The 115343-nt window shown below is 58.8% G+C and carries 84 protein-coding genes and 2 tRNA genes (2 of these 86 cut by a window edge); 38 read left to right on the forward strand and 48 right to left on the reverse strand.

Annotated elements, in window-relative coordinates:
* Nucleotides 1–1484, forward strand: the 3' portion of a protein-coding gene (locus GGR28_RS13485) for a TonB-dependent receptor plug domain-containing protein (RefSeq protein WP_183496335.1). The gene continues 409 nt to the left of window position 1, outside the view; 1484 of the gene's 1893 nt are visible here — the last part of the coding sequence; its start codon lies beyond the left edge, outside the window; its stop codon occupies nucleotides 1482–1484.
* Between the two features lie 39 nt (nucleotides 1485–1523).
* Nucleotides 1524–2399: a YitT family protein gene (locus GGR28_RS13490; RefSeq protein WP_246416739.1), complete on the forward strand. Its 876-nt coding sequence runs from the start codon at nucleotides 1524–1526 to the stop codon at nucleotides 2397–2399.
* Nucleotides 2400–2407: 8 nt separating this feature from the next.
* On the opposite strand, the gene GGR28_RS13495 is transcribed toward GGR28_RS13490, so the two are convergent.
* Entirely contained in the window at nucleotides 2408–3058 is a 651-nt protein-coding gene (locus GGR28_RS13495) for a metal-dependent transcriptional regulator (RefSeq protein WP_183496336.1), read from the reverse strand.
* A gap of 271 nt (nucleotides 3059–3329) precedes the next feature.
* Nucleotides 3330–5618, reverse strand: a complete 2289-nt coding sequence (locus tag GGR28_RS13500; protein WP_183496337.1) for a DUF5682 family protein — start codon at nucleotides 5616–5618, stop codon at nucleotides 3330–3332.
* A 38-nt stretch (nucleotides 5619–5656) separates the two neighbouring features.
* Here GGR28_RS13500 and GGR28_RS13505 point away from each other — a divergent pair, with 38 nt between their 5' ends.
* Entirely contained in the window at nucleotides 5657–7057 is a 1401-nt protein-coding gene (locus GGR28_RS13505) for a serine hydrolase domain-containing protein (protein WP_183496338.1), read from the forward strand.
* Nucleotides 7050–8150 (forward strand): VWA domain-containing protein, encoded by a 1101-nt coding sequence (locus GGR28_RS13510; protein ID WP_183496339.1) that lies wholly within the window; start codon nucleotides 7050–7052, stop codon nucleotides 8148–8150. Before GGR28_RS13505 ends, GGR28_RS13510 begins: the two co-directional genes overlap by 8 nt.
* Nucleotides 8151–8156: 6 nt before the next feature.
* Here GGR28_RS13510 and GGR28_RS13515 read toward each other — a convergent pair whose 3' ends face one another.
* On the reverse strand, nucleotides 8157–8648 hold the full coding sequence (locus tag GGR28_RS13515; protein ID WP_183496340.1) for a hypothetical protein: 492 nt from the start codon (nucleotides 8646–8648) through the stop codon (nucleotides 8157–8159).
* Nucleotides 8649–8698: 50 nt separating this feature from the next.
* On the reverse strand, nucleotides 8699–10921 hold the full coding sequence (locus GGR28_RS13520; RefSeq protein WP_183496341.1) for a M28 family peptidase: 2223 nt from the start codon (nucleotides 10919–10921) through the stop codon (nucleotides 8699–8701).
* 226 nt (nucleotides 10922–11147) lie between these two features.
* Between GGR28_RS13520 and GGR28_RS13525 the strand changes: the two genes are divergently transcribed.
* Nucleotides 11148–12395: a dipeptidase gene (locus GGR28_RS13525; protein ID WP_183496342.1), complete on the forward strand. Its 1248-nt coding sequence runs from the start codon at nucleotides 11148–11150 to the stop codon at nucleotides 12393–12395.
* On the opposite strand, the gene GGR28_RS13530 is transcribed toward GGR28_RS13525, so the two are convergent.
* Entirely contained in the window at nucleotides 12378–12776 is a 399-nt protein-coding gene (locus GGR28_RS13530) for a ribonuclease P protein component (RefSeq protein WP_183496343.1), read from the reverse strand. The two genes, GGR28_RS13525 and GGR28_RS13530, sit on opposite strands and share 18 nt — an antisense overlap.
* A 78-nt stretch (nucleotides 12777–12854) precedes the next feature.
* Here GGR28_RS13530 and GGR28_RS13535 point away from each other — a divergent pair, with 78 nt between their 5' ends.
* Nucleotides 12855–13373, forward strand: coding sequence for a Dps family protein (locus GGR28_RS13535; protein ID WP_183496344.1), 519 nt, complete (start codon nucleotides 12855–12857; stop codon nucleotides 13371–13373).
* Between the two features lie 79 nt (nucleotides 13374–13452).
* Here the strand turns inward: GGR28_RS13535 and gyrB are convergent, their stop codons facing one another.
* A complete protein-coding gene (gene gyrB, locus GGR28_RS13540; protein ID WP_183496345.1) occupies nucleotides 13453–15417 on the reverse strand; it encodes a DNA topoisomerase (ATP-hydrolyzing) subunit B in 1965 nt (654 codons plus the stop codon).
* A gap of 254 nt (nucleotides 15418–15671) precedes the next feature.
* On the opposite strand from gyrB, the gene GGR28_RS13545 reads away from it, so the two are divergent.
* Entirely contained in the window at nucleotides 15672–16013 is a 342-nt protein-coding gene (locus tag GGR28_RS13545) for a hypothetical protein (RefSeq protein WP_183496346.1), read from the forward strand.
* A 65-nt stretch (nucleotides 16014–16078) separates the two neighbouring features.
* On the opposite strand, the gene GGR28_RS13550 is transcribed toward GGR28_RS13545, so the two are convergent.
* Together GGR28_RS13550 and GGR28_RS13555 are read right to left on the reverse strand one after the other, a co-directional pair.
* Nucleotides 16079–16801: a glycosyltransferase gene (locus tag GGR28_RS13550; RefSeq protein ID WP_183496347.1), complete on the reverse strand. Its 723-nt coding sequence runs from the start codon at nucleotides 16799–16801 to the stop codon at nucleotides 16079–16081.
* 42 nt (nucleotides 16802–16843) lie between these two features.
* On the reverse strand, nucleotides 16844–18043 hold the full coding sequence (locus tag GGR28_RS13555; RefSeq protein WP_183496348.1) for a class I SAM-dependent rRNA methyltransferase: 1200 nt from the start codon (nucleotides 18041–18043) through the stop codon (nucleotides 16844–16846).
* A gap of 133 nt (nucleotides 18044–18176) precedes the next feature.
* Here GGR28_RS13555 and GGR28_RS13560 point away from each other — a divergent pair, with 133 nt between their 5' ends.
* From GGR28_RS13560 to GGR28_RS13575, 4 genes are all read left to right on the forward strand, one after another.
* The gene (locus GGR28_RS13560) at nucleotides 18177–20411 is read left to right on the forward strand and encodes a hypothetical protein (RefSeq protein WP_183496349.1); all 2235 of its coding nucleotides are present in this window, start codon (nucleotides 18177–18179) and stop codon (nucleotides 20409–20411) included.
* Nucleotides 20412–20434: 23 nt separating this feature from the next.
* A complete protein-coding gene (locus GGR28_RS13565) occupies nucleotides 20435–21676 on the forward strand; it encodes a PP2C family protein-serine/threonine phosphatase (protein WP_183496350.1) in 1242 nt (413 codons plus the stop codon).
* A 76-nt stretch (nucleotides 21677–21752) separates the two neighbouring features.
* The gene (locus GGR28_RS18895; RefSeq protein ID WP_221233893.1) at nucleotides 21753–22691 is read left to right on the forward strand and encodes a TPR end-of-group domain-containing protein; all 939 of its coding nucleotides are present in this window, start codon (nucleotides 21753–21755) and stop codon (nucleotides 22689–22691) included.
* Between the two features lie 33 nt (nucleotides 22692–22724).
* A complete protein-coding gene (locus GGR28_RS13575; RefSeq protein WP_183496351.1) occupies nucleotides 22725–23384 on the forward strand; it encodes a CBS domain-containing protein in 660 nt (219 codons plus the stop codon).
* Here GGR28_RS13575 and GGR28_RS13580 read toward each other — a convergent pair.
* The gene (locus GGR28_RS13580) at nucleotides 23381–26209 is read right to left on the reverse strand and encodes a TolB-like translocation protein (RefSeq protein WP_183496352.1); all 2829 of its coding nucleotides are present in this window, start codon (nucleotides 26207–26209) and stop codon (nucleotides 23381–23383) included. The genes GGR28_RS13575 and GGR28_RS13580 overlap by 4 nt on opposite strands.
* A 209-nt stretch (nucleotides 26210–26418) precedes the next feature.
* Here GGR28_RS13580 and GGR28_RS13585 point away from each other — a divergent pair, with 209 nt between their 5' ends.
* Genes GGR28_RS13585 through GGR28_RS13595 form a run of 3 tightly spaced genes read left to right on the forward strand, consistent with a single transcriptional unit; the run spans nucleotide 26419 to nucleotide 29754 of the window.
* Nucleotides 26419–27855, forward strand: coding sequence for an ATP-grasp domain-containing protein (locus GGR28_RS13585; protein ID WP_183496353.1), 1437 nt, complete (start codon nucleotides 26419–26421; stop codon nucleotides 27853–27855).
* Entirely contained in the window at nucleotides 27852–28805 is a 954-nt protein-coding gene (locus GGR28_RS13590; protein ID WP_183496354.1) for an ATP-grasp domain-containing protein, read from the forward strand. Before GGR28_RS13585 ends, GGR28_RS13590 begins: the two co-directional genes overlap by 4 nt.
* Nucleotides 28786–29754, forward strand: coding sequence for a succinylglutamate desuccinylase/aspartoacylase family protein (locus tag GGR28_RS13595; protein ID WP_183496355.1), 969 nt, complete (start codon nucleotides 28786–28788; stop codon nucleotides 29752–29754). The genes GGR28_RS13590 and GGR28_RS13595 overlap by 20 nt, the downstream gene beginning before the upstream one ends.
* Nucleotides 29755–30112: 358 nt before the next feature.
* Here GGR28_RS13595 and GGR28_RS13600 read toward each other — a convergent pair whose 3' ends face one another.
* From GGR28_RS13600 to GGR28_RS13610, 3 genes are all read right to left on the reverse strand, one after another.
* A complete protein-coding gene (locus tag GGR28_RS13600; protein WP_183496356.1) occupies nucleotides 30113–30595 on the reverse strand; it encodes a hypothetical protein in 483 nt (160 codons plus the stop codon).
* A gap of 278 nt (nucleotides 30596–30873) precedes the next feature.
* Nucleotides 30874–31410 carry a GNAT family N-acetyltransferase gene (locus tag GGR28_RS13605; protein ID WP_183496357.1) on the reverse strand — a complete coding sequence of 179 codons (537 nt, stop codon included), beginning with the start codon at nucleotides 31408–31410 and terminating at the stop codon, nucleotides 30874–30876.
* Nucleotides 31411–31429: 19 nt separating this feature from the next.
* Nucleotides 31430–33679: a glycoside hydrolase family 2 protein gene (locus GGR28_RS13610; RefSeq protein WP_221233894.1), complete on the reverse strand. Its 2250-nt coding sequence runs from the start codon at nucleotides 33677–33679 to the stop codon at nucleotides 31430–31432.
* Between the two features lie 206 nt (nucleotides 33680–33885).
* Here GGR28_RS13610 and GGR28_RS13615 point away from each other — a divergent pair, with 206 nt between their 5' ends.
* A complete protein-coding gene (locus GGR28_RS13615; RefSeq protein WP_183496359.1) occupies nucleotides 33886–34758 on the forward strand; it encodes a DUF6503 family protein in 873 nt (290 codons plus the stop codon).
* Between the two features lie 83 nt (nucleotides 34759–34841).
* Entirely contained in the window at nucleotides 34842–36773 is a 1932-nt protein-coding gene (locus GGR28_RS13620) for a sulfatase-like hydrolase/transferase (protein ID WP_183496360.1), read from the forward strand.
* Here GGR28_RS13620 and GGR28_RS13625 read toward each other — a convergent pair.
* The 5 genes from GGR28_RS13625 to GGR28_RS13645 form a co-directional block, all read right to left on the reverse strand.
* Complete coding sequence (locus tag GGR28_RS13625; protein WP_183496361.1) at nucleotides 36767–37270, reverse strand: hypothetical protein; 504 nt, start codon at nucleotides 37268–37270, stop codon at nucleotides 36767–36769. The genes GGR28_RS13620 and GGR28_RS13625 overlap by 7 nt on opposite strands.
* A gap of 130 nt (nucleotides 37271–37400) precedes the next feature.
* A complete protein-coding gene (locus GGR28_RS13630) occupies nucleotides 37401–38198 on the reverse strand; it encodes a nucleotidyl transferase AbiEii/AbiGii toxin family protein (RefSeq protein ID WP_183496362.1) in 798 nt (265 codons plus the stop codon).
* Nucleotides 38191–38817 (reverse strand): type IV toxin-antitoxin system AbiEi family antitoxin domain-containing protein, encoded by a 627-nt coding sequence (locus tag GGR28_RS13635; RefSeq protein WP_183496363.1) that lies wholly within the window; start codon nucleotides 38815–38817, stop codon nucleotides 38191–38193. Before GGR28_RS13635 ends, GGR28_RS13630 begins: the two co-directional genes overlap by 8 nt.
* Nucleotides 38818–38892: 75 nt before the next feature.
* Nucleotides 38893–39999 (reverse strand): cytochrome d ubiquinol oxidase subunit II, encoded by a 1107-nt coding sequence (gene cydB / locus GGR28_RS13640; RefSeq protein WP_183496364.1) that lies wholly within the window; start codon nucleotides 39997–39999, stop codon nucleotides 38893–38895.
* Between the two features lie 12 nt (nucleotides 40000–40011).
* The gene (locus GGR28_RS13645) at nucleotides 40012–41394 is read right to left on the reverse strand and encodes a cytochrome ubiquinol oxidase subunit I (RefSeq protein WP_183496365.1); all 1383 of its coding nucleotides are present in this window, start codon (nucleotides 41392–41394) and stop codon (nucleotides 40012–40014) included.
* 259 nt (nucleotides 41395–41653) lie between these two features.
* Between GGR28_RS13645 and GGR28_RS13650 the strand changes: the two genes are divergently transcribed.
* Nucleotides 41654–41914 (forward strand): DUF202 domain-containing protein, encoded by a 261-nt coding sequence (locus GGR28_RS13650; protein ID WP_183496366.1) that lies wholly within the window; start codon nucleotides 41654–41656, stop codon nucleotides 41912–41914.
* A gap of 430 nt (nucleotides 41915–42344) precedes the next feature.
* On the opposite strand, the gene GGR28_RS13655 is transcribed toward GGR28_RS13650, so the two are convergent.
* The 4 genes from GGR28_RS13655 to GGR28_RS13670 all read right to left on the reverse strand — a co-directional run bounded on the left by GGR28_RS13655 (nucleotide 42345) and on the right by GGR28_RS13670 (nucleotide 45596).
* Nucleotides 42345–43691: an MBL fold metallo-hydrolase gene (locus tag GGR28_RS13655; protein WP_183496367.1), complete on the reverse strand. Its 1347-nt coding sequence runs from the start codon at nucleotides 43689–43691 to the stop codon at nucleotides 42345–42347.
* Between the two features lie 80 nt (nucleotides 43692–43771).
* Nucleotides 43772–44185, reverse strand: coding sequence for a DUF6691 family protein (locus tag GGR28_RS13660; RefSeq protein ID WP_183496368.1), 414 nt, complete (start codon nucleotides 44183–44185; stop codon nucleotides 43772–43774).
* A 4-nt stretch (nucleotides 44186–44189) separates the two neighbouring features.
* Nucleotides 44190–44771 (reverse strand): YeeE/YedE family protein, encoded by a 582-nt coding sequence (locus GGR28_RS13665; RefSeq protein WP_183496369.1) that lies wholly within the window; start codon nucleotides 44769–44771, stop codon nucleotides 44190–44192.
* A gap of 174 nt (nucleotides 44772–44945) precedes the next feature.
* Nucleotides 44946–45596 carry a Crp/Fnr family transcriptional regulator gene (locus tag GGR28_RS13670; protein WP_183496370.1) on the reverse strand — a complete coding sequence of 217 codons (651 nt, stop codon included), beginning with the start codon at nucleotides 45594–45596 and terminating at the stop codon, nucleotides 44946–44948.
* A gap of 183 nt (nucleotides 45597–45779) precedes the next feature.
* On the opposite strand from GGR28_RS13670, the gene GGR28_RS13675 reads away from it, so the two are divergent.
* From GGR28_RS13675 to GGR28_RS13685, 3 genes are all read left to right on the forward strand, one after another.
* On the forward strand, nucleotides 45780–46451 hold the full coding sequence (locus GGR28_RS13675) for a hypothetical protein (RefSeq protein WP_183496371.1): 672 nt from the start codon (nucleotides 45780–45782) through the stop codon (nucleotides 46449–46451).
* A gap of 244 nt (nucleotides 46452–46695) precedes the next feature.
* The gene (locus GGR28_RS13680; RefSeq protein WP_183496372.1) at nucleotides 46696–48729 is read left to right on the forward strand and encodes a sulfatase-like hydrolase/transferase; all 2034 of its coding nucleotides are present in this window, start codon (nucleotides 46696–46698) and stop codon (nucleotides 48727–48729) included.
* Between the two features lie 42 nt (nucleotides 48730–48771).
* Nucleotides 48772–52713, forward strand: a complete 3942-nt coding sequence (locus tag GGR28_RS13685; protein ID WP_221233895.1) for a sulfatase-like hydrolase/transferase — start codon at nucleotides 48772–48774, stop codon at nucleotides 52711–52713.
* 7 nt (nucleotides 52714–52720) lie between these two features.
* Here GGR28_RS13685 and GGR28_RS13690 read toward each other — a convergent pair whose 3' ends face one another.
* The 18 genes from GGR28_RS13690 to GGR28_RS13775 form a co-directional block, all read right to left on the reverse strand.
* On the reverse strand, nucleotides 52721–56602 hold the full coding sequence (locus GGR28_RS13690) for a hybrid sensor histidine kinase/response regulator transcription factor (RefSeq protein WP_183496374.1): 3882 nt from the start codon (nucleotides 56600–56602) through the stop codon (nucleotides 52721–52723).
* 168 nt (nucleotides 56603–56770) lie between these two features.
* Nucleotides 56771–58258, reverse strand: a complete 1488-nt coding sequence (locus GGR28_RS13695) for an arylsulfatase (RefSeq protein ID WP_319936734.1) — start codon at nucleotides 58256–58258, stop codon at nucleotides 56771–56773.
* A 41-nt stretch (nucleotides 58259–58299) separates the two neighbouring features.
* On the reverse strand, nucleotides 58300–59772 hold the full coding sequence (locus tag GGR28_RS13700; RefSeq protein ID WP_183496375.1) for an arylsulfatase: 1473 nt from the start codon (nucleotides 59770–59772) through the stop codon (nucleotides 58300–58302).
* A 25-nt stretch (nucleotides 59773–59797) separates the two neighbouring features.
* Nucleotides 59798–61360 (reverse strand): RagB/SusD family nutrient uptake outer membrane protein, encoded by a 1563-nt coding sequence (locus tag GGR28_RS13705; protein ID WP_183496376.1) that lies wholly within the window; start codon nucleotides 61358–61360, stop codon nucleotides 59798–59800.
* Between the two features lie 20 nt (nucleotides 61361–61380).
* Complete coding sequence (locus GGR28_RS13710; protein ID WP_183496377.1) at nucleotides 61381–64416, reverse strand: SusC/RagA family TonB-linked outer membrane protein; 3036 nt, start codon at nucleotides 64414–64416, stop codon at nucleotides 61381–61383.
* Between the two features lie 376 nt (nucleotides 64417–64792).
* Complete coding sequence (mfd, locus tag GGR28_RS13715; protein ID WP_183496378.1) at nucleotides 64793–68200, reverse strand: transcription-repair coupling factor; 3408 nt, start codon at nucleotides 68198–68200, stop codon at nucleotides 64793–64795.
* Nucleotides 68201–68404: 204 nt separating this feature from the next.
* Complete coding sequence (gene porN, locus GGR28_RS13720; protein ID WP_183496379.1) at nucleotides 68405–69313, reverse strand: type IX secretion system ring subunit PorN/GldN; 909 nt, start codon at nucleotides 69311–69313, stop codon at nucleotides 68405–68407.
* A gap of 148 nt (nucleotides 69314–69461) precedes the next feature.
* A complete protein-coding gene (gene porM / locus GGR28_RS13725; RefSeq protein WP_183496380.1) occupies nucleotides 69462–71126 on the reverse strand; it encodes a type IX secretion system motor protein PorM/GldM in 1665 nt (554 codons plus the stop codon).
* Nucleotides 71127–71194: 68 nt separating this feature from the next.
* Nucleotides 71195–71803 (reverse strand): GldL-related protein, encoded by a 609-nt coding sequence (locus tag GGR28_RS13730; protein ID WP_183496381.1) that lies wholly within the window; start codon nucleotides 71801–71803, stop codon nucleotides 71195–71197.
* Between the two features lie 159 nt (nucleotides 71804–71962).
* Nucleotides 71963–72454 (reverse strand): peptide-methionine (S)-S-oxide reductase, encoded by a 492-nt coding sequence (locus GGR28_RS13735; RefSeq protein WP_183496382.1) that lies wholly within the window; start codon nucleotides 72452–72454, stop codon nucleotides 71963–71965.
* 34 nt (nucleotides 72455–72488) lie between these two features.
* Entirely contained in the window at nucleotides 72489–73193 is a 705-nt protein-coding gene (locus GGR28_RS13740) for a hypothetical protein (protein WP_183496383.1), read from the reverse strand.
* A 121-nt stretch (nucleotides 73194–73314) separates the two neighbouring features.
* Nucleotides 73315–73821 (reverse strand): pyridoxamine 5'-phosphate oxidase family protein, encoded by a 507-nt coding sequence (locus tag GGR28_RS13745; RefSeq protein WP_183496384.1) that lies wholly within the window; start codon nucleotides 73819–73821, stop codon nucleotides 73315–73317.
* Between the two features lie 102 nt (nucleotides 73822–73923).
* Entirely contained in the window at nucleotides 73924–74916 is a 993-nt protein-coding gene (locus GGR28_RS13750) for a DUF3089 domain-containing protein (RefSeq protein WP_183496385.1), read from the reverse strand.
* Nucleotides 74917–75094: 178 nt separating this feature from the next.
* Nucleotides 75095–76318, reverse strand: a complete 1224-nt coding sequence (gene kynU / locus GGR28_RS13755) for a kynureninase (RefSeq protein WP_183496386.1) — start codon at nucleotides 76316–76318, stop codon at nucleotides 75095–75097.
* A gap of 2 nt (nucleotides 76319–76320) precedes the next feature.
* Complete coding sequence (locus GGR28_RS13760; protein ID WP_183496387.1) at nucleotides 76321–77559, reverse strand: NAD(P)/FAD-dependent oxidoreductase; 1239 nt, start codon at nucleotides 77557–77559, stop codon at nucleotides 76321–76323.
* A gap of 51 nt (nucleotides 77560–77610) precedes the next feature.
* A complete protein-coding gene (locus tag GGR28_RS13765) occupies nucleotides 77611–78384 on the reverse strand; it encodes a glycosyltransferase family 2 protein (RefSeq protein ID WP_183496388.1) in 774 nt (257 codons plus the stop codon).
* Nucleotides 78384–79175: a 3'(2'),5'-bisphosphate nucleotidase CysQ gene (cysQ, locus tag GGR28_RS13770; RefSeq protein WP_183496389.1), complete on the reverse strand. Its 792-nt coding sequence runs from the start codon at nucleotides 79173–79175 to the stop codon at nucleotides 78384–78386. Before cysQ ends, GGR28_RS13765 begins: the two co-directional genes overlap by 1 nt.
* Nucleotides 79176–79220: 45 nt before the next feature.
* Complete coding sequence (locus GGR28_RS13775) at nucleotides 79221–80060, reverse strand: alpha/beta hydrolase (RefSeq protein ID WP_183496390.1); 840 nt, start codon at nucleotides 80058–80060, stop codon at nucleotides 79221–79223.
* A gap of 60 nt (nucleotides 80061–80120) precedes the next feature.
* Between GGR28_RS13775 and GGR28_RS13780 the strand changes: the two genes are divergently transcribed.
* Nucleotides 80121–80822, forward strand: a complete 702-nt coding sequence (locus GGR28_RS13780) for an alpha/beta hydrolase-fold protein (RefSeq protein WP_183496391.1) — start codon at nucleotides 80121–80123, stop codon at nucleotides 80820–80822.
* 7 nt (nucleotides 80823–80829) lie between these two features.
* On the opposite strand, the gene GGR28_RS13785 is transcribed toward GGR28_RS13780, so the two are convergent.
* A complete protein-coding gene (locus GGR28_RS13785) occupies nucleotides 80830–81618 on the reverse strand; it encodes an SAM hydrolase/SAM-dependent halogenase family protein (protein WP_183496392.1) in 789 nt (262 codons plus the stop codon).
* A gap of 214 nt (nucleotides 81619–81832) precedes the next feature.
* Between GGR28_RS13785 and GGR28_RS13790 the strand changes: the two genes are divergently transcribed.
* Nucleotides 81833–82882 (forward strand): hypothetical protein, encoded by a 1050-nt coding sequence (locus tag GGR28_RS13790; RefSeq protein WP_183496393.1) that lies wholly within the window; start codon nucleotides 81833–81835, stop codon nucleotides 82880–82882.
* Nucleotides 82883–82940: 58 nt separating this feature from the next.
* On the opposite strand, the gene GGR28_RS13795 is transcribed toward GGR28_RS13790, so the two are convergent.
* Entirely contained in the window at nucleotides 82941–84614 is a 1674-nt protein-coding gene (locus tag GGR28_RS13795) for a T9SS type A sorting domain-containing protein (protein WP_183496394.1), read from the reverse strand.
* A gap of 33 nt (nucleotides 84615–84647) precedes the next feature.
* Nucleotides 84648–87434: a TonB-dependent receptor gene (locus GGR28_RS13800; RefSeq protein ID WP_183496395.1), complete on the reverse strand. Its 2787-nt coding sequence runs from the start codon at nucleotides 87432–87434 to the stop codon at nucleotides 84648–84650.
* Nucleotides 87435–87661: 227 nt separating this feature from the next.
* Between GGR28_RS13800 and GGR28_RS13805 the strand changes: the two genes are divergently transcribed.
* Together GGR28_RS13805 and bamA are read left to right on the forward strand one after the other, a co-directional pair.
* Complete coding sequence (locus tag GGR28_RS13805; RefSeq protein WP_183496546.1) at nucleotides 87662–88411, forward strand: isoprenyl transferase; 750 nt, start codon at nucleotides 87662–87664, stop codon at nucleotides 88409–88411.
* 59 nt (nucleotides 88412–88470) lie between these two features.
* Nucleotides 88471–91014, forward strand: a complete 2544-nt coding sequence (gene bamA, locus GGR28_RS13810) for an outer membrane protein assembly factor BamA (RefSeq protein ID WP_183496396.1) — start codon at nucleotides 88471–88473, stop codon at nucleotides 91012–91014.
* A 64-nt stretch (nucleotides 91015–91078) separates the two neighbouring features.
* On the opposite strand, the gene hppD is transcribed toward bamA, so the two are convergent.
* A complete protein-coding gene (gene hppD / locus GGR28_RS13815) occupies nucleotides 91079–92212 on the reverse strand; it encodes a 4-hydroxyphenylpyruvate dioxygenase (protein WP_406603759.1) in 1134 nt (377 codons plus the stop codon).
* Between the two features lie 218 nt (nucleotides 92213–92430).
* Between hppD and recO the strand changes: the two genes are divergently transcribed.
* The 3 genes from recO to GGR28_RS13830 are packed head-to-tail and all read left to right on the forward strand — an operon-like array spanning nucleotide 92431 to nucleotide 96707.
* Nucleotides 92431–93156: a DNA repair protein RecO gene (gene recO / locus GGR28_RS13820; protein WP_183496398.1), complete on the forward strand. Its 726-nt coding sequence runs from the start codon at nucleotides 92431–92433 to the stop codon at nucleotides 93154–93156.
* 21 nt (nucleotides 93157–93177) lie between these two features.
* Nucleotides 93178–94944 (forward strand): apolipoprotein N-acyltransferase, encoded by a 1767-nt coding sequence (lnt, locus tag GGR28_RS13825; protein WP_183496399.1) that lies wholly within the window; start codon nucleotides 93178–93180, stop codon nucleotides 94942–94944.
* A gap of 8 nt (nucleotides 94945–94952) precedes the next feature.
* Entirely contained in the window at nucleotides 94953–96707 is a 1755-nt protein-coding gene (locus GGR28_RS13830) for a BamA/TamA family outer membrane protein (protein WP_183496400.1), read from the forward strand.
* Here the strand turns inward: GGR28_RS13830 and sppA are convergent.
* A complete protein-coding gene (sppA, locus tag GGR28_RS13835; protein WP_183496401.1) occupies nucleotides 96704–98488 on the reverse strand; it encodes a signal peptide peptidase SppA in 1785 nt (594 codons plus the stop codon). The two genes, GGR28_RS13830 and sppA, sit on opposite strands and share 4 nt — an antisense overlap.
* A 135-nt stretch (nucleotides 98489–98623) precedes the next feature.
* Between sppA and GGR28_RS13840 the strand changes: the two genes are divergently transcribed.
* Nucleotides 98624–99868 (forward strand): S-adenosylmethionine:tRNA ribosyltransferase-isomerase, encoded by a 1245-nt coding sequence (locus GGR28_RS13840; RefSeq protein ID WP_183496402.1) that lies wholly within the window; start codon nucleotides 98624–98626, stop codon nucleotides 99866–99868.
* On the opposite strand, the gene GGR28_RS13845 is transcribed toward GGR28_RS13840, so the two are convergent.
* Both GGR28_RS13845 and nhaD read right to left on the reverse strand, forming a co-directional pair.
* Nucleotides 99836–100219, reverse strand: coding sequence for a hypothetical protein (locus tag GGR28_RS13845; RefSeq protein ID WP_183496403.1), 384 nt, complete (start codon nucleotides 100217–100219; stop codon nucleotides 99836–99838). The two genes, GGR28_RS13840 and GGR28_RS13845, sit on opposite strands and share 33 nt — an antisense overlap.
* A 13-nt stretch (nucleotides 100220–100232) precedes the next feature.
* Nucleotides 100233–101660 (reverse strand): sodium:proton antiporter NhaD, encoded by a 1428-nt coding sequence (nhaD, locus tag GGR28_RS13850; RefSeq protein ID WP_183496404.1) that lies wholly within the window; start codon nucleotides 101658–101660, stop codon nucleotides 100233–100235.
* A gap of 98 nt (nucleotides 101661–101758) precedes the next feature.
* On the opposite strand from nhaD, the gene GGR28_RS13855 reads away from it, so the two are divergent.
* The 9 genes from GGR28_RS13855 (at nucleotide 101759) to GGR28_RS13895 (ending at nucleotide 110437) form a co-directional block, all read left to right on the forward strand.
* Nucleotides 101759–102493: a hypothetical protein gene (locus tag GGR28_RS13855; protein ID WP_183496405.1), complete on the forward strand. Its 735-nt coding sequence runs from the start codon at nucleotides 101759–101761 to the stop codon at nucleotides 102491–102493.
* Nucleotides 102494–102688: 195 nt separating this feature from the next.
* A tRNA-Glu gene (locus GGR28_RS13860) sits at nucleotides 102689–102760 on the forward strand.
* 55 nt (nucleotides 102761–102815) lie between these two features.
* Nucleotides 102816–102887, forward strand: a tRNA-Glu gene (locus tag GGR28_RS13865).
* A 387-nt stretch (nucleotides 102888–103274) separates the two neighbouring features.
* Complete coding sequence (gap, locus tag GGR28_RS13870) at nucleotides 103275–104264, forward strand: type I glyceraldehyde-3-phosphate dehydrogenase (RefSeq protein WP_183496406.1); 990 nt, start codon at nucleotides 103275–103277, stop codon at nucleotides 104262–104264.
* A 69-nt stretch (nucleotides 104265–104333) separates the two neighbouring features.
* Complete coding sequence (locus GGR28_RS13875; protein ID WP_183496407.1) at nucleotides 104334–105548, forward strand: phosphoglycerate kinase; 1215 nt, start codon at nucleotides 104334–104336, stop codon at nucleotides 105546–105548.
* A 37-nt stretch (nucleotides 105549–105585) separates the two neighbouring features.
* Nucleotides 105586–107967 (forward strand): GAF domain-containing protein, encoded by a 2382-nt coding sequence (locus GGR28_RS13880; protein ID WP_183496408.1) that lies wholly within the window; start codon nucleotides 105586–105588, stop codon nucleotides 107965–107967.
* A gap of 99 nt (nucleotides 107968–108066) precedes the next feature.
* On the forward strand, nucleotides 108067–109134 hold the full coding sequence (locus tag GGR28_RS13885; protein ID WP_246416741.1) for a PhoH family protein: 1068 nt from the start codon (nucleotides 108067–108069) through the stop codon (nucleotides 109132–109134).
* A gap of 343 nt (nucleotides 109135–109477) precedes the next feature.
* Nucleotides 109478–109972 (forward strand): hypothetical protein, encoded by a 495-nt coding sequence (locus tag GGR28_RS13890; protein WP_183496409.1) that lies wholly within the window; start codon nucleotides 109478–109480, stop codon nucleotides 109970–109972.
* 57 nt (nucleotides 109973–110029) lie between these two features.
* The gene (locus GGR28_RS13895; protein WP_183496410.1) at nucleotides 110030–110437 is read left to right on the forward strand and encodes a hypothetical protein; all 408 of its coding nucleotides are present in this window, start codon (nucleotides 110030–110032) and stop codon (nucleotides 110435–110437) included.
* Between the two features lie 183 nt (nucleotides 110438–110620).
* Here the strand turns inward: GGR28_RS13895 and GGR28_RS13900 are convergent, their stop codons facing one another.
* Nucleotides 110621–112177, reverse strand: a complete 1557-nt coding sequence (locus GGR28_RS13900) for a hypothetical protein (RefSeq protein ID WP_183496411.1) — start codon at nucleotides 112175–112177, stop codon at nucleotides 110621–110623.
* Nucleotides 112178–112686: 509 nt separating this feature from the next.
* Nucleotides 112687–113697: a PorP/SprF family type IX secretion system membrane protein gene (locus GGR28_RS13905; protein ID WP_183496412.1), complete on the reverse strand. Its 1011-nt coding sequence runs from the start codon at nucleotides 113695–113697 to the stop codon at nucleotides 112687–112689.
* Nucleotides 113698–113851: 154 nt separating this feature from the next.
* Between GGR28_RS13905 and porU the strand changes: the two genes are divergently transcribed.
* Nucleotides 113852–115343, forward strand: the beginning of a protein-coding gene (gene porU / locus GGR28_RS13910; RefSeq protein ID WP_183496413.1) for a type IX secretion system sortase PorU. 2390 nt of this gene lie beyond the right edge of the window; the window shows 1492 of its 3882 coding nt (coding positions 1–1492); the start codon lies at nucleotides 113852–113854; its stop codon lies off the right edge, out of view.

Below are 115343 nucleotides of genomic sequence, written 5' to 3' on the forward strand. Positions count from 1 at the left end.
CCAGGTCGCTGCTCTACGGTTCCGATGCGGTGGCCGGGGTCATTAACCTCATCACGGCCGGTAAGGACACGGCTTTTGACCCGTTTACCCTGCACCTGCGCGCCGCCGCCCAGCGCTACGATACCTACGAAGGAAGTGTGGCTGCGAGTGGCCGAACGGAAAAACTGGATTACCGCCTGGGCTACGATCACTATACCACGGGGGGACTGAGCGAGGCTGCCGAGCCGGAATTTGGCCAGGTAAGCTACGATCGCGACGGGGCCGAACGACGGACGTACACCGCAAGTCTTACCTACCGCCCCACCGAGGAACTGACGATCCGACCGGCCCTGCGTCGGGCGACGTTCGATGGGGATTACGATGCCGGACCCTTTACGGACGCCGATAACCGCTACACCAACGAGTTGTGGCTACCCAGCGTGGCCATCGATTACGCGAAGGGAAAAACTGCGATAGGCGTGCGCTATAATTATGCCGCTACGGACCGGGTGTTTAACGATCAGATCTTCGGTGAGGCACGCTTCAGCGGGCGGGCACAACAGGGGGATCTGTACGCCACCTACCGGGCCCACAAACGGGTACACCTTACGGCGGGAACGCAGGTGCGGGGCGAAAAACTGCTGAGCCATTACCCCGGCAACCCAGACGTGGACGCCACCAATGTTGCCCCCTACGTACAGGCCAACTGGCAAACGGCCGAGCGGCTACTCCTGGAGGCGGGCTACCGCTACAACCACCACAGCAACTTCGGCGGACAGAGCAACTACTCCCTTGCCGTGGGGGCGAAGGCAACCGAGCTGCTGCGCTTGCGGGCCTCCGTGGCGAGTGCGTTTCAGAGTCCGACCCCAGATCAGTTAGGTGGGCCATTCGGGGCAAACCCGGATCTGCAACCGCAAGTGTCTACTTCCTTCGAGTTCGGGGCGGAGTGGGCCGATCCCGCCGGGAAGTACCGGATGGACCTGACCCTGTTCCAGCGCAACATCGAGCAATTGATCGTGTACGAATTCCAGTTGGGTTATTTGAACCGCGACAACCTACGGGATCGTGGCGTGGAACTGGAGGCTTCGGCACTGCTCGGCACCCGGCTGAGCCTTAGCGGAAACCTGACCTACGTGCGGGGGAAACTGGAGCAGGAGACCGCGCCCGGGGTGATCGAGGAGACCGATGAATTCCCCCGGCGTCCGCGCTTTACTTCATTCCTAGGACTGACTTACCGCGCCGAATCGCCCTTCCTGGCTCGCTTGACCGGAACTTATACCGGGGGGCGGCAGGATTTGATTTTCGACGAGCAGTTTATCCCCATCCGCCTCACCCTCGATCCTTACCTCATTGTAAATGCCTACGTTGAATACCGGGTATTGCGGGAGCGGAACCTGACGGTCTTCGGGGAAGTACAGAACTTGACGGGGGCAAAATTTGTAGAGGTCACCGGATTCAGTACCGTGGGGATTGTGCCCCGGGTGGGTGTAGCCTACACCCTGTAACACAGCCTCGCCCGCGGGAAAAGCCGCCTATCTTCAACCATGCCTATGACCCGCCACACCACCGACCAACTGACCGACGGACTCTTTATCTGCCTCGGCGTGCTGAGCGCGGCGTTCGGACTCAAGGGGCTGCTGCTGCCGAGTCACTTCATCGACGGGGGCGTGACGGGTGTCTGCCTACTGCTGGTACGTATTCTGGGGTGGCCCCTTCCGGTACTGCTGATCGTGGTAAACCTGCCCTTCCTTTTACTTGCCCGGGTGGTCATCGGCCGCAACTTTGCGGTTAAAACGGCCGTCGCCATCGGCCTGCTTGCGGTGGCGGTGGGGGTCATCGATTTTCCCTTCCTTACCGAAGACCGGCTGCTGGTATCCATTTTCGGCGGCTTTTTCATCGGAGTCGGCATCGGCCTGAGCATGCGGGGGGGTAGTGTGCTGGACGGGACGGAGGTGCTGGCCATTTTCCTGAGCCGCAAGGTGGGGGCGAAGGTGAGCGACTGGGTGATCATGATCAACGTGGTGATCTTCATCGTTGCTGCCCTCGTGCTGTCGGTAGAGCAGGCACTGTACTCCTTGCTTACCTACATCGTAGCCTCCAAGGCCCTCGACTTCATCATCGACGGCGTCGAGGAGTACACCGGGGTGACCATCATCAGCAAGGACAACATTGCGATCCGCAAGGCACTGATCGAACGGCTTGGTTGCGGAGTTACTATTTACCGCGGCCAGGGTGGTTACGGTTACACCGGCCGGAAGGAGGAGGACCACGACATTCTCTACGCCGTGATCACGCGACTCGAGATTCGCAAACTCACCCTGCTGGTGCAGGACATCGATCCACGCGCCTTCATCACCATGAACAGCATCAGCGACGTGCACGGGGGCATGATCAAGCGGCGTCCACTGGCGGAGGATTAAGGGGTTCCCTACCCCACCCGGAGTTTACTGGCCACCACCTTGCTGAGCACTTCCCTTTCGTGCCCCGGATAGGATACCGTGAGCGAACCGTCAAATTCCTCCCGCTGGTGGATAGTAAGCGTGGTATGCAGGCTCAGGTCGCGGCCGTTGAGGTAGTGCAGAAAGTCCGCCGATGAGTTTTCCAGACCGGTGATGGTGACCGTTTCTCCGGGCGGGCATTCGTCGAGCCGGCGGTGGGTGGATTCCTGGAAGTCGCCCTGTGCGTCGGGGATGGGAGAGCCGTGGGGGTCTACCGTCGGGTGGCCCATCAGCTTATCCATACGGGTGAAAAAGGCGGGACTGTCCACGTGCTCGATCTGCTCGGCGATGCTGTGGACCTCCTCCCAGCCGAAGCCCATTACTTCGACCAGGAACATCTCCGTCAGGCGGTGCTTGCGCACGACGAGGGCGGCGGCTTTCCGGCCGGCCGGCGTCAGCCCCAGAGGCTGGTAGCGCTGATATTCCACCAGCCCGCGGTCGCTGAGTTTGCGCACCATGCTGTTGACGGAAGGGGTGCTTACTCCCAGGACCTTACCGAGTTCGGAGATGCTTGCTTTGCCGTTCTCGTCGGTGAGTGACAACAGTGCTTTCAGGTAATTTTCTTCCGTAGGGGTTGGCATGCCGCAAAGATAACAGCGTCGGCATTCCCCGGGCTCTACCGTATCACCCGCAACATGGCTGGAAACAAAAATGCCCCCGCCGGATGGCGGGGGCACGAAAAGAAGAAATCCTTTAGACGTAACAGGTGAGTTCTATGAAATTGTGTCATTCATTGGTACGATCCGGAGGCCAATTCCCGGGAGTGTCTGTTCATGTAGCCCTGAAATCGAACTACAGACGCCAGATCCGTACCGGGGTCACAAGCCCGCACGCATTTTTTTCGACTTTTTTTTAGACCATCCATTCCAGGAGGTGATCCACCAGGGGGTCCGGTGGCGGCGGGGGTTGCCCCGGACCGGTTTGTTCCGCGGGTTTCTCGGTCGTTGCGGCCTCGGTCATCTTCATCAGGCGCTGGCGATCGTACACGGAGAAGGTGGAAAAAGTCCGCCGCAGCAGCGCCAGCACCCCCTCAAAATCTTCCCACTCCAGTCCCGCCACCCACTCGTCGATGAGGTGATACAGCGGGGGGTGGTGCAGCAACAACTGTCCGCTGCCGTGCAGGAACCCGCCGATCCAGCCCGCTATGGCCGGTGCCCCGTGGGCCCGCGACAGGGCGCGTGAAAACCGGGTCGCCGCCTCCTCCGCGGAGATCACTTCCCGGTCGTAGAGGATGCGTAGGCAGTGTCCCTCCACACCCGGATGCACGCCGGCCGCCGCAGTGCGGGTGAGCCCCTCCAACCAAATGACGTCAAGCAGCTCGTTGTCCAACTGGGCCAGGTGATAATTCGCCGCCGCGAGCAATTCCACCATTTCCTGACCGCGCTCATCATCGAGGTTCGTAGCGGCGGCGGTAAGACTGGCCACCAGGCGGGGAAGCAGTTCGTCGATGACCACGAGCAGCGCGGTGGTATCGGTCTTGCGGCTATCTCCGTACCGACTGGTTTGCACCAGGGCGGGCAGGGCCGCGAGCAGGGAGCTTACGTCGGTCGTCTCCGCGGCGCGGCTCCGTAGCAACTGCATCATGCGGGGCACGACCTCGGGCAGGGCCGCGCGCAGGCAGTGGAGGGTCAGTTCGGCGAGTTGGCGCACGCCGGTCAGGGCGGCGGCGCGTTCGCGGGCGAAGGCGGCGGCGGCCGTGGCCACGGTGTTGCCGTAGCTGCCGCGTTCGATCACCAGCAGGCTAAATTCCGGCTGCCACTCCAGCAGCCACACTTCCTTGAAGCTGCTCAGGCTGTCGGGGCCACTGGGCTGGAGCTTTCCCCAGTGAATGTCGAGGAGGTTCAGCCGATGCAGCAGGTGACTTTTGCGCAGGTCGTTGGCCTGCCGCAGGTCGATGCCGCCCCGGGGGTCGGACTTTGTAGCCTTGAGGTAGTGCTCCCCCGCCACCTCCCAGAGTTTGCTCATCCGGGTGCTCTTCACTTCGGCGCGCAAGTCTTCCAGCAGGGGGACGGTCGTAACGTCCGGCGGCACGAAGCCTACCCGCTCCCCCACCGTGAGCCTGCGGTGGATCAATTCCAGTCGCTCCCGTTTGCCGGCTGCCAGGGTACTCAGTACCGCTTCTTCCAGTTCGGCAATGCCAGCATGCTCGTGTTCCCGTAGCGTGGCCAGGGTGGTGGCCAGTCCGACTCCCTCCGTAGCCATGGCGGGGCTTGCTTCAAAACCTTCTTCCCGCAGCAGGATGGCGGCCTGCGCCATCCAGCGGTCCACTGCCCGCTCGGGGAAGTCGAAGAGGGTCGCGTACCAGGCCGGGGAGGTCACTCCCGCACCGTAGCCGCCCTGGCGGCTCAGTCGGGGGAAGGACCACGGCACCCAGGCCTGGCTCACCTTCACTTTGGGCAGCCCCCGCAGAATGGCCTTGTCCGTGCTGGCCTTTCGGGTTACCGTATCGTGCACCGCCGGTCCGTGCCAGGCCCCGACGACGATGGCGATGCGTTGAAAGCCCTGTTTAAGGGCCTTGCGGATTTCCCCGCGCATGTAGGCTTCGCGCTGTTCGTTCTCCGTATCCGATGCTTCGGGGAAGGTGGCGCGCAAGTCGGAGACGATATCGAGGATGGCGGCGAAGGTTTGTTCGCCGTCCCGGTCAGTCCGTTCCAGGGTGGCGTCCCACCAAGTTTCACTATCGGGATATCCGGCCAGCTCGGCGATGACGGAAAGGGGGTCGCGCCTCAGTTGGGCGGTGAGTGCCGCACGCGTTTTTCCCGGGATGGCTGAGGGCTCATCCACCTCGGGTTCGGGAAAAAGGGAAAGGGGCTTGTCCTCCCGCTGGGCCAGGTAAATTTGGGCTGGCAAGTCGATGGGGCGCACTTCCACGTCGGCTTCCCGGGCCCAGTCGAGCGCCTGGTACTCGGGACTGAAACGCGCAAAGGGGTAAAAGCTCGCCCGTTCGATGTTCTTGGCTTCGTAGAGTACCAGGGCCAGGGGGGGCAGCATGCCGGGTTCGGTAAGTTGCAGCAGGGCGGGCAGGCTGTCGGCGGGCGCTTCGAGCAGGATCAGGTCGGGTTGCCAACGTTCCAATTCCCCCCGTAGTCGGCGGGCCGACCCGGGACCGTGGTGACGAATACCGAAGGTGCGCGTTTGCATGGGGTGAAGGTACGGCCCGCTATCTTTGGTCCCTCAGTATGCATACCACCCCCCTCAAACGCTGGCTCGTCGGCATCACCCTGCTAGGCGTTATCCTCTTTGCCGCCTTCCTCTGGCTGCGCCCCCTGCTCAGCATTGGCGGTGGTTATGCGGCCAAACACGCCTGCAGCTGCCACTTTTTACAGGGCCGGGATCTGGGCGAAATCAGCACGCACGACCTAAATTTTAGTGTGCTGGGATACTACTCCCTAGAAACCCGCGACAGCTTCGTGCACGCCTCCTTTTTCGGACTGGTCGACCGCCGGGCAAAGTTCCTCGGAGACCGGGGCTGCGTACTCGTTAACGAAGAGAAGCTGCCGTTGCCCGTGGGCGGGGATGCAGGAGCAAGAAAATTCAAGAAGGAGCCGGCCCTCGTGGCACCTGTAAAGTTCGCTGAGGCCCTCGACTACGGCATGCAGCCCGTACCCGGCGGGGGTGCCCGGGGCATCGTTATTCTCAAGGACGGCCAGATCGTCGGGGAGCGCTATGCTCCGGGCTTCGACGAAAATACGCCGCTGCTGGGCTGGTCCATGACGAAGACGCTAACGGGTATGGCCGTGGGCGCCCTCGTCCGCCGAATTCCCCGGGATACGCTTGGGGCGGATACCGGGGTTCGTCGGCCGAGTGGGGCTGGTGATGCCTTTGCTGGGTTGGGGGAATCTGGGTTTTACTCGTCCGACGAACCTTCGCTTGGGGCGAAGGGATTCGGCGGACGAGGGGCGAAGGAATTCGGCGGACGAGGATCGGAAATTAACCTGGCCGATCTCCTCCACATGAACTCCGGCCTCGCCTGGAACGAGGGCTACGGCAGCATCACCGACGCTACCGTAATGCTGCACGAACGACCCGATTTTGCGGAGTTTGCCCTCCGTAGTCCGGTGATCGAACCGCCCGGCACGGTGTGGAATTATTCCAGCGGGACCTCCAACATTCTTATGGAGTACCTGAGGCGCGAACTCGGGGGAAACCAGGCCCTGTATGCTTTTCTCGATTCCATCTTTGCACCCGCGGCCCCGTCCCTACTTATTGAACCCGACCAGAGCGGCCGCCCCGTCGGCAGCAGTTACGGATGGGCGACGGCCCGCGATTGGACACGGCTCGGACAGTTTATGCTGCAGGACGGCGTCTGGAACGGCGACACCCTGCTGCCCCCCGGCTGGATCGATTACATGCGGCAACCGGCGGCAGGAAGTGAAGGAATCTACGGTGCCCACCTCTGGCTCCCCGGTCCGGATATGCCCTCACTTCCTGATGATGCGTACACGATGCGTGGTTTTCAGGACCAGCGCGTGATTGTCATCCCCAGTCGGCAACTGGTGATTGCCCGACTCGGACACGGGGAGGATAAGGTCACTGATTTTGACGGGCTGATCAGCCGCATTCTCGCCGCCGATGAGTGATTACGACGAGTACCGGCGCAAGTGGCGGCTGATCCTCGGTCAGGAAGCCCAGGGGGACAATGGAGGTCCGGAACTCGATGCCCGCGCCACCGGCATGGATGCCACCCTGGAGGCCCTCTACAATTCCGACGAACGCAAGGGTGGCCTCGGCCCCTCCACTCCGAACGTCAACCGCTGGCTCGGCGATATTCGCAAGTACTTCCCCACCGATACGGTGCAGTTGCTACAGCGCGACGCCCTCGAACGCCTTGGCCTCCAGCAAATGCTGCTCGAACCCGAATTGCTGGAGACGATCCAACCCGACGTCCACTTGGTCGGCACCCTCCTCAGCCTGAAGAACGTACTGCCCGAGCGCAGCCGGGAAACCGCCCGTATGGTGGTTCGAAAAGTGGTCGAGGAGATCGAAAAGCAACTACGTCAGCCCCTCCTCCAGGCCGTAAGCGGCCGCAGGCGACAGAGTATCCGCAACCGAAGGCCCCGCCACGCGGACATAGATTGGGATCAGACCATCCGGGTCAACATGAAGCACTACCAGCCGCAGTACCGCACCGTGCTGCCGGTGAACCTGCGCGGACAAAAGCGGAGCAAGGCCAGTCTGAAGCACATCATTTTGCTGATCGACCAGAGCGGCTCCATGGCGACTTCCGTGGTCTACGCCGGGGTGCTTTCCTGCATTCTGGCGAGCCTGCCCAGCGTAAAGACGCACGTCGTGGCTTTCGATACCAGCGTAGTCGACCTGACCGCACGGCTCCCCGACCCCATCGAACTGCTGTTTGCCCTGCAGCTGGGGGGTGGCACCGATATCGGCCGCGCCCTGAAGTACGCCGAGCAGCTCAATGTGGCTCCGCGCGATACGGTACTGGTCCTGCTGAGCGACCTGTTTGAGGGGGGATCGGTGGCGAATATGCTGCAGTCCGTCCGCCGCCTGGTCCATTCCGGCCTAACGTTTCTGCCCATCTTGGCCCTCAACGATCAGGGGGCACCGGCCTTCGACCAGGAGGTCGCGGCTCAGTTTACCGAACTGGGACTAAAGCCTTTTGCAAGCACGCCGGGCGCGTTTCCCGAGGTACTGGCTAAGGCGCTGTACGGGTGAGTTCGTTTACTTAAAACTGATGTCCACTATCCGCAATCGCCGGTACTTATTGGTGCGAAACTTCCGTGTACCGAGCACCTTCAGAAGGGCGAAGCCCGTTGCGACCGAAACGGCGGTGACGAGGGCATCGTCCGTAGTATAGCTAGTGGTGGGATCCTTGTCGGTGGAGTAACCCAGTGCCGCGAAGACCGACCAGCCGGCACCGAAGGTCATCAGCCCGTAGCCCAGTTGCGTGGCGATGGTGCCGCCGCGGTGGACGACCGCGATCTCCTCGATCATCACGAAGCGGTCGTTGATGACCAGCGCCTGGATGTCGGGCCGCATTTCGCGGATGTAGCCTTCCTGCCAGAAATCGTCGCCCTTCAGCTTAAAGCGCAGCAGGTCGCCCTCGTACATGCGCTGGCTCTTCGAGTCCGTCAGCTTTTCGAACAGCAGTACCTTCTGGGCGGGTACGCGGGTGCAGAGCAAACCGAGAAAAAGCAATAGGATCAGGCGCATGCCGGGGAGGTAGATGGTAGAAAGGACAGTCTGACGCCAAAGATAGTTGGCTAGCGGGTGGCGGTGAGTCCGATGATTTTCTCCATTTGGTCGCCGTAGGTTTCCAGCACCTCGCCGAGTTTCTCGATCTGCTCCTGGGCTTCGGGGTAGTTCCGTTGCTCGATCGCTTCCCGCACGCCGGGCAGGGTCTTGACGCCGTAGCCGGTGTAGTAGCCGGGTGCGTACACGTGGTGGATGAACCAGGGCCGGCGGGGCAGTCCTTCCTCGCGGGTGAGTTGGCGTTCGAGGTCGATGAACAACCGGTTGAGTCGGTCGCGCTCCTCGGCCGATAAGTTAGTCGCTTTGGCGGCATCGTACTGTCCGGCCAGTTGGTTGATGCGGTGCAGTCCGTTCTGGAGCGGGGCGAAATTGAGGTAGGGTACTTCTTCTTTGGCGGTGGGGACAACGAAAGGCTGGGTGGGGTCGGCGGCGAGTTGGTAGGCGCCATCGCGGATGAGTTTGTTCTCCCGCGCCGTCTCTTCCCGTTGCTGGTCGGCCAGCTCCGTCACTTCCTTTACGTAGCCCTCCAGCGTGGTGCCGAAGCGCTCGAATTCGAAGGGCAGGACATCGGCACTAGCCAGTCGCAGGGTGGTTCGGCCGGCCACCTTGACCAGGGCGGCACCGTAGCTGAAATCCGGATCCTTAAAGCGCTTGTAGTGGTCGTATGAATCGTACATCGTGTGGTACTCCCCGCCGCTGCTTTCTCCACCGAATCCCATATTGAAGGAAGCGATGCCGAGGTGCTGGAAGAAGGGGGAATAGTCGGAGCCGGAGCCCAGTGCCGATAAGTTGAAGTGCTCCAGTTTCTTCTTGTCGTTCACCTCACTCTCCGCCGCGGCGCGGGCGAATACGGTCACGCCGGTCTGGGGGTCCATCACGTCTTCCGTGATCTCGCCGAAGAATTTTTCCAGGGTGTGGGAGCCTCCCGCGTTGAGGAACCCGCGACCGGTACCGTCGGTATTGATGTAGGCAACGGCCTTTTCCTTAAGCTCCTCAGCGTGAGTTTCTACCCACTCCGTAGAGCCGAGCAGACCGGGCTCTTCGGCACCCCAGGCGGCGTACTTGATCGTGCGTTTGGGGCGCCAGCCGGTTTTTACCAGTTCGCTCACCGCGCGGGCTTCCTCCATGACGGCGACCATGCCGCTGATCGGGTCGTTGGCACCGTGCACCCAGGCATCGTGGTGGTTACCGCGGATGATCCACTCGTCGGGGTAGGCGCTTCCTTCGAGGGTAGCGATGACATCGTAGGCGGGGGCGAGGTCCCAGTTAAACTCCAGTTGCAGGTGCACTTCCGCCGGCCCGGGTCCGATCCGGTAAGTGATGGGCAGGGCACCGCGCCAGCTGGCGGGGGCTACGGGTCCTTCAAGGGCTTCGAGCAGGGGTTGGGCATCGTGATAGGAGATGGGTAGGACGGGGATTTTGGTGAGACCGGGTGCGTCTTCCCGATCCAGTCGCTCGGCTCCCTCGGTGGCTCCGTATCCGGGCGTCAGCGGATCGCCGGGCTGGGAGGGCAGGTCCATGACCGCGCCGCGCTGTACGCCGTATTCGTTCTTGAAGGCGCCATCGGGGTAGGTTTCTCCCCGGTAGTAGCCGTCGTCTTCCGGGTCGGAATAGAGAATACAGCCGATGGCTCCTTTCTCCGCCGCCACTTTCGGCTTGATGCCGCGCCAAGAACCCTGATACTTGGCGATCACGATTTTGCCCCTTACGTCGATGCCCCGCTTCTCGAGTTCTTCGTAGTCGGCCGGGACGCCGTAGTTCACGAATACGAGCTCGGCCGTCACGTCACCATCGATGGAGAATGCATTGTAGGGTGGTAGTGCCTCGTCGGTTTGCTCGGTAGCAGCATCCCCCGCGACCGGTGGTTCCTGGAGCATGGCGGTGTACTTCGTGGGGGCGATGAGTTCCAGTTTACGCAGCTTAGGCGTAGGGAATAGGACATCGAACCGCTCTACTTCTACTTCATACCCCCAAGACCGAAACTTCTCCGCCATGAAGTCGACCACCTTTTTATCGTAGGGTGAACCCACGTGGTGGGGCCGGGCGGTCATGTACTGCATCCATTCGTCCAGATTGCCGGGAGTTACGAGGGCATCGAGTTGGGTTTCGATAGTGCGCTGCTGCTGGGCGCTTGCCTCGGTGAATCCCATGAGGGGGGCGGTGGTTTGGGCGGCGACCTGGAGGGAAAACGTGCAAACGGCCAGTACCAGTAAGGTCAACGTGGGTGATTTCATAAATCGTAGGGCATTAAAGTTGGAAATGTAACCATTTTTCACTACAGCCGTCCAACGGGGTGCCCCCGTCGGTAATTTCAAATGCCGGACGGGGTCACCCCGTCCGACGGCTTAAGCGGTCGGACCGCTTAAGCCGTCGGACCGCTCTCGCGCAATTCCGTAATTTCGCCCCAAGCCGGCATGCCGGAGTCGATCCATTCACTCTCCTTCCTTAACATTTACCCACATGCTCCGCTTTCTGCCTATCCTGTTACTTCCCCTCCTCTTCGCCTGCGGCACCGACGGCACCAATGCACCCACCGAAAGGACCGACGTCGAGCTCCGCGCCCACGCCGACAGCCTCGCCCACGCCTACCTGATCACCGACGGTCACGTTGACCTGCCCTACCGACTCAAGGTGAAAAACTTCCGGCTCGAACGCGAGATGCTCGGTATCCCGGTGGAAACCAGCGAAGGAGACTTCGACTACGTTCGTGCCGTAAAGGGCGGCCTGGATGCTCCCTTCATGTCGATATACATTCCCAGCAGCCTGCAGGAAGAACCCGGAGGCAGCCCCGCCCTGGCCGATAGCCTGATCGATATGGTGAAGGGAATCGCCGCCGCCCACCCGGATAAATTTCGCATCGCAACCAGTCCGGACGACCTGGAACAAAACTTCCGCGACGGCGTCATGAGCCTCCCCATGGGCATGGAAAACGGATCCCCCATCGAAGATCGCCTCGAACGTGTGCAGGAATACTACAACAAGGGCATTCGCTACATCACCCTGACCCATGCCAAGGATAACCTCATCTCCGACAGCAGCTACGACACCCTCAACACCAACGGCGGCCTAAGCCCCTTCGGTGAGGAAGTGGTAAAGGAGATGAACCGCGTCGGCATTATGGTCGACGTAAGCCACATCAGTGACTCGGCCTTCTGGGACGTGATGGAGATCACCGACGTACCCGTCATCGCGAGCCATTCCTCGGTACGGAAGTTCACGCCCGGCTTCCAGCGCAATATGGATGATGACATGATCGAGCGACTGGGAGAGAACGGCGGCGTCATCCAGATCAATTTCGGCTCCACCTTCCTCGACGGAGCCCTGCGCGAACGCCAGGATAGCCTACGCGGCGTTCTGCTCAATCGCCTCGCCGAAGCCGGTTACGAAGATGGCAGCGACGAGCGCCAGGCGATGATCGACAGTTTCCAGCAGGAAAACCCCACCCTCTACTCCGACCTGGAAATGGTAGCCGACCACATCGACCACGTGGTTGAGATCGCCGGTATCGATCACGTCGGACTGGGCTCGGACTTCGATGGCGTCGGCGACAGCCTACCCACCGGCCTGAAGGACGTAGCCGACTACCCCAACCTCATCTATACGCTACTGAAGCGCGGCTACTCCGACGAAGACATCAAGAAGATCGTGTCCGGCAACGTATTACGGGTGTGGCGCGCCGTGGAAGCGGCCTCATCCGCCCGCGGGTAGTTGCCGTAGGAGCTTCACCATTTTTCGCTCGATGGTGGCGTAGGGCAGTTCCTCCTTGCCGGTATACATAAAGAGCACGGCCAGTTGACTTTGCTCTTTGCCCGACTCCCGTGGCACCTGCGGCCCCGCCAGAAGATGTTTGTTCAGGCGGTAGGCCTCGCGCATGCGCCGCTTGAGCAGGTTGCGGTCGACGGCGCGTTTAAAACGGCGTTTAGGAACCACGAAGGTGACCTTGTATGAAGGATCTCCCCGCCGCCGCTCGACGGGCCGAAACACCACGCGCAAAGGGTAGGACGAGGCCGTACCCGCACCAGCAGCAAACAAACGGCCGATCTCCTTGCGGGATTTCAGGCGTTCGGCGGAGTGAAATTTCTGGGACATGGGTGGGGCGGAATAAGGCTTTTTAGCCGAACACGGCCGGTACGCCTCACGTTGAGAGAGGGAACAAATCAAATAGAAATGTCTAAATCACCCGCCAACAATATCTCTAAAAAAGAAATCAACACGCCCACCGACCTCGACCCGAAAAACGTCGAGAAGGTCGTGAAGGCCCTCAATCCTCTGGTCGCCGACCTGATCGCCCTGTGGGTAAAAACCAAGAACTACCACTGGCACATGTCGGGCCGCAACTTCCGCGACTACCACCGGATGCTCGACGACCAGAGCGAGGAGCTGATCACCACGGTCGACCCCCTGGCGGAGCGCGTGCGCAAACTCGGTGGCAAAACGATCACCAGCGTAGGCCACGTAGCCCGGCTGCAGAACGTCACCGATAACGACAATGCCCTGATCGCTCCCCGCGATATGCTCCTCGACCTGATGGAAGAGAACAAGAAGATGGCCAAAAACCTGCGCGAGGCCCACAGCGTCTGCGACGAAGCCGACGACATCGGCGGTGCCAGCCTCCTCGAGGACTACCTCAACGCCACCGAGCGCCGTACCTGGTTCCTCTTCGAAGCTACCCGGGAGCTGCAGTAATTCCCCTTCGCAGCTAAAATGGAAAGCCCCGACTCATTCACTGAGTCGGGGCTTTTTTCGTCCGTATCGTGTGTGAAGCTTACACGTCGACCTTCGCGTACTTGGCGTTAGCTTCGATAAAGGCGCGGCGAGGCGGCACCTCGTCTCCCATCAGCATACTGAAGACGCGGTCGGCCTCGGAGCTTTCTTCGATCTCGACGCGCTGGAGCATGCGGGTATCGGGGTCCATGGTGGTTTCCCAAAGCTGGGTGGCGTTCATCTCACCGAGACCCTTGTAGCGTTGCACCTTCACGGCACCGTCGTTTTCGCTCTTGCTGTAGTTGGCGATGGCCTCACGGCGCTCGTCCTCCGTCCAGCAGTAGCGGAATTGCTTACCGCGGCGTACCTGGTACAGTGGCGGCTGGGCAATGTAGACGTAGCCTCCCTCGACGAGGGCGTGCATGTAGCGGAAGAAGAAGGTGAGGATCAGGGTCACGATGTGACTGCCGTCGATATCGGCATCACACATAATGATGATCTTGTGGTAGCGCAGTTTTTCCAGGTTCAGCACCCGTTCGCCGTGCTCGCCCTCCACGATGCTCACGCCCAGGGCGGTGAACATGTTCTTGATCTCTTCATTCTCGTAGATCTTGTGCTCCATGGCCTTCTCCACGTTAAGGATCTTACCACGTAGGGGCAGGATAGCCTGGAAGGCGCGGTTGCGACCCATTTTGGCGGTTCCTCCGGCCGAGTCACCCTCGACGAGGTAAATCTCGGAGCCTTCGGGGTCTTTATTGGAGCAGTCGGCCAGTTTACCGGGCAGGCCGGTACCGGTGAGCACGTTCTTGCGCTGCACCATCTCGCGGGCCTTGCGGGCGGCGTGACGGGCGGTAGCGGCGATAATCACCTTATCGATGATGCGCTTGGCCTGGTTGGGGTTCTCTTCCAGCCAGTGACCTACGCTCTCTCCTACTGCGCGGCTGACGATACCGGTAACTTCGCTGTTGCCGAGCTCTCCCTTCGTTTGTCCTTTAAACTGCGGTTCGGGAACCTTAACGGATACCACGGCGGTGAGTCCCTCCCGGAAATCCTCGCCACTGACCTTGAACTTCAGCTTCTTGAACAGGCCGTTCTCTTCGCCGTACTTCGTGAAGAGGCGGTTCACCGCCCGGCGGAAGCCGTTGACGTGGGTACCCCCCTCACGGGTTTTGATGTTGTTGACGAAGGAGTAGATGTTCTCCTGGTAGGTGGTGTTGTACTGCATGGCCACCTCGACCTCTACGTTGTCTTCCTTCGACTTTACGTAGATGGCCTCTTCGATCAGGTCCTGCTTGCCCTCGTCGAGGTACTTGACCATTTCGGCCAGTCCGCCCTCGCTGTAGAACTCCTTGCGCAGGGGTTTGCCCTCGTCGTCGGTCTGCCGTTCGTCGCTGATGCTCAGCTGCAGCCCGCTGTTGAGGAAGGCGAGTTCCTGCATCCGGTTAGCGAGCGTCTCGTACTTATAGACGAGCGACTCGAAGATCGTCGCATCCGGCTTGAACAGGATGGTGGTACCGGTGTGCTCGGATTCACCGACCACGTGGACCTCATTTTGGGGTTTGCCTTCGCTGTAGTCCTGCTGGTACACCTTACCGTCACGGTTGACCGTGGCGCGCAGGTGGCTCGAAAGGGCGTTCACACAGGAAACACCGACGCCGTGCAGACCGCCGGAAACCTTGTACGTATCCTTATCGAATTTACCGCCGGCGTGGAGCACCGTCATAACCACTTCCAGGGCCGACTTGCCCAGCTTCTCGTGGAGGTCGACGGGGATACCGCGACCGTCGTCGGTAACGGTGATGGAATTGTCTTCGTGGATGATCATATCGATCCGGCTGCAGTAACCGGCCAGGTGCTCGTCGATGGAGTTATCGACCACCTCCCAGACCAGGTGATGCAGTCCCCGGGTATCGGTGCCCCCGATGTACATTCCTGGACGTTTCCTTACCGCTTCTAACCCCTCCAGCGCGGTGATATTTCCGGCGTCATAACCCGCTTTCGGGTTCAGCTCGTTATTCTTTGTCATAGCTACAAAAGTACAAAAATTATGCCAGTTTTCCTAGCTCCGACCCGTCGCCAAAAAGGCATGTTGGGCGGGTACGCGGGAGCCGTGAAAAGGGGGGCAAAAGCGGGCAAACGCCACTTAAACCACGTTAAAAGCTGGACTTACAAAAAAGCGCGTAAATTGAAGTGCGGTATACCAGACGCGTGGCAGCTGGGATGGCAGAAATCGACTGCCCCACGCGACCCCGAAAAGACCGACCAACAACCTGCACTACTGTGAAAATTGTAAGTTTTCTGGCGGCGCTCATGCTGCTTTGTTTCCGGCCCGACGGTGGTGCCGCGCCGGCGCCGTCCGCCCTCGGTGATGCCGCCATTTCAGTGCCGCTGTTGTTGAATTTAGACGGGAATTACCTTCCCCGGGCCTCCCTCCAGTTTCGGACCTCCCCCCAATCAGAAACACCCGACGCGCCCGTAGTGACCAACCGGGGGAAGATGTACCAGGCTATCGCCGGTCTGTTGGTCGGTATGCTCCTCGTAGTAGGCCTGGCGTTTTACCGCGTCCGCAAGAACCACAAGGACGCACTTGCCGTGCTGCTGCTCGTGTCGCTGATCATCTAACCCCTCCGGATCCAGCGAAGGGAACTAAAATTCGATGCTTAAACTCGGGATACGCATGACGCACGCTACCACGGACGCAGCCTCCTCCGGTACTCCTCCACCATCGCCCGCTGGGTAGCGCCGCGCTTGTACATTCTGAAGACGCTCAGGTTGGCCATCTGTACCCGGAACCAACTGTTCGCCCGGTACTTGCGGGCCGAAACCGTAACGGAGCGGGGCATCACCCGGAACGGAAACCGGCTCCACGCCCGCTGGATGATGTCGTAATCTTCCATGATCTGCATGCCGTCGTCGAAGCCGCCCAGCTCATCCCAGGCGGACCGGGTTAGGTAAAGCGACTGATCGCCGCCCCGACAGGCCAGTCCTCCGAACCGGGTACAGAAGGCATTGATCGCCAGCAGGGGGTGGCGGGAATCGAAGCGAAAGCGGTAACACCCCACGGGATTGCCCGCTTCCACGCTACGGCAAATGTCATCGTAAAATCCCCGGGGCGGCCGGGTGTCCGCGTGTACGAAGTAAAGCACGTCGTACCGGTCGGCATCAAGACGGGCCGCTTCGTTCATTTGTCGCGCCCGTCCGCGTTGCTTACAGGAAAGATACCGCACCTGCGTCCCCGCCCGCAGCAGTTCCGCCGTGCCGTCCGTACTTCCCCCGTCCGCTACCGTAATGGTACCCCGCCCGGCTAGTTCACCGGCCAGGTAGGGCAACAGGTTGCGCAGGTTATCCACTTCGTTGACAACGGGAATAATTAGGTGTAACTGCATTTTCGGATCGGCGCTTTGGGGCATTTAAGTACGTAGCAGACTGTCGCTTCGGATTGACCTCCCGCGCTACGCAAGCCGGTAATACACCGACTTGAGGTAGGCCCCCTCCGGGAAAGAAATGGGGTGGTCTACGTCGTGAAAGGTTTTTTCCAGTAGTTCGTACTCCCGGCCGCTGCGCTTCATCACCTTCGCTACGGTCGCGAAGAAATCGTCGGCACTCACCCGGGCCGAACAGGAAGCCGCCACCAGGATGCCCCCCGGCTTTACGAGGGGTACGGCGAGGGTATTGATGCGGCGGTAGGCATCCAGCGCCCTGGGAACCTCCTTCTCCCGCTTGGCGAAACTGGGTGGGTCGACCACCACGATCCCGAATTGTTCCCCCTGCCGGGCCAGTCGCTCCAACTCCTGGAAGGCGTCTCCCTCAATGGTCTCGTGACGCGGATCGTCGCCAAAGTTCAGGGCCACGTTGCGCCGGGCGACCTCCAGGGCCGGACCGCTGATGTCGAGGCTCACCACCCGGTACGCGCCGCCGTGCAGGGCGTGCACGCTGAATCCACCGGCGTAGCTGAACACGTCGAGCACGTCCTGTCCGGTAGCCAACTCCCCCACCCGCTTGCGGTTGTGGCGGTGATCGAGGAAAAAGCCGGTCTTGTGTCCGCTTACGACGTCGGCCAGCAATTCTACATTGTGTTCCCGGAAGGTAAGCTCATTGGCCGCCAGGCTGCCGGTCAGTACGGTTCCGTTGGCCATTCCCGGGCGGGCCGTTACCACCCGCGCCAGCCGCAGGACCACGGTCTCCACCTTCGCCGCACGCTGCAGCAGGGGCAGCAGATCGGTCAGGTAAGGGAACCAGCTCGGGCTGTACAGCTTGACCACGGCCACGTCGGCGTAGACGTCGACGATCAGTCCCGGCATTCCGTCGTTCTCCCCGTGAATAAGTCGGTAGCCGTTGGTATTTTTTTTGAGCAGGGGCAGCCGGAGTTTGCGGGCCGCCTGAATGCGGTCGGAGAAAAACGCGGTATCGATCTTCACCGGCTCTCCCTGGTGGAGTACGCGAATGCGGATCGGCGAATCGGGGTCGTACAGGCCGACGCCGATGAATTTGTCCTTCTTGCGGTCGAAAATAATGGCTAGGTCGCCGGCCTTTCCTTCCCCCTTCACCGAGGCCACGGCGCCGTCGAAGAGCCAGGGGTGGCCGCTGCGGAGAATGCGCTCGCCCTGGGGGGTGAGCTTGGTGGCGAGGCGTTGGGGAGTCAATTCGACCATTTAAACTATGAGCGGGGGGATTGCAAATTTCCGCCACCGGGCCGTGACGACCACCGCAGCGAAACACCGGCGGAAGATATTTTCCGGGGGCATCCTTTCGGGCGGGCAAATATAGGGGTAATTTGGTCGCAACATGCGCCTCACCCCGCACGACATCTACCGCTCCTTCCCCGTGCAATTGCTGCTCTTGCACCTGCGCAGCAATTTCTTGCTGCTCGGGATGTGGCTGCTCCTGCTCCTGATGATCAGCGGGGCGCTCGGCCAGCAACTCGGCCTGCAGTACCTCTTCCTCGATCCCGAATACCTCGGAGAGAGCGGCTACTATTCCTTCCTGATCGTGGGCCTGGCCTTCGGCTTTTTCACCATGAGCTGGAACCTGAGCACCTACCTCCTGCTGGGCGGCTACTTCAACTTTCTGGCCAGCCTGTCGCGCCCGTTCTTCAAATTTTGCATCAACAACGCCCTGTTACCCCTCGGGGTATTCCTGACGTACTGCACCTTACTGATTCGCTTCCATCCGTCGTCGGAGGGGGCGGTAACGCAGGTGCAGGGGCTTTCCGGATTAGCAATGGGATTGGTACTGAGCCTCTTTCTTTACTCGATCTACTTCAACCTCACCAACCGGGACATTAACTACTACACCGCGGGGCGGGAAACGCCACCCAATCGCGGCCCCGGCCTGCAGGCCGGGCTGGGCTACCGCCCCTACGAGGCCTCCGCCCTCGGCCCGCAGATGGTAAACCTGTACGACAATCCGTTTCAGGTCAGGACCTACCTCAATGCGAGTTTGCGCACCCAGCGCGTCCGGTCGGTTGCCCACTACGAAACCGATCTGCTCAAGAACATCTTCCGCCAGAATCACTTCAACGCCCTCGTCCTTCAGTTCGTGACGATCGCCGTGTTGATCGCACTCGGGTTGCTGATCGACTACCCCACCTTTCAGATCCCGGCCGGGGCGAGCTTCTTTATTCTGTTCAGCCTGTTCGTTTCCATCATCGGTGCGGTGAGTTACTGGTTCTCGGAGTGGCGGCTTACCTTGCTAGTGCTCCTCCTGATCCTGGTGAACTGGCTCACTAGTACGGCCTTCTTCGACCACGGCAATCAGGCCTACGGCCTGGAGTACGATGAGCCCGCCAGCTACTCACTCGATACCCTCACCAGCCTCTACCGCCCCGAAAACCTGCGGGCAGACCTGGAGGCCACCCGGCAGATCCTCGACCGCTGGAAAGCAAAGCAGCCCACCCAAAAACCAAAGATGGTGGTGATCTGTGCCAGCGGGGGCGGCCTCACGGCATCTTTATGGGCCACCCACCTCGCCCAGAGCATCGAAGCCTGCAGCAACGGCCGCCTCATCGAATCCACGGCCCTCATCACCGGGGCAAGCGGGGGCATGCTGGGTCTGGCCTACCTGCGGGAGACCTACCTGGAATCGCCCTCCTTCCGCTCCAACGGACTGCGCCGGCTCGACCGCGTCAGCCGCGATCTCCTCAACCCCGTGGCCTTTTCCATCGTCAGCAACGACATTTTCCTGCCCTTCCGCCGGATCCGAATTGGGGACGAGCGCTACCGACGCGACCGGGGCTACGCCTTCGAGCGGGCCTACAACCTCGCCACGGATCACCTGCTCGACCGCCCGCTCTCCGAATACCGGGCCGCGGAGAAGGCCGCCTCCATTCCCCTGCTCTTCGTGACGCCCAGCATCGTGGAGGACGGGCGCAGGATGGTTATTTCCCCCCAGGGCGTGAGTTACATGATGGTGCCGCCCGAGGCGTATACGGGGAACATTCCCCTTTCCCCCGATATGGTGGATTTCGGTCGTTTTCTGCACGCCCAGGACGCCGACAGCTTGCGGCTCAGTTCCGCCCTGCGGGCCAACGCCTCCTATCCCTACGTGCTGCCGCAGGTGAGCCTGCCCACCGAACCACTGGTTCACCTGATGGATGCCGGCTACCGCGACAATTACGGCATCGCTTCGGCCTCCCGCTTTATTCACGTTTTCAAAGACTGGATCGAAGAAAATACCTCCGGAGTCATTCTACTACAGATCAGCGCCTTCCGCGAGCAGGAAATTCCCGAGACCGGGCAGCGCGGGGTTATCAGCGGTTTATTCAGTCCGCTCGGCGTGGCCGGCAACATCCTCAGCCTCCAGATTCTGGACCAGGAAGCCCTGCTGGCCGGACTCTCCCGTACCCTCGGCCCTACTAAGTTCCACCTCTTCCGCTTCAACTACCAGCCCCGGGAGGACGATCCCCTGCGCACATCGGTCTCCCTGCACATGACCGAATCGGAAAAAGTGCAGGTGCTGCGCGCCCTCGACGAGCCGGTCCAGCAGCGGCAAATCGATGCCCTTCTACAGCTTCTGGATTAAGCTTCCCTTTCTACCTTTACCCCATGGCGCAGCCCCTCACCCGCATCAATCGCCTCGAGCGCGAACTTCACCTCCGGCAGTTGCAGGTGCGCCGCTTGTTGCAGATCACCCAGGCCATCAACAACAATGTCTCGGCGGGGGACCTGTTTCAGATGTACCGCTCCTTCCTGAGCAGCGAGCTGGGGGTCAACGAAATGGCCCTCTTCGTGCGGGAAAGCGAACACGACGAACGCTGGCAATTGGCCACTTCCATCGGCGTCGACGACCTGCCTACCGACCTGGACTACGCCGACGAGCTACAACGGCTCAAGCGGCCGGGCAACATCGATGAGCCGGATCATCCCCTGTTTCGTCACTTCGAGCACGTAGTACCGGTACTCCACAAGGAGCGCCCCATCGCCTTCATCCTCATCGGCAGCTTCACCGACGAGGAGGACATGTTTGAGCGCGTACAGATCATCACCACCATCAGTAACGTGATCGCGGTGGCCATCGAAAACAAGCGGCTGTTTCGCCGACAGATCGAGCAGGAGCGACTGGAGGCCGACCTTGACCTCGGCGCGAAGGTGCAGCAGATGCTGATCCCGAAGGAGTTGCCCACCAACGATTTTTACGAGCTCAGCGCCATTTACCGCCCCAAGCTCGGCGTGGGGGGCGATTACTTTGATTACCGGGAATTCGCCGACGGCAAGCTGGTCTTCTGCATTGGCGACTTTACCGGCAAGGGGGTCAGCGCCGCCCTGCTCATGGCCAACTTTCAGGCCAACTTCCACACCCTGATCCGGAAGCGTACCGACCTCCACGCTTTCGTCACCGAGATCAACGAAAGCGTGTACCGGATCACCAACGGCGACCGCTTCGTCACCTTCTTCGTTGCCGAGTACGACCGCAGCGCTCACCAGCTTCACTACGTCAATGCCGGTCACCCGCCCGCCGTCCTGGTGAGCGAGAACGGCTTCCAGCTCCTCGACAAGGGGACCACCGTGCTGGGTTCCATCGATGAGCTGCCGGTGCTGGAGGTTGGCACCGTCGATTTACCCCCCCAGGCCCTCATCGTGACCTATACCGACGGGCTTACCGACCTGCAGAGTGCGGCCGGCGAAACCTTCGAAGAGGAGATCCTGTACCAATTTGCCCGCCGGCAGCACTACCGCTCCGCCGGCCTCTTCAATGAGAACCTGCTGGCCAAGCTGGAAGAGTTCAGGCAGGACAACGAGTACCCCGACGATCTCACCATTCTGACGTGCCGAATTTTTGGAGAATGACGGTTGTTCAACAGACCGGCGAAAAGTAGGCTTCGGGAAGAACGAAAACCGCCCGCTATCCGTTCCCCGTAGTGAGATGAAGGATAAGACGATCGCGGCAATTCTGGCTTTCTTCGGAGGCATCATTGGCCTGCAGCGGTTTTATTTAGGCCAGAAGGGAATGGGCATGGCCCAGGTATTCTTCTTTGTTCTTGCCCTGTCCGCCGGGCCCAGTCCGTTCACCGTGATGCTGATCTCCCTGGCGCTCATTTTTGGCATCATCGATGCCATTTCTTTTCTTTCGATGGACCCGCGTGAATTCGACCTCAAGTACAATGAATCGCTGGCCCCGACTTCCGCTTCCGGCAACCACCGTGGGAACCGTCAACCATACCAAAAACAGCGCAGCATGACCGACCGAGAACGACGCTTCCAGGAACGGCAAAGACAGCGGGCCGAGCAGGAGCGCGAACGCGAGCGTCGCGACCGGGAACGGTTTAACCAGCAGCCCGTAGAACAACCGGCGCGCGCCGCTAAGTCCGTCCGCCGGGACCCCGGCCGGTCCGACCGGGAAACGGGGGTTCGCCACTTCCGGGAGTACGAATACGAAGAAGCCATCGCCGCCTTTCAGCGGGCACTGGAAAAGAATCCGCGCGACGTCGCCTCCCACTTCAACATCGCCTGTGCCTACTCCGTAGAGGAGGAAGCCGACCGGGCATTCTACCACCTCGATCGCGCCGTCGCCCTCGGCTTCGACGATTTCGACCGCATTCGCACCCACGACAGCCTGGCCTACCTGCGTATCCAGCGGGCCTTCCCCGACTTTGCGAACAATCAGTTTCGCCTGTCTACCCCGGAGCCCGTCCGCATCTCCAACGAGGAGGACCCCCTGGTCGCCGCTCCGGAGCAACCCGCCAACAACGGGCCGGTACACGATGAACTCCTCGAGCAGTTGCAACGGCTGGCTACCCTACGCGAAAAGGGGCTGCTGACCGAAGTGGAATTTACCACCCAAAAACGGCGACTGCTCGGCTAAGGCCCGATTATTTTACCTACTTTCCCCATCCAGATGACAGCTGACTTCCTCCTCACCGACGCCCTCGTTCCACTGCGTCCTTCCGATACCGGAGAGGAAGCCCTGGAGATCATGAACGAGTTCTACATTCGCCACCTCCCCGTGGTCGACAACCACAAGCTGGTGTCCGTCATCTCCGAAAGCGACGTCCTCGACGCCGACCCCCTGGAGACGGTCGAAAATTACCGCACCGCCCAACTGCCCCCGTCGGTCTTCCCCGACGATCACCTCTACGACGTGATGCGGCAGCTCGTTGACAACAACCTCACCGTCGTACCGGTCATCAACCGCGACGGAGAGTACGTCGGCATGGTCACCGGAGAAGACCTATTGCGCTTCTTTGCCCAGTCCAGCACCTTCAGCGATCCCGGATCCATCGTCGTGCTGGAAATGGGGCGCCACGATTACAGCCTCGCCGAGATCGCCCGGATCGTGGAAAGCGACAACGCCATCATCCTGAGCTCCTTCGTTCGCGGAATGACCGATTCCAATCAGGTAGAGGTGACCCTCAAGCTCAACAGCCAGAGCATCGCCGGCACCATTGCCACCTTCGAGCGTTTCAACTACGTGGTCAAGGCCAGCTTCAACGAAAAGCAACTGCAGGATACCCTGCGCGAGCGCTTCGACAGCCTAATCAACTACCTCAACGTCTAGAAGCTCCCGCTGAACAGCAGCCGAACCCGTAGGTCGTTGGCCTCCCGGGAAAATAGATCCTGCTCCAGCCGGTAAGCCAGTTCAACCCCGACGGCCAGGTCCACAGTATTAAGCCAGGTGTTGTCGAAGAAGAACTGACCGCCGACGCTGCTCTCCGTAAATTCCAGTCGGTCGAACGCATCGATGGCAAAACGGCTGTAGTCGTAGAAGGCATTGAGACGTACTCGCTTGAAGTAAGTGATACCCAGCAGACCGATGTCCGGATACAGTAGCGGAAGCTGGTAGTTGACCCCCAAGCGGAATACCCGGTCGTTGAGTGGCTGCTCGTAGCCCCGCGCGTAGCGGAACACGTCGGGGTACTGGTAGAGGTTCTCGCTTTGCTCCCGCTGTACGTCGAGGTCAAGCCGCAGACCGTGGGTAACGAACAAGCCCGGCAGGTACACCGAACTCTGAAGCAACAGGCGCTCCCCTAGTCGATCACCCCCTAGCGCGCGGTCGAACTTCAGTCGAGCCGTTGCCCCGAGCCGCGGCTGCACCTGGCGGAGGGCCGTCCGCCGCAGTGAACTGAAGTCGACGCCCAGGGCCAGGTTTCCGAAATTGTCCGGCAACCTCCCCTGCTCAGCATCGCGGAGAGCGTAGTACTGGTACCCAACCGAAGGGGCCAGCCCGGTGACCGTATTGCCGGCCACCCACTGCATGGGAACGGTGACGGTGGGCCCCACGGTGAGCTGACTGAATTCCTGATTGAAGAAGCGCAGGCTATCGGTCCGCGCCTCCTGCACGACGGTGTTTCGATCGCGGTACTGGGCCTGAAGTTGAACGACGGGAAACCATCCGCCGTAAGTGAGGGTGGCCCCACCGGAATACCGGTCTTCGTTTAGGTTGTACAGTCCATCGACCGACATCTCGAAGGTGTTCAGCGCATTGGCAAACTCAACGGATAAGCCCGGCGTAACGTAGCTGCCGTTGTAGGACCAGCTGTGTAGTTTGATCCCACCGAGGGTGTTGGAAAAATCGTTGACCGGATAATCCCGCTCCACCACTTCCGCCGGCAGATCGTACTGTTCCGCCGTGTAGGCCACAGGGCGCTCGAAGATGCCCGCTTGCGGGCGGCTACGTCCTTCGATTCCGGCAACCGGCCCCGCAACCGCTAGCTGATGGAGTCGCTCACCACGGGGGGTCGGACTGGAGAAGTACAGGGTATCGCCACTCAGCTGCGGAAAGTAGGCACCAACGGCTACATCGGTCAGCTGCGCGGTTTGTCCCGTAGCGGGATCGAGTCGATAGACATTGTCCACTCCGGTACGACCGCCGGAGTAAAGCAGCGCTCCGTCCTGGGTCACGGTGAGCATATCGACGGGATCGTTGCTGGCTTCCCGGACAACCTCCACCGCCCCGGAAGCCGGTTCCCACGCCCGAATGGAAATCCCATCCGCAGCCTGGGCAAAAAAGTACACGGTTCGCCCGTCGGGTGAAAAGGCGGGCCAGGCCACGTTATTCGCATCGATGCGTACGCGCTGGGTGACCTCCCCGGAGGCGACCTCCAGGATCCGCAATTCGGGCCCCGCCTCCAGCGGATCGAACCACACCGCCGCGATCCGGCTTTCGTCCGCACTCAGTCTGCCGGCTACGTAGTGCCCCCACTCACTCAGCTTGCGCCGAAGCCCGGTTTGTAGTTCGTATACGATCAGGTCGGAATAATTCTGGTTGGTGTAGCGAGGGTCCTGACGGTACTCGGTCCAGACGACGAGGCGCGCTCCCCCATCGAGCCAGGGTTCCCGCTGGATCCCCGTGGTGGTGATTACCTCATCCGGTTGCCCCGGCCTTACCCACACCAGGGCCGGCAGGCGCTGGTAGCTGCTGCGCAGGGCCAGTAACCTTCCCCCCTCATCCATAAAGGGGAACCGGTAGTTGCGAATGTCCCGGTCGGCACCACCGATCAACTCGCCCGGTCGGGAGGGCGGATCGACGTTTAGTACACTATCCTGCCGCTGCTCAAGATCGGCCATAGTGGCCCGGTACAATTGGCCGGTGGTATAGCCCGTCTCCCGCCTGAGTGCACGGCTGAAGGGATAGAACATTCCCCGGTAAGCCGCTGCCTGTTGTAGTACGGGTTTCCATACGTCGTAACCGAAGCGTTCGCGGGCGAAGGTGGTCATGGCGTAGCCGTAGCGATAGTGGTCGGGGACGAGGTCGCGAAAGCTTCCGTTGCGGGCCTTGGCGTAGCGGTAGACAATGTCACGCTGCAACAACGCACGCAGATCTTTACTAAATGCGGGCGTGCGACCCCGCCCCGAGGCGCTCAGGGCCGTTTCGGCGACAACTGCATCACCCTCGCTGAACCAGTTGGGCGTGGCAATGGCGGAAAAGGCCGCCCACCCCTGCTGGCCCTGTAGGTAGCTGATCACCTTGGTGAGCCCCCGTCGCTCGTTGCTGTTCTGTTGCACGTGGCGGAATTCGTGGATCGTGAGCAGGTCCACCCAGTCGGTTCCGCTCAGCAAATTAAAACTCTGGGGGGGCGTGACGTAGAATTCCGAGCGGAAGGGGGCCAGTCCGACGTAACCGTTGATGGTCATATTGGGGGTCTGGAGAATCAAGTCGAAATTGTAAATGGCCTCGCCAATGCTGCCCGTATGCCGGGTGGCCATCCAGTCGATGAGACTTGCCGCCCGCCTGGCCCGGGCCTCGTACCCTTCGGGGAAAATAACCCGGACGTGGTCACCCCGCAGTTGCTGCCAGTCGACCTCCGGTGGGTGCAGGCCAATGTTTTGGGAAGAAAGGTTGGTCAGGGAACAAAGGAAAACAAGAAGGAGGGTCGACCGCATGGAGGGGAAAGTGCTTGGGAGTCACAAGATTGAATAAAACCCGCAATTGTGCATCCGCCGTCGAGTATTCCGAATCCATTCAACATTTACCGACCATCGGCAAAACATCCCGTTCTTTGCCGCCTTATCGGAATACCCCGCCCTAGCCACCAACAATCGTGCGGCCGTAAATAGTCCGTGCAGCCTACCCGCGTCTCAATGTTCATCGCATGACCAACACCATCACCAACGTCCCACCCGGCACCTTCAAGGCGGAGTCGCACTGGTACCCCAAAGCGCTCAACGCCACGATCCACCCGATGGTGAGCTACTTCATGAACCTGGACCCGGAGCGCATCGTGACCCGTTACTGCCACCTCAACCCCCTAGTCGACCCCGACGGATTAAGGGAAATTCTCGCCTATCAGTGCAAGTATTTTCTGTGGGGGGGAGCCGACCTGATCAACGCAACCACCGCCCAGGGCCGCCGCCGGATGGTCATCATCGAAAACAACTCCTGCCCCTCCGGACAAAAGTCGATGCCCCTGCTCGACGACCACCAGGAAGAAGGCAGCTACCGACTGCTCGTCGAACGCACCTTCCGGCCGCTGGTCGAAAAGAGACAATCGAAGAAGGAAGGACGCCTTGCCGTGATCTACGACAAGAACCCCATGGAAGCCAGCGGCTACGCCGCCACGATTGCCGACGTGTTCCAGGAAGACGTGCTCTACATCAGCGACTACTACGGCGCGAAAGAGCGCAAACTGAAGGTGGAAGACGAGTGGCTCTTCGCCCTGCACGAGGGGGAGTGGGTGCGCCTGCGGGCCGCCTTCCGCTACCTCACCCAGCGCCCCTGGACGCGGCTGCCCCTCAACTGCAAAACGCGCATCCTCAATCCCATCGTCACCTGTCTTGCCGGTGGCCGCAATAAGATGGTGGCCGCCAAAGCCTACGACTTCTACAACGGCGAAATCCGTAAGTACGGCCTCAAAATCCACACCCCGGAAACCATCTGGGACGTGAGCCGCAACGAAATCCCCCTGTGGGTAGCGAAACTCGGCGGTCAGGCCGTGGTCAAGGTGCCCTACTCCAACGCCGGTCAGGGCGTATACACGATCACCAACAGGCGCGAACTCGACGCCTTTATGGCCGAACCCATCGACTACGAACGCTTCATCGTACAAAGCCTCATCGGCAATTACGGCTGGAGCTCGACCGGCGGCGACGGCAAGTTCTTCCACGTCGGCACCATACCCGACAAGAAGGGCCGCACCTTCGTCAGCGACGTCCGCCTCATGGTCAGCAGCACCGAAAACGGACTACGCCCCCTGGCCTGCTACAGCCGCCGCGCCGCCGACCCCCTCACCGATACCCTCGACGCGGGGGCCGAATCCTGGTCTATGCTCGGCACCAACCTGAGTGAAAAACTCGGCGACAACCAGTGGTCGAGCGACACCAACCGCCTGCTGCTCATGGACCGCCGCGACTTCAACAAGCTCGGCATCGGACTCGACGACCTGATCGAAGCGTACATCCAGACGGTGCTCAGCACCATCGCCATCGACCAAATGGCCCGCAAGTTGTTTAACAGCAAGGGTAAGTTCAGTCTACGACTGTTTTCCGGTCTCAACAACGACCCCGTTCTCCTCTCCGAAATCCTGGCATGACCCCACTTTCCTTCCTTGTTCTTACCGATCACAGCGCCCACAGCGCCCAGAATTCCGTCTACTCTCTCATCAACACCCTGGCCCGTGATCCGCGGTGCCGGCACATCGACGTAGCCAGCCGGGGGGATGCCCGTAACCGGGATTTTTTCGACGGTGCGGGGACGCGGGTGCAGGGTTTCCGGGTTAAGAGCGAACTCCTTTACCGCCCCGACGGTGCCCACTTTTCCGGAGACCTCTCCCCCCTCGATCCGGCCGATTACGACGTCGTCTGGCTCCGGTTGCCGCACCCGGTGGATACGGCTCGCTACGCCTCGCTACACCGGAACGGCACCATTGTAGTCAACAACCCCACCGGTATTCAGGAAACGGGTGACAAGTCCTTTCTCCTCAATTTCCCGGAATGGACGCCCCCGGCGCGCTTGGTACACTCGGCGGACGAAACGCGGGAGTTCGCTCGCCAGTTCCCCCTGGTGCTGAAGCCCCTGCGGGCCTACGGGGGCCAGGGTATTGTACGGGTCGACGGACCGGACGATCCCCTCAACCTCGACTTCACGGAGCCCTACCTGGCCATGAAATTTCTCAGGAACGTAAGTCAGGGCGACAAGCGCATCCTGGTCGTCAACGGAAAAATCCTGGCGGCTTCCCTGCGCATCCCTCCCCCGGGCGAGTGGCTCTGCAACGTGGCCCGGGGCGGCAAGTCGATCGGTGCCGAAGTAGAACCGGAAGAAGTTGCGCTCGTCGAAGCACTCGCGCCGGAACTGCTACGGCACGGCATCTGTTTCTGTGGGGTGGATACGCTGGTAAACGACGAAGGCAAGCGGGTGCTCTCGGAAATCAACACCCTGAGCATCGGCGGGTTTCCCCAGGCGGAGGCCCAGACCGGCCGCCCCATCCTCCAACAAACCATTAACGAACTGTTCTCCTACTGCTATGACCACCTTACCCGCTGAGACCCCGACCATATTTTCGCTTTCCGACATCGATCAGCCGCCCGCTACGATTCGCCGCTACTGGTTGCGCATCATTAGTGACGGACTGGGAGAGCCCGTTCGTGTACCACTGCTCGTAGCCAAGGGTACCGAAGAAGGTCCGGTTCTGGGCGTGACGGCCGCCGTCCACGGCGATGAGCTCAACGGCATCCGGGTGATCCAGCGCCTCTTTGGCGACCTCGACGTTAGTGAGCTGCGGGGTACCATCGTTGGTGTGCTGGTGGTCAACATTCCTGCCTTCCTGCGCCAGACCCGGGTGTATACCGATGGATTCGACCTGAACCACGTCATGCCCGGCAAAGAAAACGGGCGCGCCAGTGAAGTGTATGCGTTCCGACTGATGGATCGCCTCATCCGCCACTTCAACTTTCTTCTGGACCTACACACTGCCAGCCGGGGCCGTATAAACAGCTACTACGTGCGTGCCGATATGTCTCAGGAAGCCACCCGTCAGTTGGCCATTCTCCAAAATCCCCAGCTGATCGTACACAATCCCCCCAGCGACGGCACCCTCCGCGGTGCTGCGGATACCCTGGATATTCCGGCCGTTACCCTGGAAGTCGGCAATCCCGGCGTTTACCAGCGCACCCTCATCCGTAGCGGCATCGAGGGCGTCCACAATGTACTCTCCCACCTGGGAATGACCGACGACGAGATTATTGCTCCTGCGTCCCCGCCCGTCATCTGCAAGCGCAGCTACTGGATCTACACCCACACCGGTGGCCTCCTCACGGTCGACGTAGACCTGCTCCAGGAAGTAAAGGCCGGCGACCTCATCGCCACCCAGCGCGACGTCTTCGGCAGCCTGAAGGAGCAGTACCTGGCCCCGGAAGACGGCATCGTGATCGGTCGCAGCACCATGCCCGTCAACCGCAGCGGCGGCCGCATTTTGCACCTGGGCATCCTCTAGCGGTTCGTGGCGTCTCGCCGCGGTATCGGTTCGTGGCATCCTGCCGCGGGATCGGTTCGTGGCGTCTCGCCGCGGTCTCGGTTCGTGGCATCCTGCCGCGGCTTTCGGTTCGTGGCGTCTCGGCACGGTTCGTGGCATCCTGCCGCGGGATCGGTTCGTGGCGTCTCGCCGCGGACTTTATCGACGCTTCATACTTATCCTCACCCGCAATAACCCCGGCAAGATGCCGGGAACCAACCGGTTCGTGGCGTCCCGCCGCGGCCATCGGTTCGTGGCGTCTCGCCGCGGTCTCCATCGAAGTTTCATGCTTGTCCCCACCCGCAATAACCCCAGCGAGACGCCGGGAACCACCGCCCCTCTATTCGTACACCACCTCATTCACCACGCGTGCTACCCGGTCCATGTAGTCTTCCTGTGGCGCGGCGGTAATTCCCGGCTCCGCGGTCCAGCCACCGACCTTTCCGTCTTCATCGACTAGCACCACGAAAGGGCAGGTGCCATCGACAATGGATGCTTGGCAGATTGAGCGTTCGTTTTCCGGGAGGAAGCGGCCGGTAGGCAGGTCTGCGCGTAGGGAATCTATTCTACTTAGGTCATCTGCATCGCCGTAAACGTCCCAGCCGCCACTGACGAGAGCTTCGGGATCGAGATCCACGCCGGCACGGTCGCGGCTGATGTAAAGCTGATGATCTTCCAGTTTCAAGGCATAGCCACCGCCCCACCCCCCTACGTTCCCAACGATGAACAGGTCAATCGCGCAGGGAGGAGTGACTACATCATCTTTCTCACAGGCGCAGAGGGAAAGGATCGGCAGGAGCAATATCAGGATCAATCTGTCCATAGTGGATCGGCTGTTTCCAGTAAGACGTAGGTTGTTTACAGAAACGTTAGTGGGGGGGTTGGTTAATCACCCACAAAAACTCCGGCGAGATGCCGGGAACCAACATAACCCCGGCGAGACGCCGGGAACCAACCGGTTCGTGGCGTCTCGCCGCGGTCTCCATCGAAGCTTCATGCTTATCATCACCCGCAATAACCCCGGCGAGACGCCGGGAACCAATCCAACCCCGGCGAGACGCCGGAAACCAATCCAACCCCGGCAGGATGCCGGGAACCACTCTACCCCGGCAGGATGCCGGGAACCGCGAGCTCCATCCGGCACATCCCCCGCATTTCGGGGTGCATGAGGGGCATGTGTAGCGTATAGCTTGCCGAGTGCATGAAGCCCATGCGCGTGTAAAAATCTATGGCCCGGGGGGCGCAGGTCATTGCTTCGAGCCAGAGCAGTTCGTGGCCGGTGGTACGCGCCCGACCGATCGCCCACTCGATGGCCTGGCGGCCGAGTCCCCTACCCTGCACGGCTTGGTCGAGGTAGAGGCGGTGCAACTTCATGGCCCTTTTTTCGGGGTGTTCAGGGGGCGATACGTTGCACAGCAAGCGAATGATTCCTACGGGAAGATCCTTCTGGAGCACAAAGTGATATTCCGCGTTCACGGCCTGAATCTCCCGGGAGAAGTTTTCCTCCCCGAACTGACTTTCGACGTACCAAGCGCCATCATCCGGCCAGAAATGGGCGTAGGCGGGCGGGTAGATGCGCTGCATCAGGTGCATTAGGGCACCCTGGTCGCTGGGGGTAATCGGGCGCAGGTCGATCATTGGCGATAACTACGGCATCTTAGTCCTCGGTACCAAACAGGCCCAAGTCGAAAGAAAGGTTTTTATCCGCTCCTGTACCCTTTACCCTGATGGCAACGGTATTCTTCCCCTCCCGCAACTGAGCCTTCGCCCCGTCGATGCGCCGCACGGTATAGTGGCCGAAGCCGCCCCCGCCGGCCCTTACGTCCATTGCTATTTGGCCATTCAGGTAGACCACAAAGTCCACCCGCGTATTGATGAACTCGGCAAAGAGGTGATCCGGCACCCGGTCCACAGTGAAGTGGCGGGTCAGGTAGAGGTACTCCTCGGCATTCCAGCCAGTCCCCTTGGGTTGAAAAAAATCGGCGTAGGTGACGAAGGGGCCATTCACCCGCCGCAGTGCGGCATCTTCGGGCAGCTCACCCGTTGTCAGCAAATCACCATCTTCAGACGAGACCATTTCCCACAGGCGGGGTTCCAGTTCCGAAGTAGCCAGAATCGGTAGCCGCCGCGCCGCCGGGGCGTAGAGGGGAGTGAAGAGTGCGGGAGATGTGGTGGTATCCAGCTTCATCACCTTTCGGTCGTAGGTCATCAGGCCGTTCACCTCCCCTTCCACGTCGGTGGTTTGGGTATAGACGGCAGCGGCAAGCCCCTGACTGCGCAGGCCGTACAGCGCCTCGATGAGCTCCCGGAAGCCGGTATCGAGTTCGGCTTGATTGGTAAAGCTCTGGTAGCCCCAGTTGCGCTTATCCCACCACAGATGCTCGGGGACGACGAGGCCGAGTCCGCCAAACTCTCCCAGCACCGAGGCGCGATTTTCTTCGGGGGCTTCCATACCGGGGCCCGGATAAAGGTGCGCATCGTACACGTCTCCTACCCCACGGTCGGTCCAGCCGCTCGGCGCGTCGACCAGCCGGGTCGGATCGTAAGCACGGGTCCAGTCGGCAATACGTTCGGTGTCGTACTGTCCCCAGCCCTCATTGAAGGGCACCCACATCGCGATGCTCGGAAAATTATACAGGGCATCAATCATTTCCCGGTATTCCCGTTCGAAGTGAACGCGATCGGTAAAGGGCTGCTGAGCGTCCCGGGCTGCTTCGGGGGCAACGAAGGAACGGTCGTGAATGTAACCGCTCGGCATATCCTGCCACACTAGCACACCCAGGGTATCGCAGGCGTGGTAGAAGGTGGCGGGCTCGGTTTTGACGTGCTTGCGCAGCATGTTGAAGCCCCACTTTTTGGTCATCTCGATGTCGAACACCATCGCCTCCGGGGTGGGTGCGGTGTAGAGTCCGTCGGGCCACCACCCCTGATCGAGGGGACCGAACTGAAAATAGGGCATATCGTTAAGCAGCATTACCGTATGACCATTGGCGTCCGGACCAAGACTCACCTTCCGCATACCGACGTAGCTGCCCACCTCGTCCAGCTTTTTTCCCGAGCCATCGGTGAGGGTGACGGTTAGCGGATACAGAAAGGGGTCCTCCGGCGACCATAACCGCGCGTTCGGCAGGGGGATTCGCACGGCTCCCGCCCGTGACCCGGCCACCAGCGGCACGGTCTGCCCGGCCACCGGTTGACCGCCTGAACCCCTGATGCTCACCTGGGCGTTCAGGTCGCGGCTCAGGCTGGTGGTGTTAATCTGCAGATCGACGGCCCCCTCATCTACGTTAGGCGTCACCTTCAGTGAGGTGATGTATTCCTGGGGCACCGCTTCCAACCAGACCGTCTGCCAGATGCCGGTGACCGGGGTGTAGAAGATGCCGCCGGGCTCACTGACTTGTTTTCCGCGGGGTTGCAATCCGGCGTCGGTGGGGTCCCAAACCCGGATGGTCAGCTCCTGCGCGCCGCCGCGCCGCAAAAAGTCAGTCACGTCGAAGCTGAACGGCACGTAGCCCCCTTCGTGACCCCCGACAACCCGGCCGTTGACGTACACCGTAGCGCGGAAGTCTACGGCTCCAAAGTGAAGTAAAAGTCGCTCCCCATCCGTCCGCGGCGGTACCGTAAAATTGCGGCGGTACCAGAGGTATTGGTCCTTGCCCACCAGCTTTTTCACGCCGCTGAGGGTGGATTCGACCGCGAAGGGTACCAGGATCTTGCCGTCGTACTTTTTGGGTGCGGTGGTCTGGGCAAGGAGAGTGATCGCGTAATCCCACTTGCCGTTCAGATTGACCCAGTTGTCGCGGGTGAGCTGGGGACGGGGATAGACGTTCCAGGGGGTTTCCTGGCTGACCTCGTCGGTCCAGGGGGTAGACAGTTGAAACTGGAGGACGTTTTCTTCCTGGGCCATCAGTACGGCAGCAGATAAAAATAGGACGGCTAGGAGCCATCTGCGGGAAACCGGCATGGGGGTGCGTTGATCGATAGAAAGTGGTCCGACCAAGTTAATGAACTTCTCTATTTGCCGGGGACATGGGTGCACCGCAATTGATTGGGAGGATAGGCACCCTCGGCTAAACCCACCTCACCCCCTAAGCGTCTACCCGAAAAGAGCAAATGAAGTATTTATTCCTCCCCCTGCTGCTGCTACTGCTCGGCTGCGAATCAAACCAAGAATCCGAACCGACGGAAACTTCAATCGCCGAGGCACCCGCCGACCCCTACGCCGACCGGATTGACGCAGCCACCGAACGCCTTAGCTCCAGCGCCCCCGCCCAAAAGGTCATGCGCGCCATTGAAGCCCACGGCGGACTGGAAAGCTGGTACGGCAACGGACCGCTCTACTACCACTTCAACTACCGGCCACTGGACGACGGAAATCCGCGCGACACTTACGTCACCAACGACTACGTCAACAGCCGCGCGGTACACCAACTGGCCAGTGATACTACCGTTCGCTATGGCTTTGACGGTCGGGATGCCTGGTCACCCGACGGTGATCGCGTGGAAGGTATGAGCCCCCGCTTTTGGTCGCTGACCCCCTACTACTTCGTCGGCCTGCCCTTCGTACTCGCCGATGCGGGCATCAACTTCGAGGAGCTCCCCGCCGCGGAACTGGACGGCACCACCTACGACCTCGTCAAGGTTACTTACGACCAGGGTACCGGCGACGCTTCCGGCGACTACTACGTGCTCTACCTCAATCCGGAAACCGGACAACTTGACGCCCTGCGGTACATCGTCAGCTACCCCGGCTACTTTCCCGACGGCGGCAACACCCCCGAAAAGATCATGAAGATCACCGGTAAGACGAAGGTCGACGGCATCACCCTCCCCACCGGCTACACCACCCACATGTGGAACGACGGCCGGATCAGCGAGCCCGTGACCGACATTACGGTATCCGACTACGCCTACCGTTCCGACCTGCCGGAAACCTTTTTCGACCGCCCCGCGGACGCCCAGGTGTATAGCGACCTTCCGGAATAAGCTGTACGGGAAAGCGGTGCCCCCCCGCGAAAAATTATGACGCGTATCTTTTCCCTCCCGAAAAGATCAATCCAACCACCGTCATGCTCCGCACCTTACTCGCTTCCCTGTTTTTGCTGCTCTCCCTTTTTCCCCACGCGCAGGTTACGGGCGGCGGCGCGCGGGTGCAGGGAAATCCGGAAAAGCCCAATGTTCTTTGGCTCACCATCGAGGATACCTCCCCCCAGTTCATCGGTGCGTACGGGAATCCCGATGTACATACCCCGAACATCGACCGGCTGGCCGCCGAGGGCATTCGCTTCGAACGGGCCTTCGCGCCTGCGCCGGTATGTGCCATCTCCCGCAACGCCCTGATCACGGGCATGAGCCCGGACAAGCTGGGAACCGGCAACCACCGCAGTGCCTACCCCATTCCCGACTTCATCCGGGGGTATCCGGCCTACGTACGCGACCGGGGGTACTATACTACGAATAATGCCAAGACGGACTACAACACCAGTCGGGCCGATGCCATCATCGCCGAATCCTGGGACGAGTCCTCCAACAAGGCCGGTTGGTGGGACCGGGCGCCCGGACAGCCCTTCTTCAGCGTGTTCAACTTCGCGGAGAGCCACCAGTCGCGTACGATGACCCAGCCCCGCCCGTGGTACGAGAAAAATGTGTTGGCTCACCTGCCCGATTCACTCATCACCCACGCCGACGAGCTGGAGATGCTGCCCGTGTACCGCGACTCCCCGGACATGCGGGAGCACATCGCACGGGTCTATAATTCCATCAACCTCATGGATCTGCGGATTGGGGAGATGCTCGATCGCCTCGAAGCCGACGGACTCACCGACAGCACCATCGTCTTCATCTACGCCGACCACGGGGAAGCGGTGCCGGGGGGGAAAGCTACCGCTTCTGGTCTCGGCTACCGGGTACCCTTCCTGATCTGGTTTCCGGAGGCCTACCGCCACTTTTCCCCCTGGGAATCCGGCACCGTAAGTCAGGAACTCCTCACCTTTCTCGATCTCGGTCCGACCCTGATCAGTCTCACCGGCGGTACCGTTCCCGAGTACATGGACGGCCGCGCTGCACTTGGCAATGAAAGAGAACCGGCCCCGGAGTACATTTTCGCTGGCCGCAATCGCCTCGACGAGACGCCCGATCTGGCCCGCTCGGTCACCGACGGCCGTTACCTCTATACCCGCAATTTCTTTCCCCAGTACCCGGCCCAGAAGCCCCAGAAGTACGCCGACGTATCCGATATCGTACAGGCGATCCGTGCCGACGACCGCGCCGGATTGCTCTCCGAACCCCAGTCCCGCATCCTCCGCCCCCAGCCCACCGAAACCCTCTTCGACCTACAGGCCGACCCCTGGGAACGCAATAACCTGATCGACGATCCCGCCCACGCCGGCCGGGCCAAACGAATGCGCGAGGCCGTACGGGAGGAAATTCTGGCGGAGCGCGACGTTCACTTTCTGCCGGAAGTCGCCCTGGCAAAACTTCCTATGCCGTACACCTTCCGCCAGGATCAGAATAGCTATCACCTCAAAAACGCCCTAAAGGTCGCCCTGACCGACCCGGAAACCATCAAGGGACAACGAAAACTCATTCGGGCGCTGCACGACGACGACCAGCTGGTCCGTTACTGGGCCGCCATCGTGCTCGGCCGGGTGCCACCCTCCGCGGATGCTGTCGCTGCTTTAGAAACAGCCCTGACCGACGAGCACCCCACCGTTGCCATTTACGCCGCGGGCGCGCTCGTTCGCCACACCGACAATGCCACGGCAGCCACCGAAGTGCTCCGCACGCACGCGATGGGTGAAGATCCCTACCGCGCCCTCTCCGCCCTCCAGCAGATGCAGTACGCGGGTCCACGGATGCACGATTTTCTCCCCGATTTCCGGGCGAAGCTGAAGCAACTGGATGCCGATCCGGGGGCCGATAAGAACATGGCCTACAATCTGCGGAGCATCGTAGAGACCAGCATATTCCTCCTCGGTGAGGGGCCGAAGCTGACTTACTGACCGTACTTTTCCACCAAGTCGCTGACGCGTTGCATATACTGGGCTACGGCCGGCCGGTCGGGAAAATCGCCGTACCAGTCTAGGTAGCCGCCGCCCTCTCCGCCGCGCACCACGCCTACGTACGGACAGCCGCCATCCGCCGCCAGGGCCGGACAGTCCTCCGTTTTTTCGATCTCGACCAGTCCGCCCATGGGCAGTGCCCGCACCGCCTCGATCACGTCCTGGGGGGCGGGACCGACTACGTTCCAGTTGTTCTCATCGGTAGCAAGGTCATCGCGGTTCAGCCGGTTATCTGGCTCATTGGTGCGTAGTCCCGCGTAGGCATTGCGGTACAGGTTTCCGTCGTGGTAGCGGATGTAGTTCTCGCTGCCCCAGCCGCCCCGGTAGCCGAAAACGGTGGTGGGTAGGGTGCTTTCTTCCTGTTCCAGCATTTCGCCGACTTCTTCTGGTGAGGAGCATGCGCCCAGGAGCAATAGAATAAAGAGGAGGTATGGCATGAGATTTTGGTTTGTTCCGATAATGGAACAATTCAACGGGTGCGCAGGTGCACTATTCACACACCCGTTGGACGGGGTCACCCCGTCCAACGGGTGTGTGAATGCAATGAGCGAACTGTAAAAGAATTCACTAATCAGAAGATGGGCCCGGAGGGAGGGGCACCGAACGCCAAAACTTCGGAAAGTTTCTCACCCCTTCAATGTCATCATCCTGGAAAAGGAAGGGTCGTACGTCCGCCGCGAGCAGATCGAAATCGAAGGGGGCGATGCGTTCTTCGACCAACTGGCGCAGGGCATCCGGTGTTTTTACTCCAAAGCGTAGGTCGAGGTAGTCGTAGTTGAGTCCGCTGCGGTGCAGGATCCACCGTAGGTCGTAAAAGTCCCTCCCCTTCGGTCTTTTTCGGCCGAGGATGGCGGCAATCTTTTGGCTGCCCAGCAGGTCGAGCGGTACGGCCGGCACTTCGGTCTGGATGCCGAAACGGTCAAGGGGCAGGAGACTGCGTTGGTAGGTGAAGTGCTGTTTTTCGGTATCGAGCTTGATCAGCAATTTGGCTTCCCGGTGGCCGCTGAGGTCGTAGTCGTACAGCAGGCCCGGGAATTTAATGCTGCAGTGGTAAGCACCTTTGTAGGCGTAGCGGAGTTCCATCCTGAAGCCGCGCAGTTCCATCTGCCGCTTGATGATGCGGGCGGTTTCCTCAAACTCGGCCCGGTCGAGCCCCACGTTGTCGAAGTCGAGGTCTTCAGAGAAGCGCTCGGTGCCGTAACAGAGCCGCAGGCAGGTGCCGCCGAGAAAGGTGTACTTGTGGGCGTACTTGCAGGTGAAGAGGATGCCGAGTATTTCGTGCTGGAGGTATTCCCGGAGGAGGAATTCCTTTTCAGTGTGTAAAGAATCCGGGTAGTTCCGCAGAATTTGTTCCATTTCAATCATCGGCCGTGACTTCTAGAAGCAAAGCAATACGTTGCATCACTACTTCGGAATCCATTACGTGGGCAAAAAGCATCAGGCGATCGTAGTTTAATTCCTGTATTCCCCATTCATCAAAGCGCATTTCCTCGATCCAGTCGCGGTCGGAAAATAGGGGCTCGAGATATGCAAGGTCCAGTAGCGCCTTTTCGGGGTACGCTATGCTATACTGACTGCCCCGCCAGGGTACGTTCTCGTATCCAAAATATAGCTCGGGCTTAATGGTATGGTATCGGTAGCGGGTATCACCGATCGACACTTCTTTCGTTTTTTTGGTGGATACCGAAATCACTTCGAATACGTGCTCCGGAATGAGGTCGTAATAATCCAGCGCACTATGCAGTGAAACGTAGGACGGTTCGTACAGGCGATTAGCGATCGCGTACTTATCCACTCGCGATTTCACTTTGAACGCATTATTTATATACAGCCCATTCCGCAGCTTTCTCACCAAGTCCTTATCCTGCCAGTACTTGAAGATATTCGGACTGAAGTTCCCGTATCGCTTCCGGATGCTCGCGGGCGTAATGAAAATCTGGTCGTCGGAGGGTGGCGGAATGGCCATTTCGTTTCCTTTCTTCACTAAACGCGTGAAAAAAGGAAATGGTTCCGGATAGCATTGCTGTTTGGAAATTCATTGCTCCGGCGCGCCGCCGCCCTAGTAGGAATGCTCATCCAGTCGCACCTTGCCCCAGAAAGTCTTGTATACAAAGGCCGTATAGCCGATGGCCAGCGGTCCGCCGATGGCAACGAAGGTGAGCATGATGCCGAGCGACTTGTTGGAGGCAACGCCGTTGTACACCGTGATGTCGTTGCCCGCTCCACTGCTGTCGAGAATGATGACCGGATACAGCTCCATAGCGGCCGTGATGAGCAGCAGGCCCACCGTGATCGTACTGAAGACGAAAGCCGGCAGATACTTGCGCTTGCTCACCAGCCGGGGGATGTTGGCAATGGCGAGAATGGCCAGTATCGGCACGCCGAGGAGCAACGGATTTTCCTTCAACCCGTCCGACAGGTGGGGAATGTAGAGCAGCACGTAAAGCGTCAGAATGGCAAAGAGCAAAACGAAGGCGATGATCGACTTCTGCAGCAGCTTATTCACCTTGGCAAAGAGGCGCCCCTCGGTCTTCATGGTCAGGTAGATCGCGCCGTGCATCATGAACAGCGCCAGGGCGGTCAGGCCGACTAAAATGGCGAAGGGGTTGATGAAATTCAGCCAGTCGCCGGAGAACTCCAGGCGATCATCGAGTGGCATGCCCAGCAGCACGTTGCCGAGCACCACCCCCAGTAGGAAAGCCAGCAGGGCGCTGGAGACGCTGTACGACACGTCCCACAAATTCTTCCACCACTGCATCGGTTCCTTACCGCGGAATTCAATGCTGATGGCCCGGAAGATCAGCGCGAAGAGGAACAGCATCAACGGTACGTACATGGCCGAAAACAGGGTACCGTACACCACGGGAAAACCGGCGAACAGGGTACCGCCCCCGATCACGAGCCAGACCTCGTTGCCGTCCCACACCGGGCCGACGGCGTTGAGTGCGATCCGGCGACTCTCCTCCTTGCGGAAGAACAGGTGCCAGGCCCCCGCCCCCAGATCGAAGCCGTCCAGGATACCGTAGCCGGTAAAAACGGCCCCCACCACCAGGAACCAGAGCGTAGGATAATCGATGCCCAGCAGGGAAGAATAGCCGGGGGCGGCGTCGGACTCTCCGCAGGCGGTTAGTAGGAGGGCAAGCGGGAGTAGGTAGAGCAATTTCATCGGTGGGGTGATTTACAGCTGCCCTCCGGCAACCCTGGCGATATTTTCCTGGAGCGGCCGGTCGTCGATGTCGCTTTCGTCGTAGGGCCCGTGCTTGATCTTCTTATTGAGCAGGTAGATGAACAGCGCCAGTAGGATGGCGTAGATAATGGTGAAGCCGATCAGTGAGAAGAGAACCTGATTGGCCGTAACGACACTCGACAGCGCATCGGAAGTCCGCAACAGGCCGTACACCACCCAGGGTTGCCGCCCCATTTCCGCGGTGTACCAGCCAAACTGATTGGCCATCTGCGGCAGCACTACGGCCCAGACGAAAGCCCACAGCAGCCACCGCTGTTCGAACAGCCGGCCCCGCCACCAGTAAAAGACGGCCAGTAGGGTAAGCCCGATCAGGATCATGCCGATAGCAACCATCAGGTGATAAAATTGAAAGACGGCGTTGATCTGCCCCGGCCGGTCTTCCTCGGGAAAGGCGTTCAGCCCGGTTACCGGCGCGTCGAAATCCTGCTCCAGCATAAATCCGAGTCCGCCGGGTATCCCGATTCCGGTGGTAGTCTGCCTCTCCTTGTCTACCCACCCCACCAGGTACAGGTCGGCGGGACCGGATGCGTCGAAGTGCCCCTCCATGGCCGCGAGTTTGGCGGGTTGGTGTTCGGCAACGTACTCCGCGCTGCGGTGACCGGTAAACAGCTGACTCAGGCTGAAGACCGTCGCCACCATCAGGGCGATCTTGAAGGCCTTGCGGGAAAGATCGACGTAGCGACCGCGCAGCAAGTAATAGGCGTGTACGCTTAACACCAGAAACGCGCCGGCCAGGAAAGCACCGATCCACACGTGGGTGAGCCGGTCGACACTGCTGGGATTGAATACCATGGCCCAGAAATCGACGATCTCGGCGCGCGCGTCCAGCCCCTCCCCCACGATCTGGTAGCCGGCCGGCGTCTGCTGCCAGCTGTTGGCCACCGTGATCCAGATGGCCGAGAACATCGACCCCAGAAATACCCCCACCGTAGCGATGAAGTGCACCCGCGAACTCACCCGGTTCCAGCCGAAAAGCAGTACCCCAAGAAAACCGCTCTCCAGCGCAAAGGCGAAGATCCCCTCCGCCGCCAGGGCACTGCCGAAAATATCGCCGACGTAGCGCGAATAAGTGGCCCAGTTGGTGCCGAACTCGAATTCCATCACGATGCCGGTCGCCACCCCGATGCCGAAGGTCAGGGCGAAAATGCGGGTCCAGAAGCGGCACATGGTTTCGTATACTTTCTGCCCCGTTCGGAGGTACAGACCTTCCATGATTACCATCAGCAGACCGAGCCCGATGCTCAGCGGCGGATAGATGTAATGAAAGGAGATGGTGAAGGCGAATTGTAGTCTGGCGAGTATCTCAACGTCCATTTCCGGCGATTTACCCTCCAAATTAAGTAGGCCGTAAGCCAAGAACAAGTTGTCACGCCTTGTTTAGAACGGGTATACATTTTGTGGATAATTCAACCATTCCGGGACCTTTGGGCGGGTACGCAGGTACAAAGTAAGTCGAATGGAGCAGGGGTGTTTGGTACCTTCCGAATGTGATCCGGGTCACGGTATGCGGGATGGACAAGGGTTAATTTTGCGCTTAGCCGCTCCGAATCGCGGAACGCAAAGACCACCGACTATGCTTACCGAAACCGACCTGGGCCTCACCGACCGCCTGGCCCTCGACCGCACCCACCTCGCTAATCAGCGTACCCTGCTGGCGTATACCCGGACGGGCATTTACTTCGCGTTTACGGGGGCGGGTGTGCTGTTCATTCTGCAGCAGCCGGCGGTCAACTGGATCGGCTGGCTGGCCATCGCCATCGGGATCGTGATCGCCACCATCGGACTGATCAATTACCTGCGGATGAAGCGGCGGATCGGTCGGCTCTACCAGTAGCGGCGGCCTTTAGCCGCCTGGCTGTTTTGGTTGGTGTTTTGGGTAGCGCCGTATACCGGTCCGACGGCTATAGCCGTCGGACGGGGTGACCCCGTCCGGCATTTCAAAGCACCGACGGCTTTTGGAGGCCGAGTAGCGGCGGCCTTCAGCCGCCTGGCTGTTTTGGTTTTATAGGCAGCGGGACGGCTGAAGGCCATCGCTACTGGCGAGTAGCGGCGCACTTCAGTCGCCTGGCTGTACCGGTTTTGCAGGCAGCGGGACGGCTGAAGGCCGTCGCTACTGGTGGGTAGCGGCGGCCTTCAGCCGCCTGGCTGTTCGGGTTTTACAGGCAGCGGGACGGCTGAAGGCCGTCGCTACTGGCGAGTAGCGGCGAGATTTAGTCGCCTAGCTGTACGGGTTCTATAGGCAGCGGGACGGCTGAAGGCCGTCGCTACTGGAAGTCGTTTACGGCTTCGCTGAGGTCGAAAATGTCCGTTTGTCCACTCAATTCGGCGGCAACGATGCTCGATCCCGCCGCAGAGCGGTAACCGCCGGCGCAGTGGACCACTATTGGCTTATCCGTTGGGATTTCGCCGGTGCGGTCTGAGAGTTCGGGCAGGGGAATGTTGAGGGCGGACGGGAAGTACTTGCCCTCCTCGACCTCACTGGCGTTGCGGATGTCGACAATGGTAAAATCTTCGGGAGACTCCCGGAAGTGGTCCATATCAATGGGCTTCATGGAGGCCTCGGAAGAAGATTCCCGCTGGGGGAAGGCCGCAGCGATGAAGGGCTCGTAGCCGATCTTGGCGGCCTTGCGGATGACCGTGTCTAGCGTCTCTTCGTCCCGGGCGACGAGGTAAAAGGGCGTTTCCGGCGCGACCAAAGAACCGAGCCAGGTCTCGAATTTATTCCCCTCCTGGATATTGATCGCACCTTTCAGGTGACCGAGCTTGAAGGTGGCCTCCTCCCGGGTGTCGATAATGACGGCGTCTTCCTTTGATTCGGGGGTGAAGCCGAACTCCTCGCGGCAAACGGCCCGCACGCTCTCCTGCATAGAGGGAGCTCCCCGCTTATTGAGGTCCACGTCGTAAGGAAAGTACTTCGGAATGAAGGGCTGGTCGGCGAGCAGCCAGTCGACGAACGCATCTTCCGTCATGGACTGCAGGGCCGGATTCTCCCGGCGCTCCTTACCGATGGTGCTGCTTTTTTCGTCGCTCATCCCCTTACCGCATAGGCTACCGGCACCGTGGGCGGGGTATACCTCGACCTCATCGTCGAGCGGCATCAGCTGCTCGCGCAGGCTGGAATACATGGCACGGGCCAGTTGTTCTTTCTTACTATCGGCGTTGCCACCGGATTCCCGCAGATCGGGCCGGCCCACGTCGCCCACGAAGAGGGTATCGCCGGTGAACACCGCTAGTTGTTTTCCTCCGGCGTCGCTGAGGAGGATCGAGATGCTGTCGGGAGAGTGGCCGGGGGTATCGAGTGCCCTGAGGCTATGGTCGCCGAGCGCAAACGTTTTGCCGCCGTCGAAGGCCCGGTGGGTATACCCCGCTCCAACCTTGCCGCTGACCAGTATGGGGGCTCCGGTCGTCTCGTGCATTTCCAGGTGGGCGGAAACGAAGTCTGCGTGGGGGTGGGTTTCGATGATGCCGATCAGTTCGGCACCGGTCTCTTTCAGATGGTCGTAGTAGGGCTGAGGGTCACGGGCCGGATCGATTACCACCGCCTGCTTGCCGACCGTGATCACATAGGAGGCGTGCGCCAGTCCGTCGTCGAAAAATTGCTTGATGTTCATGGATATATTGTCGGTGTACGGGTTTCTCCGCACTGCTTTTTGTAATTTACACGGGACCCGCGTGCCCGCCCAAGTGATGGTTAGTGGGGCAGGCGATCGCGCAGCACGCCGTAGGTGTAAGTGCCCAGCGTGGCGCTGATGATGACAACGCCGATCATCAGAATGCCCTGACCGAGCAGGGTGAACATGGGTCCGGGACAAGCACCGGTAAGCGCCCAGCCCAGTCCGAAAATGATGCCGCCGTAGAGGTAACGGGGCACACTCATTGCCTTGGGCTCGAGGCGCCAGTCGGTACCGTCGACCGTCTTCCAACCCAGTCGTTTCGCCAGGAAAATGCCGATGGCACCGACCACCACCGCCGTACCGATGATGCCGTACATGTGAAAGCTTTCGAAGCGGAACATTTCCTGGATACGGAACCAGGATACGGCCTCGGATTTCGTCATCACGATACCGAAGAGGATCCCGATGAGGAGGTAAGTCAGGTAGCGCATGGTCTTAAAATTGAAGGATGAAGGGAAGCAGGACCCAACTCATGAGCAGGCCTCCGATAAAGAAGCCGACAACGGCAAGCAGGGAAGGCAACTGTAAGTTAGCCAGGCCGCTGATCGCGTGCCCACTGGTACAGCCGCCGGCCCACCGAGCCCCGAACCCGATCATAAAGCCGCCGATGACCGCCATGGTAAAGCCACGCAGGGTGAAGAGCTCGTCGATGGTAAACAGCTCGGCGGGCAGATAGGAGGTGAAACCCGGCGTGCTGCCCGGAGCCGCAATGCCCACCGAGCGCAGGTAATCGACGGTCTCCGCGGAAACGGTTACTGGCTCCGAATTAGGAATCACGAAGTACGCGATGAAGCCGCCGATGACGGCCCCCAGGATGAAAACGAGGTTCCACCGCTGAGCCTTCCAATCAATATCGAAGAATTTGTGCCGCTCCCCCGCCCCGGCAATGGTACAGAAGGTGCGGAGGTTGGACGACACTCCGAACTGCTTGCCCGCATAGAGCAGCATGAACATCACCAGGGCGATCACCAGTCCGCTGACGGACCAGTGCCAAGTACCGGAAATGAGGTTTAGCATAGTTCTACATTGATTGACGCCGCGGTGGAAAGTCATCCACGCGCGGCATCTGAAGGTTAAAATGAGAGATCACCTGGTCATACACAAAGGTGAGCGCGACCGGGGGTAATTCCCGACAAAGTTCGGAAGCCGGGAAGGCAACATCCGTGATGTAGATCACATAAGGCAGATTAGTTATTCGGCAGCGATCCTGACGCTGTTCCGCCCCAGTTTGATCGTCCCCTTGCGCTCGAGTCCCTTGAGTAAGCGAGACACCGCTTCCCGGCTCACGTTGAGGTCGTCGGCAATCTCTTGGTGGGTGGTGCGGATGGTGCGATCGTCGGTAATGGATGCCCGGCGGCCGAGATAATCGAGCAGACGGTCGTCGAGCTGATGAAAGGTCACCTGATCGATGGTGGTGATGAGCTCACTCATTCGCCGGTCGTACGACTGCAGCACAAAGTTTTTCCAACTCGTATAGTGCATCATCCACTCGTCCAGCTTACGGGGCGGCAGGCCCAGCATGGAGGTGGGTTCTTCGGCTACGGCCCGTATCTCGCTGCGCTTCTCCGACATACAGCAGGAGAAGGTCATGGTACAGCTGTCGCCACGAGTCAGATAATACAAAAACAGCTCACTGCCGTCGTTGGCCAGTCGGCTGATCTTGATCGTTCCGGAGAGGATAAGCGGAAGCATGCGAATGTACCCGTCGTAGTCCATCATCATTTCCCCCTCGGCAAAGTGATGAATGCGTCCCTCTTCGGCGATGGCTTGCTGAAGGGCGGGCTCGCTGAACTGGGGAAAATGCTGGCGGACTTCCGCGGTGGTAAGTTGGTTGGCGGGCATAAACATTGGATTGCCTCCCTTTAACACGCAGCGCTCGGAAATGTCTTAGCCCGTGGCCGGACGACCGATTCTTGTGCGCTATTAGGATTTTTCCGTACATTAGGAAGGTCACTTAAGGCCACGATCATGAACCTACGCGCTACAGTCAGTTGGATATTATTGCTCGCTCTACCCCTTCTCTCAATGTCCCCGCGCATGATGGCGCAGGGAGACATGGACGGGGCGATGGAAAGGCCGGCTCCCGTCCTGCTGCGGGAGGGCGCTCAGCTCAGTTTTCAGTTCGTTTCCGGGGATACGGAACCCGATGCGGACATGGTGCAGGACGGCAATTCCATGGTCTACTTTCTGGAGGGCGAACGCGGCCGTCACGAAGACATGAACCTGAAACTGACGGTGTCGCCCGATACCAATACCATGTCGCTGGACGACGACACCAGCGACAGCGAGCTGGATGCCGACTACGTTGTGTTCGAAACGGGAAAGGAAGTGAAGGAGGACTGGCTGCGGCCGGGAACGATCTTCGGTTTCCACCACATTGCGCTGAAACCCGATGCCGACAAGGCGGAGTTTGAGAAGTTCATTCGCAACGTCTGGTCGCCTACCCAGTCCGATGCCCTTCCGGATTCCAAGATCATTTTCCTTAAGAGCATTCGCGGCGACCGCGCCGGTGAGTACAGTTTCGTGTGGATCATCGACTCCGAAGAGACGCGCGATTACTACTTCCCCGAATCGGGCGTCCCCTCTAAGATGTACACCGAATTTGAAAAGGGCTGGAGCTGGATCGCCGCCGACGATCAGATGGGCAAATTCGTCTCTCCCGACACGGAAGAATTCACGGACTACGTAGTGCGGTAGGCGGCAAAGCATTCGGGCGGGGCCGCAGGAGCAATGTCACTACGTCAACGGCAAACAGCAGGGGCTGCAAATCTCTCAATCAGGGTATCCGTAGGGTTCAATAGCCCGCGGGGGCTTGGCCCGGCACGGTCGCCGGCCTATACTTGAGGCATGGCATAACCCTTGTCGTTTAATGTGAATGTAATGCTCGCACCGAGGTCCGGCCCAAGCGACCGCGCCTCGGTGCCTTTTTAATTGAATCGGTATGACCCACCGCCCACTCTGGTTGCTCCTTCTGGTTGTACTGTGGTCAGAATGCGGATTGTCGGCACAGGAGACCCGCCCCAACATCATTTTCATTCTTACGGATGACCTGGGTTACGGCGACCTTGGGAAATTCTACCAGGACACACGCCCACCCGAGCGCCGCTTCGATACGCCCCACCTCGACCGTATGGCCGCAACCGGGATGATGCTTACCGATCATTACGTTAGCGGCCCCGTCTGCGCGCCCTCGCGTGCTTCCTTCCTCCTCGGACTCCATCAGGGCCACGCTCAGGTAAGGAACAATCAATTCGATAAGGAATTGCCCGACGGTCTTAACGTCGCTAGCCTGCTCCGCGGTGCCGGGTACCGGACGGTCCACGTGGGCAAATACGGACTGGCCGGCCTGAAGGGTTCCGACCTCAACGCGCATCCCCTGCGGCGGGGCTTCACGGATTTTTACGGCTTCCTGCACCACGTCGACGGCCACGAGCACTACCCACGCAACGGGACAACCGAAAAAAACTCCCTGGTAGTTGATGGGTATGAACCCATCACCCAGGGCACGGAAAAGACCTATACCACCGACCTCTTTACCGCCCGCGCCAAGGCGTACCTGATCGAACAGCAACGGGAACGCGCCGGGCAACCGATGTTCCTGTACCTCGCGTACGATACGCCCCACAGCAAACTACAGGTGCCGACCGGCCCCTACCCCGAAGGCTCCGGACGGGAGGGCGGATTGGTGTATACCGGCCCCGATGACCCCGTCACGCCCCACGTCAATACGGCCAGGGGAGAGATCGACAGCTACATCCACCCCGATTACCGGGATCAGGACTGGCCCCACAAAGAAAAGGTGTTTGCGACCATGGTCCGCCGTATCGATACCGCCGTCGGTGACCTGCTGCAACTACTGGTCGACCTCGGGATCGACGACAATACCGTCGTAATCTTCAGTTCCGACAATGGGCCCCATAATGTGAATGGGCAGGATCCGACGTGGTTCCGTTCCTACGGCCCCTTTTCCGGCACCAAACGCGATATGTACGAGGGGGGCATCCGGGTACCCACCGTGGCCCGCTGGCCCGACCGTATCGCTGCGGGTTCGGCATCCGGTGAGCCCGTAGGCAACTGGGACTGGCTGGCCACCTTTGCCGACCTGGCCCGCGTACCCGTACCGGCCTATACCGACGGAAAATCGCTGGTGCCGATCCTTACCGGTGACCGGGCGGCACTGGCCCGAGAATACCTGTACTGGGAGTACTTCCACCGTGGCTCTACCCCGGCCTATGGCGACTTCTCCCCTACTGCCCGCGATCGCCGCCGTGGCGAGATGCAGGCCGTACGAATCGGCCAGTACAAAGGAGTACGATTTGACGTGCGGTCGGCCGACGATCCCTTCGAGATATACGACCTGACGGCCGACTCGACCGAAGCCACCGATTTGGCTTCCCGCATGCCAGAACTGGAGCAGCGAATGAACGAGATCAGTCGGCGGGGGAGGATACCCGACACCAGTGCCGTGCGCCCCTACGATATGGCCCTCGTTCGTCCCATTACCGATCTGACTGACCTGCGCACGGGAGCAGTCCGGCGGGTGTATGCTACTGACGGTCGGTGGGTACCCGCCATGCCCAATTACGGAAGCGAAGTTATGGTCGTCGATCCTGACTCTACCGATAGTATTACGGCTGATCTAATTCCAGGAAATGCCTACGAGTGGGTAGCTTACTTGCAGGTTCCCGAAAGTGGCGCTTACTCCTTTGCGCTGGAGAGCAATGGGCCCGCTTACGTTCGCTTACACAACATTCACCTGCTGCACGACGCGTCGCCCCTATCGTCGGAGTCTGCTGCCGCGCGTGTTTATCTGGCTGCCGGTTCGCACCCGATTACCCTCCGGTTTGAGGCACCGCCGATGATTCCGGCACAGTTTACCCTCCGTTGGACGGTGCCTGGTGCTGCGCCGGTAACACTCCCGCTTCGCTCGCTTAGTTACACCCCCGAACTGATCGATCACCCGCCCCCGCGCTGATACAACTTCTTCGACATGCTCCCTTGTTTCCGGTCCCTCTCTGTGCTATCTCTGTTATTCTGTCTGGTGAGCTGCGCCACCCGCCCGGAGCTGCCGGCTCCCGCACCGGACAAACCGAATATCGTATTGATCGTAGCCGATGACCTGGGGTGGATGGATCCCGGTTTCATGGGTAGTACGCTTTACCATACGCCGAACCTCGACCGGCTCAGTGAACAGAGTGTACGTTTCACCAATGGATACGCCGGAGCCGCCAACTGCGCCCCGAGCCGGGCAGCCATGATGACGGGTCGCTACGCTCCCTACAATGGGGTATATACTGTGAGCCCTTCCGATCGGGGCGACGAGCGGACCCGACGGCTCGTTCCGACCGAGAACAACGACGTTCCAGCCGACTCCCTGGAGCTCCTTTCCACTTACCTGCAGCGCAACGGCTACCGCACCGGTCACTTCGGCAAGTGGCACCTGGGTGAGGATCCAACTACTCAGGGCTTCGATATTAATGTAGGGGGCAGCATAAATGGGGCTCCCCGGGGGACCTATTTCAGCCCCTACCGGATCTCCTACATCGAGAACGGGCCGGAGGGAGAATACCTGACCGACCGCCTAGGCACCGAAGCCATCGACTTCCTCCGGGAGGCCGGGTCCGAGCCGTTCTTTCTGTACCTGCCCTTTTACTCCGTCCATACGCCCATTCAGGCACCCGATACCACCGTAGCGCGGTACCTGCAGCACGACAACATCAGCGACAAGCAGCAGGCCACTTACGCCGCCATGGTGGAGATCCTGGACCGCAACGTCGGCCGGCTGCTCGATGAGCTGGACCGGCAGCAACTTTCCGAAAACACCATCGTGATCTTTACCTCCGACAATGGGGGCATCGACAAGATCAGCGACCAGGCGCCGCTGCGGGCGGGGAAGGGGGCCTACTACGAGGGGGGCACCCGCGTACCCCTATTGATTCGGTGGCCGGGCAAGATCGCCCCGCGCCGGGATTCTACGCCGGTGATCAATCTGGACTTCTACCCCACCCTCGCTACCCTAGCCGGACTTCCGGCACCCCGTAGCGAACTTGATGGAAGTGACCTGAGCGACCTACTGCTGCACCAGCAACCGCTGGCCGAAAGAACGCTCTACTGGCACTTTCCTATCTATCTCCAGCGGTACCGGAAAACCGGGGCGGAAAGTCGCGATCCCCTCTTCCGGACCCGGCCGGGCACCACCCTGCGGCAGGGAAAGTGGAAGTTGCACGAATACTTTGAGGACGGGGGCGTGGAACTTTACGACCTCACTTCCGATCTCGGCGAATCGCGCAATCTGGCGGAGGAGGAACCGGAGATCACGGACCGCCTTCTCACCCAGATGCGGGAGTGGCGGCGGCGTACCGCGGCTCCCGTACCCGATGTACCAAATCCGACCTTCGATGCCGATTTCGAACGGGAAGCAATGCGTAAACTGGAGGAAGTCACTGTTGACATTGATACCAACAACGGCCATGAGCTGGAGCGGGGCAGCAGCGGTTTCAATGTCCGTATTGCCGATAAGGTCTGGAGCTACACCCACCCCGATTTCCGGGAAGCGGTACGGCTCACCCAACCCGGCTGGCTGCGGTTCTTTAGCGGAACCATGGGGGATGCCTTCAACTCGGCCACCGGTCTGTACGATAAGGATTACGCGCTGATGATGGATCACCAGAAGCAGTACTTCACCGGTTACGCATTCACGGCCATGAAGGGACCGCACCACATCTCCGACCTGAACGACCTGCTGGGGGAGAACGGTGCCAAACTCGTCGTGACCATCAATGGCTTTACCGAAAGTCCCGAGGTGACCCGCGAGCTGGCCCGTTTCTGCAAAAATCACCACATCGAGGTCGTAGCCTGGCAGTTCTGCAACGAGCCCTACTTCTATGTACCCGCCCGCGACCGTTACTGGTGGAACGACGGCTACGACTACGCCCGCAAGATGAAACCGCACGCCGACGCCATCCGGGATGTGTTCCCCGAGGCTAAACTGGCCCTGAATTTTACCTGGGACGGCATCTGGGATTTTGCCAAGGAGATCAATCGCTACCAGCGGGAGGAAGGCGCGTACTGGAACGTCTTTTCCAAGCACTCCTACGCCCCCCACGTGGGTAAAACAGAGGACTACGAAGCAGCCTACCACCGCGCCAATACGGTGCTGCCTAAAGTGACCAGCCCGGATGCAATGAAGGAGATTGAGGAATACACCGAAAAGGACATTCCCCTCCTGATCACGGAGTTCGGGGTATGGAACCGGGGACTAGGAGAGATACAATCGTCGATCTACGTCGCCGAATACACCCTGCGCCAGCTCGCCCACTCCAATGCCTGGTACATCGGCAGCCACGAGATCAGCAGCCGGGCCCAACCCATCAACAATCGGAAGCAGGAGCTGCTGGCCGCCTGGGAAGCGGGGACTCCCCTGGAAACGGACTCCCTCCGCACCGGCGTGCGCCTCCACCCCCGCGGCAAGGCACTGCGTCTGGTACACGAGGCGACCAACCGGACCGACTTTACCTGGGATACCGAATTGGATAACGGTCCTACCGTATCCGGTATGAAGGGAATAACGGTGCCGGGCACCTATGCCCGCGCCTTCCGCGGTACGGGGGAAAACGACTATCTCCTCCTTACGAATCGCTCCGCCGAACGCCGCCCCCTGCGTCTGCTGCTCGATGGGAAGCAACTGAGTGGCAAGGTCCGGCGGCAGTACTTCAGCAGCCCCGATGCCGCGGCGGAAGACTTTCCCATTCTTGAAGACGAAATTCCGGCCGACGAGCTGGAGCTGCTGCCCAACAGCGTCATGCTCGTGTCCTGGAAAAACGAGCGGGCCAGTTTGCCCACCCCTACCCGCATTTATCGAGTTGAGAACGGGAGAAAGAGTGTCTTACTCACCTGGGCTCCGGTGGAGGAAGCGACCGGTTACCGCATCTCCTATCGTGCGGAGGAGGGGGCCGAACGGACGATCGAGGTAGCTGCACCGCAGACTACCCATACCGTCAATGATTTGGTAGCAGGAGAGCGCTACCGGTTCACCGTGGCATCGCTGAACGGAAACGGCACTGCACCTGCGTCCCCGCCCGTAATCCTACGCCAGCAACGGCCGGAACGGCCTGCTTTCTTCCAGACGGCTACCCGCGACACGACCATCACCGTACAGTGGAAAAGTGTTGCCGACGCCGACGGCTACCGGGTGTACGCAACGGATGAAACTACCGGTAAAACCGAAACATTCGATGCCGGTCGTGCCTTCGGCTACCGCATTGAAGACCGGGAATACGACCGACCCTACCGCATCACCGTAGCGGCCTACAACGGCTGGGGCGAAGGAGCCGCCTCGGAACCGGTCACGCTTACTCCCCGGGAGGACCTTCCCCTGCCCGCCCGGAACATCTCAGCAACGGAAAGAGAGGACGGCACGGTGTTGCTGCGCTGGATCAGTCAGGATGAGGACGTGCGCTTCCGGGTTTACCGGGGTGATGCGCCATATGAGTACCGCCCACTCGCGGAAGGCATCGCTGATACCTTCTACGTCGACAATAGCCGGGCGGCGGGCCGGGAATACTACTACACCGTCCGGGCCTACAACGATGCCGGCGAATCCAATCGCTTCCCCAATGTGGCCACCGTAATCGAGCGTGATGCGGCGGTCAACGTGACCATTGCGGACGTGCAGGAAATGGAAGATGGGACGACTACCGTTAGAGTTGCCGTCGAGGGAATCGTGATCGGGGGTAAGTCGGCGGCGGGTGTCGCCCTGAGTGACGTGACTTACCTGAACGTGGAGGAGCGCATTCTGGCGGCGACGACCCGACAGCCGGAGCGGGGGCAGTTTACCGTTCGCGTACCGGCCGATCGACTTGAGGCGGGAAAGACGTATGCCGTGCGGGCGTTTATTGATGGTCCCGACGGGCGGGTGTTCAGTGATCCGCCCTACCGAATTACGGTGAGCAAGCGGTAAAGAGGCGTTACCCGTTGACCAGACTCATCTCGGTGACGTACTGCGTCGGCGTGCTGCCGTATTCCTTCTGGAAGCACTTCGAGAAATATTTGGGGTTGCTGAATCCAGTCATGTAAGCTACTTCGGAGACCTGAAACTTGCGCTGTTGCAGCAGCAGGGCCGCCTTTTTGAGCCGGTACCGCTTGATGAAGTTTGCGGGGGCTTCCTGGAGGAGGCGTTCCATGTATCGGTATAGGGTGGGCCGGCTCATTGCCAGTTCTGTAGCGAGAAATTCCACGTTCAGGGACCCGGAGGCGTGGTGTTCCTCCATCAGCTGGTTGAGTTGCTGTAGAAACTGCTCGTCGGCGGAGAGCAGTTCGTCCGGGTTGGTGGGTTCGATGGTGTACACCCTGGGTCGGTCGTCGGTCGCCTGCTCGAGGCGTTTGCGTTCGGCGAAGAGGCTCTTCATGCGCCACATTAAAAGCTCTCCGCTGAAGGGCTTTTCGATGATGTCGGTGACGCCCGCCCGCAGGGCTTCCAGCTTGAGGTGCTCGCTGTAGCGGCCGGTCAGAATCAGGAAGGGGACGTGGGTCAGTTCGGGATCGGCCCGGACGTGAGCGAGCAATTCCAGGCCGTCCATTTCGGGCATCTGGAGATCGCTAAGGATCAAATCCGGTTTCCGGTCGACGGCGATCGCTAAGCCCTGCCGGCCGTCGGCGGCTTCCAGTATAGCGAATGCGGGTTGTAGGGTATCCCGGATCAGCTCCCGGATTCCGTCGTTGTCTTCCACCACCAGTATCGTGCCGCGCGACTCGGCTTCCACCCCTCCGGTGTCCCCCACGAGGGCATCGGTTGGAGAGATTGCCGCCAGGTGACCGATCGAGCGATAGAATTCTTCGCCGACGGGCAGCAGAAGTTTGACCTCGGTAAAGCTGCCCTCCTCGCTCTGGAGATGGATGGTGCCGTGGTGGAGATTTACCAACCGGGCCACCAGTTCCAACCCGATGCCCGTACCCTCGATCGCGGAACCGTCGACGGTTTCCGAGCGGTAGAAGCGCTCGAAGATTTGCTGCAGTTCTTCCTTGGCAATTCCAATGCCGGTGTCCCGTACGGTAATCTGTAATTCCGAGGTGCTATCGGGCGGGTACCCGACCTGCATTTTTACCGATCCACCTTCGGGCGTATATTTTATGGCGTTATTAAGCAGGTTAAGGAGGATGATCTCCAGCACGTTCGCGTCAAAGAATGCTTCCGCGCGACCGGCGGGAAAGTGCTTGCGTAGCTCGACCCCCCGAATCAGGGCCAGATCGTGCACCCGGTCGTAGACACCATCGAGGAATGGCGCGAGGACGTGTGGTTTTACGCGTAGCTGAAAGCCCCCGTCTTCGGTGCGGCGCATTTTCATTACGCGGTCCGACAGTTGCTTGAGGCGCAGGGCGTTCTGGTAGATCCGTTGTACGGCGACCTGATCGACTTCCTTTCCCTGCATCACCCGCTCCAGCGGTCCGAGAATGAGGGTGAGCCGATTGCGCATTTCGTGGGAAATGTCCGACAGATAGATCATCTGCCGGTTTTGCCGCCGAATGGTAGCCCGATTGCGCGCCAGCTTACGCCGGAGCCGTACCCAGTTGGCCCGGACCAGCCACCCGCCCATCAATAGAGTTAGGATGAGTAAGCCGTAGATTGCCAGGGCGGTGGACGTAAGTAGCGGATGCGCGCCTACCCGAAAGGAGAAGCGGGCGGGGTATTCGTTCCAGTACCCGTCGGCGTCGCTGTTGGTTACTTCGAGGGTGTAGGAACCCGCCGGCAATTTGTGGTACACGATCTCCCGTTCGCCGGGCCGGCCGATGTTCCATTCCTGCTCCAAACCGGTGATGCGGTAGGCGTAACGGACCCGGTCGGCTGCCGAAAGATTGAGTGACGTCACGGTTACGGTGAAGCTGTTTTCCCGGTGACTGAGTTCGCTCGGGAAGTCGGTTGCCGCATCGAGACCTGTGTCCCGGTCCTCGGTCATACCGTCTGCTCCCATCACCCGGAAGTCCGTCAACCTAACTTGTACTTCGGCCGGCGGTCGGGGACCGGATTTGGGGACTACCTCGGCGAATCCAACCAGGCTACCGAAGTACAGGTGGCCGTTTTCATCGTTGGCTACGCTCTGGTAAGAAAAGTCCTGGTTGACGAAGAGGTCGTTGTTGCTGTATTCCCAGAAGGGGACCATTTCGTCCGGCAGGTAGTGGGCCAGGCCATTGCTCGTACTGAGCCAGAGTTCGCCGTCTCCGGTTTCGCCGATCGAGCAGACTGTCAGGTCGGGCAGGCCGTCCTCCAGTCCGAACGATTCGAATCGTTGCCGGTGTTCGTCGAAGCGTGCGACCCCGCCGCCCCGGGTAGCCGCCCAGATGCTGCCGGAGCGGTCTTCGTACAGGTGGAGAATGCCATTGACCTTGAGGCCGGATCCATTCCCCTTGTTGAAGGTTTCTACCGGTCCTCCGGTAAGCCGAACGCGTTTAACGCCCGCACCCCGGGTACCGATCCACACGCGGTCCTGACGGTCCTTGAGGAGGGTGAAGACGGGATCATCACCAAAATGCGGGGTGAGGGAGTCAAAGACGGGGAGGCCCTCCCCTGCGTCCTGGGTTACGACGCGGTGTAGTCCGTTGCTCCAGGTTCCGATCCACCATTCGCCGGGCCGGACTTCCAGCAGCGGAATAGCGTACGAACCAAAGCGTGCCCACTCCCGTGGAGATGCGGGTTGGGTCCGCTCCCGCCCGAGCCCAATCTCGATGATGGAGTTGTCTGCCGACAGCCACAGAGCGGTATCGGCGTCGCGTACGCTGTAAATTTCCCTTTCATCGATGGTGGCGGGTAATTCCACGTGCTCGTATGCGTCCGTTGGCGGATGATAAGCGTATAGTCCGCTATTCTCCGTCGTGATCCAGATACGCCCTTGGGCCAGAGCGGATTCGAGATGGAGTATTTTACTGTACTCGGGCTGGTAACCCGCATCGTCGACCATATGGTGGCGGAACCGGTCCGGTCCACCGGCGATTCGTGCGACCCCACGCAGACTTCCCACCCACAGGCAGCCCTGCCGGTCGGTCAGTAAGGAGGTGATCTGGTTATTTTCGAAGTACTCGTGATCGGGGCGGTAGGGTACAAACCGGTTGTCGGTGTCGGTCTGGTTTCGGTAGTACAGTCCGGCGTCCGTCGCGACCCATTCGTGTTGCTTTCCGTCCGTGCTGCGGGCCAGTACCGTACCTGACACTCCCGGCAACGCTTCGGGGGAAGTAGCGTCATGGAGTGGTTCCAGAGCGAGTAGCTGCAGGTTCTTACGGTCGAAAGTAGCGCGACTATTTCCCGTAAGAATCACTTCATTTGCCACAGAATCGAAGGCAATGGATACGGTCCGGGATGTTCCTAGTCCGAGCACATCGACGTCGATCGGAGCGATCGCATCTTCCGGGGGAACTGCATTAAGTCCGGTTGCCAAATGGAGCAGCCCCAGCGTACCGACCACGCCCCAGGCCCGTCCCGTTTCATCGAACGTGATCTGGCGAACGTAGTGCCGGTGGAAGTACGACCGGAACCGCTTAGTGCGTGGGTCGTAGATCGAGACACCGCTTTCGGTGGTGACCCAGATATTGCCCTGCGGTCCCTGGGTGATGCTACTGATCGTGTTATTGATCAGCGCGGTGCTGTCGGTGTGGTCCGCCACAAAGTGCAGTGCCTCGTACCCATCGTAGCGGAAGAGCCCGCTCCGGGTGCCGATCCACAGATAGCCTTCCTCATCCTGTAACAGGGAGGTTACGACTTGCCGGGGCAGTTCTGGAACGTTCGTAATTGTGCGGTTCTGGCCGGTTAGTGGTAGCCCGAGTATTGCGCACAGCACTCCCACCAGGGCCTTCGATCCCAAAAAATTAGATAGCCGGGAAGTTCGACAGCCGGGCTGCCAACGGAGGTGCATTCAGATCGATGTTCACGGGGTAGCTCCCCGACTTGGCCGGTCCTAGTGATTCGGCGGTACGCTTAGGCTAAAGATAAAAAACGAAAAGCAATAACCTACACCGGGCTTGCGCCCCGCTTAGTCCTTTACGGGCCACAGGGGGTGAAGGGTGCGGGCAGTATCCATGATCTCGCTGATTTCAGCTACTACGGCCGGATGATCGTCCGCTACATTCTCCGACTCGTCGATGTCCTCTTTCAGGTTATAGAGCTCGACTGGTCCCCGGGGTTCCATACGCACCGCCTTCCACTTGTCTTTCCTGACTGCCTGATTGGTGGACTTCCGCTCATGAAATTCCCAGTACAGGTATTCATGCTCCTGCTGACGGTCTGTTTCCCCCAGAAGGGTTGGAGCCAGGGAAATGCCGTCGGTACGGTAATCCCCCAAATCGGTCCCCGCCAGATCGGCAACCGTCGGCAGGATATCCCAGAAGGAAGAAATGAGGTCGCTCTCGGCGGGTTGCCGAATAACGCCTGGCCAGTACGCAATGAAGGGTACGCGGATGCCCCCTTCGTAAAGATCGCGCTTCTGTCCCCGCAGTGGTCCGGCGCTCGCAAACTGCTCGGGCACCGCGCCGCCCTCCGCGTGGGGCCCGTTGTCGCTGCTAAATAAAATGAGGGTGTTGTCGGCCAGCCCCATCGCTTCGAGGGCTTCCTTAATGCGGCGGGTGTCGCGGTCGATGCGGACCACCATGCTGGCGTAGGCAGCGAAGGGCTGGTTCTGGCTCCCGTAGGCACCGAAGTCCGGGCCGTAGTCGGCCGAGTCGCCTCCGCCCTGCTTACCCTTCGTGAAGGGTCGTTCGTCAAACTGCCCTGCGAACCGCTGAAAAAGGGTGTCTTCGGGCACCAGCATTTCGGCGTGTGGGGTGGTGTAGGCCAGGTAAACGAAAAAGGGCTGATCGGCGGGGACCGATTCAATGAAGCCGATCGCCTCATCGGTGTACAGGTCACCGCTGTAAGTGCCCATCCGTCTGCCCTGGTTTCCGGGGACGGCTTCCCGTTTTCCGTTTACGTAGACGCTATCGGGATACTGATAGTGTGCATAAGCCTGGTTCAGCACGCCGTAGCTATAGTCAAAGCCCTTCTTGAATGGTTCTCCGGTGGTCCCGTCCATGCCCATTCCCCATTTGCCGATGGCTGCCGTGTGGTAACCGGCATTTTGGAGGACTTCGCCCAGGGTGAGATCATCGGGGCGCAGGGGCAGTTCGGCACCGAATCCACGGGGACCGGTCTCGTAGTTGCCGCGCACGTAGGAGGTGCCCGTGTGGCGCCCCGTCATTAGAGACGCCCGGGAAGGGGCACAAACCGTACTACCCGCATAGTGTTGGGTGAACCGGATACCGCGCGCCGCCATATCATCCAGCGTCGGCGTTTGAAAGTTGGTCTGACCGTAACAACTCAGATCGCCGTATCCGAGATCGTCGGCCAAGATGTAGACGATGTTGGGCGGCGTCGCGCCGGAGGGAGATTCCGTAGCGGTTTCCGCCGGAGCCTGACAGCCGGACAAGAGCAGGGCGCCCACCCAGGCATAGAAGTACCGTTTCACCTGCCACATACACAGTCTCACTAAAAATTGGGGTTAAAGGGAATAGGTTGGAAAGGCTTCTCTCACTTGCCGAGGTAGGCTTCCTGTGCGAAGGAGAATACGGTGGATGGACTGCGGCCGTTCCGCAAGCGTTCCTTCATTTCAGCGACGACCTCCGGATGCTGGGCGGCCACGTCGTTTTCTTCTCCCGGGTCTACCGATAAATCGTAGAGTTCAACATCGCCATCGAGGCCTACTTCGTTTACGTTGTACCGCACGGCCTTCCAGTCGCCGCTCCTTACGGCCTGACGGCCCTTGCGTTCGTGGAACTCCCAGTACAGTTGGTCGTGCTGTTTTTGCTCACCGTCTCCGAGAAGGGTAGGTACCATCGAGATACCGTCCGTTTGCAGGGGATCGGGTGCCCCGGTAAGTTCGGAGAAGGTGGGAAAGAAGTCCCAGAAGGCGGAAACGTGATCGCTTTCGCTACCGGCGGCAATTTTGTCCGGCCACACGGCGATCATCGGTACGCGGATGCCCCCTTCGTAAAGGTCGCGCTTGTAGCCCCTGAGCGGGCCGTTGCTGTCAAAGTAGTCCGGATCGGCGCCTCCTTCCTGATGCGGACCGTTGTCGGAGGTAAAGATGATGATCGTGTTGTCGGCAATACCGAGTTCGTCCAAGCGCCGGGTGATATCACCCACCTGGCGATCGAGGATATCGATCATCGCCACGAAGGCGGCGTGGGGGGTTTCCTGGGAAGAATAGGGGCCGTCCCGGTAATTTTCATCTTCCGGTTCGGCGCCGTCGTAGGGCTTGTCGTCCGCGATCGTTTCCCGGAACGGGGCCAGGATCGAATCCGGAGCGATCAGTTCCGCGTGGGGGATGATGCTCGGTATGTAGAGGAAGAACGAAGTATCGGCGTGGTCCTCGAGAAAGGCCATGGTCCGATCGTGAATCAGGTTCGGAGCGTAGGTACCCTCCTGTGAGCCCTCGTTGTCTTCCAGTACGAGCTTGTCGCGGTTGTGCCATAGGTGGCGGGGGTAGTAATTGTGTCCGAGCCGCTGGCAATTGTAACCAAAGAAAGTATCGAATCCCTGGTGGGTGGGATCCCCCTCGGAGCCGGGGAAACCTAACCCCCACTTCCCAAAGCCCCCCGTTACGTAGCCGGCCTCCCTCAACGCTTCGGCCATGGTGAAGATGCTATCCGGCAGGGGGTACTGCCCTTCCGGCTTCACCTCGTAGTTACCCCGAATGAAGGTGTGTCCGGTGTGAAGTCCGGTCAGGAGAGCCGACCGGGAAGGGGCGCAAACCGTCGCACCGGAATAGTGCTGGGTAAACCGCATGCCCCGGTCCGCCAGCCGGTCGATGTTGGGGGTCGAGAACCGTTGCTGACCGTAGCTGCTTAGGTCCCCGTATCCCAGGTCATCGGCCAGAATGAAGATAATGTTGGGCGGCGCCGGCGCATCCGCCGCATCTCCATCGGCAGCTTCCCCCGGCCCGCAAGCTGTATACAGGCCAAAGAACAGACATAAACTGAGCAACTTCGCAAACGTGGACATAGGTCGGGCTTCTGATGGATACTGGCTACCGGTAGCCGTTGTTTGAGGGATCGGTTTCGAGCAGGTTGGGGTTGAGCTGAATTTCTTCCAGGGGAACGGGGAGCAGTACGTGCTTGGGCTCAATGTTGTTGCCCGGATTATTCCAGGGGCGGTGCTCGGTAGCCTTAACGGTTTCCAGCAGGATGCCCCAGCGGATGAGGTCCATGCGGCGGTGGCCCTCGGCGGCCAGTTCCCACTTGCGTTCGTCGTACATGGCTTTGCGGAACTCGTCCTGGCTCATGCCGCTCCAGGGCTTGTCCGGCTCGAAGGCGCGGGCGCGCACGGCATTCACGTATTCGTACGCCCCGTCGGGACCGTTTAGCTCATTCTCGGCTTCGGCGGCCATCAGGTAGATGTCGGCCAGGCGGAAGACGATGTAGTTCTCCGGGTGATTGCCGCGGGGGGAATTTTCCTGATCGAGATTCCAGTTCTTGCGGTAGTAGGGAAAACTGAGTTCGTAGCCCCGGTACTTGGTGACGATGGAGGCCGTGTACCGCATATCCCCTTCCTCCCAGTTGGTTGAGTCGGCGATCTCGGGCAGGGGAATAGCCCAGCCGAATCCCGTCATACCTTCGCCGTAGGAGGCCAGTAGGTCACTATAAAGTTCTACCCGGGTGGGGGTGCCGGGGCCACCGGGACGGTCGTTGCGATTGGCGGGCTCGTCGCGGATCCGGGGGTTATAATCGTCGGTGCGGGAGGTATTGCCGTCGCCAAATACGGGGTCGCGGGTGAAATCCACCACGTAGATGTACTCGTCGTTATACTGATTTGCGGGATCGCTCTGGTCGAATACGTCAGCGTAGTTGTCGAGCAGCCGGTGGGGCGAGTTTTCGATGATGCTCACCGACTCGTCCAGCGCATCCTGCCATTCCCGGTCAAACAGGTGGTACTTGGCCTTAAGCGCGGTAGCGGCCCACTTAGAGGCGCGACCGAGATCGGATCCGGAATACGACGCAGGAAGCAGACCGATGGCGCGCTCCAGGTCCGCCTTCATTTCCGTCCGGATCATGTTCCGATCGGAGCGGGTAATGGTTGAGAGCTCCTCGGTAGAAGGTAATTCCCGGAAGTAAGGCACGTCACCCCACAGGTTGGTCAGGTGGTAGTAGGCCAGCGCACGGAGGAACAGCAACTCACCCAGTGCCTGGTCCCGGGCCCCTTCCGAAAGGTTTTCGTTTCCCTCGATGCTGTTGATGAAGAGGGCCGTGTTACGGGCCATCTCGTACAGGGAGTTCCAGGTGCCGGAGCCGTCCGATACCCCTTCGTCGATCAGGTAATTGTGGACCTGTCCGTTGACGTTGCGGCTGGGGCCGACGACATCCGCCCCATTTACGTAGTAGTTGTCGAGGCCGCGGGTGCGGTACAGGCTGGTACGGTAAAGGATCCGGTAAACGCCGTTTACGGCCAGCTCTGCCTCCGCGTCGTTGTTGAAGAAATTATCCGTAGTGATGCCGTCCCGGAATTCCTCGTCGAGAAATTCAGTGCAGCTGGTCAGCGGCAGTAGGATGACCGCCAGCAACAGGAAGAATGGAGTTGTGCTATAGTTTTTCATTGCTTTTCTGTTCTGTTGGATTAGAAGGAGGCGTTCAGTCCGAAAGTGAAGGACCGCGAGTAGGGGTACTCACCGGCGGCAACCCCCTGCTCCAGGCCGGAGCCGTAGTTGCTGACCTCCGGATCGCCGAAGGACCAGTTGGTGATCAGGAACAGGTTGTTGCCCGTCACGTAAAGTTTCAGGTCACGGACCACTCCGTCAAGACCGATGTTTCCTACCGGCAGATCGTAGCTCAGGCTCACCGTCTTCAGTCGGAGGAAAGAAGCATCCTCAATACCTAAGGTGTTGTTCGGATTGAACAGACTTGTCGAAGCGCCGGCGCGGGGAATGTCGCTCGTCTCGTTGATTCCCTCTTGCCAACGATTGACTACCCCGGGCAGGAGGGTCTGGTCGCCCCGACCGAAAAGTCCGGTTTGGGCCACGCCATTGTATCCGTCATTGCCGTAGGAACCCTGAAAGAAAATGTCCAGGGAAAAGTCCTGGTAGTTGAAGGTGTTGCGGATCCCGCCGTAGAAATCAGGCTGGGGGTTTCCTATTACCACGTAATCCAGATCGTTGATCACGCCGTTGCCGTCCTGGTCCAGGTATCGGGGTCCGCCGACGAAGGCGCGTCCCTCAAAGCCATCGGCAACAATGGCCTCCTGGTCCTTATAGGTTCCGAGGTAGATGGCACCGACAAATACGGGAGCCGGTTGTCCCGGTATCAGGCGTACGCCCGCACCGCCCTGGTTGGTGGGCTGACGTAGGTTGATGAACTCATCGCCACCCAAATCCAGTACCTCGTTGCGGTTGGCCGATACCGTCAGCTGGGTCTCCCAGGTGAAGTCGCCGCTGGATATATTGAAGCTACGCAGGGCAAATTCTACCCCCTCGTTGCGAATGGAGCCGACATTCTGTAGCTGGCTGCCACCGGCGGTGCCGGGAAGGTCGCGGTTCAGCAGCAGGTCCTCGGTGGTCTTCCGGTAGTAATCGGCTTCAATAAAGATCCGATCCTGCCAGAGCCCCAGTTCGAAGCCCAGGTCAAGCTGCTGGGTGGTCTCCCACGTGAGGTTACGACTGGGCAGGCTGCCGATCAGGACGCCGTTGACGAGCGTCTCGTTGAAGTAGGCGTTCACGTTGTTGAAGCGGGCAATGGAATTGTAGATCGGCACGCCCTGCTCGCCCACTTCGCCGAAGCTGCCGCGGATCTTGAGGCGGGAGATCACGTTTGATTCGCTCAAAAAGGGCTCGCTGTGGACGTTCCACGCGACGCCGACGGAGGGAAAAAAGGCATACTTGTTGCCGTCCTCGAAGACCGAAGAGCCGTCCCGCCGCCCCGTGAGGGAAATGAGGTATTTGCTGCTGAAGCTGTAGTTCAGGCGGGCGAAGTAAGAAACGAAGGTCCGCCGGGAGTAACCGGAACTGAGCTGGTAGGTCGATGGGTCGGAGCCGAAGGATAGGTTGTTGAACTGTACCACGTCGTTCGGGAAACGCTCGGCGTTGGCGCTGAAGCCCTCGCTCTCGTTGCGCTGCAGCGAAAAGCCCCCCAGTACGTTGAAACCGTGGTTGCCTACGTCAAAGGTGTAGGTGGCGGTATTTTCGTTCAGCAGGTCGTTGCTCTGCACGGTATTGATGCTGGCGTAGCCGCCCGCTCCGTCGATCAGGCGCTCGGGAAGGGCGCCGGGGAGGTAAAAGTTGCGCTTGTACGAGCTGATCTCCGCGCCGAAGCTCGTCTTCAGCAATAACCCGGTGATGGGCTCCAACTGTAGGTAAGTGTTGGCGAGCAGGTCGTTGTCGTAGCGGTTGTCGACGCGTAGTTCCTGATCGGCTACCGGGTTACGCTGCACACTGGCACTTACAGGGTTGATGGCGGTGTATTCCCCATCCGCGGTGTACACTTCCCGCGTCGGCAGTACGCTATTGACGATCTGTGAGTAATTCACCTTGTTGTTCTCCCGGTTGGTGCGCGACAAATTGACCCGGATGCCAGTGGTCAACTTATCGGAGATCTTGAAGTCCAGATTCGTCCGCAGGGCGTAGCGCTGGAAGCCGGAGCTTTTGATCACGCCTTCCTGGTCGAAGCGGTTCATCGATACGTAGTAGTTGGTCTTCCCCGTGTTGCCCCGGATCGAAAGGTCGGTATTTACGATCTGACCGGGCTGGGTGATTATTCCCAGCCAGTCGGTGCTGGGCGCGGAGGCCGGATCGTCGAAGATCAGCGGCAGACTCGGATCGATCACACCAAAACCATCGGGGCCCGGGACGAACTGCGCAGCTTCGTTCACGTAGTTGGCGTAGTCCTCGCCGGTAAGTAGTTCGACCTGGTTGATGACATTCTGCACCGTATAGTACTGATTGATGGATACCACCGGACGCTCCGTACTCAGATTAGCGCCGGTCTTGGTAGTGACCAGCACGACACCGGAGGCACCCCGCGTACCGTAGATGGCCAGGGCGGTCGCGTCCTTGAGCACCTCGATCGACGCGATGTCGTTGACGTTCAGCGTATTTAGATCGAAGTCGGACCCCGCTATGAACCCGTCGATGACGAAAAGGGGGTTGTTGTTGCCGTTCACCGAGTTCGTTCCCCGGATGCGAATGGTAGTACCACTGCCCGGCGTCCCGTCGTTGGAGGTCACCGACACACCCGTGGCGCGGCCCTGCAGCGCCTGATCGAGTCGCGATACCGGTTGATTTTCCAGTGCGTCGCCCTTAATTTGGGCTACGGAAGAGACCAAGTCGCGCTTCTTTGTCACGCCGTAGCCAACCACCACCACCTCGTCAATGAGCTGGGCGTTCTCCAAAAGAGTAACGTCTATTTTCGTTTGGTTGCCCACCGGAACGCGCTGAGTGGAAAAGCCAATAAAGGAAAAGACCAGGGTATCACCAGGAGAGGCCATTACCTCGTATTCCCCATCGAGACCGGTTGCGGTGCCGGTTCCCGCGGGTTCGACGGTGACGTACACTCCCGTCAGAGGAAAGTCGTCGCCATCCTGTACAATTCCGCTTACGGATTGCTGGCCGTACGCAACCGACGCAAGCAGCACCAGAGCCGAAAGTAATTTATGTTTTAGCATGACCGATAATTTAGATTAAGTTGTGTACCGTGAGCAAACGAAATTCTGCTATCTCGCCGTTGAGCAAAACTAATTGCCGGTACACTACCGGAAGTTTCCGTCCATCTCTATCGGGGGTAACAAATCGTTCACCCGCTACATCGCCTTCAGTCAGGGGCAGGGCGGGCGCGCAGGTGCCAGGCCAATTCGTCTCAAAGCGGTGCAATTGGTGATTCACCCGTCGCGACGGCTTTCAGCCGTCAAGTAGCGACGGCCTTCAGCCGTCACGCTGCTTCCAAAAATAATTGAGGGCACCCACCCCACGACAGCTTGCCAGCTGAAGCCAGCGCTACTGTTACGACGGCCTTAAGAGCAGCTTGATGGCTAAAGACCGTCGCTACAGGGCCTTTTCCAGCTTTCTCTCCTCCTTCACTTCATTCACCCGCTTGGCGAGGGCGGCGAGGATATCCTGGGCGGCGGTGAGGCTGTACACCCGCTCCTTAATGAGGCTGAGGCGGCGGGGCGTCTGTTTGAGCTGTAGGCCACGCAGTTTTCCTTCGGCGGCGATAATTCCGCTGAGGGCCTTGAAGATTTCGGAGTCGTAGTAAAGCGACTGGGCGTCCTCGACGAAGAAACACAGCAGCTTATCGTTCTTGAGGACGACGCGATCGAAGCCGAGTTCGCGACACAGCCACCGGAGGCGGAGGCCGTCAAAAAGCTCCTCGACCTGGGTGGGGAGCGGACCAAAACGGTCCTTTAGACCGTTGGCGTAGGCTTGCAGGCGATCCTCGTCCTCAATGTTGTCGAGGTCCTGATAAAGACGGAGGCGCTCCTGGGTGGATTCGACGTAATCCGTAGGGATATGCATTTCCGTATCCGTCTCGATCGTCACCTCACGCACGAAGTCGCTTCCTTCGGTCATGGAGTCCGCGAAAACGTCCCGAAATTCTCCCTGCTTGAGTTCCCGTACGGCTTCTTCTAGAATGCGCTGGTAGGTTTCGTAGCCGATGTCGGCGATGAAGCCCGACTGTTCTCCTCCCAGTAAGTTACCGGCACCGCGAATGTCGAGGTCCTTCATCGCGATGTTAAACCCGCTGCCGAGGTCGCTGAATTCTTCCAACGTACGCAGTCGCTTGCGCGCATCGGGCGTAAGGACGCTGAGCGCGGGAGCAATGAGGTAACAGTACGCCTTCTTGTTGGAGCGCCCTACCCTGCCCCTCAGCTGGTGCAGGTCACTGAGGCCGAACTGGTGGGCGTTGTTGATGATGATGGTGTTGGCGTTAGCAATGTCAAGGCCCGTTTCGATGATGTTGGTACACACCAGCACGTCGTAGCGGCGATCGATAAACTCGATGAGCGTCTCCTCCAATTCCTTGGGGTCCATTTGTCCGTGGGCGGTGGCGAATTGGATGTCGGGACAGAGCTTTCGCAACATGGTCACCATATCGACCAGCGACTTGACCCGGTTGTGGACAAAGAACACCTGCCCGCCCCGGCTCACCTCCTGCTCGATGGCCTCCTTAATCACCTCCTCGTTGAACTGTCGCACCTCGGTATGAATGGGCTGGCGGTTGGGCGGCGGCGTACGGATGACGGAAAGGTCGCGGGCGTTCATGAGGCTGAACTGCATGGTCCGCGGTATGGGGGTGGCGGTCAGCGTAAGCGTGTCGACATTGACCTGGATAGCACGTAATTTTTCTTTCGCCTTAACTCCAAATTTCTGCTCCTCGTCGATGATGAGAAGTCCCAAGTCCTTGAACTCCGCCCGCTTAGACAAGATAGCGTGGGTGCCGATCAGGACGTCCAGCTTTCCGGCCTTGAGCCTTTTGAAGATTTCGGTCTTCTGCTTCGCGCTGCGGAAGCGGTTAATGTAGTCGACCGTGATGCCGAATTCGCCCAGCCGCTCGCTGAAGGTGCGGAAGTGCTGAAGCGCGAGGATGGTGGTCGGCACGAGTACGGCGACCTGCTTATTGTCGGCGGCAGCCTTAAAGGCGGCGCGTAGGGCGATTTCGGTTTTGCCGAATCCCACGTCGCCACAGATCAGGCGGTCCATCGGATGGGGCTTCATCATATCGCCCTTGACGTCGTTGGTGGCCTTGAGCTGATCGGGGGTATCTTCGTAAATGAAGCTGGCTTCGAGCTCGTTCTGAAGGTAACCGTCGGGGGGGAAGGCGTGGCCGGGGCTGGCCTGCCGCTTGGCGTAGAGCTTGATGAGCTCACCGGCCATGTCCTTCATTTTTTTCTTGGTCCGCGACTTGAGGTTCTTCCAGTGGTCGCCACCGATCTTATCCAGGCGGGGAAGCTGCCCGTCCTTGCCGCTGTACTTCGAAAGCTTGTGCAGGGAGTTGATGCCGACGTAGAGGATGTCGTTGTTCTTGTACACGAGGCGCACCGATTCCTGCACTTTGTCGTTGATCTCCAGCTTTTCCAGTCCGGAAAAACGGCCAACCCCGTGGTCGATGTGGACCACCATATCACCCGGAGTCAAGTCGCGCAGGAGCCGCAGGTTGAGGGCCTGGTCACGGGTAAAGCCCCGCCGTAGCTTGTACCGGTGGAAACGCTCGAAGATCTGGTGATCGGTATAGCAGGCCGACTCCAGTTCGGAGTCGATAAAGCCGGCGTGAACGGAAACGGGTACCGGCTCGAAGCGAACGTCGGCGTTGAGGTCGTGAAAGATCGAGTAGAAGCGCTCGATCTGCTTGGGGTTGTCGGTAAAGATGTAGTTGGTCAGTCCCGAGGAGGTATTTTCCAGCAGGTTGCGAATGAGCAACTCGAAGTTCTTATTAAAACTAGGCTGCGGCTTAGCCCGGCAGTCGATGGTCTCATCGATGGGGATGGGCTGCTTGTAGTCGCTGAAGAATACGATGGGTTTACCAGCCACGTCCTCTATCACTTCCCCCGGCCGGATAAAGGCCCGGTCGTCAAACAGTTGCTTGAGCTCATCGTCGTCGACCAGGGTGAGGTTTTTGCCAAGTTCTGTTGCCTTGGTGTAGGCCTCCCCGAGTCGGTCGAGCAGCAGCTGAAAATCCTTGAGCCAGATGGTGGTGTCTTCCGGCAGCACGTTGAAGATGCTCGTCTTCTGGCTACGCTCGAACTTGGTATTGATGTTGGGAACGATGCTTACGTAGGTCACCTTCTCGACCGAAAGCTGGTTCATCGGGTCGAAGGTGCGAATGCTCTCCACCTCATCGTCGAAGAGCTCGATGCGATAGGGATACTCGTTGCCGTAGCTATAAATATCGATGATGCCGCCCCGTATGCTGAACTGCCCGGGCTCGTAAACAAACTCTTCCCGCTTGAAGCCATACTCTACCAGCACCTCCAGAATGGTATCGACGTCGATGTCTTCCCCCTGCTGGATTTCGATGCGGCTCTTGGTCAGCACGTCCGGTGCCACCACCTGCTCGAACAGGGCTTCGGGATAGGTCACGACGATCTCCCCCTTCGACTGGCTGTGCGTCAGGTAATTGATCGTCTCCGTGCGCATCAGCACATTCGTCGGGTCCAGCACCTCGAAGTAGAGGGGACGCCGGAAGCTATCGGGCAGCAGTCGGATCTGCTTTTTCGGCAGCAGTGCCGCTATGGTATTCTGAATGTACGCGGCTTCTTCCTTATCGGTACCCACGATCAGGTAATGCCCGCCGGCCTTTCGGTAGCTCGCCGCGATCAGGAAGCTCTCCAGCGATCCGGCCAATCCCCGCAACTGAATACGCGGAGCTTCCTGCCCTGGTCTGGTTAATTGGGTAATCTTGGCAACTCTCGCACTCTCGGCGTAACGCTGCAGCAATTGCTCGGCAGGATTCAAACGGGTCTATTTTGTATAGTAACCGCGGAGAGGGAGGGAGGGTTCTGGGGAGTGGGGTAGTTGGGTAATATGGTAGTACTGTAGTACGGTAGGGGGTAGTACGGTAGGGGGTAGGCAAAATAATGAAGGCGTGACCGGACTTTCCCGATCACGCCTCCAATGTCTGCCTACCGTACTACCGTACAAATAGCCTACCGTACTACATCAGTAACTCCAAAGATCCTGCTCATAATTAAAGATCTCCTGCTTGATGCGCTCGGATTCGATGAGCTGTTCGCGGCCACTGCGCTCGGGACGGTCGATGCGTTGGTCGAGTACGTTGCTGGCCTTGGTAATGTAGCTGTTGAAGAAGCGATATTCGAAGACGTCCTCCCAGCTGCGGTTAGCGGCGTCGTTTCCGTAAGCAAAGGCGCTTTCATTGGCGAGTAGCTGACGGGCTTCGGGGTAGTACACCCAGAACATGGGACGCTCAATGGTACGGCCGGCGTTCTCGGTGGTTTCCTGGATCATGGGGGCGATGCCGAGGATGCGCACTTTCATGGTGCTGCTTTCCTTGTCGAAGAACCACATTTCCTGGATGCGGTAGCGAAGGACACTGGTGGGGTCGAAGATGCGCTCTTCGAGAACGATCTCTTCCTCGTAGGTTTCGGGGTTGACGACGCGGACGGAGTCTACGCCACCGGCCATGTTGGTCAGGGTCTTCTGGTCCATCACCATGGAGAAGTTGTCGCCGCCGATGGGGTCGAATACCCGCAGGTCGCCACTCTGGGCTGCTTCCAGCAGAATGGAAATGAGGGGGCGCTGGGGATTGATGAAGGGGAGGTTGATTTTTTCCTTTACGTCGATGATGCGCCAGATGCGACGTTTCCACATGATGTCGGCCTCCCGGAGGTGCTCGTAGGCAAGTACGCGGCGTTCGCGCAGCGCCTTGTTTTCGACTATGTCATTGAGGGGCGGCACGAACTCGCCATCCTGCATCAGGGGATTATCGTCCGCCACGCCGGGCAGCGTGAAGGTGTTGGACGGTTCCTCGGGATTACCGGTCGTCTGGGCCGACAGCGCGGTGGACGCAACCAGGGAAAAGAGGAGCACGAGACTATATACTGCCTTCATAGGTAGTGAAATGATGGGATGATTCATACGGACAGGGTAACAACGCGGTTGATCCCCGCCGTGGTATGTAAACGAAGTAAAACGGGCCTTCAGTAGCGCAAACTACGGAAGGCCCGGTAAAGTTGGTCGGCCAGCAGCCAACCTATCCTTAGCGAATCGTGAAGGACATGGTACCCAGGTCGCGCGCGGCGGCATCTCCGGGGCACTTGGCCTTGATGTTTTTGAAGGTGTAGTTGTCACCGGGCTTGGCACGACCGACGAGGGCGGCAGCTTGTCCACTGAATCCACTACCAGCATTGGTCGCTACGAGTGCGTCCTCCCGGGCGGGGATGTAGAGGATGTTGAATCCGGCAATGTTACACCGTGCGTCGAAGTCGAAGTTCTTCAGTTCGGCAAAGACACCCTTTTGGGCGCGGAAGGTCGAGTTGGCGATGTCGCCACCCTGCTGTCCGCCCATAGTAGGAACCGGGTCAGGGATCGGCTTCACGCGGAAGGGGAAGGTACCGAGCGTTTGTCCGCCGGCGGTTACCGTAACGTTGGTGGTTCCGACGCCGGTAGGACGTACGCCCTTTACAACGTAGCTGTTGCCCGATCCGGTACCGGTGATGGCGTCGCCGAAGCTGACGCGCACGTCGTTCGAGGCTACCCCGGCCGCGGCTACGGTAAGGGGGTTGTCAACACCCATGTAGAACACGTTCATCTTATCGGCGGAGACGGCCACCGAGCGGGTACCGATCTCGTAGGTGAAGGTGCCGCTCTCACGGGTTACTTCACCGGTGAGGGGGTTGGTTACCGCTACGCTGGTCTGAATGGTCTTGGGTCCGGGCGAGCCGCTGGCCGTGAGGCTAAAGTCGGCCGTACCGTCCGGCTTAATGTTCAGGCGCTGTCCGTTCACGCGCAGGTCGATGTTTTCGGGCTGCAGCGAAGAGGAGTAGCTACCTACGGACACGACGGCGTTAAGCCGCTCGCCACCAATGACGTAGCTCTTGTCCGCCTGAAAGACCGGGAAAAACTTGTCGAAGACGATCTGCTTACCGCCGGCCATTTGTACGATGTCGTTCACCAGGTTGGCTTCGGATACCTTGAGGTCAGACTGGATCTGCGACATCAGCGGTAGTACGGCGGCGAGGGGCATGTGACCAAACTTGTAGTCGGCCCAGCTTACCTTCTTATTGTTGGAGGTGCGCCAGGTTTCGTCGTCGACCTTGAAGGGCATGTTTTCCGCGACGCTCTGAATGCGCGCCTGAACTTCCTGCTGGTTTAGGTCGAGTGCTTCACCGTGCTCATTAAGCAGTTCGGAATAGATATCGACGAGGCGTTGGCGGGTAGCGGCAATGCGCTCTTTCAGTCGCTCACCTTCACCGAGACCTTCCCCGACTTGGCCCTTCGGGCCCTGTACTAGGAGGCGGGTGGTCACGTCCTTGTTCTTCTTTCCCTTAGGAGCAACAACGCCATGACTTTCGGCATAATCGCCTTCATTGACTTCGCCGTCGTTGTTACCGGAAACGTCGATAAGGGTATCGCGCAGTCCGTTGACGTAGTCGTTGAACGACTGCACTTCCTGGCGGATGGAGGTGATGGCGGGCTGCAGTACGCGGTACTTTGCCTTCGATTTGTCCTCCAGCAGGTCGTTGAGGCTGGTGACGGTTTCGCCGATCTGTTCGTCGACGGTGGCGATACTGTTCTGGTTGCCCTTATCGAGGGTCTGGAAGGCGTCCATCACCTCAGCGGAGACGTTGAGGGCCAGCAGCGCCATCAATACCAAGTACATGATATTGATCATCAACTGCCGGGGTTCCTTTGGAATTGACATATTTACTTTGTTTGGGTCGCCGCGCGGGAGCGGCGGCCATGGGGGGTGTTAGTTGTTGGGAGGGGGGGCTATGCAGTGGGGGCACGCATGGCGCTGATCATGTTCCCGTACACGTTGTTCAGGGTGGTCAGGTTGCCGTTGAGCTGCTGCATGTTCTTCTTGTACACCTTGGTCTCATCCGTAGTAGCGGCCAGGTCGGCCATGGCTTCGTTGAGCTTGGCGTAGAAGTTGCCCATTTGCTTGATCTGTGCGGAGGTACCGCTGAAGTCGGCTTCCTGAAGCGCCTTAAGGCTGCTCATGCTCTTGGACATGGTTTGAAGCTCCACCAGCATACCGCCGAGTTGCTCCTCGACGACTTCGCCGTTGAGGGCGGCTACCTGGGGAGCGGCGCTTACGCCACCGGTGGTCAGGGGCTGCACGTCGCCGTTGTACTTGGTCAGGCCGGGGTACAGTTTGTCCCAGTAGTAATCGGGCTCGGGGCCGAGGATGCCGATGAGCATGAAGAGAAAGGCTTCCACACCAAGGCCGATCGTCAGCAGGTCGAAGGTGACGCCACCGACCGTCGGCATTTCCCACGATTGGATTTTGTAAAGCGCACCCAGCATAACAACGGCCGCACCGACGCCAATGATGAAGTTCTTGGCGTACTTAAAGGCGGGTGATTTAGTAATGGCCATAAGAGAAGAATGATTTGGGGAATATTTGTTGGAGAGCGGTGCAAATGACTTGGTATAGCACCGTTTGAAATAACGCGGTTTTAACAGTTCTGGGTTTAGCGTTATTGCTTAGACGCACCGAAAATATGCATTTAGCCCCGCCAGTGACCTACTAATGTGTCATCCACTAAACAGCTCCGGCCGTTTGTCGTGCAACCGGGCGAGTTTGGGCTGGATGTAACGCCGGCAGAACGGCCGCTCCGGGTCGCTCCGGAAGTAGTCCCGGTGCTCCGGCAAGGAAGGTCGGAAAGCAACAAATGGAAGCACCAGCGTACGTAAGGAAAGTTCCGTATGCTCGGCCACCTCCCGGAGTAATTCCCGGTAATGAGCAGCATCCTCCGCATTGAAATAGTACACGGCTGACCGATACTTCCCCCGCAGTGCATGATCCGAGGTTGCAGCGTGCGTTTCCAGATGGGCGAGGATCAGTTGCACGGCACGGATTTCCGACTCGTCGTAGTGCACGATGACGGCCTCGGACAGAGCGTCGTAGGGAGACTCCGAGGCAATCCACCCCTGTTCGACCCGCACCACGCCCCGCAGGGAGACGAAAACGCCCTCCGTGCACCAGTGACAGCCGCCGCCCAACCCGATCCGTTTAAGTGAAGACACCCCCGTAAACGTCCTTACCGTACGGATGGATTAGTCAGGCAACTTCCTTTTTCTGACTATTGTAGATCAACCGCTGCCCTTCCCGCCGCACCGCCGCCGGAGAACGACCGAAAATGGATGCCAGCTTCTCCCCGTCGTTGGTATAACACATCGCCTCGATGAGCAAAGCCCGCTCCTCCCGGGTCCAGGGCTCAAATGCCCGCGGGAGATTCTTACGGGCACGCGCCATAAATTCCGGCAGCTGGTCGGAGGATTTGCGGAGTCCGAGTCCGATCACCTCGCGGTAAAGTTCGGTCGCTTTCTCATCGGATAGCTTGTCGAAGGCCGCCGTGGTGAAAAAATCGATAGCACGCCAGGGCTCGTTTACGGATTGCTTGATCTGGGGTGTTGATTTGTCATCCGGCCCCTCAATGACGGACTTATACCCCAGCAATAGTTCGCGGATCGCTTTGCGCGAGAACGTGCCCCGGTATTTGCGGTAGCCGGGCAGACCGCGAAGCCTCGGATCGGCGATGCTCCGACTACCGATAAGCACTTTCGCAACCTGCGTCACGGTGGGTTTATATTCTAGTTCCCTCAGTGCGCTACACAGCGCGAGCACCTCGGCTTCGGGAATGGGTTGGGTAGGAGCATCTCGGTTGGCCAAACTGCGGATGAACCCATCGAGCGACAGTTTGGTCGGCTGATCGAGGTGGAGGCGCAGGGATTGCAACAGGTCAATGAATTCGGGTGTAGTCACGGCAGCAAGTTTTCGTGGTGAGAAGTAGATTTCATCCACAAACTACCGGCAGCGAACACCCAAAATTCGTCACTTAAACGAGTACTTGCGTATTTAATCGTTTACAAACGGATATTATCTTCTATACGTTGAGCTTGCCGCTAACGCCGTCGTCCATTGTCTTACCTACAACTACGGAAGCGGCCATTTTAGCGAAGGCTACCACCTTTCCGTGCTGGGTATCCCAGTAATACCCCTCCTTCGGCTTGAAGTGGATCAGGCTCAGGTTCGGATCGGTGGGACCCTCCTGAAACCAGGTTTTGACCATCGGACTCCAGAGTTCTTTGGCTTTATCAAGGTTGTAGACCACGACGGCCTCCCCGTACAGACTCAGGTATTCCTGGTCGCTGGTGCTGCTATAGATCAACTGAGCTTCGGGATCCCGTTTCAGGTCGGCATTGCGATCGCTGTCCTTGGCACTGAAGAACCAGATCGAGCCGTCGTCTTCCACCTGCTGGGTAGACATGGGCGTGGTGCTGAAGGGTCGTGCGCCCAGGTTGGTGCAGAACATGGTGATGTCCTCGTCCGTAGCGATTTTCTTGATCTTTTCGATGGCTTCCCTGCTGAAGAGATTTTCGGTCTTTCCCATTGTTTTTTCTTCCTCCAACGTGCCGTGCGCCCCCGCTGTTCGGCCATTTCGGGCGGGACCGCAGGTGCAATGAATAGGGATAAAAGCGGTCCGCCCGTTACCTCATTGCTTTCGCAGATAACACTGCACCCGCGCCCCCGCATTGTGGCGTACGTTCGACCAGAAAAAATTATAATCGGCAACGTGGTAGTTCTGGGAGCGAAAGAAGATATCGCCGAAAAAGCTGGGCTTGTTGGTATAGAGGAACGCCCCCCTTATCTCCGCCCAGACCAGGCCGGGTATTGGCCCTCCATCAAAGTTGTATAACACCCCGCCCCGATTGAGGGAAGATGGTGCCCGGGTCGTGGCAGTCGTCCAGCTGAGGGGATTGACTACCGCGATGGAGGTGTCGTTGCGTTCCGGATCGGGGACGTAATCTTCCCGGTACGTGCGCCAAGAGACGAAGCAGCCGGTCTGTTCCGGATCGGTACAGACGGGAATGTCCGCGAATTCCCGCTTCCGCACCGGCATTCCTACCAGGTAAGCGACTATGAGTTGCTGATGCAGGGCTTGACCGACGAAGCGGTCCGCAAGTAACCGTATGGCATGGAGGGTACCCTGGCTGTGGGCGGCGATGATGATGGGACGGCCGTGATTAAAGTGGGTAAGGTAGTGGTCAAATGCCGCGAGTACATCGGCGTAGGCCGTGTCAAGGGCTTGCGTTTTTACCGCTGCACCATTATCGTAGAACACACTCAGATTTGCCTGGCGGTAGCGGGGGGCGTAAACCTTTCCGGCCCCGTTAAAAATACTAGCCTGATTGAGGATGGTCGACTTATCGACAGATTCGTTCAGTTTGTCATCCTTCAAACTGGCATTCCATAGTTTGTTATGCTTCCGCGTACCGGCATATATGGTGGGATGAATGAAAAACACATCTGCCCGAGCGATCGCCTGACGGTCTAGGATGCTATCCGCCGGCGTACGGTCCGCATAATCATCGGTGGTCGGTAGCGCGGCCCAGTTACCGGCTTGGCGGTAGTCGGGTGGGGGCGGAACGGGAAATTTGCCTTCCTGCGGAATGACGGGCACCGAGGCACAAGCCGTGGTCAGCAAAAAGACGAAAATGAGTGGCCAGCGGAAAACTGCTACTGCCTTACCCGCATGTCTCCGGAGAGGTAGACGCCAATGAGCGCCAGAATGGCTAAGATTAGGATGGTCATTTGTTTGTTGGGCTAATTGTTGGTACAACCCAAAATAATTGCGATTGGTTCTCATTGCGCAGCCCTTTGTATTACAGCGTACGCAATAGCAGTTCGGGTACGGCCCGCACCTCATCCAGGGAATTATACAGTGGGGCCGGCGCCAAGCGTAGTACTCCCCCCCCGCTTCCGTCGTAGTTATCTTGTCGGTAATCAACTACCAGCCCCGCTGCCGACAACTGGTGCTCCAGGTCCGGGCGGTGACCGGGGAGGTAAACCGACACTTGCGCGCCCCGCTGTTCCGGATCTGCACTAGTGAGGAGTTGCAGGTCCGGAATTTGTGCCAGCTCATCGTACAGGGCCTGGGTCAATTCCTTGCTTCTCTGACGGAGGGCGGCTATACCACCAGCAGCATCAAACAGGGGCAGACCGGCCAGCAGCGGCGCCAGGCCAAGCACGGGAACGGTAGAAACCTGCCAGCCCGCCGCACCGTATTCCGGGATAAATTCAGCCTTCATCGCGAAGCGATCGCTCTGGCGGTGGCCCCACCATCCGGCGAAGCGCGGCAAGTCCGGGCGCTGGGCGTGACGCTCGTGTACGAAGAGTCCGCCGGGTGCCCCCGGACCGCCATTCAGGTATTTGTAATTGCACCAGACGGCGAAGTCGCAGTCCCATTCGTGCAGCGACAACGGTACATTGCCCGCGGCGTGAGCCAGGTCCAGTCCTACCGTCGCCCCGACCCGGTGTCCGGCCGCCGTGATCTCCTCTAAAGGAAAAAACTGACCGGTGTAGTACTGCACTCCACTCCAGAGCACCAGCGCGAGTTCGTCGCCGACCGCTTCGATTGCGGTAATGATGCGAACCGGATCGATCATGCTCTCACCGGGTTCGGGACGCACTTCGATCAGGTGATCGACGGGGTCGAGTCCGTGAAATGCGAGCTGGGCCCGTACGGCGTGCTGGTCGCTGGGGAAGGCACCGCTTTCCATGATGATCTTGCTCCTGCGCCCCGCCGGCCGGAAAAAAGAAACCATCAGCAGGTGCAGGTTGACGGTGAGGGCGTTGGCGGCTACCACTTCCTCCGGCTGTGCGCCGACAATGCGCGCCAGGCCCTCCTGCAGGCGGCGGTGGTAACCGAGCCATCCTCCGTCGGGGCCGCCCCACCAACCTTCTACTCCCCGTTCCCGCCAACTGGCGAGTTCTTCCTGTAATTGCGCTTCCGCCGCGCGGGGTTGGAGTCCCAGACTGTTGCCGCAGAAGTAGATGAGGGGGTTGCCGTCGGGCCCGGCGGGTAGGTGAAACTGGTCACGGAGCATGCTCAGATACGTAATGCTCCCTCTGCGGCCAGGCGACCGCTGCGCATGGCGGCATCGAGGGAGCCGTTGAGTTGTTGGTCGCCGGCCAGGAACACCCGGTCGATCAGGCGGCTGTGAGTTGAATTGTAGGTAAAGGCTACCGAATCGAGTTGCGGCAGGGCGTGCTTTACGTCGTAACGGCGCAGAAAACTGAGGGCGTCGTTGGGTAGTCGGCTGTGGCGCAGTAAGTCCTGCTCGGCCTGAGCGAGAGAGTCCCCGTCCGGGCATTCCTTCAAACTTACGCTGATCAGCGAACCGCCCTGCTTACGGAGCTTATACGACGGGGCAACTTCGTCGAGTACGCAAAAGGTATTAATGGTACTTGTGGGGTCGGCCACGAGGTTGATCAGGCGATTTTCCTTAAGCCGGCGGGTACTGTAGAAGTAGAGGTTAGTGGTGGACTTCCAGGCTAAACTGCTGCCGGCGAGCTGGGGAAAAAGCGGGTCGGGGGCGCAGGCAACAATTACAGCGCGGGTCGGGATGGTACTGCCGTCGTCGAGTCTTACCTGGTCGTCGGCTACGGATACGACTCGGGTGCCGGTCCGAATCTCGGTACGCGTGAGTTTGCCGGCGAGCTGGCGGGCTACCGCTTGTATTCCACCGGCCGGTAGCACGGCGCTTCCCTGAGCAAACATTTTAAGAATAAAGCGAAACATGGCGGCCGGCGTACGCAGTTGCTGCTCCAGAAAAATTCCCCCGAAGAAGGGGCGGAAAAAGCGCTCCACGATCTGCTCGCTGAACCCGTAGCTCCACAGGTAATCGATGGTCGACTGCTCGCGGACGTGCTGAAAACACTCTTCGGGAGAAAGCCGCATGAGCCGGAAGCCCAGTTGGGCCAGGCGGATCTTGTCGTTGAGCGTGCCGACGGGAGAAAGCGCCGAACGAAACAACTGTGCCGGTTCGCGCAGGGGATCGGCAAACCGAAAGTGTTGTTGCCGCATGTGTACGTGGCCACCGGGGCGGAAGGCCTGCACGCCCAGGGCGTCGAGGTCCAGGTAGCGTTTCACCTCGGGATACTCCGTGAGCAAGACCTGAAACCCACGGTCGAGCAGGAATCCGTCCACCTCATCGGTACGCAACCGTCCACCTACTTCATCCGCTGCTTCCAGCAATACGGGAGAGTGGCCCGCGGCTTCCAGGGTGAGGGCTGCGATCAGGCCGGCCGCTCCTCCACCTACGATTACGTACTTAGCTTCGTTCAAATCCGGGGTTTTGTCGCTGCAAAGATGATAAACAAAGGTTAAGCGTACCAGTTATGACGCCGAATTCCGTCGGTCGGCCATTAAGTACGCGTACCGCAGGAACACGCCGTAGGAAAGCACCATGCTGATGACGAGCCCCTCCCGCCCGTCGCGAAAGCCCCCCTGGAGCACGTAGTGCTTGAAAAACCGGTAGACGGGCTTCACCAATAGGTGGAACGCACCAACCCGGGGTGTGCGGCCGGCGTGATCCCGGGCGCTCCAGCGGGCGTAGCGCCTGGTTTTGTCGAGGAAGTGGTCGAGGTCCTTAAAGGTGTAGTGCAGTAGCCGCCCCGTAAGCTTCCCCACTTTCAGCCCCGTCAAGTCGATCTCTTCGTGCACCTGCTTGGTGTTGTAGCGAGCGCGGTCGCGGTGAAAGAACCGCACCACCTTGTCCCCCGCCCAGCCGCTGTGGTAGATGCGGCGGCCCATGAAGTGGTTGTCCCGGCCGATCCAGTACGCGTCGGCGGGGCGTTCGGGGGCGGCCAGCAGTTGGTCGATCTCGGCGCGCAGGGCGGGAGTGACGATCTCGTCCGCATCGAGAAGGAGGATCCACTCGTGACGGGCCCGGGCGATGGCCCAGTTTTTTTGATCAGACGGGCCTGCGTATTCGCGCTGCACCACATCTACCTCGGGGCTTGCCGCCAGCAACTCGGCGGTGCCGTCGGTACTGAAGCTGTCGACCACAACGAGATCGTCGCTCCATCCTGCTACGCTATCCAGGGACCGGCGGATGATATCGATCTCGTTGAAGGTGGTATAGATGATGGAGAGGGGCCGGGGGGGCATTAGCAACTCAGTTGTCCTTCGCTTACGGAACCGTAGGCGACGAAGTAGGGGTTACGCAGCACTTCTTTATTGTACACCAGTTCCTTGCCGGTGCCGTCATCGACCAGGTGTCCTCCGGCTTCGAGCAGGACGGCGTGGGCGGCGGCGGTGTCCCACTCCATGGTCGGGGCGAGCCGGGGGTACAGGTGAGCCTCGCCGCGGGCCAGTTCCAGGATTTTAAGGGAGCTACCGCGACTAACGATTTCGGGCTCCGTCAGTTTGTCCATAAATGCCTGGGTGGCGTCGTTGAGGTGACTGCGGCTAGCGACGACCTTCAGTCCCGCATCCTGCATGGTGAAGGCAGCGGCCTGAATGCGGTCGCCCCCGGCACGCCACGCTCCCCTACCCTGTGCGGAATAGTAGAGCTCGTCCGTGACCGGTACGTAAACGGCGCCGAGTACCGGCCGACCGTTCTCGATCAGGGCGATGTTGACCGTAAACTCTCCGTTGCGCTTGATGAATTCCTTGGTCCCGTCGAGGGGGTCGACCAGCCAGAAGCGGGTGTACTGCCGGCGCTCGGCGAAGGGGACATCCTTTCCTTCCTCGGAAACGATGGGGGCCTTTAGTACCAGGTCGTTGAGTCCAGATACAATCACGTCGTTGGCCGCTTTGTCTGCCTTGGTCAGTGGGCTATCGTCGGCCTTTTGTTCCACCCCAAAATCTTCGGATTCATAAATCTTTAGGATGGCGGCCCCTGCGCGGCGGGTAATTTCACCGACTTCAGCGGCGAGCTTTAGGTAGTCTATTTCCATGGGAAGGTTGAAATGTAAAATTTGAAGTTTGCAATTGCCACCCTGCTATCCCTTAAGTGCCCAGACCAGAAAATCTCCTACGACCTTTCCCCAGGTTTCCGGTTCGTGCTTACCGCCTTCTACCTCTACGTAGGTCATGTCGAGGTCGGGTTTCAGGCCTTTTTTCTGGAGGATGGCCATGAGGTGGAGGGTGTCGTCGATGGAGTCGATCACCCCGTTGTTGTTGCGGTCGGAAGTTTCGTCATCGGTGCCCGCCATAAACCAGAAGCGGTTGGTGATGGCCTTATTGGAGCGACGGACATAGTCGTGGACGATGCGATTGGCGTCCGGTTTTTCGGGATTGAAGGGTTTGCTGCGGTACCAGAGCGATCCGCTAAAGATGCCCGCGGTACGAAACTGCCGGGGTTTGCGCCAGGCGATGTCGAAGGCACTGAGTCCGCCCAGGCTGAATCCGGCAATTGCCCGCCGGTCGGGACCGTGGTAGATGTTATACCGATCTTCCAGCCAGGGCACGAGTTCGTCGGTGACAAATTTCTCGTAGGCGCCGGCCATATCTCCGCGCCCTTGATCATCCTTGCGGGCCGCGGTGCCGAATTCCCGGAGGCGGTCGCCCGCGTGTACACCGACCACGATGGCGGGGGGAAGCTTCTCCCGTTTATAGATCTTGCGGAGGCGTTTGGGAAAGCCCATTCGCTCCAGGTCCTGCCCGTCGTTAAAGATGACCAGCGAGAGCAAGCGCCACGGGGGCACGGTGCGCCGATACACATCGACGACGACCGGGCGCTGGAGGTGGGTGCTCGCGATGGTATACCGTCGGCGCAGCAACCTCTTGCGTCGTGAGAGGATACTGCCGACCAGTTGCTTGAAGAAGGTTACCGGGTTCACGGTGCGAAGGTAGCGGTATTACGGGGTTTACTACCTTGACCGCGCCTAACTTCGTTAACCATGCAGGAAACTTACACCGAATTTTACAGCCACCACCTCGGTCACAACGTGAAGGTGCTCACGTTTGGCACCCGCGGCTACCCGGTGGTAATTTTCCCCACCACCCTGGGCAGCTACTTTGAGGCGAAGGATCGTGGCATGATCGAAGCGGTTCGCTGGTTCGTCGAGCGGGGGTTTATTCAGGTGTTCTGCCCCGACAGCATCAACAACGCCAGCTGGTACGCCAACATTCACCCCCGCCACCGGATCGAGCGCCACATTCAGTACGATAAATTCCTTTACGACGAGTTTATGCCGCAGATCCGTTACAATACGCCGGTGGGTCGTGTGGCCTGTGCGGGCATCAGTTTCGGAGGGTTCAGCGCCACCAACTTTGCCTTCCGCCACCCGGAAGCCGTAAGTCACCTGTTCTGTATGAGCGGCGCCTTCGACATCAAGCCCTTCCTGCGCGGCTACTACGACGATAATGCCTACTTCAACAATCCCGTCGATTTTATCCAGGGAGCCAACGATCCCCACTTATGGGACATGAAGATCGTACTCGGCACCAGCAACTGGGACATCTGTCTGGATGCCAACCTGAAGTTCAGCAATCAGCTGCGGCACCGCGGCATCGATCACTGGCTCGACGTACGGGGCAACGTGGAGCACGACTGGCCGCTGTGGCTGGAAATGTTCCCGCACTACGTTAGCCTTATTTAGGAATTCGTCAGACGAGGGAGAAAAACTCGATCTGCACCGTGTCCTCGACGTTGATGCCCAGTAAGGGCGCGGCGCGGCCCAGATTCACGGCGATCTCGAGCAGGCCGTCGGAATCAAACCGACAGAGGGGCTCGCCTTCGGGCACATCGTGGTAGCGGAAGCTCAGGCCGTCGAGGGGGCTCATGCGCTTGACCAGCAGCTGAAACCCGCGGCCTTCCCCTACTTCCTCGAAGAGGCGGCGGGTGATGTTGGTGGTTACGTTATCGAAGCGGTCGATGAAAACCACGGCACCACGAATGTAATTGGGGCCGATCACCGGTTTAAAGGCCAGCCGTTCGGTGTAGCGGGTAGCGGGCAGGCCGATTTCGTGAAAGGGCTTGCGGCGGGTGAGGTGATTTACCGCGCGGGCGTACACTTCACTCAGGGGCGTATCGGCCTCGTATCCGTCGAGCACGTACGTCTGCTCGGGAATGCTGCCGAAAATGAGTGAAAAGATGCCGTTGTCCGGGCCGATAAAGTAGTGCCCGCCGTGGTAAGTAGCCAAAAATCTGCCGCGGGGCTGGTAATAATCGTATACGCTCAGCAGGTGTACGGTGCCCGTGGGGAAGTGCATCCACACCTTCGTGAACACAAAAGCCGCCCGCACGATGTCGTAGGTGGGGATGTCGTGGCTGATGTCGACCATACGAAGGTCAGGCTGCATGGATAGCAGTTGTGCCTTCAGTCGGGGAAGGTGGAAGTCCTCACGTCCGAAATCGGTCGTCAGGGTAAGTAAGGGAGTGGTAGCAGCAGCCACGACGGATTGGTTTGGGCCGACAAAGAAAGCCCAAGTTTAACAAACACCCCCCCGAACCGGCCACAAACTCTACGAACATTGCTGGCGCATAATGCCGTTATATCGAGAGCGTTAGGACTTTACCGGCCCGGTACTTACCGATCGCGAACGAACGGTACGGATTGCTGGATTGCCTCCCAGTCCTCTACTCCTCTTGTAACCCCGACCAAATTACATGAACCCCACTCCGGCTACCTACCTGCTTCTGCTGCTTCTTGCTGTTTGCACGGCTCCTGCGTCCGCGCAAATTGATATTGAACAAGGAAATTTAGAAGTGCTGACGGACGATCATCCGGTATTCTCCCGTCCGGGAGTGCGCTACCGCAGCCAAAGCCGGGGCGTGTCGATCCGCTACGAGACGCAGCCGACCTTTACCTGGGACGGGGGACAGGGCATTGCGGGTGGAAAGCAAAAAGTGACCCACCTGGAGCAGTTTACCTTTAAGTTTAAGGTGCCGCTGATGAATAGGGTGCGCACCAAAATTCTGCTCGGCTACGAGTGGGATACCGAAAAATATTTCTTTAATGACCCCTACGAAGGACACGAAGGTCAGCAAACCCTGTTTCAATTGCTCGACGAGCGCCGCCTGAAGGCGAACAAACTGTCGGCCTACTTTACCCACAGCTGGGACGAGCGCTTTTATACCTCCGGGCGCTTCCGCATGTCGCTGAATGGAGATTACCAGGGACTGATCGACTTCGACGACATCTACCATACGTATAGCGCCGCGGCCGTCTACGGCAAGAAGGTTGACGAGGACACCGAATGGGCGATCGGCATCACTTATAGCCAGAACAAGGCCCGCAAAATCGCGCTGCCCTTCTTCGTTTACAACCGCACCTTTAACGAGCGCTGGGGGATCCAGACGGCGCTGCCCGGTCAGGCCTACCTGAGACGCAACGTCGGATCCAAACTGGTCAACACCTTCCTGCTCGGAGCTACCTTCGACAGCAAGTACTATGCCCTCAATACCGACGACCGGCCGGGATTCGAGAACCTGGGCCAGTTTTTCCTGAGAAACAATGGCGTGCGTGCCATGCTGCAGTACGAGCATAACCTGTCTAAGTGGGTCTGGGCCTTCGCGCAGGGTGGATACTACATTCCCGTTAATACGAGGTTCAACCCGGCGGAGCAGGTCGATCTCGACATTCGGACCACCGTGGATGCCCGCCCCTTCCTGCGCGTGGGCGTGTTCCTCGCCCCTCCGAAGGACCTGATCAAATAAAAAAGTCCCCGCCGGTGGTTGCCGACGGGGACTTTCCATTTACACTAATCGGGCGTGATTACCGCAAGAATACTTTGCGGGCGGTAGTGCCCTGGTCGAAGCGGAGTTGCAGGATGTACTGCCCGTTGTTCAAGCCGCCGCGGTCCAGCGTATAGGTGGACTGGTCGATGTTGCGGATCTGTGCTACGCGACGGCCACTGATGTCGAATACGTCGATCTGACGGATGAGGTGCTGCTCGGCCGCCCGTACCGTAAAGCCGGCGGTGCCGGGGTTGGGGAAAACGTCAAGGCCGACGGAGGCGCTGGAGATGAGGTTTTCGGTGGAGGTGGATACATTGGCGAGATCGAGGCCGATGTAGGCGCGGGGGACGAAGAAAGCGATCATGGTGTCGATGGACATCTTGGCCCGTTCCGGGTTGAATACGTTGGGGTTTACGAACCCTTCTCCCTGGAAAGCTGCATCTGCGTTGAGGTTTCCACCACCGTTGTTGAATGCTGCAATTCGAGCGCGGGCATCGGCCTCATTCACGTAGTTGTATCCGGCACCCAGTCCGTTACCAACCTGCAGGGGGTACATATTGTCGCGGGAGAGGGGAAAATTAGGACTGAATTCCTGATCCGGGCAGGCAGGCGGATTTTGTAGAGTCCGCATCTGTTGCTTGTAGGCTTCGTTGCGCACGTTGACCGCTACGGAAAGGTCGCTGTAGATGTCGGGAAGGGTGGTAGAGTTAGCCGCTTCCAGACCGGCATTGTTTCCGATTTCGTTGGCGACTTCCAGAATTTCCTCCGTACCGGCTACACAACCGATCACGATGTCTTCGGTAGTAGGGACTACTACGTTGCCGTAGCTGAATGGGGCGAAAATATCGCCGGGGCTGTGGAAACCGAGCGTGAGGGGTTCATCATCCTTTCCTTCGATCCAGTCGATGTCGCCGAGGGCACCATTGCTGTTGATGGACATGGCCACGTTGCTGTTGTACCCTACGTGATTGGGCACGTTGGAAGCGACGCCGGGCTGAAATTCCGCCGGCATCAATCCCTGTGGATCGGCATTGACGTTAATGTCGACGTAAGAAACGTCGTTCTCATCGAAGAAGCGGCCGTCCTCCAATATCTCGTCAATTCTATCCAGGTAAGCGTGCGTCATCGTGACGTAGCCTCCGGTGCCGAGTCCCCAGAATACAATACGGCTCGTATCGATGCGGTAGGGATTGTCTTCTTCCATTACGGACTTGCGGAGATAGCGGGCCAGCATGTGCGCGTCCTGCCCACCGCGGTAGGCGGCCTGGAGCAGGGTGCTCGTCCGCGTGTCCTGATCGCCCCGTGGGTTCCATCCTACCCGGTATTCGGCAGCGATACCTACGTATCCACGGCTGGTCAACTGGGAGGCGAGTTGGACGACGGCTGAATCCTGACGGGTACCGTACAACCCCTGATTGACGTACTGGGGAAGGAAATTGCCGGTGGGGAAGATCACAACCACGGGACGGAGAATCGTTTCATCATCTCCCACAGGCTGATACACGTCCATTTGCAGACTCCGCAGTGGAGTGGCATTGGGATCGCCTGCCTGGGCCCGCGCGATTTCGTAAACATCGATGTTCTGTCCGTAGGTCGCTACCGTGGGGCTGCTGACACTATAGATTGGATCGATGAATCGGTTGTCCTGGGCTTGCAGTGCCGATACGGCAGCCAGCAACAAGGCGAAGAATAGGGTAACATTGCTACGCATATTGGTTGGTTTTAACAACAAAGAATATTAGTGTTATCTCTTGACGAGATTGTAGGTGGCAGATATATAAGCGAGACGGCCGATCCTCGGACCGCCGTACACCTGAAATACCTGATTGTCGAGCAGGTTACTTGCTCCTAATTTGAAGGTAGTCTTGATTCTGGGAACGGTAAAGTTTATTTGCGCGTCCAGCATCCCGTATGACTGTATTGGTCCGGTAAACTGCGGACTGCCCTCAAAGAGATAGGTGTCCACCCACTTGTAATTGACACTGGCACCCAGGCTATTGACCGGATTACCAAACAGATTGAAGGGAATGTCACGCCCCGACACGCCGAGATTGAATTTGTGCTCCGGCGTATTGAAGGCGGGAATAATGGGATCGTCGGTCTGTGTATTCAGTACATTCCAGCTATAGTTTCCGTTAAAGGAAAAATAGTTAGCGAAGTAAAAATTGGAGCCAATACTGAAGCCCTGGGTAGTGACGATGTCCGTTGCGTTAGCAGCTACCCGGTAGGCCTGTTGATCGGAAAGATTACCCTGGAAAATGCTGACGTCCAACCCGAGGTTGAATCCGATAAAGTCGGTGTAGCGGCTGTAGTAATAGGTGGCGTCCACGTAAAGGCTTTTTCCAATGGTGGAACGAGCACCGACCTCAAAGGTGCGCACCTTCTCAGGTTGGATCGGGTCCACATCGAAGTAATCCAGTTGCCCCACATCCGGGATCGGCATGCTGATGACGTCGACAAAACTCTGTACCGTCACCAAGTCCTTGACCCCGTCGATATTCCCAAGTAGGATGGCCCGGCCGACATTATAGAAAAGGTATTGGTCGTTGAGGGTAGGATTGCGAATGGCGGAGCTGAAGGAAGCTCGGAAAGTGGTATTGGGCTGAGGAGAAAACACAACGGAGGCGGCGGGGCTGAAGAGCAAGTCGAAGTTCTGGTTCTTATCCGCGCGTAGGCTCGCGCTGAGCTTGACCTTCGGCAGATTCATTGTACCGCCACCGTAGATGCCAAATTCACTGGTGTTGATGTTGCGTCCCATCGTATCGAGCAGAATCGTACCCTGGCTATTCGGGGTGTACTGGCGAAAGTTGCCACCTATCGTCAGGTCAAGTGCGCTGTTTTCTTGCGGTTGCCACACGGACCGAAACTGCTTTTCTCCGTGGATGTGGTAGAGGGCGCTCTTATCGAAAAAGCGGGTACCTCCCTGACCGAGCAGGGTGGACGTAATGCTATCGAATGCCGCATCAAAACGGGCCGTGCCGGGAATGAACCGATCCTGGGTACCAAAACTAGAGGACATGGCGACCAACTCTCTCGCCTGATCGTGCAAACCGGGCAGCAGCGCCTGTACTTCCGGCGAGGCGTAAAACTCACGCTCAGCCTGTCGCCGTTCGGGAATGGAACAGCCGTTGCACTCCGGAAAGTTTTCCAGGTTGTTGACCTGTGGTTGGATATCCCGGATCCAGGTGTTACGATAATCGGATTGCCAGCGACCATCGGTCTTATGCAGATCCTGCAGACGGAGGGCGGTAAAGTAGGGGTCGTAGCTCTTGCCCGCATCCTCGTGGGTGATGTAGGCACGCAGGAAGAAGTTGTCGCGGTTGCGCAGTTCTACCTTATGCTGGTAGAAGCGAATGTCCTTTAGGCTAAATCGGTTGTCGCCCTGGTACACTGTAGTGCCGGTGCTGTAGTTGGAGCCCACCAGTAGTTCGGTGCTTTCGAGGGAGCGCTCCGGATTGAGCCGAAAATGTACCGCCACGCTCGCCTTTAAATTCTCGGAATTGTAGTCCACCAGATCCTTTTCCGCGTATCCGGGCCGGCGAATGATACCCAGGCCGTTGACGGAGGGAAAACTAAACGAGCGGTTGAATTCATCGCCGTAGCGGTTCACCGCATCGTAGCCGCCGGGATTGTCCCGGCTTAGATCGGTACCGAAAACGGGATCGTAATTATCCGCCTCCCAATCATTGGCGCGGAAGCCGAATAGGTTAAGTTTGTAGGCCACCCACTCCCGACCGGACTTGTTCTTCAGCGCCTGCGCCCACCGAATGCCGCCCTCAAAGAGCTCGCGTTCCGCGGCCTTTACCTGTACGGATAAACCCTGCTGTAAAAAGGGGTCTTTCGTTTCAATAGCGATCACGCCGTTAAAGGCGTTGGGGCCGTAAAAAGCGGAAGAGGCACCGACAACTAGATTCACGCGGTTTACGTCCAGTTCCGAAGCACCGAGGAAGTTACCGAGGGAGAAGTTGAGGCCGGGGCTTTGGTTGTCTACTCCGTCAATAATCTGGAGGGAGCGCACGGGGTTCGTGCTGTTGAAGCCGCGGGTATTCACGATTTTGAATCCTAGGCTGGCGGCCGTGAGGTCCACGTCCTTCAAGCTGCCGAGGCCGTCGTAAAAGTTGGCGGCGGGCGTTTCCTTGATCGCGATCGCATCGAGCGTCTCCACCGTCAGGGCGGCCTGCTGCTGTTTTTCGCTGATGCGGCGGCCCCGCACTTCCACTACGTCGGTAGTGATCGCGTTGTCGCCGAGGCGAACGGTGAGGTCCTGGTCAACGTCCGTGACTTCGAGTTCGGTCGGGGCGAAGCCGATGTAGGAGAACTGCAAAATGGTGGGGAGCCCGCTCACGGTGAGCGTCCAGCCGCCGTCGATGTCGGTGACGGTACCGGTGGTGGTTCCTTTGACCAATATACTGGCCCCGATGAGCGGATCGCCGGTCTGCCCGTCAACGATGGATCCGTTCAGGATGGTCTGGGCGGACAAATTTCCGCAGAGCACCAGCCAGACGGTGGTAATAACTATTGATAGCCTCATTATATACGGCGATTGACTTCGCTACATGATCGAACACACTCGGGGGGCACAGAACCTCCCGCGGTGCAATTTAGTGAAATTTCGCTGGCGTTCACTGTTTTCACTCATTTGGTCGGCGGCGCGCGGGTGCAATGTCGTACGGAAAAGCCATTCCTTCCTGTCGCTGCTGCGGGTTACTTTCATAGTCTCAATTTCCTTACCTTTGCCCGTCTTTACCTATGCAGGAGCTGGAACAACAGATCGATAAAGAACGCCTCCCCCACCACGTGGGCGTTATCATGGACGGCAACGGGCGCTGGGCCCAGGGGCAGGGCAAGCCACGCGTATTTGGCCACCACAGCGCGGTCGAATCCGTACGCGCCACCGTCGAAGCCTGTGCCGAGCTGGGCGTCGGCTACCTCACCCTCTACGCCTTCAGCACCGAAAACTGGGACCGGCCCCAGATGGAAGTAGGTGCCCTCATGCAGCTCCTGGTCGACACCATCGGCAGTGAAATGAAGATGATGCTCGACAACGGCATCCGCCTGGCCACCATCGGCGACACGGACGGCCTGCCGGAAGCCACCCGGGAAGCACTGGCCTTCGGCATCGAGCAGACCAGCCACGGCGAAGGAATGACCCTGATCCTGGCCCTGAACTACAGCGGAAAGTGGGACATCGCCCGCGCCACGCGCCAACTGGCCCAGGAAGTAGCGGCCGGACGGCTGAACCCCGACAGCCTGGATGAAGCGGCCCTCAGTGCCCGCCTGAGTACCCACGACTATCCGGATCCCGAGCTCATCATCCGCACCAGCGGCGAGCACCGGCTGAGCAACTTTTTTCTCTGGCAGGCGGCGTACGCTGAATTCTACTTCAGTCCGGTATTCTGGCCCGATTTCCGCAAGCCCGACCTGTACGCCGCCGTGATCGACTTCCAGCATAGGGAACGACGTTTCGGCAAAACCAGCGAACAACTCAAGCAGACAACCAACCCCTGAGCGTTAGTACCTATCCTTATCCCGACGGCCGGCCCCTCCCGCCGGCAAATTTTAGTAGTATGAGATTAAGCTTTATCCTATTCTGTCTCGGTTGTCTGGTGTGTACACCCACGCTCAGTGCTCAAACAGACTCCCTGGACCTGCCGGTGTTCGACTATTCGGAGCCCCAGACCTTCGAGATCGGTGGAATTAAAATCGAAGGTGCCTACTTCGCCGAGGAGAACGCCATCATCGGCGTCACCGGACTGAGTGTAGGTCAGGAGGTACGGATTCCCGGCCCCGACATTCCCCGCGCCATCAAAAATCTCTGGCGGCTGCGGCTGTTCACCAACGTTTCGATCGAGGAGGAAAAGACGATCGGCGACGTGATCTTTCTGATCGTCCGGGTCGAAGAACGTCCGCGCTTCCTGCGCCACAGCTTCACCGGAGCCAAACAGGGTCGCCACGACGACCTCAACGAGGAGGTGAATAAATTCATCGTTCGCGGAGGTATCGTGACCGAAGACGCCAAGGTGAATGCCGCCGAGGCCATCCGCAACTACTACGTGGAGAAGGGCTACCTCGATGCCGCCATCACGGTAGAAGAAATCCAGGATACCAGCCGCGCCAACTCCGTCCGCCTGGTCTTCGACGTCGAGCGCAATGATCGCGTAAAGATCGCCGACATCAACTTCATCGGCAACACCGCCGTCAAGGACAAGAAGCTGAAAAAACAGATGAAAGAGACGAACGAGAAGAAGAAACTCTTCAAGTCGTCCAAGTTTCAGCCCGAAGAATTCGAGTCCGACAAGGACGCCGTAGTCGCCTACTACAACACCCTCGGCTACCGCGATGCCCGCATCCTCGACGACAGCGTGTACCGCAACGACAAGGGCGAACTGGTCATCGACATCAAGCTCAACGAGGGCAACCAGTACTACTTCCGCGACATCAAGTGGAAGGGCAACTCGATCTACGACAGCGAAACCCTCTCCCGCGTCCTCGGCATCGAGCGGGGCGATATCTACAACGAAGAAGAACTGCAGACCCGACTCACCTTCAGCCAGGACAACGCCGATGTTTCCTCGCTGTACATGGACAACGGTTACCTGTTCTTCAACGTAGATCCCATCGAAGTGGCCATCGAGGGCGACTCCATCGACCTGGAGATGCGCATCTTCGAAGGTCCCCAGGCTACCATCGACAAGGTGGTGATCAACGGAAACGACCGCACCCACGAGCACGTCATCCGTCGGGAGGTGTTTACCCGCCCGGGGGAGAAGTTCAGCCGCTCCGACATCATTCGCTCCCAGCGGCAGATCATCGGACTGGGCTACTTCAACCAGGAAACCCTGGGCATCGAAACGCCCGTCAATCCCGACCGCGGTACGGTAGACATCATCTACACCGTCGAGGAAAAACCCAGCGACCAACTCGAACTGAGTGCGGGCTGGGGCGGACGGCGCGGCGTGATCGGCACCCTCGGCGTTACCTTCAACAACTTCAGCCTCCGCAACCTCTTTAACCGGGAAGCCTGGCACCCCCTACCCCAGGGCGACGGACAGCGCCTGAGCCTCCGCGCCCAGACCAACGGCCGGTTTTACCAGAGCTACAACGCCAGCATCACCGAGCCCTGGCTGGGAGGCAAGCGCCCGACCTCGCTGTCGGTTTCCGCTTTCTACAATAAGTATGACTTCGGCACCAGTACGGTCGCCCGTAAACTGATTATCCAGCAGGCATCCGTGAGCCTCGGTACCCGCCTGCGCTGGCCCGACGACAACTTCGTCTTCCGCACCGGCCTCAACCTGCAGACGCTTACCCTCGACAACTGGGGAGAGCTCTTCACCACCGACCAGAACGAACGGGTCACCACCGGCAATTACAACAACTTCAGTTTCCAGTTCTCGCTCTCGCGGAATACGGCAACCGATCCGATCTTCCCCCGTCAGGGTTCCAACATCGAGCTATCGATTCAGGCCACGCCCCCCTACCGCAGTTTAGGTATCCGTAACAACCCTGAGAACCTGGAGACCGTGGAAGAGCGCTTCCGCTACGTCGAGTACCACAAGTGGCGCATGAACGCGGAATGGTACACCCCGCTGGCCGGCAAACTGATCCTCAAGACCCAGGCCAAGATCGGCTACCTCGGTGCCTACGACGACGCGGTAGGCGTAAGCCCCTTCGAGCGCTTCCAACTCGGCGGCGACGGCGTCAACAACCAACAGTTCGCCTTTGCCGGTGTCGACATCATCAGCCTGCGCGGTTATGAGATCGAGGACCTGACCAACAACTTCGTCTACGACGCCGCCTCCGGTGGAAACCGCAAGATCGCCACGCCCATCTTCAGCAAGTACACCGTCGAACTTCGCTACCCGCTGTCGCTTAACCCCTCCAGCACCATCTTTGTCCTCGCCTTCGCACAGGGTGGAAACGCCTGGCGCACCGCCCGCGACTTCAATCCTTTCGACCTGAAGCGTAGCGTCGGCCTCGGTGCCCGCGTCTTCCTCCCCATGTTCGGCACCCTCGGCTTCGACTGGGGCTATGGCTTCGATAAGGACAAGGAATTTTCGGAGAACAACAAGATGAGCACCTTCAACATCATCCTGGGTTTCGAACCGGAGTAAATAAAAATCGCCGTGCAACATGTTTCATGCGGCACGGCGATTTTAAGCCGGGGTGAGTGGCATCCTATAGCGTCCCCCTCAGTTCCTGTTCCCGCTCGATCGCTTCAAACAGCGCCTTGAAGTTGCCCTTACCGAAACTGGTAGCGCCCTTCCGCTGAATGATCTCGAAGAATACGGTAGGACGGCTGCCAATGGGCCGGGTAAAGATCTGAAGCAGGTAGCCTTCATCGTCGCGATCGACCAGGATGCCCAGTTCGCGCAGCGGTTCAATGGCTTCGTCGATCTTGCCAACGCGGTCGAGCAGGTCGTCGTAGTAAGTATTCGGTACCCGGAGGAATTCGATGCCGCGGGCGCGCAGGGCGGTTACGGTCTTGACTACATCATCCGTAGCAACGGCAATGTGCTGGATCCCGGGGCCGCCGTGAAATTCGAGGTATTCCTCGATCTGTGATTTCTTGAGGCCGGGAGCGGGTTCGTTGATCGGGAATTTGATGCGGCCGTTGCCGTTCGACATCACCTTGCTCATCAGGGCGGTGTACTTCGTACTGATGTCCTTGTCGTCAAAGCTGACCAGCTGCTTGAACCCGAGTACGTCGGCGTACCACTGTACCCACTTGTTCATCTCCCCCTCGGCCACGTTCGCTACCATGTGGTCGATGTACTTCAGTCCGACCGGCTCGGTGCGGTACTCGGGTTCCCAGGCGACGAAGCCGGGCAGGAAAACGCCGTCGTAGTTGCTCCGCTCCACAAAAACGTGGATGACGTCGCCGTAGCTTTTGACGGCAGACTGTATCGTACTACCGTGCTCGTCGGAATCTTCCCGCGGTTCAAAGTGTACGTTTGCACCCCGCGCCACTGCCGTACGAAAAGCTTCCGTCGCGTCGTCCACCCAGAGGGCTACCGTCCGGACCGTATCGCCGTGGGTGTCGATTAACTTACCGATGTCGGTGCCGGGCACCAGAGGTGTGGTGAGTACGAGGCGGATCTTGTCCTGCACGAGCACGTACGATTCACGATCTCTCACTCCAGTAGAAAGTCCGGCGTAAGCCAGCGGCTGAAAGCCCATCGCCGTCTGATAAAACAGCGCCGACTGACGGGCATTCCCGACCAGCATCTCCATATAATCGGTACCGTTAATGGGAAAAGCATCCGTATTCGGTGCTGCGGTGGGGCTGGGGGCAGATTGGGTCATGATCATACTTTTATTGTTATGACAACTGTTAGTAGTGCAAAGTTGCGGAATTTCAGCGAGATATGAAAGCCCAACGGCCGCATTCAAAAGATGAAGCCCCCTCAACCCCTCAATCCCTCAATCCCTCAATCCCTCAATCCCTCAATCCCTCAATCCCTCAACCCCTCAATCCCTCAACCCCTCACCCCCCTCCACCTTTTCCCCCCTCAACCCGTTTACCCTACATGCTCCTAAAGACCCGCGGCATCATCTTCCGCTCGACGAAGTACGGCGACTCCTCCCTCATTCTCGAAGTATACACTGAAGAGCGGGGCATCCGGAAGTACATCGTGAGCGGCGTCCGTAAGGCGCGCAGTACCACCCCGGCGAGTAAGCTGCAGTTGATGAACCTGGTGGACCTGATCGCTTACGAACGGCCCGGCAAGGAACTCACGAGACTGAAGGAAGTACAGCCCGCCCTCATCTACACCCGCATCCCCTTCGAGGTGGAACGCGGTACCATCGGACTGTTCATGCTCGAGGTAGCCCGCAACAGCATCCGCGAATCGGAGGAAAACCCCGCCCTCTTCACCTTTTTGTTCGAAGCCTTCGCCTTCCTGGACACCACCACCGGGCCGACCAACAACATCCACCTCCACTTCCTCCTGGAACTTACCGCCCACCTCGGCTTCCTGCCCTCCGGTGACCATAGTGCGGCGACTCCCCTCTTCGACCTCCGTGAAGGACAGTTTATCGGCACCTTTCCCGGCCATACCGAATACCTGGCCGACGCCCGCGCTGCGCTGATGTACCGGATCCTCCACGCCGACCGGGAACAACTGGCGGCCATCAAGACCACGCGGGAGGAAAGGTCCGGCCTCTTAACCGATCTGCTCCGCTACTACCGCTACCACATCGAAGGAATGAAGGAGATCAACTCGCTGGGCATCCTGCGCACGGTGATGAGCTGAGGGGCGGGGTATATTCGCGCCATGTCTACCAGGACCCGCAATTATTCCGGTATCATTCTGCTGTTGATCGCCGCGATCATCGCTTACGTAATGTACGATCGTACGGGGCGTGAGGAGCTATGGGGATACCTGCCCCTCGCACTCTACCTAAGCGCCTGGCTCGGTATTACGTTGTTGCTCACGTCCAAAGGCTCACCGGAAAAACGGCGGAGGTTTTACCTCTCTTCGGCTACCGGGGTGCTACTCGGACTGGGATTTCCCGGCTACCTACCCCTACCCTTTCTGCTGCTGGTGGCCTGGGTGCCCTTGCTGTTACTTCAGCGTGAGGGACTGCCGGCAAAGTCGGTGTTCTGGCACGGCCTCAATGCCTTTTTGCTCTACAACATACTGGCCACCTTCTGGGTCACCAACACCGCCTTCGCCGCCGGTCTCTTCGCCGTAGTGGTGAACAGCCTGCTGATGTGTATTCCCTGGATGCTCTTTCACTGGACCAGCCGGGTATCACCGCGGGTCGCCTACCTTTCCCTCATTGCGTTCTGGGTAAGTTTCGAGCACCTGCACTACAAGTGGTCACTCAACTGGCCCTGGCTTACCCTCGGCAACGGCTTCGCCGAGTATCCATCCCTGATCCAGTGGTACGAGGTGACGGGAGTGCTCGGCGGCAGCGCCTGGATTCTCGCCGTCAACTGGCTGGTGCTGCGCTTCTACCTTCCCCGCCGTCCGTCGTTCTCCTGGGGACTCGCAGCAGTGGTGGTGCTGCCAATGGCTGGATCGCTCGTTCGCTACCTCACCTATACACCGCCGCCCGGCGAAACGATCTCGGTCAGTGCCATTCAGCCAAACTTCGAACCCCACTACGAAAAATTCGCGGGCAGTCAGGCAGAACAACTTGCCACCTTCACCGCACTTAGCCGGGAAGCCCTCGCAAGTGTTTCCGGACCGGTAGATTACCTCCTCCTCCCCGAGACAAGCTTTTCGAACGTGGAGGAGTCCGTGGCGAACACTGCTCCTGCGCTTCGCGCCCTAATGGAAGCACTGCCCGAAGACAAAGTCCGTTATTTCGTCACGGGCATCAGCAGTTACTACCGCTTTAAGCCCGGCGAGGCGGTGACCGATGCCGTGCGCTATTACCCCGGCTCCGACGGCGGTCAGGTTGCCCTGGAAGCCCTGAACGGAGCCGTACAGATCGACCCGGAAACGCGGGAATTTCAGACTTACCGCAAGGGTGTATTCGTACCGGGAGCCGAGAGCTTTCCCTTCCGCAAAACCCTCTTCTTCCTGGAGCCGCTCGTCAATAGCCTGGGTGGCACGGTCGCCGGATTGGGCAGCCAGTCTGAACGGACGGTTCTGGAGGGGGAGCGGGCCCGGGTCGCGCCGGTCATCTGCTACGAGAGCGTATTCGGGGAATACTTTACCGACTACATCCACGCCGGGGCCCAGGCCGTATTCGTGATGACCAACGACGGCTGGTGGGACAATACCGCCGGCCACCGCCAGCACCTCTACTTTTCCAGCCTCCGGGCCGTTGAAACCCGGCGGGCCGTAGTCCGCTCGGCAAATATGGGGGCCTGCGCCTTCATCGACCAGCGGGGACACATCGTGAGCCGTACGTTCTACGACGAGCGGGGCTTCCTCAACGGTACCCTGCAACTTAACGACGCGGTGACTCCCTACGTCCGTTTTGGCGATATTCCCTCCCGCATTGCCCTGTTGCTCACCGCGATGGCCCTCCTTTCCAATATCGCCCGTACGCTAAGGAACCGCGGGACGGCGTTGGAAGAAGGTTAAGCCCCCCTATGCGTTTTTCCCCCATCATACTGCTCTCTTTGCTGCCCTTCGTTTGGGCGGGGGCGCAGGAGCGGGGCAATTGGGTACTGCAAATCGAAGCTACTGACTTCGACTGGGACGAACACGTGCCGAAGTACTTCGCCGACTCCCTCACGGTGGTGAAGTACCTGGCAGCATGGCGGGAGCGCAGTCGCGAACGGGCGTACTGGGAAGCATCCGTGGATAGTCTTTACGCTACGGATTCCCTTGCACTCACCGGGGTGCTTCACCGCGGCCCCGCCTATAGCTGGTCTAAGTTGGAGCTCGCCGCCACCCCGACGATCGAACGGTGGGCGCGACGGGCCGGCTACCGGGAACGTCGCTTCGGTAACGGTCGGCGACTTTCGCCCGGTGCCTGGACCACCGTCCGGGACAGCCTTATTTCGCGGGCGGCTACCGACGGTTACCCCTTTGCCTCCGCGGCCCTGACCGACATCGAGTGGGCGGCTCCCGGACAACTCACCGCGAAAGTGGATGTGCGCACGGGTCCGCTGGTCCGCATCGGATCATTGCGGATTCCCGAAAACGTGAGGGTGCGTAATATTTTTCTGGAACGCTACCTCGGTTTGCTGCCGGGGGAACCATACTCCCAACGGCGGGTGAGGAGGTTGCGCGAACGGCTGGCCCAACTGCCCTACCTCTCCCTGCAGGGTGCACCGATCGTAAGTTTTCGCGATAGCCTAGCCTACATCGATTTACCCCTGGAACGACAACCGGCCAGCCGCTTCGACTTCGTGATCGGCGTCCTTCCCAATAGCAACCAAACGGGGAAACTGCTCATTACCGGCGAACTGAACGGGGAACTCTACAATGGATTCGGGCAGGGGGAGCGGATCGCCGCCCGCTTCGAACAGCTCAAGCCCCAGACGCAGGAGCTGCAGCTCGGGCTCGATTATCCCTTTCTCTTCGGCCTGCCCTTTGGCTTCGAGGGGGAGTTGGAACTGTACCGCCGCGACACTTCCTTTCTGAACCTCAACTGGCACCTGGCTGCCACTTACCTCCGCGAAGGCAACGATCGCCTGTCGGCCTTCTGGGAAAAGCGCAGCACCATCGTGCCCGGGCTGGACAGCACCCGCCTGGTCAACGGACAACTGCCGGATACACTGGGCGTAAGCAGGTCTTTTTTCGGCCTCCAGCTCCGGCGCAACCGAACCGACCGCCGCTTCAGTCCACGCAACGGCTACACCGTCGATATCAGCGGCGCGGCCGGATTTCGACGGCTGAAAAACCTAGACTTTGCCGGGGAAGTCGCCGACAGCCTCAGCCGCAGGAGCGCCCAGTTTCAGTTGGCGGCAGCGGTAGATTTGTACTTCGACCCGCTGGTTGGCACGGTACTGTATCTGGGGCTGCGGGCCCAAGCTCTGCTGACTGAGCGCGACGTACTGGCCAATGAGCAATACCGGATCGGTGGCGCGCGTATCCTGAGGGGCTTCGACGAGCAGCAAATTTTCGCGACGGACTATCAGGTTCTGACTGCGGAGTTCCGGCTGCTGCTGGGTGAGCGGGCTTTCCTCTACGCCTTCGCCGATGCCGCTCGCGTAAACAGTCGCAGTTCCGCCCGACCGAACCTCGCCATCGATTATCCGCGCGGCTTCGGGGCCGGCGTAAATTTCGAAACCCGGGCGGGCATCTTCGGACTCAGCCTGGCCCTGGGAGCTCGCCGCGGGCTACCGGTGGACCTGGGGGCGCCGAAGGTGCACTTGGGCTACGTCAGCGTGTTTTAAAACTTCACCACCAGCGGCAACCGGGCCTGAGGCTTTTGCGCACGGGTCAGATCGCGCAGCAACTGGAAGTGTTCGTAGGATTCGGCGCCGAGCTGGCTTTTCAGCACTTTGCTCACCACCTCATTGTCGTCGGACTCTCCCAGGAGTTCCTCGAGAAAAATCTCCCAGGCCGGTTTCAGTTTGGGGTAGTTGGCTACCTGGTAGTCGTCTTCACCTTCCAGACCGGCAAGCTGGGCAGCGGATGCGATGGCTGCGTCAAGTCCGCCGAAGCGGTCGATCAGGCCGATTTCCATTGCGCGGGTACCGGAGTAGACTCGGCCGCCGGCGATCTCGCGTACCCGTTCGACGGGGAGATTGCGCCCGTCGGCTACCCGGGTAAGGAAGGTGTTGTAGATGGATTGGGTGCGCTGATTTAGCAGTTGTTTTTCGTCTTCTCCCATGTCCCGAAAGGGGCTGAAGGCAGTAGCATTATCGGCCGTATTGACGGTATCGAAGTTGATGCCGATCTTATCTTCCATCAGTTCCTTGATGATCGGAAAGGTGAGGAATACGCCGATGGAACCCGTAATGGTGGTGGGCTCGGCAAAGATGCTATCGGCGGCGGCGGCAATGTAGTAGCCACCACTGGCGGCGTAGTCTCCCATGCTCACCACTACGGGCTTCCCGGTTTGCTTCAATTGCTCGATGGCGTACCAGATGTTTTCGGAGCTGCTGGCGCTGCCGCCGCCACTGTTGACGCGCAGTACGACTGCCTTGACGTCATCGTCCTCGGCCAGTTTCTCGATTTCGTTGACGTACTTCTTGTCGCCGATGCTTCCCAGTCCGCCGGGGCCGTCGACGATGCTTCCTTCGGCGATCAGTACGGCGATTTCGTCGTCCCCCCCCTTCAGCTTTTCGAGGCGGGCGGCAAAGTAGCGGGCCAGGTCGATCGTTTTGAGCTTTTCATCCTCCTTGAAGCCCACCTTCTCGTGGAGCAGGCGGTCGATCTCGGTGCGGTGCCGGATGCCGTCGATCAGTCCGGCGTCGACGGCTTCCTGATCGCGCCATCCGGTCATATTACTTGCAGCTTCCCGCAAGCTCTGCGGATCGACGTTGCGGGAAAGGCTGATGTCACTGAGCATTTCTCCGAAGAGATCTTCCAGGAATTCCTTGGTCTGTTCGCGGTTTTCGGGGCTGATGTTCGTCCGGCGCAGCGGCTCGGTGGCGCTCTTGTAGTCGCCGGCGTAGAATATCTCAAATTTGATGCCGGCCTGGTCGAGGGCGTTCTTGAGGAAGGGGATGTCGGCACCCAGTCCCCGAAAGTCGATCACGCCGAGTGGACCGACGTAAATTTCATCCGCTACGCTACTGAGGTAGTAGGCGCTCTGGGAGTAGTAGGGGGAGTATGCGACCACGAATTTTCCCTGGGCCCGGAAGTTATCGATGGCCTGACGTAGCGACCGTAGGGTGGTGAACGGCACTCCGCTAACCTGGTCGTTCAGAAAGATGCCCTTGATGTTATCGTCTTCGGAAGCCCGCTCGATGGCCCGCACCGCATCGTGGAGACCAAGCTCCTCCTCTCCGCTAAACATGGCGGCGAGGTCCTGGTTGTCGCGGTTTCCGGTCAGCTCCGATAGTCCCTCGATGTTAAGGGTAAGGATGGAATTGGCGCTTACCGAGGGCTTTTCCTGTCCGGTAGCGGCCAGCCCACCAATGATGGAGAAGCCCACCAGGACCAGAATAACCAGCGCCAGAATCGTGCCGAGACAGGAACCAAACAGAATTTTTACAAAATTGGGCATACCGGGGATGTTGAATTTATCATTCGGGTTCGCTAAGAACGGAAGTCTGTGAATAAGGTAAGTGGCTTTTCGATGAACGGAACGATATTATAGACTTGCTGTGCCCGGTCGAAAGCCGCGAATTACCTTTGCGCCATGATTTCGGACGCCCGCAGCATTCGCATCCAAGACTACGATTACCCCCTGCCCGACGAACGCATCGCCCGGTACCCCCTACCGGAAAGAGATCGCTCGCAACTGCTCCATTTTCGGGAAGGAAACATCGAACGCAGATCATTTCGGGACATCCCGACCCTGCTTCCGGCCGGCACCCTGCTCGTCGGAAACCAGACCCGGGTGATCCACGCCCGACTGAACTTCACCCTGCCCGACGGGCGGCCGCTGGAAATTTTCTGCCTGGAGCCTTTACAGCCCACGGACTACGCGCTGTCGTTGAGCAGTACGGCACCGGTCACCTGGAAGTGCCTGGTGGGAGGAAACCGCCGGTGGAAAACGGGAGAGATCTCGTTGGAGATCAGTACCGCCGGCCACCCTCTGACCCTTCATGCGGAGCGGGGAGCGCGGACGGAGAATGCGTTTGAGATTACCTTCCGGTGGGATGCCGCGCGCCCATTCAGCTTCGGAGAGGTGCTGGACGCCGTGGGAACCATTCCCCTCCCCCCCTACCTCAACCGTGCGGCCGAAGCCGAAGACAGCCAGCGCTACCAGACCGTCTTTGCGCGGCAGGAGGGGTCGGTGGCGGCGCCCACCGCCGGGCTGCACTTCACCCCCGAAATACTCGAACGCCTCCGTACGGGGGGAGTGGAGTGGGAAGCCCTCACCCTGCACGTCGGAGCCGGCACCTTCAAGCCGGTGACGAGCGAAACCCTCAGCGACCACGCGATGCACCGGGAGTACTTTACGGTTTCCCTGTCGCTGCTGCGAAACTTACACCGGCAGCTCGGGGAGGGCTTGCCCATCGTGAGTGTAGGTACCACCAGCATGCGCTGCCTGGAAAGTCTGTTTTACTTCGGTGCTTTACTGCTCTCGGGAGACATTCCGGGTGAGGGGCTGGACCAGTGGGTTGCCACCGACGAACGCTTTTCCAAAACCGACCCCGCACCCGCGATCTCCGCCCTGATCGACTGGTTGGAAGCGCGGGGAGACACCTCTTTTTCCCGCTATACGCAGTTGTTGCTCACGCCGGCGGCGAAGCCCCGGGTGGTGGACGGCCTCATCACTAATTTTCACCAGCCGCGGTCTACCCTACTGCTGTTGGTGGCGGCGATGGTGGGAGAGGATTGGCACCGAATCTATACGTACGCACTCGAAAACGATTTTCGGTTCCTGAGTTACGGCGACAGCAGTTTACTGTGGCGGCGGGGCGCTGGTGCGAAGTAAAACCACGAGGCGCTGGGCGGTATCGGCTTGCATCCGAAGCACCAGACTGTCGAGGGTAAGTTTTTCCACGGCCACTACCCTTTCCGGATTGGTCGGCTGGGTGGTGTCTTTGGCAAACAGGTAGCCGCTGTCGTAGCGCCAGGTGCCGGCCTCTGAATAGCGCAGGGTAGAGGTAAAGTGGTAGCGGTTGTCGGGCCGAAAATCGAAGGTGATCTCGCGGGGATTGAGCTTGAGGCTATCCCCATTTTCGGTGACCAGGCTGCCGCGCCACTCGCCCAGCAGCAGCTGATCCTCCCGTTCGCAGTGAAGGAGAAATAGTAGGGAAAAAAGGAAGAGCAGGTATTTCGGCAATGCGGCAGTGGCTTTAGTGCGTCACTCCGATGTTGAACATCGACTCGATGATGAGAAAGACGGCTGCTCCGGCGGCGAAGCCGACGAAGGCCAGCCAGGAGATCTTTTTGAAGTACCAGATGAAATCGATTCGTTCCATTCCCATGGCGGCTACCCCGGCAGCGGAACCGATGACCAGCATGCTACCGCCGGTACCGGCGCTGTAGGCGATGAAGTGCCACAGGCGGGCGTCCATCGGGTGGGTCACCAGGTCGTACATACCCATCGAGGCGGCGACCAGGGGAACGTTGTCGATGATTGCCGAGAGGAACCCGAGGACCAGGATGACAATGTCTTCGTTGGGGATCACCGACTGCAGGCTTTCCGCAACGGCACGGAGGGCACCGACGCCGTTGATCACAACCGTTTCCAGTGCCGCGACGGCGAGCAGGATACCGAGGAAGAACAGGATAGAAGACATCTCAATACGGCTGAGTGCCTTGTGGGCCGAGTACTGCGCCTTGCGTTCTTCCGTAAAGTCTTCTTCGGGATGGATGTATTCGGATACCAGCCAGACGACGCCCAGGCTGAGCATCATGCCGAGGTAGGGGGGCAGGTGGGTAAGGGTCTTGAAGATGGGCACGAAGACGATCATACCGAGGCCCAGGAACAGCATCGTTTTGCTGGAAAGCAGGCGACCGCGGTCTTCCTCTTCCTCATCGGTGAGTACCGGCATGTTGATTTCTCCCTGAAAGGGTTTCATGAAGCTTGCGATCGCGAACGGAATGATGAAGCAGACCAGGGAGGGCACGATGAGGTACTCCATCAGGCCGGCCGTGCTTACGCGTTTCCCGATCCAGAGCATGGTGGTGGTAACGTCTCCGATCGGCGACCAGGCCCCGCCGGCGTTAGCGGCAATGATGATGAGTGCGACGTACCAAATGCGCTGGTCGCGGTCGGGGACCAACTTACGCAGCAGGGTGACCAGCACGATGGTGGCGGTCAGGTTGTCGATGATGGCCGAGAGGATAAAACCGAGTACGCCGACGATCCAGAGCAGCCGCTTCTTGGAGCGGGTGTTGACCCAGCCCTTCAGCACGTCGAAGCCCCGGTGGAGGTCGACGATCTCTACGATGGTCATGGCGCCGATGAGGAAGATCAGGATCTCCGCGGTCTTGCCCAGGTGGTGGAGCAGGGCACCGACGAATCCTTCTTCCGCGACTTCGTGGGCTCCGGCGTGTCCTACCTCCATGGCTTCGCCACTGATGGAGTTGAACATGTTGAAGACTTCGCCTTCGGTATTGACGATCTCGAGACTGCCGTTGCTGAAACCTATGCTCAGCAGGGCCCAACAGATTGCCCCCATGAGCAGGGCGGGAACGGTTTTATCAAGGCGGAGGGGGTGCTCGAAAACGATTACGATGTAACCGATGACAAAACAGGCGACGACGGCTGCGATCATGTTATGAGGTAGTTATCTTGGGGCGGTGGCTCCCACCCTACGGTGGCAATTATACGAATAGTACGCAACTACCGCGGACTTAAAACAGTTTCTTGATCATGAAATCCCAACCAGGTCCTGACTTCTCGCGCGTGTTATTGATCGGTGGATTGGTCGTTCTGAGCCTGTTGCTGCTGCTACGGGTGTATCCGCCCATGGCCTTTATGGCCTTTTTTATTGGCAGCACGGTCGGGTTTTTCCTGCTTGGCAGTAAGATTACCTCCTGGGCCGGACTTCAGCGATACTTCACCTCCCAGCCCCCTTACGCCAAGGATGAGTTTTCCCGCCGTGTCGCAGATCGCCTGGCCGACTGCCGCAAGCGCGAGGAGCGCTTTCGCGACGAGGGGGAGCGCATCCTGCATAGTATAGCTACCCTGCGCGACGATCTGGCCCGCAACCCCGCGGCCGATCCGGCCGAAATCACCCGCGCCGAGCAGGTGATCAAAGAAATGGAAGCGGAGTTCAGTCTGCGCCACGCCAAGGCCAGTTTCTTTGCCGACTGTTCCCAACGCCTGCGGGAGCTGCTCGACCGTCACCGGCTCGTCGAGAGCATCGCCGCCCGCCGCCGCGAACTACGGGAACTGCGCCAGAACAACTTCGACGATGAAGCCGCCGTGGAGGAGACCCGCTTCAGCATCGAGCAGGACAGCATCGAGCTGGAAACAATCGTAGAGCTCAGCAACAGTGCCATTACCACCGACAAAACTTCCCAGACCGAGGATTTGCGCGATCGGTTGGAACGGCTGCGCGGGACGCTCGGCAAGAACGGAAGCCAGGAAACGGAGGCTTCTTGAATGATTTTTCACAAATCACTTGCGTTTTTCCCTTACCCACTTATCTTTGCACTCGCAAAAGCCGGAATGCCGGTGTGTAATTACAATTTACCATTTCAGGATTTACAATTTTCAATTTGTCCGTCGCTTCGGAGCCTCCTCCAACGACCGCCAATCGACTATTGTAAATTATACTTTTACATGGTAAATCATTAAGGCCCGTTCGTCTATCGGTTAGGACGCCAGGTTTTCATCCTGGTAAGAGGGGTTCGATTCCCCTACGGGCTACACTAAATTTGAAATTGACAATTTGACAATTTGACATTTTAAATTTACCTCTACCGGCCCGTTCGTCTATCGGTTAGGACGCCAGGTTTTCATCCTGGTAAGAGGGGTTCGATTCCCCTACGGGCTACTTCAATTTACCATTTACCATTTCGGGATTTACCATTTACAATTTGTCCGTTGCTCCGGAGCTCCCTCCGACGGCCGCCAATTGAAAATGGTACATCGTACTTCGGAAATGGTACATCCCCCCCATTTCGGCTTCGCGGTACCAGGCGGCCACTCCGGCACTCTCCCCTGCCGGCCAATCGAAAATGGTACGTGGTAAATCGGATATGGTAAATTTCCGCCCCCCCAAAGACTAATTGTGTTTTTTACACTAAGCTAGTTACCTTTGAACATTCAAGGGTGCAATCCTTTATGTTAGCTCTTTTCGTGAAGTACCTTGCACCCGCGAACCCGCCCCCATACGAATGAGGCGGAGCGAATGGACCAAACTTCAAAATCAACTCCCATTATGGCAAGAATTGCAATTAATGGCTTCGGCCGTATCGGACGCATCACCCTGCGCAACCTCCTGGAAAAGGGGCTCGACGTGGTCGCGATCAATGACCTGACCGACAACGCCACCCTGGCCCACCTCTTTAAGTACGACAGCGTACAGGGCAACTATTCCGGCGAGGTGACTTCCGACGACGACTACATCTACATCGATGGAAAGAAAATCGATGCGCTGAGCCAGCCCGATCCCAGCAAGCTTCCCTGGGGAGACTTAAACGTGGACGTAGTGCTGGAATGCACCGGCCGCTTCGTGGATAAGGAAAAAGCAGGACTTCACCTCCAAGCTGGTGCCAAAAAGGTGCTGATCTCGGCTCCCGCTAAGGGCGACGTCGCTACCGTAGTGCTCGGAGTGAACGAAAACGTGATCAACGCGGAAACTAAGATCTACAGCAACGCCAGCTGTACCACCAACTGCCTGGCTCCCATGGTGAAGGTACTGGACGACGCCTTCGGTGTCGAGAAAGGGTTCATCACCACGGTACACGCTTACACCGCGGACCAGAACCTGCAGGACGGCCCCCATAAGGACTTACGCCGTGCCCGCGCTGCCGCCCTGAACATCGTGCCCACGACCACCGGTGCCGCTAAGGCGGTCGGTCTGGTGCTTCCCCACCTCGACGGCAAGCTCGACGGCGGTGCCATGCGCGTACCCGTACCGACCGGCTCACTGACTGACCTGACGGCCATCGTGAAGCGGGACGTCACCCTCGAAGAAGTCGACAATGCCTTCAAGCAGGCGGCCGAAGGATCGATGAAGGGCATTCTGGCCTACGTCGACGCACCCTACGTGAGCAGCGACATCGTAGGCAGCAAGTACAGCAGCCTCTACGACAAAGATCAAACCATCGTTTCCGGCAGCCTCGTGAAGGTGGTTTCCTGGTACGACAACGAGGCCGGCTACAGCGCCCGCCTGGCCGATCTTTGCGAGCGTATCGCCAGCCTGTAATTTAAAGACCATCACTGGGGGCGCGCCAAAATGGTTGCGCCCCCTTTTGCTTTCTAACCCTTTCCCACTATGAAGTTTCAAGAGCTCGATGTAGAAAATAAAACCGTGCTGGTGCGCGTGGACTTTAACGTGCCCATCGACGAGGACGGTAACATCACCGATGACACCCGGATCGAAAAGGCTGCGCCGACCATCCGTTATCTGCTGGAGAAAGGGGCCGCCGTGGTGCTGATGTCTCACCTGGGCCGTCCGCAGAAGGACAAGCTAAACGACGGAACGGTCGATAAGGAACAATTTACCCTGCGGCCGGTCGTGACTACGCTGGAGGACTACATCGGTTGCCAGGTTCAGTTTGTAGCCGACACCATCGGGGAGGAGGCCCACAAAGCAGTGGAAGTACTCGAGCCCGGGCAAGTTGTTTTACTCGAGAACACCCGCTTTTACGCCGGAGAGGAGAAGGGAGACGAAGATCTGGCCAAGCAGCTTGCGGAATTGGGGGACGTCTACGTCAACGACGCCTTCGGTGCCGCACACCGGGAACACGCCTCAACGGCAACGGTAGCCAAATACTTTGACAACGATAAAAAGAGCTTTGGTTTGCTGATGGCCGCCGAGCTGGAAGGCGCGGACCGGCTGCTCAACAATCCCGCACACCCCGTGACCGCCATTGTAGGTGGAGCCAAAGTGAGCGACAAGATCCAACTGCTGGAAAAACTGATGGATTTTGCCGACAACGTGATCGTCGGTGGAGCCATGGCGTACACCTTCAGCCTGGCCAAGGGCGGAAAGGTGGGCAACTCCCTCGTGGAGCGGGATAAGACCGACCTAGCCCTCAAGCTACTGGAGAAAGCCGAGCGAACCGGCACCAAGATCTACCTGCCGGTGGATACCGTGGTCGGAAAGGAGTTCAGCAACGAAACCCCTTCACAGGTCGTTGCGGCCGGGGAGATCGGCGACGAGTGGCAGGGACTGGACATCGGCCCCAAATCGGTGGAGGAATTTTCCCGCATCATCGCCGGCAGCAAATCTATTCTCTGGAACGGCCCGATGGGCGTATTCGAGATGAAGAACTTCGCCAAGGGGACCGACGCCATAGCCAAAGCGGTGGCCGATGCAACGGAAAATAACGGTGCCTACAGCCTGATTGGCGGTGGTGATTCGGTCTCGGCCATCAATCAGGCCGGACTGGCCGATAAGGTGAGCTTCGTTTCTACGGGCGGCGGCGCTATGCTCGAACTGCTGGAAGGAAAGGAGCTGCCGGGCATTCGCGCCATTCGCGGGTAGCCAACCCTGCCCCGCACCGCAACGTTCTTGCGGTATTATGGAACTAGATATTCTCGTCGACACCCTTGACGACCAGCCCGGTGGCACCGTCGTTTCTCAGTCCCTAGGCGAGATCCTGGAAGGTAGTGCCCTATTCAGTACGCCTTACGAAACCGTCTTTAGCCTCGACGTCATGATTCGTCGGGTGGAGGAACTCACGGACAGCGCCGACTTTGGAGCACGGTTCATTGCGCGCGAGATTATGCGGCGCATCGACAACGCGCCGGAACTGCGGGGGCCGCTGAAGGATCCCGGCGTACTGGAGAAGCACGCAGACCTGATGGATCTGCTGATGTCTGCCATGGTCTCGCCGATCGATCGGCCAACCCAATTGTTCAAAGTTTCAATCCCTTTCCACCTGCGGCCACTGTTCGTCAGTCCGGCCCTCCAGCGAATCATGGGGCAGAAAGACGTATGCTACTCCTTCGCCTGCGACATGCAGGAAATACGGCGGTCCTACCTCGTCATGATCGGTTGCAAGATTTTGCAAGAATGCTACGGCGTTGACGTCGATTTCACCGCTCCCATGATGCTTACGGTACCCGATCCGACAACCGGGCTGAAGCGCTTTTATAAGCCGATGGTCACCGAAGACTACATCGAAGTGGTGGTGAACGGGGAATTGCCCGAGCTCAGCAAAGCGGATATTCGACGCCTGCTCCACAGCATTCACGATGCGGACCTGTGGATGCGAATGCTCCCGACCGAGGTGTTTTCCTTCCGGGGATTCCATCTATCTCAACTCCACGAAGTGACGGTGGAGGAGAGCCTGAGTCAACTGAAGCACCGACTGATCAACCGGGATGCCGTGCTCGACGTGGACCGGGTCAAGGAACTGGCCGAACTCGTGCGCCTACACTTCCAACTGCCCGATCTGCAATTGGGGCTGTCGGCGGTCGACTTTCCGCTCGAGCGGGCCATCGACCACGAACACCGGATACGCTACAACCTCCTGGCGAACTCGGTCGACCGACTGGTGAGCCCCCGCCACGCCGGTAGCATTTACGAGCGGGTATTCACCTCGGGGGAGATGATGGTGGTGGACGATCTGCAGGCGATCTCCTCCCCTACCGAACTAGAACTAAAATTGATCGAACTGGGCCACCGGAGCATGTTGCTTGCTCCGCTGCTCAGTAAGGACAAGCACGTGATCGGACTGTTGGAGCTGGCCAGTCCCGTACCCTTTGCGCTTAACTCCTTCATGGAGGACCGGTTTCAGGAAATACGGGGCCTGTTCCGGACCGCTCTGGAGCGTAGCCGTGAGTACATCGATAACCGCGTCGAGGCCATTATGCGGGATCAGTACACCAACCTGCACCCCACCGTCGAATGGCGGTTTACGGAAGCCGCCTTCAATATTCTGAAGCGGCAGGAGGAGGGGTTGCCGGAGGTACAGGAGGAGATCAGATTCAGAAAGGTGTTTCCGCTATACGGTCAGGCAGACATCGTAGGCAGCAGCACCCTGAGAAATACCGCTATTTACCAGGACCTGTTTGACAACCTGCGCGCCGCGCGGTTTTTCCTTGTACGTGCGCTCGATCTGGTGTCTTTCCCGATCGTCAATCAGGTGATCATGTCGCTGGACCGTCACCTATCGGTGGGAATGGACGAATTCGACAGCAGTCACGAAATTCGGTTCAGCGAGTTTATCCAGCAGCAGGTAACTCCCCTGATCAGATTACTGGGCCAGCAACTTCCGGAGCTTAAAGAGTTGATGGACGGATACAACGCCGACCTGAATGAGGAACTCGGCTTATTCTACCGGGTACGCCGCGACTATGAGCGTAGTGTGGGAACCCTTAACCAGAAGATCGGCGATTTTCTCGCCGAGCGGGACCAGGCTACCCAACGGGTGCTGCCCCACTACTTCGAGAAGTACAAAACCGATGGCGTCGAGTACGAAGTCTACGCCGGGCAAAGTCTGCTAAAGCGGCATAAGTTTTCCCCGATCCACCTGAGAAATCTGCGCCTATCCCAACTGGTGGACATGTGTGAGCTTACCCGCCAAGTAGCGAAGGTGAGTCAGGACCTTCCCATGCCACTGCGCACCGCCCAACTCATTTTTGCCTACACGACCCCCCTTGACATCAGATTCCGGATGGACGAAAAGCGGTTCGACGTGGATGGGGATTATAACGTGCGCTACGAAATCCTCAAGAAGCGTATCGACAAGGCGACGATCAACCAGGGCAGCGAGCGCCTCACGCAGGCCGGAATGATCAGCATCGTGTACATGCAGGACAAGGACGCGGAGGAGTACCAGGACTACATCCATTACCTCCACCAGTCCGGATACATCGACGGGGCCGTCGAGCAATTGGTGTTGGACCCCCTACAGTCGGTAAACGGTTTGCGGGCCATACGCTTCCGCGTGAAGTAGCCCTCCGCCGTGGGCCTCAATCCGCGCAACTTTGCGGCTTATAATACGGTTTAAATACCGATCGCCGCAGGACTTTTTTTGCGGCTAAAACGCACACGTTTGAGCGAAATCGTAATGACTATCAACGGGGTCGACCCCGTGGAGCTCCTTGGAGAAAACAACAAGAAGCTCAACCTTCTCCGGGCCGCCTATCCTGAGGCCACCGTTACCCAACGCGGTACGAACGTCAAGATCAAGGCCGAAAAACAGGACGCCCAGAAGATCAAGCACCACCTGGAACTGATGATGCGGCTGCTGCAGGATAATCGGGAACTGAGCAGCCAGACCGTCGAGGATCTGCTGGCCGGAGAGAACCCCTTTCAGACCAGATTGGGCAACGGAGCTAAAAATAAAACGATTGTTTTCGGCCGGAACGGCAAGCCCATCAAGGCGCGGACACCAAATCAGGCCGCAATGATTGAAGCGGCTGAATCCAACGACATCGTTTTTGCCGTAGGTCCTGCAGGTACGGGCAAAACCTATACCGCGGTGGCACTGGCCATTCGTGCTTTGAAGAATAAACTGGTCAAAAAAATCATTCTTACTCGGCCGGCCGTCGAGGCAGGCGAAAGTTTGGGGTTCCTTCCCGGTGATCTGCAGGATAAGATCGATCCCTACTTGCGTCCGCTTTACGACGCGCTCGACGATATGCTTCCCCGCGAACGGCTCGATAAGTTTCGTGAGGACGGCACCATCGAGATTGCCCCCCTGGCCTACATGCGTGGACGCACGCTGGATAATTGCTTTGTGATCATGGACGAGGCACAGAATACGACGACCTCCCAGATCAAGATGTTCCTGACCCGCCTCGGGCCGTCGGCCAAGTGCATCGTGACCGGTGACCTCAGCCAGGTTGATTTGCCCCGGAACCAGGTCTCCGGACTGCGACGGGCCATTAAGTTATTGGCGCCGATCAAAGGAATCTCCGTGATCCGGTTAACTGCCGAGGATGTGGTGCGCCACCGATTGGTCAAGTCCATCATCAAGGCATACGATGCGGCCGACGAAGCGGAAGGCAGGGGACGCTTCGGACCGCCCCAGGAAAGCACATTCGAGCGTTTTGGGCCTCCCGGACGCTCCAAAAGGAACGATTTTCCCGATTCTGAGCTACCGGATCACGAAAATTGACCCATTCCCCATATTACGGATATTCGGAAAGCCAGTGGTGTACACCACTGGCTTTCTGCGTTTTACGCAATTATTGTCTGATATATTGGCAATTTCCGGATGAGGAAAGCACGTAAAGTGCCGAGGATACCGAGCACAGGTGGGCCCATCTTTGGATCACAATCAACAACAAGCGTTGATTCTTCTCTCATGAACCTAACGTATTGAAATCTTAACCTAGTCTTTTCCGGACTACAAATTTCAACATCATGGTCGAAGACATAATCCTCTAACCGGGTACATCACCCACCACCTCTCGCCGGTTCGCCCGGCATCCTCAAATCACATCTTTAACACCATTATCATGGCATTCTTTTCCGAAATTCTCTCCCCAGAAACCCTCCAGGCAGCTCAGTCTTTTGTTGACTACCTCGGCACCATCGCTCCCCACATCGTAGTGGAGGACATCATCACCCGCAGCAGCGACCTCGCTTCCAACATCGTAGTGGAGGACATCATCACCCGCAGCAGCAACATCGTAGTCGAAGATATTATCACCCGCAGCGGCGACGTGGCTTCCAATATTGTAGTCGAAGACATCATCACCCGCGGCAGCAACATCGTAGTCGAAGATATTATCACCCGCAGCGGCGACCTGGCTTCCAACATCGTAGTGGAGGACATCATCACCCGCGGCACCAACATCGTAGTCGAAGATATTATCACCCGCAGCAGCGACGTGGCTTCCAACATCGTAGTGGAGGACATCATCACCCGCGGCAGCAACATCGTAGTCGAAGACATCATTACCCGCGGCAGTGACATCGTCGTAGAAGACATCATCACCCGCGTAGGCTAAATCGCCCCCCCTCACCTATCTCCCAAAAGAATTTTTCACTCTCATACCAATTTCCCCATGGCTCTCTTCAGCGAATTCTTCTCCCCCGAAACCGTACAGCTTGTTCAGTCGATCGTAGACTACGTAGGTTCGGTGACCCCCCATATTGTAGTCGAAGACATCATCACCCGCAGCAGCGACCTCGCTTCCAACATCGTAGTCGAAGACATCATTACCCGCGGCAGCAACATCGTAGTCGAGGATATTATCACCCGCAGCGGCGACCTGGCTTCCAACATTGTGGTCGAAGACATCATCACTCGCGGTAACAACATCGTAGTTGAAGATATTATCACCCGTAGCAGCGACCTGGCTTCCAACATTGTGGTCGAAGACATCATCACCCGCGGCAGCAACATCGTAGTGGAGGATATCATCACCCGCAGCACCGATATCGTGGTCGAGGACATCATCACCCGCGCATAATTCCTACCACTTCGCTCAGGCGTAGTGGCAAGCGTTGAACAACACCATTAATTTATCCTAACAATCCAATCATCATGGTAGAAGATATCATCCTCTAAGTAGCAGTTGCTCTGCTAACCGATTTATTAACCACCTAAACCGCGTTGCATGGAAAACATTTACCCTGCATTCCCCAACGCCGGTCTACTGTTCCGCCCTGCTGCGGATCTTACGACCATCGGGTGAGGTTATTTCCAGGTTCTCCAGAACGATCTGCCATAGGATTTCGTACGGAATCACCTCCGAACTATTGGCACGCCCCAGTTTTCTCGCCTGGGGGCTTATCATCTTCTGGTAAGTTTTGCCCGACTTTCTTACCGTAGCCGCGCGGTGGAAGTTGCACTTTTCCGCGGTCAACAGTAGCTTAAAGAAGCAGTTGTTTCGTAAATTCTCGTTGTTCATCAGGTAACGGCTTCCGTACCGGATGAGCGCGTCGGTCCGGTCGATAATCTTGCTGTACTGATCGTTGATGATGAAAAAGATGACCTGTAGAATCAGGATCTGAATGTTCATCCCCTGCTTGTCCTTAGAATAAGAGGGAACATTATTGACAAACTTGTACAGCTTGAAATCCGGTAACGTCCCCCTGGTTTGGCTGAGGTCGACCTTTCCCGCCATCACCAGCAAATTGATGTACGCCTCCAGGATCAACCAGTACTCCACGTGCTGGGGAGTAAGCAGCCGGTTTAGGGTCCTCCGGTTTACCATGGCCAGTTGCTCGTAGGCGTACTCAAAGTTGCCGGTTTGCAGCCCCAGCGTAATGGCGTATTCCGATAGCTTGATGTGGTTGATGGATTCCTTGGGCACCATCATATCCGCTCGCTTCACCTGGATGACGCCCTCCTCGAAGTCCCTAAGCTTCACGGAGCACTCTACCCGCGTCAGGGCCATCAGACTCAACGACTGCTGTCCCGCGCCTTTGCACTTTCTGAGCACCTCCTCGGCTTCGTTGGCTATTTTGATCGCATCGCTGTACTTACCTAGTAGTGTAAGTCCGTGGACCTTCATAATGTAAAACATGGCCTGCATGGCCGACACCCGGGGGTAGCGCTTGACCGCGTGCTCGTACTGGGCAACAAAAGTGCTGACCTTCTGGCCAATTTCGTTAGGAAGCAGTTTGTGGGCGTAGATCATTCCCCGCATCTCCCGGTAACCGCTCGATACCTGATTCAGTACATTCTCAGCATCGGCGTAGTGATCCGCAAGCTCCTGGTACTTAAGGAACTGCTTTTCATCAAAGCCCACCCCTAGGTACAGACTCGCCAGGATAGAAGTAAGCCGGCTATTGATCGGCAGAATCTCATAGTCCTGCACCCGGCGTAAGGTGGTGTGCGCCAAATATTTGACGCTGTGCCAGGCGCGGCGGGTCAGCAATAGGCTGATCAGGTTCAACTGCCGGTAGCCGTTTACCTGGGCATCGTCGTAAGTTTTGTAGTTGGCCGAGTAGACGTTGTCATCCATCACGGCCGTTGTGATCAGATCGCGCAGCCTTCCTTTAAGTGCCCGGTATGCGGGATGGCGGGAATCGTACTCCGCTCCGTACAACTCGGCAACGATCTTGTCTTCGGACAAATCCGTCTTCGCCATCAGCCCGTGAAGTTGAGCGATCATCGACTCCTTCCCCTTAGTGTGGCTTATTTTTAGCAGCTTCGCCACCTTTTTTGAGGAGGCTATGTCCAGAAGCTCTCTAATATCTTGCATGAGGATGTTTAAAAACCGTGGATATGGGTCAAATCTTACCTCATCAAAGTACAGTAAATCAGCGAATTACCAAAACTAGGCAAAAAAAAAGCACCTGTTTAGGTGCTGCGAAAACGCGTAAGGTGCTTCTTTTTCGGTACCCCCTCACGCTATATTTGTATCATCAACAGGGAAAAACACCTAAGACCGCCCATAGCGGCGAAATTTATTCTTGAGTTTTATGAAATTGTGTTTGTTCATAGTGTCTCTTTAGTTATAATTCGCAACCCTTGAATGTGGGGTTTATAGCATCAAAGGAGTGGTTGACATAACTAGCCTCGTGTCAACTAACCGGTTTAGCGAACTTATAACGACAGCGCCAACCGCTTTTCGGTTGGCGCTATTTTTTTGTCCGTTCACCCGCTGGGGGCAAATCTAATTATTCACGAGCACTTATCCCGGAATTATCGGTACATCACCCCATAAATTGGGCTAATTATCGAAATTTAAACCAAAAAAGGCCGTTTGGCCTACCGAAACATGCCCATACAGTCGTTGTAGCGGTCGGCATGCCGCCTCCGCTGTACCTCCTTGCTGTCCCCAAAATCAAAAGCGACGCTTACCTCAAAGGTTGGCCCGATGCCGCCCGGCACTCCCCGTAGTCCCGAAACAACGGAATCGTAGCTGACCCCGATCTTCAGCACATCCTGACGAAAGGATATGGAACCGATAAACCCGTCCGGATTGCCAAACGCGTGGCGGTACCATCCCCCCAGGGCAAAATTGCCGTATCCGAAGTAAGTCCCAAAGTTGAGTTGCCGAAAGCTCGCCTGCTTGGTATACAGGAGGTTGGGTGTTACGTAAACTGGCCGGCGGAGGTTGCTGTATCGCTTCACGTCAAGCTGGATCCCCCCGTGCACGCTCAATCGCTGGGGCCGACCGGCATACAGGTTGTTATCCAGGGCCAGCAGCCCCTCGTCCGGGCGGTTCAGGTGCTCGACGCTGAACCCTCCGTAAAGGTTCTTTCCGTAAAAGAGGACACCCGACCCCAGATCCGCCGACGTTTTCGATAAGTTCTCCAGTTGCTCCTCCGTCACACCGTCCACGCCCCCGGCCGGGTCGATGACGTCACCAAACAGCAGGCCGCTAAAATCCAATCTACTGGCCAGCAGCCCGGCACTCAGTCCGATTCGGGCGTGCATCTCCTGACCCAACCTGATGTCATAAGCGTACACAAAAGCGACCTGGGTAGTGCGGTACAGTCCTTCCAGCTGGCTGTCGGTGAGGGCTCGAAACCCAACACTCGAAGGACTTCCGTTCACGGGTAGTTCCAGGCTGGCGGCAAAGGTTTGAAACGCACTGGGGTAGCTGGTGTGCTGGCTCCGGTAGTTCATCGTGATCCGCGGCGCGACACTTACCCCGGTGAAGGCTGGATTCAGCTGCATCGGGGAGGCGTAAAACTGAGAAAACACGGCGTCCTGTCCGAAACCGGTGTTCGGGCTTAGTAACCCCAGGATCAGAACCGCTAGCAGTGTACGCATGCCTAAAGCTAACTTTCCGCATGCCGCTATCCAAACGGCACATACATGGCGTCGGCCCTACGACAGCGACCACGCGCGCGCCCCCAATGTGGCGCTCCCGAACAACGTTTCCCCCCGCGCGGTGTATCTTATTCTTGTGCCCTAATGCCGGAATATGCCGAAGCCGATCCTTCTTATCTTTTTCTGTTGCCTTTCATTCGTTTTACCGGCCCAGCTGCAGGTTCGTCAGCAGTTGAACTGGCAACCCGCCCAGACGATCGAGTGGGAAGGGGCGCGTCGCGTCGTGCTGTCGTATACCCTGGGCGGGGACGCAGGAGCAGAGAAATCTGGCGAATTGCCGGCCTTCGTTCACACCTTTCCGGTTTCTTCCGGTACCACCATGGAGGTCACCGTCACTAGCATGGAAACGGAAAACTTTACTCCCCCCGCCGGCTTTTCCGCGGAGCCGGAGGCTGAATTTAGCTTCATCTACGGAGCCAGCCCGCAACCCGAAGGCTGGCTCGGCAAGGTCAGCGGTCCGTCGATCATCCGTTCGGAGGGTGGCCTTCAGCGACTGGTGTCCGTCGAGTTGTCACTGACTCCGACTTCCGCCGCGGTCACGGGAAGCGGCCGGTCTACGTTCGCCGCCAATTCCGTCCTCCGGGAGGGTGACATCTACCGCTTCGCGGTACCCGAAACCGGAATGTATAAGCTGACTCGCGACTTTCTGGCGAACGAGCTCAAAGTAAGCGGGCTAGAGAACGTGGACCCCCGGGACATTAAAGTGTACGGACAACGGGGCGGAATGCTGCCGGAGATCAACAACATCACCCCACCCGATGACCTGTACGAACAAGCCATCACCATCGAGGGCGAAGGTGACGGCCGATTCGATGGCGGCGACTTCATTCTGCTCTACGCCGAGGGCCCCGATGAACGCTCGTACGAAGCCCTGACCGATCGCTTCACCTTCACCAAGAACATCTATACCGATAAGAATTACTACTTCCTGCAAATCGGCACCGCCGGCCGGGGCAAGCGCGTCAGCACCCTCCCATCAGCCACGGGTGGAACGGCGGTCGACAGTTACGACGCGCTTTTCCGCTTTGAGGAAGACCGGTACAACGTACTCCACGAAATAGGCGGCAACAGCCACGGTTCGGGACAGAGCTGGTTCGGTGAGTTTTTCAAGGTCTCCCGCGATCGCAATTACCCCAACCTGGCAAGCTTTCCTGACGTCGTTGCCACGGAGCCACTCCGCGTGCGTGCCCGCATGGGACTACGGACGGAAGCCAGCAGCCGGTTCTTTTTGGAGGTGAACGGTCAGGAGCTCAGCAGCTTCGGCGCATCACCGGTCGTGTTCGGAGCCCAGGAGCAACGGTCCGCCGTAATTCCGACGGAGTTGGTTGGCAGCGTGAACCAGGCTACCGAACGCGTTGACGTTAAACTTAGCTACCCCAACCAGGCCGGCAGCGGCCAGAGTGAAGGTTGGCTGGACTGGATTCAGTTGAGGGCGCGTCGACGACTGAGTTTCGCCGGTCAAAATCAATTCTCCTTCCGGGACACGCGCACAATCGACCAGATCAGTGTAACCTTCCGATTGCTCAATCCTCCGACTGGCGCGCGGGTCTGGCGGGTCGATGGCCCCGATGTCCGGCAGGCCGAAC

It is taken from the genome of Neolewinella aquimaris (genome assembly GCF_014197245.1).
Classification (GTDB): Bacteria; Bacteroidota; Bacteroidia; order Chitinophagales; family Saprospiraceae; genus Neolewinella; species Neolewinella aquimaris.

Bases quoted from the DNA above. Each gene is read 5' to 3' on its own strand.
- bamA (WP_183496396.1), top strand. From the start codon at position 88,471: ATGAGATTAAGCTTTATCCTATTCTGTCTCGGTTGTCTGGTGTGTACA.
- GGR28_RS13535 (WP_183496344.1), top strand. From the start codon at position 12,855: ATGTCTAAATCACCCGCCAACAATATCTCTAAAAAAGAAATCAACACG.
- porN (WP_183496379.1), bottom strand. From the start codon at position 69,313: ATGAAGGCAGTATATAGTCTCGTGCTCCTCTTTTCCCTGGTTGCGTCC.
- GGR28_RS13670 (WP_183496370.1), bottom strand. From the start codon at position 45,596: ATGCCCGCCAACCAACTTACCACCGCGGAAGTCCGCCAGCATTTTCCC.
- GGR28_RS13595 (WP_183496355.1), top strand. From the start codon at position 28,786: ATGACCACCTTACCCGCTGAGACCCCGACCATATTTTCGCTTTCCGAC.
- GGR28_RS13905 (WP_183496412.1), bottom strand. From the start codon at position 113,697: ATGCGTACACTGCTAGCGGTTCTGATCCTGGGGTTACTAAGCCCGAAC.
- nhaD (WP_183496404.1), bottom strand. From the start codon at position 101,660: ATGATCGCAGCCGTCGTCGCCTGTTTTGTCATCGGTTACATCGTAATC.
- GGR28_RS13585 (WP_183496353.1), top strand. From the start codon at position 26,419: ATGACCAACACCATCACCAACGTCCCACCCGGCACCTTCAAGGCGGAG.
- GGR28_RS13665 (WP_183496369.1), bottom strand. From the start codon at position 44,771: ATGCTAAACCTCATTTCCGGTACTTGGCACTGGTCCGTCAGCGGACTG.
- GGR28_RS13780 (WP_183496391.1), top strand. From the start codon at position 80,121: ATGCAGGAAACTTACACCGAATTTTACAGCCACCACCTCGGTCACAAC.
- GGR28_RS13645 (WP_183496365.1), bottom strand. From the start codon at position 41,394: ATGGACGTTGAGATACTCGCCAGACTACAATTCGCCTTCACCATCTCC.
- GGR28_RS13655 (WP_183496367.1), bottom strand. From the start codon at position 43,691: ATGAACATCAAGCAATTTTTCGACGACGGACTGGCGCACGCCTCCTAT.
- GGR28_RS13550 (WP_183496347.1), bottom strand. From the start codon at position 16,801: ATGCCCCAAAGCGCCGATCCGAAAATGCAGTTACACCTAATTATTCCC.
- GGR28_RS13705 (WP_183496376.1), bottom strand. From the start codon at position 61,360: ATGAAAAACTATAGCACAACTCCATTCTTCCTGTTGCTGGCGGTCATC.
- GGR28_RS13525 (WP_183496342.1), top strand. From the start codon at position 11,148: ATGCTCCGCTTTCTGCCTATCCTGTTACTTCCCCTCCTCTTCGCCTGC.
- GGR28_RS13575 (WP_183496351.1), top strand. From the start codon at position 22,725: ATGACAGCTGACTTCCTCCTCACCGACGCCCTCGTTCCACTGCGTCCT.
- GGR28_RS13605 (WP_183496357.1), bottom strand. From the start codon at position 31,410: ATGATCGACCTGCGCCCGATTACCCCCAGCGACCAGGGTGCCCTAATG.
- GGR28_RS13530 (WP_183496343.1), bottom strand. From the start codon at position 12,776: ATGTCCCAGAAATTTCACTCCGCCGAACGCCTGAAATCCCGCAAGGAG.
- GGR28_RS13580 (WP_183496352.1), bottom strand. From the start codon at position 26,209: ATGCGGTCGACCCTCCTTCTTGTTTTCCTTTGTTCCCTGACCAACCTT.
- GGR28_RS13800 (WP_183496395.1), bottom strand. From the start codon at position 87,434: ATGAGGCTATCAATAGTTATTACCACCGTCTGGCTGGTGCTCTGCGGA.
- GGR28_RS13710 (WP_183496377.1), bottom strand. From the start codon at position 64,416: ATGCTAAAACATAAATTACTTTCGGCTCTGGTGCTGCTTGCGTCGGTT.
- GGR28_RS13600 (WP_183496356.1), bottom strand. From the start codon at position 30,595: ATGGACAGATTGATCCTGATATTGCTCCTGCCGATCCTTTCCCTCTGC.
- GGR28_RS13630 (WP_183496362.1), bottom strand. From the start codon at position 38,198: ATGATTGAAATGGAACAAATTCTGCGGAACTACCCGGATTCTTTACAC.
- GGR28_RS13490 (WP_246416739.1), top strand. From the start codon at position 1,524: ATGCCTATGACCCGCCACACCACCGACCAACTGACCGACGGACTCTTT.
- GGR28_RS13700 (WP_183496375.1), bottom strand. From the start codon at position 59,772: ATGTCCACGTTTGCGAAGTTGCTCAGTTTATGTCTGTTCTTTGGCCTG.
- GGR28_RS13765 (WP_183496388.1), bottom strand. From the start codon at position 78,384: ATGCCCCCCCGGCCCCTCTCCATCATCTATACCACCTTCAACGAGATC.
- GGR28_RS13555 (WP_183496348.1), bottom strand. From the start codon at position 18,043: ATGGTCGAATTGACTCCCCAACGCCTCGCCACCAAGCTCACCCCCCAG.
- GGR28_RS13520 (WP_183496341.1), bottom strand. From the start codon at position 10,921: ATGAAATCACCCACGTTGACCTTACTGGTACTGGCCGTTTGCACGTTT.
- GGR28_RS13625 (WP_183496361.1), bottom strand. From the start codon at position 37,270: ATGCCATACCTCCTCTTTATTCTATTGCTCCTGGGCGCATGCTCCTCA.
- GGR28_RS13675 (WP_183496371.1), top strand. From the start codon at position 45,780: ATGTCCCCGCGCATGATGGCGCAGGGAGACATGGACGGGGCGATGGAA.
- sppA (WP_183496401.1), bottom strand. From the start codon at position 98,488: ATGCCCAATTTTGTAAAAATTCTGTTTGGTTCCTGTCTCGGCACGATT.
- GGR28_RS13840 (WP_183496402.1), top strand. From the start codon at position 98,624: ATGATTTCGGACGCCCGCAGCATTCGCATCCAAGACTACGATTACCCC.
- GGR28_RS13790 (WP_183496393.1), top strand. From the start codon at position 81,833: ATGAACCCCACTCCGGCTACCTACCTGCTTCTGCTGCTTCTTGCTGTT.
- GGR28_RS13730 (WP_183496381.1), bottom strand. From the start codon at position 71,803: ATGGCCATTACTAAATCACCCGCCTTTAAGTACGCCAAGAACTTCATC.
- GGR28_RS13620 (WP_183496360.1), top strand. From the start codon at position 34,842: ATGCTCCGCACCTTACTCGCTTCCCTGTTTTTGCTGCTCTCCCTTTTT.
- gap (WP_183496406.1), top strand. From the start codon at position 103,275: ATGGCAAGAATTGCAATTAATGGCTTCGGCCGTATCGGACGCATCACC.
- GGR28_RS13500 (WP_183496337.1), bottom strand. From the start codon at position 5,618: ATGCAAACGCGCACCTTCGGTATTCGTCACCACGGTCCCGGGTCGGCC.
- lnt (WP_183496399.1), top strand. From the start codon at position 93,178: ATGTCTACCAGGACCCGCAATTATTCCGGTATCATTCTGCTGTTGATC.
- GGR28_RS13510 (WP_183496339.1), top strand. From the start codon at position 7,050: ATGAGTGATTACGACGAGTACCGGCGCAAGTGGCGGCTGATCCTCGGT.
- GGR28_RS13590 (WP_183496354.1), top strand. From the start codon at position 27,852: ATGACCCCACTTTCCTTCCTTGTTCTTACCGATCACAGCGCCCACAGC.
- cydB (WP_183496364.1), bottom strand. From the start codon at position 39,999: ATGAAATTGCTCTACCTACTCCCGCTTGCCCTCCTACTAACCGCCTGC.
- GGR28_RS13610 (WP_221233894.1), bottom strand. From the start codon at position 33,679: ATGGCCCAGGAAGAAAACGTCCTCCAGTTTCAACTGTCTACCCCCTGG.
- GGR28_RS13795 (WP_183496394.1), bottom strand. From the start codon at position 84,614: ATGCGTAGCAATGTTACCCTATTCTTCGCCTTGTTGCTGGCTGCCGTA.
- GGR28_RS13880 (WP_183496408.1), top strand. From the start codon at position 105,586: ATGGAACTAGATATTCTCGTCGACACCCTTGACGACCAGCCCGGTGGC.
- GGR28_RS13615 (WP_183496359.1), top strand. From the start codon at position 33,886: ATGAAGTATTTATTCCTCCCCCTGCTGCTGCTACTGCTCGGCTGCGAA.
- GGR28_RS13660 (WP_183496368.1), bottom strand. From the start codon at position 44,185: ATGCGCTACCTGACTTACCTCCTCATCGGGATCCTCTTCGGTATCGTG.
- GGR28_RS13565 (WP_183496350.1), top strand. From the start codon at position 20,435: ATGGCGCAGCCCCTCACCCGCATCAATCGCCTCGAGCGCGAACTTCAC.
- GGR28_RS13560 (WP_183496349.1), top strand. From the start codon at position 18,177: ATGCGCCTCACCCCGCACGACATCTACCGCTCCTTCCCCGTGCAATTG.
- GGR28_RS13495 (WP_183496336.1), bottom strand. From the start codon at position 3,058: ATGCCAACCCCTACGGAAGAAAATTACCTGAAAGCACTGTTGTCACTC.
- GGR28_RS13895 (WP_183496410.1), top strand. From the start codon at position 110,030: ATGGCTCTCTTCAGCGAATTCTTCTCCCCCGAAACCGTACAGCTTGTT.
- GGR28_RS13830 (WP_183496400.1), top strand. From the start codon at position 94,953: ATGCGTTTTTCCCCCATCATACTGCTCTCTTTGCTGCCCTTCGTTTGG.
- GGR28_RS13855 (WP_183496405.1), top strand. From the start codon at position 101,759: ATGAAATCCCAACCAGGTCCTGACTTCTCGCGCGTGTTATTGATCGGT.
- GGR28_RS13875 (WP_183496407.1), top strand. From the start codon at position 104,334: ATGAAGTTTCAAGAGCTCGATGTAGAAAATAAAACCGTGCTGGTGCGC.
- GGR28_RS13745 (WP_183496384.1), bottom strand. From the start codon at position 73,821: ATGGGAAAGACCGAAAATCTCTTCAGCAGGGAAGCCATCGAAAAGATC.
- porM (WP_183496380.1), bottom strand. From the start codon at position 71,126: ATGTCAATTCCAAAGGAACCCCGGCAGTTGATGATCAATATCATGTAC.
- GGR28_RS13515 (WP_183496340.1), bottom strand. From the start codon at position 8,648: ATGCGCCTGATCCTATTGCTTTTTCTCGGTTTGCTCTGCACCCGCGTA.
- GGR28_RS13680 (WP_183496372.1), top strand. From the start codon at position 46,696: ATGACCCACCGCCCACTCTGGTTGCTCCTTCTGGTTGTACTGTGGTCA.
- GGR28_RS18895 (WP_221233893.1), top strand. From the start codon at position 21,753: ATGAAGGATAAGACGATCGCGGCAATTCTGGCTTTCTTCGGAGGCATC.
- recO (WP_183496398.1), top strand. From the start codon at position 92,431: ATGCTCCTAAAGACCCGCGGCATCATCTTCCGCTCGACGAAGTACGGC.
- GGR28_RS13890 (WP_183496409.1), top strand. From the start codon at position 109,478: ATGGCATTCTTTTCCGAAATTCTCTCCCCAGAAACCCTCCAGGCAGCT.
- GGR28_RS13505 (WP_183496338.1), top strand. From the start codon at position 5,657: ATGCATACCACCCCCCTCAAACGCTGGCTCGTCGGCATCACCCTGCTA.
- GGR28_RS13650 (WP_183496366.1), top strand. From the start codon at position 41,654: ATGCTTACCGAAACCGACCTGGGCCTCACCGACCGCCTGGCCCTCGAC.
- kynU (WP_183496386.1), bottom strand. From the start codon at position 76,318: ATGCTCCGTGACCAGTTTCACCTACCCGCCGGGCCCGACGGCAACCCC.
- gyrB (WP_183496345.1), bottom strand. From the start codon at position 15,417: ATGACAAAGAATAACGAGCTGAACCCGAAAGCGGGTTATGACGCCGGA.
- GGR28_RS13900 (WP_183496411.1), bottom strand. From the start codon at position 112,177: ATGCAAGATATTAGAGAGCTTCTGGACATAGCCTCCTCAAAAAAGGTG.
- hppD (WP_406603759.1), bottom strand. From the start codon at position 92,212: ATGATCATGACCCAATCTGCCCCCAGCCCCACCGCAGCACCGAATACG.
- cysQ (WP_183496389.1), bottom strand. From the start codon at position 79,175: ATGGAAATAGACTACCTAAAGCTCGCCGCTGAAGTCGGTGAAATTACC.